102 protein-coding genes, 1 tRNA gene and 1 pseudogene (1 of these 104 running past the window's edge) are annotated in these 112,607 nt (G+C 71.2%); 47 read left to right on the plus strand and 57 right to left on the minus strand.

Annotation, left to right across the window (positions count from 1 at the left end):
* On the minus strand, positions 1 to 2,217 hold a 2,217-nt coding region (locus MKK55_RS06755; protein ID WP_243933870.1), incomplete at its 3' end, for a PAS domain-containing protein.
* The gene (locus MKK55_RS06760; protein ID WP_243933871.1) at positions 2,214 to 3,572 is read right to left on the minus strand and encodes an O-antigen ligase family protein; all 1,359 of its coding nucleotides are present in this window, start codon (positions 3,570 to 3,572) and stop codon (positions 2,214 to 2,216) included. The genes MKK55_RS06760 and MKK55_RS06755, both read right to left, overlap by 4 nt.
* 165 nt (positions 3,573 to 3,737) lie before the next feature.
* Between MKK55_RS06760 and MKK55_RS06765 the strand changes: the two genes are divergently transcribed.
* Positions 3,738 to 4,037 carry a hypothetical protein gene (locus MKK55_RS06765; RefSeq protein ID WP_147726412.1) on the plus strand — a complete coding sequence of 100 codons (300 nt, stop codon included), beginning with the start codon at positions 3,738 to 3,740 and terminating at the stop codon, positions 4,035 to 4,037.
* Between the two features lie 35 nt (positions 4,038 to 4,072).
* Here the strand turns inward: MKK55_RS06765 and MKK55_RS06770 are convergent, their stop codons facing one another.
* Positions 4,073 to 5,074, minus strand: coding sequence for a CobW family GTP-binding protein (locus MKK55_RS06770; protein WP_243933412.1), 1,002 nt, complete (start codon positions 5,072 to 5,074; stop codon positions 4,073 to 4,075).
* Between the two features lie 512 nt (positions 5,075 to 5,586).
* Between MKK55_RS06770 and MKK55_RS06775 the strand changes: the two genes are divergently transcribed.
* From MKK55_RS06775 to MKK55_RS06785, 3 genes are all read left to right on the plus strand, one after another.
* Entirely contained in the window at positions 5,587 to 6,924 is a 1,338-nt protein-coding gene (locus MKK55_RS06775) for an efflux RND transporter periplasmic adaptor subunit (protein WP_243933872.1), read from the plus strand.
* Between the two features lie 34 nt (positions 6,925 to 6,958).
* A complete protein-coding gene (locus tag MKK55_RS06780) occupies positions 6,959 to 10,105 on the plus strand; it encodes an efflux RND transporter permease subunit (protein WP_243933874.1) in 3,147 nt (1,048 codons plus the stop codon).
* Between the two features lie 320 nt (positions 10,106 to 10,425).
* Positions 10,426 to 11,961, plus strand: a complete 1,536-nt coding sequence (locus MKK55_RS06785; RefSeq protein WP_147726416.1) for an efflux transporter outer membrane subunit — start codon at positions 10,426 to 10,428, stop codon at positions 11,959 to 11,961.
* A gap of 207 nt (positions 11,962 to 12,168) precedes the next feature.
* Here the strand turns inward: MKK55_RS06785 and MKK55_RS06790 are convergent, their stop codons facing one another.
* Genes MKK55_RS06790 through MKK55_RS06800 form a run of 3 tightly spaced genes read right to left on the minus strand, consistent with a single transcriptional unit; the run spans position 12,169 to position 15,433 of the window.
* Entirely contained in the window at positions 12,169 to 12,636 is a 468-nt protein-coding gene (locus MKK55_RS06790; protein WP_147726417.1) for a secondary thiamine-phosphate synthase enzyme YjbQ, read from the minus strand.
* Positions 12,633 to 14,384, minus strand: a complete 1,752-nt coding sequence (locus tag MKK55_RS06795) for a cisplatin damage response ATP-dependent DNA ligase (protein ID WP_243933875.1) — start codon at positions 14,382 to 14,384, stop codon at positions 12,633 to 12,635. Before MKK55_RS06795 ends, MKK55_RS06790 begins: the two co-directional genes overlap by 4 nt.
* On the minus strand, positions 14,381 to 15,433 hold the full coding sequence (locus MKK55_RS06800; RefSeq protein ID WP_243933876.1) for a ligase-associated DNA damage response exonuclease: 1,053 nt from the start codon (positions 15,431 to 15,433) through the stop codon (positions 14,381 to 14,383). The genes MKK55_RS06795 and MKK55_RS06800 overlap by 4 nt, the downstream gene beginning before the upstream one ends.
* Positions 15,434 to 15,510: 77 nt before the next feature.
* Between MKK55_RS06800 and MKK55_RS06805 the strand changes: the two genes are divergently transcribed.
* Both MKK55_RS06805 and MKK55_RS06810 read left to right on the plus strand, forming a co-directional pair.
* Positions 15,511 to 16,458, plus strand: coding sequence for a class I SAM-dependent methyltransferase (locus MKK55_RS06805; RefSeq protein WP_147859999.1), 948 nt, complete (start codon positions 15,511 to 15,513; stop codon positions 16,456 to 16,458).
* 178 nt (positions 16,459 to 16,636) lie between these two features.
* Positions 16,637 to 17,404, plus strand: coding sequence for a YoaK family protein (locus MKK55_RS06810; protein ID WP_147729555.1), 768 nt, complete (start codon positions 16,637 to 16,639; stop codon positions 17,402 to 17,404).
* Positions 17,405 to 17,450: 46 nt separating this feature from the next.
* On the opposite strand, the gene arfB is transcribed toward MKK55_RS06810, so the two are convergent.
* Positions 17,451 to 17,870, minus strand: a complete 420-nt coding sequence (gene arfB, locus MKK55_RS06815) for an alternative ribosome rescue aminoacyl-tRNA hydrolase ArfB (protein ID WP_147729556.1) — start codon at positions 17,868 to 17,870, stop codon at positions 17,451 to 17,453.
* A gap of 18 nt (positions 17,871 to 17,888) precedes the next feature.
* The gene (locus tag MKK55_RS06820; RefSeq protein ID WP_147729557.1) at positions 17,889 to 18,173 is read right to left on the minus strand and encodes a BolA family protein; all 285 of its coding nucleotides are present in this window, start codon (positions 18,171 to 18,173) and stop codon (positions 17,889 to 17,891) included.
* Positions 18,174 to 18,303: 130 nt separating this feature from the next.
* Here MKK55_RS06820 and MKK55_RS06825 point away from each other — a divergent pair, with 130 nt between their 5' ends.
* The 4 genes from MKK55_RS06825 to cobT all read left to right on the plus strand — a co-directional run bounded on the left by MKK55_RS06825 (position 18,304) and on the right by cobT (position 22,635).
* Entirely contained in the window at positions 18,304 to 18,966 is a 663-nt protein-coding gene (locus tag MKK55_RS06825) for a J domain-containing protein (RefSeq protein ID WP_147860001.1), read from the plus strand.
* A gap of 262 nt (positions 18,967 to 19,228) precedes the next feature.
* A complete protein-coding gene (gene cobS, locus MKK55_RS06830) occupies positions 19,229 to 20,212 on the plus strand; it encodes a cobaltochelatase subunit CobS (RefSeq protein WP_147844012.1) in 984 nt (327 codons plus the stop codon).
* A gap of 18 nt (positions 20,213 to 20,230) precedes the next feature.
* The gene (locus tag MKK55_RS06835; RefSeq protein WP_243933877.1) at positions 20,231 to 20,728 is read left to right on the plus strand and encodes a DUF29 domain-containing protein; all 498 of its coding nucleotides are present in this window, start codon (positions 20,231 to 20,233) and stop codon (positions 20,726 to 20,728) included.
* Between the two features lie 5 nt (positions 20,729 to 20,733).
* Entirely contained in the window at positions 20,734 to 22,635 is a 1,902-nt protein-coding gene (gene cobT / locus MKK55_RS06840) for a cobaltochelatase subunit CobT (RefSeq protein WP_243933392.1), read from the plus strand.
* A 4-nt stretch (positions 22,636 to 22,639) separates the two neighbouring features.
* On the opposite strand, the gene MKK55_RS06845 is transcribed toward cobT, so the two are convergent.
* Positions 22,640 to 23,401 carry a TraX family protein gene (locus MKK55_RS06845; RefSeq protein ID WP_243933878.1) on the minus strand — a complete coding sequence of 254 codons (762 nt, stop codon included), beginning with the start codon at positions 23,399 to 23,401 and terminating at the stop codon, positions 22,640 to 22,642.
* Positions 23,402 to 23,429: 28 nt separating this feature from the next.
* Positions 23,430 to 23,741: a 50S ribosomal protein L28 gene (gene rpmB, locus MKK55_RS06850; RefSeq protein ID WP_147728548.1), complete on the minus strand. Its 312-nt coding sequence runs from the start codon at positions 23,739 to 23,741 to the stop codon at positions 23,430 to 23,432.
* A gap of 468 nt (positions 23,742 to 24,209) precedes the next feature.
* On the opposite strand from rpmB, the gene MKK55_RS06855 reads away from it, so the two are divergent.
* The 7 genes from MKK55_RS06855 to MKK55_RS06885 all read left to right on the plus strand — a co-directional run bounded on the left by MKK55_RS06855 (position 24,210) and on the right by MKK55_RS06885 (position 31,988).
* Positions 24,210 to 25,088: a DUF3108 domain-containing protein gene (locus MKK55_RS06855; RefSeq protein WP_147729968.1), complete on the plus strand. Its 879-nt coding sequence runs from the start codon at positions 24,210 to 24,212 to the stop codon at positions 25,086 to 25,088.
* A 2-nt stretch (positions 25,089 to 25,090) separates the two neighbouring features.
* Positions 25,091 to 25,426, plus strand: coding sequence for a hypothetical protein (locus tag MKK55_RS06860; protein ID WP_243933879.1), 336 nt, complete (start codon positions 25,091 to 25,093; stop codon positions 25,424 to 25,426).
* Between the two features lie 139 nt (positions 25,427 to 25,565).
* Positions 25,566 to 28,886, plus strand: coding sequence for a helicase-related protein (locus MKK55_RS06865; RefSeq protein WP_409566028.1), 3,321 nt, complete (start codon positions 25,566 to 25,568; stop codon positions 28,884 to 28,886).
* Positions 28,887 to 28,902: 16 nt separating this feature from the next.
* A complete protein-coding gene (locus MKK55_RS06870; RefSeq protein WP_243933880.1) occupies positions 28,903 to 29,229 on the plus strand; it encodes an RNA-binding S4 domain-containing protein in 327 nt (108 codons plus the stop codon).
* Positions 29,230 to 29,436: 207 nt separating this feature from the next.
* Complete coding sequence (fdxA, locus tag MKK55_RS06875; RefSeq protein WP_147728546.1) at positions 29,437 to 29,775, plus strand: ferredoxin FdxA; 339 nt, start codon at positions 29,437 to 29,439, stop codon at positions 29,773 to 29,775.
* A gap of 441 nt (positions 29,776 to 30,216) precedes the next feature.
* Complete coding sequence (locus tag MKK55_RS06880; RefSeq protein WP_147728545.1) at positions 30,217 to 30,810, plus strand: CarD family transcriptional regulator; 594 nt, start codon at positions 30,217 to 30,219, stop codon at positions 30,808 to 30,810.
* Positions 30,811 to 31,112: 302 nt separating this feature from the next.
* Positions 31,113 to 31,988 (plus strand): RNA polymerase factor sigma-32, encoded by an 876-nt coding sequence (locus MKK55_RS06885; protein WP_147728544.1) that lies wholly within the window; start codon positions 31,113 to 31,115, stop codon positions 31,986 to 31,988.
* Positions 31,989 to 32,101: 113 nt separating this feature from the next.
* On the opposite strand, the gene MKK55_RS06890 is transcribed toward MKK55_RS06885, so the two are convergent.
* The 3 genes from MKK55_RS06890 to MKK55_RS06900 all read right to left on the minus strand — a co-directional run bounded on the left by MKK55_RS06890 (position 32,102) and on the right by MKK55_RS06900 (position 34,186).
* Positions 32,102 to 33,322, minus strand: coding sequence for an SMP-30/gluconolactonase/LRE family protein (locus MKK55_RS06890; protein WP_409566029.1), 1,221 nt, complete (start codon positions 33,320 to 33,322; stop codon positions 32,102 to 32,104).
* 98 nt (positions 33,323 to 33,420) lie between these two features.
* The gene (locus tag MKK55_RS06895; protein WP_147844203.1) at positions 33,421 to 33,807 is read right to left on the minus strand and encodes a cell division protein ZapA; all 387 of its coding nucleotides are present in this window, start codon (positions 33,805 to 33,807) and stop codon (positions 33,421 to 33,423) included.
* A gap of 70 nt (positions 33,808 to 33,877) precedes the next feature.
* Positions 33,878 to 34,186, minus strand: coding sequence for a DUF4164 family protein (locus tag MKK55_RS06900; RefSeq protein ID WP_147860338.1), 309 nt, complete (start codon positions 34,184 to 34,186; stop codon positions 33,878 to 33,880).
* Positions 34,187 to 34,603: 417 nt separating this feature from the next.
* Here MKK55_RS06900 and gap point away from each other — a divergent pair, with 417 nt between their 5' ends.
* The 6 genes from gap to MKK55_RS06930 all read left to right on the plus strand — a co-directional run bounded on the left by gap (position 34,604) and on the right by MKK55_RS06930 (position 40,647).
* A complete protein-coding gene (gap, locus tag MKK55_RS06905; RefSeq protein ID WP_147729605.1) occupies positions 34,604 to 35,611 on the plus strand; it encodes a type I glyceraldehyde-3-phosphate dehydrogenase in 1,008 nt (335 codons plus the stop codon).
* Between the two features lie 143 nt (positions 35,612 to 35,754).
* Positions 35,755 to 36,282, plus strand: a complete 528-nt coding sequence (locus tag MKK55_RS06910) for a hypothetical protein (protein ID WP_243933882.1) — start codon at positions 35,755 to 35,757, stop codon at positions 36,280 to 36,282.
* Positions 36,283 to 36,308: 26 nt separating this feature from the next.
* On the plus strand, positions 36,309 to 37,511 hold the full coding sequence (locus tag MKK55_RS06915) for a phosphoglycerate kinase (RefSeq protein WP_243933885.1): 1,203 nt from the start codon (positions 36,309 to 36,311) through the stop codon (positions 37,509 to 37,511).
* A 98-nt stretch (positions 37,512 to 37,609) separates the two neighbouring features.
* Positions 37,610 to 38,680, plus strand: coding sequence for a class II fructose-bisphosphate aldolase (gene fba, locus MKK55_RS06920; protein WP_147860113.1), 1,071 nt, complete (start codon positions 37,610 to 37,612; stop codon positions 38,678 to 38,680).
* Between the two features lie 282 nt (positions 38,681 to 38,962).
* Positions 38,963 to 39,613 carry a thiamine phosphate synthase gene (locus MKK55_RS06925; RefSeq protein ID WP_243933887.1) on the plus strand — a complete coding sequence of 217 codons (651 nt, stop codon included), beginning with the start codon at positions 38,963 to 38,965 and terminating at the stop codon, positions 39,611 to 39,613.
* Positions 39,614 to 39,645: 32 nt separating this feature from the next.
* The gene (locus MKK55_RS06930; protein WP_243933945.1) at positions 39,646 to 40,647 is read left to right on the plus strand and encodes an SEL1-like repeat protein; all 1,002 of its coding nucleotides are present in this window, start codon (positions 39,646 to 39,648) and stop codon (positions 40,645 to 40,647) included.
* A gap of 24 nt (positions 40,648 to 40,671) precedes the next feature.
* Here the strand turns inward: MKK55_RS06930 and MKK55_RS06935 are convergent, their stop codons facing one another.
* From MKK55_RS06935 to glgX, 7 genes are all read right to left on the minus strand, one after another.
* A complete protein-coding gene (locus MKK55_RS06935) occupies positions 40,672 to 41,094 on the minus strand; it encodes a DUF779 domain-containing protein (protein ID WP_243933889.1) in 423 nt (140 codons plus the stop codon).
* 206 nt (positions 41,095 to 41,300) lie between these two features.
* Positions 41,301 to 42,824 (minus strand): aldehyde dehydrogenase, encoded by a 1,524-nt coding sequence (gene adh, locus MKK55_RS06940; RefSeq protein ID WP_147843501.1) that lies wholly within the window; start codon positions 42,822 to 42,824, stop codon positions 41,301 to 41,303.
* A 185-nt stretch (positions 42,825 to 43,009) separates the two neighbouring features.
* Positions 43,010 to 43,330 (minus strand): plasmid stabilization protein, encoded by a 321-nt coding sequence (locus tag MKK55_RS06945; protein ID WP_243933891.1) that lies wholly within the window; start codon positions 43,328 to 43,330, stop codon positions 43,010 to 43,012.
* 50 nt (positions 43,331 to 43,380) lie between these two features.
* On the minus strand, positions 43,381 to 45,003 hold the full coding sequence (locus tag MKK55_RS06950) for a hybrid sensor histidine kinase/response regulator (RefSeq protein WP_243933893.1): 1,623 nt from the start codon (positions 45,001 to 45,003) through the stop codon (positions 43,381 to 43,383).
* Between the two features lie 305 nt (positions 45,004 to 45,308).
* Positions 45,309 to 47,276: an AI-2E family transporter gene (locus tag MKK55_RS06955; RefSeq protein WP_147860110.1), complete on the minus strand. Its 1,968-nt coding sequence runs from the start codon at positions 47,274 to 47,276 to the stop codon at positions 45,309 to 45,311.
* Positions 47,277 to 47,466: 190 nt separating this feature from the next.
* Positions 47,467 to 47,844: a response regulator gene (locus MKK55_RS06960; protein ID WP_147728597.1), complete on the minus strand. Its 378-nt coding sequence runs from the start codon at positions 47,842 to 47,844 to the stop codon at positions 47,467 to 47,469.
* A 141-nt stretch (positions 47,845 to 47,985) separates the two neighbouring features.
* Entirely contained in the window at positions 47,986 to 50,256 is a 2,271-nt protein-coding gene (glgX, locus tag MKK55_RS06965) for a glycogen debranching protein GlgX (protein WP_147844239.1), read from the minus strand.
* 307 nt (positions 50,257 to 50,563) lie between these two features.
* Here glgX and MKK55_RS06970 point away from each other — a divergent pair, with 307 nt between their 5' ends.
* From MKK55_RS06970 to MKK55_RS06980, 3 genes are all read left to right on the plus strand, one after another.
* Positions 50,564 to 51,310 (plus strand): SHOCT domain-containing protein, encoded by a 747-nt coding sequence (locus MKK55_RS06970; RefSeq protein WP_243933895.1) that lies wholly within the window; start codon positions 50,564 to 50,566, stop codon positions 51,308 to 51,310.
* 52 nt (positions 51,311 to 51,362) lie between these two features.
* Positions 51,363 to 52,430: a spore photoproduct lyase family protein gene (locus MKK55_RS06975; protein WP_147726083.1), complete on the plus strand. Its 1,068-nt coding sequence runs from the start codon at positions 51,363 to 51,365 to the stop codon at positions 52,428 to 52,430.
* Between the two features lie 65 nt (positions 52,431 to 52,495).
* Positions 52,496 to 52,960, plus strand: a complete 465-nt coding sequence (locus MKK55_RS06980; RefSeq protein ID WP_147726082.1) for a nucleoside deaminase — start codon at positions 52,496 to 52,498, stop codon at positions 52,958 to 52,960.
* Positions 52,961 to 52,984: 24 nt separating this feature from the next.
* On the opposite strand, the gene MKK55_RS06985 is transcribed toward MKK55_RS06980, so the two are convergent.
* The 3 genes from MKK55_RS06985 to MKK55_RS06995 all read right to left on the minus strand — a co-directional run bounded on the left by MKK55_RS06985 (position 52,985) and on the right by MKK55_RS06995 (position 53,696).
* Positions 52,985 to 53,296: an ETC complex I subunit gene (locus MKK55_RS06985; protein WP_147841429.1), complete on the minus strand. Its 312-nt coding sequence runs from the start codon at positions 53,294 to 53,296 to the stop codon at positions 52,985 to 52,987.
* 28 nt (positions 53,297 to 53,324) lie between these two features.
* Positions 53,325 to 53,401, minus strand: a tRNA-Pro gene (locus MKK55_RS06990).
* Positions 53,402 to 53,462: 61 nt separating this feature from the next.
* Positions 53,463 to 53,696 (minus strand): hypothetical protein, encoded by a 234-nt coding sequence (locus MKK55_RS06995; protein ID WP_147726073.1) that lies wholly within the window; start codon positions 53,694 to 53,696, stop codon positions 53,463 to 53,465.
* A 260-nt stretch (positions 53,697 to 53,956) separates the two neighbouring features.
* On the opposite strand from MKK55_RS06995, the gene MKK55_RS07000 reads away from it, so the two are divergent.
* Positions 53,957 to 54,661 (plus strand): glutathione S-transferase N-terminal domain-containing protein, encoded by a 705-nt coding sequence (locus MKK55_RS07000; RefSeq protein ID WP_243933897.1) that lies wholly within the window; start codon positions 53,957 to 53,959, stop codon positions 54,659 to 54,661.
* 42 nt (positions 54,662 to 54,703) lie between these two features.
* Here the strand turns inward: MKK55_RS07000 and MKK55_RS07005 are convergent, their stop codons facing one another.
* The 20 genes and pseudogenes from MKK55_RS07005 to MKK55_RS07100 form a co-directional block, all read right to left on the minus strand.
* Positions 54,704 to 55,570 carry an MBL fold metallo-hydrolase gene (locus MKK55_RS07005; protein ID WP_243933899.1) on the minus strand — a complete coding sequence of 289 codons (867 nt, stop codon included), beginning with the start codon at positions 55,568 to 55,570 and terminating at the stop codon, positions 54,704 to 54,706.
* Between the two features lie 67 nt (positions 55,571 to 55,637).
* Complete coding sequence (locus MKK55_RS07010; RefSeq protein ID WP_243933901.1) at positions 55,638 to 56,648, minus strand: SDR family oxidoreductase; 1,011 nt, start codon at positions 56,646 to 56,648, stop codon at positions 55,638 to 55,640.
* A 120-nt stretch (positions 56,649 to 56,768) separates the two neighbouring features.
* Positions 56,769 to 59,978: an efflux RND transporter permease subunit gene (locus MKK55_RS07015; protein WP_243933903.1), complete on the minus strand. Its 3,210-nt coding sequence runs from the start codon at positions 59,976 to 59,978 to the stop codon at positions 56,769 to 56,771.
* 110 nt (positions 59,979 to 60,088) lie between these two features.
* The gene (locus MKK55_RS07020; RefSeq protein WP_147728428.1) at positions 60,089 to 61,222 is read right to left on the minus strand and encodes an efflux RND transporter periplasmic adaptor subunit; all 1,134 of its coding nucleotides are present in this window, start codon (positions 61,220 to 61,222) and stop codon (positions 60,089 to 60,091) included.
* Between the two features lie 118 nt (positions 61,223 to 61,340).
* Entirely contained in the window at positions 61,341 to 61,661 is a 321-nt protein-coding gene (locus tag MKK55_RS07025; RefSeq protein ID WP_147841424.1) for a rhodanese-like domain-containing protein, read from the minus strand.
* Positions 61,662 to 61,761: 100 nt separating this feature from the next.
* Complete coding sequence (locus tag MKK55_RS07030; protein ID WP_243933904.1) at positions 61,762 to 63,039, minus strand: glycosyltransferase family 4 protein; 1,278 nt, start codon at positions 63,037 to 63,039, stop codon at positions 61,762 to 61,764.
* Positions 63,040 to 63,297: 258 nt separating this feature from the next.
* The gene (locus tag MKK55_RS07035; protein WP_243933905.1) at positions 63,298 to 63,870 is read right to left on the minus strand and encodes a GbsR/MarR family transcriptional regulator; all 573 of its coding nucleotides are present in this window, start codon (positions 63,868 to 63,870) and stop codon (positions 63,298 to 63,300) included.
* Between the two features lie 6 nt (positions 63,871 to 63,876).
* A complete protein-coding gene (locus MKK55_RS07040; RefSeq protein ID WP_243933908.1) occupies positions 63,877 to 63,984 on the minus strand; it encodes a DUF2474 domain-containing protein in 108 nt (35 codons plus the stop codon).
* A gap of 8 nt (positions 63,985 to 63,992) precedes the next feature.
* A pseudogene (gene cydB / locus MKK55_RS07045) lies at positions 63,993 to 65,000 on the minus strand (cytochrome d ubiquinol oxidase subunit II).
* 5 nt (positions 65,001 to 65,005) lie between these two features.
* On the minus strand, positions 65,006 to 66,430 hold the full coding sequence (locus MKK55_RS07050; RefSeq protein ID WP_243933910.1) for a cytochrome ubiquinol oxidase subunit I: 1,425 nt from the start codon (positions 66,428 to 66,430) through the stop codon (positions 65,006 to 65,008).
* Positions 66,431 to 66,720: 290 nt separating this feature from the next.
* A complete protein-coding gene (locus MKK55_RS07055) occupies positions 66,721 to 67,611 on the minus strand; it encodes a LysR family transcriptional regulator (protein WP_147727817.1) in 891 nt (296 codons plus the stop codon).
* Positions 67,612 to 67,899: 288 nt separating this feature from the next.
* Entirely contained in the window at positions 67,900 to 68,877 is a 978-nt protein-coding gene (trxB, locus tag MKK55_RS07060; RefSeq protein ID WP_243933912.1) for a thioredoxin-disulfide reductase, read from the minus strand.
* Positions 68,878 to 68,898: 21 nt separating this feature from the next.
* Positions 68,899 to 69,936 (minus strand): mitochondrial fission ELM1 family protein, encoded by a 1,038-nt coding sequence (locus MKK55_RS07065; RefSeq protein ID WP_243933913.1) that lies wholly within the window; start codon positions 69,934 to 69,936, stop codon positions 68,899 to 68,901.
* Position 69,937: 1 nt separating this feature from the next.
* Entirely contained in the window at positions 69,938 to 70,489 is a 552-nt protein-coding gene (locus tag MKK55_RS07070) for a hypothetical protein (protein WP_243933915.1), read from the minus strand.
* 9 nt (positions 70,490 to 70,498) lie between these two features.
* Complete coding sequence (greA, locus tag MKK55_RS07075) at positions 70,499 to 70,975, minus strand: transcription elongation factor GreA (protein WP_187274882.1); 477 nt, start codon at positions 70,973 to 70,975, stop codon at positions 70,499 to 70,501.
* A 131-nt stretch (positions 70,976 to 71,106) separates the two neighbouring features.
* Positions 71,107 to 74,580, minus strand: a complete 3,474-nt coding sequence (gene carB / locus MKK55_RS07080) for a carbamoyl-phosphate synthase large subunit (RefSeq protein ID WP_243933917.1) — start codon at positions 74,578 to 74,580, stop codon at positions 71,107 to 71,109.
* A 299-nt stretch (positions 74,581 to 74,879) separates the two neighbouring features.
* Positions 74,880 to 75,257 (minus strand): hypothetical protein, encoded by a 378-nt coding sequence (locus tag MKK55_RS07085; protein ID WP_147727012.1) that lies wholly within the window; start codon positions 75,255 to 75,257, stop codon positions 74,880 to 74,882.
* Positions 75,258 to 75,407: 150 nt separating this feature from the next.
* Positions 75,408 to 76,382, minus strand: a complete 975-nt coding sequence (gene cysK / locus MKK55_RS07090) for a cysteine synthase A (RefSeq protein ID WP_243933919.1) — start codon at positions 76,380 to 76,382, stop codon at positions 75,408 to 75,410.
* A gap of 243 nt (positions 76,383 to 76,625) precedes the next feature.
* The gene (locus tag MKK55_RS07095) at positions 76,626 to 76,781 is read right to left on the minus strand and encodes a hypothetical protein (protein ID WP_187276110.1); all 156 of its coding nucleotides are present in this window, start codon (positions 76,779 to 76,781) and stop codon (positions 76,626 to 76,628) included.
* A 98-nt stretch (positions 76,782 to 76,879) separates the two neighbouring features.
* Entirely contained in the window at positions 76,880 to 77,386 is a 507-nt protein-coding gene (locus tag MKK55_RS07100) for an META domain-containing protein (protein WP_147727014.1), read from the minus strand.
* A gap of 343 nt (positions 77,387 to 77,729) precedes the next feature.
* Between MKK55_RS07100 and MKK55_RS07105 the strand changes: the two genes are divergently transcribed.
* The 4 genes from MKK55_RS07105 (at position 77,730) to MKK55_RS07120 (ending at position 80,635) form a co-directional block, all read left to right on the plus strand.
* Complete coding sequence (locus MKK55_RS07105; RefSeq protein WP_147841634.1) at positions 77,730 to 77,999, plus strand: multiprotein-bridging factor 1 family protein; 270 nt, start codon at positions 77,730 to 77,732, stop codon at positions 77,997 to 77,999.
* Between the two features lie 103 nt (positions 78,000 to 78,102).
* Positions 78,103 to 78,357, plus strand: a complete 255-nt coding sequence (locus MKK55_RS07110) for a hypothetical protein (protein ID WP_147729894.1) — start codon at positions 78,103 to 78,105, stop codon at positions 78,355 to 78,357.
* 76 nt (positions 78,358 to 78,433) lie between these two features.
* Positions 78,434 to 79,033 carry a nitroreductase family protein gene (locus MKK55_RS07115; protein WP_243933311.1) on the plus strand — a complete coding sequence of 200 codons (600 nt, stop codon included), beginning with the start codon at positions 78,434 to 78,436 and terminating at the stop codon, positions 79,031 to 79,033.
* 6 nt (positions 79,034 to 79,039) lie between these two features.
* A complete protein-coding gene (locus MKK55_RS07120) occupies positions 79,040 to 80,635 on the plus strand; it encodes an AMP-binding protein (RefSeq protein WP_243933920.1) in 1,596 nt (531 codons plus the stop codon).
* Between the two features lie 192 nt (positions 80,636 to 80,827).
* On the opposite strand, the gene msrP is transcribed toward MKK55_RS07120, so the two are convergent.
* The 4 genes from msrP to MKK55_RS07140 form a co-directional block, all read right to left on the minus strand.
* Positions 80,828 to 81,766 (minus strand): protein-methionine-sulfoxide reductase catalytic subunit MsrP, encoded by a 939-nt coding sequence (msrP, locus tag MKK55_RS07125; RefSeq protein ID WP_243933921.1) that lies wholly within the window; start codon positions 81,764 to 81,766, stop codon positions 80,828 to 80,830.
* An 87-nt stretch (positions 81,767 to 81,853) separates the two neighbouring features.
* Positions 81,854 to 83,572, minus strand: coding sequence for an AMP-binding protein (locus MKK55_RS07130; protein ID WP_243933922.1), 1,719 nt, complete (start codon positions 83,570 to 83,572; stop codon positions 81,854 to 81,856).
* A gap of 146 nt (positions 83,573 to 83,718) precedes the next feature.
* Positions 83,719 to 84,399, minus strand: coding sequence for a hypothetical protein (locus MKK55_RS07135; RefSeq protein ID WP_243933923.1), 681 nt, complete (start codon positions 84,397 to 84,399; stop codon positions 83,719 to 83,721).
* 30 nt (positions 84,400 to 84,429) lie between these two features.
* Positions 84,430 to 85,929: a leucyl aminopeptidase gene (locus tag MKK55_RS07140; protein WP_243933284.1), complete on the minus strand. Its 1,500-nt coding sequence runs from the start codon at positions 85,927 to 85,929 to the stop codon at positions 84,430 to 84,432.
* A gap of 226 nt (positions 85,930 to 86,155) precedes the next feature.
* Here MKK55_RS07140 and lptF point away from each other — a divergent pair, with 226 nt between their 5' ends.
* The 5 genes from lptF to rsmA all read left to right on the plus strand — a co-directional run bounded on the left by lptF (position 86,156) and on the right by rsmA (position 93,361).
* Positions 86,156 to 87,313, plus strand: a complete 1,158-nt coding sequence (gene lptF, locus MKK55_RS07145; RefSeq protein WP_243933925.1) for an LPS export ABC transporter permease LptF — start codon at positions 86,156 to 86,158, stop codon at positions 87,311 to 87,313.
* 6 nt (positions 87,314 to 87,319) lie between these two features.
* Positions 87,320 to 88,408: an LPS export ABC transporter permease LptG gene (lptG, locus tag MKK55_RS07150; protein WP_147841626.1), complete on the plus strand. Its 1,089-nt coding sequence runs from the start codon at positions 87,320 to 87,322 to the stop codon at positions 88,406 to 88,408.
* A gap of 80 nt (positions 88,409 to 88,488) precedes the next feature.
* Positions 88,489 to 91,089: an LPS-assembly protein LptD gene (locus MKK55_RS07155; RefSeq protein WP_243933926.1), complete on the plus strand. Its 2,601-nt coding sequence runs from the start codon at positions 88,489 to 88,491 to the stop codon at positions 91,087 to 91,089.
* A 75-nt stretch (positions 91,090 to 91,164) separates the two neighbouring features.
* Positions 91,165 to 92,283, plus strand: a complete 1,119-nt coding sequence (gene pdxA / locus MKK55_RS07160) for a 4-hydroxythreonine-4-phosphate dehydrogenase PdxA (protein WP_243933927.1) — start codon at positions 91,165 to 91,167, stop codon at positions 92,281 to 92,283.
* A gap of 214 nt (positions 92,284 to 92,497) precedes the next feature.
* A complete protein-coding gene (gene rsmA / locus MKK55_RS07165) occupies positions 92,498 to 93,361 on the plus strand; it encodes a 16S rRNA (adenine(1518)-N(6)/adenine(1519)-N(6))-dimethyltransferase RsmA (protein WP_243933928.1) in 864 nt (287 codons plus the stop codon).
* Between the two features lie 34 nt (positions 93,362 to 93,395).
* Here the strand turns inward: rsmA and MKK55_RS07170 are convergent, their stop codons facing one another.
* The 3 genes from MKK55_RS07170 to MKK55_RS07180 form a co-directional block, all read right to left on the minus strand.
* The gene (locus MKK55_RS07170; protein WP_243933929.1) at positions 93,396 to 94,364 is read right to left on the minus strand and encodes a TIM44-like domain-containing protein; all 969 of its coding nucleotides are present in this window, start codon (positions 94,362 to 94,364) and stop codon (positions 93,396 to 93,398) included.
* 142 nt (positions 94,365 to 94,506) lie between these two features.
* Complete coding sequence (locus tag MKK55_RS07175; RefSeq protein ID WP_243933930.1) at positions 94,507 to 95,598, minus strand: ATP-binding protein; 1,092 nt, start codon at positions 95,596 to 95,598, stop codon at positions 94,507 to 94,509.
* Positions 95,599 to 95,934: 336 nt separating this feature from the next.
* Complete coding sequence (locus tag MKK55_RS07180; protein ID WP_147727904.1) at positions 95,935 to 96,567, minus strand: helix-turn-helix transcriptional regulator; 633 nt, start codon at positions 96,565 to 96,567, stop codon at positions 95,935 to 95,937.
* Between the two features lie 189 nt (positions 96,568 to 96,756).
* On the opposite strand from MKK55_RS07180, the gene MKK55_RS07185 reads away from it, so the two are divergent.
* Together MKK55_RS07185 and MKK55_RS07190 are read left to right on the plus strand one after the other, a co-directional pair.
* Entirely contained in the window at positions 96,757 to 97,104 is a 348-nt protein-coding gene (locus MKK55_RS07185) for a DUF952 domain-containing protein (protein WP_147843452.1), read from the plus strand.
* On the plus strand, positions 97,101 to 98,189 hold the full coding sequence (locus MKK55_RS07190; protein WP_243933931.1) for a quinone-dependent dihydroorotate dehydrogenase: 1,089 nt from the start codon (positions 97,101 to 97,103) through the stop codon (positions 98,187 to 98,189). The genes MKK55_RS07185 and MKK55_RS07190 overlap by 4 nt, the downstream gene beginning before the upstream one ends.
* Before the next feature lie 79 nt (positions 98,190 to 98,268).
* Here the strand turns inward: MKK55_RS07190 and MKK55_RS07195 are convergent, their stop codons facing one another.
* The gene (locus tag MKK55_RS07195; RefSeq protein ID WP_147843450.1) at positions 98,269 to 98,550 is read right to left on the minus strand and encodes a hypothetical protein; all 282 of its coding nucleotides are present in this window, start codon (positions 98,548 to 98,550) and stop codon (positions 98,269 to 98,271) included.
* Positions 98,551 to 98,711: 161 nt separating this feature from the next.
* Here MKK55_RS07195 and MKK55_RS07200 point away from each other — a divergent pair, with 161 nt between their 5' ends.
* From MKK55_RS07200 to MKK55_RS07210, 3 genes are read left to right on the plus strand one after another with little or no spacing between them, the layout of a single operon-like run.
* On the plus strand, positions 98,712 to 101,021 hold the full coding sequence (locus MKK55_RS07200) for an FdhF/YdeP family oxidoreductase (protein ID WP_243933932.1): 2,310 nt from the start codon (positions 98,712 to 98,714) through the stop codon (positions 101,019 to 101,021).
* Positions 101,018 to 101,323, plus strand: coding sequence for a hypothetical protein (locus tag MKK55_RS07205; RefSeq protein ID WP_147860222.1), 306 nt, complete (start codon positions 101,018 to 101,020; stop codon positions 101,321 to 101,323). Before MKK55_RS07200 ends, MKK55_RS07205 begins: the two co-directional genes overlap by 4 nt.
* Before the next feature lie 59 nt (positions 101,324 to 101,382).
* Positions 101,383 to 102,153, plus strand: coding sequence for a class I SAM-dependent methyltransferase (locus MKK55_RS07210; RefSeq protein ID WP_243933933.1), 771 nt, complete (start codon positions 101,383 to 101,385; stop codon positions 102,151 to 102,153).
* Between the two features lie 232 nt (positions 102,154 to 102,385).
* Here the strand turns inward: MKK55_RS07210 and MKK55_RS07215 are convergent, their stop codons facing one another.
* A complete protein-coding gene (locus MKK55_RS07215) occupies positions 102,386 to 102,781 on the minus strand; it encodes a hypothetical protein (RefSeq protein WP_243933934.1) in 396 nt (131 codons plus the stop codon).
* A 118-nt stretch (positions 102,782 to 102,899) separates the two neighbouring features.
* Entirely contained in the window at positions 102,900 to 103,784 is an 885-nt protein-coding gene (locus MKK55_RS07220; RefSeq protein ID WP_147729473.1) for an HpcH/HpaI aldolase/citrate lyase family protein, read from the minus strand.
* A gap of 198 nt (positions 103,785 to 103,982) precedes the next feature.
* On the opposite strand from MKK55_RS07220, the gene MKK55_RS07225 reads away from it, so the two are divergent.
* A complete protein-coding gene (locus MKK55_RS07225) occupies positions 103,983 to 104,312 on the plus strand; it encodes a hypothetical protein (RefSeq protein WP_243933247.1) in 330 nt (109 codons plus the stop codon).
* Between the two features lie 10 nt (positions 104,313 to 104,322).
* Here MKK55_RS07225 and MKK55_RS07230 read toward each other — a convergent pair whose 3' ends face one another.
* Both MKK55_RS07230 and MKK55_RS07235 read right to left on the minus strand, forming a co-directional pair.
* Complete coding sequence (locus MKK55_RS07230; RefSeq protein WP_243933948.1) at positions 104,323 to 105,600, minus strand: MATE family efflux transporter; 1,278 nt, start codon at positions 105,598 to 105,600, stop codon at positions 104,323 to 104,325.
* A gap of 83 nt (positions 105,601 to 105,683) precedes the next feature.
* Positions 105,684 to 106,028: a DUF6460 domain-containing protein gene (locus tag MKK55_RS07235; RefSeq protein ID WP_147844799.1), complete on the minus strand. Its 345-nt coding sequence runs from the start codon at positions 106,026 to 106,028 to the stop codon at positions 105,684 to 105,686.
* A 226-nt stretch (positions 106,029 to 106,254) separates the two neighbouring features.
* On the opposite strand from MKK55_RS07235, the gene MKK55_RS07240 reads away from it, so the two are divergent.
* The 5 genes from MKK55_RS07240 to MKK55_RS07260 all read left to right on the plus strand — a co-directional run bounded on the left by MKK55_RS07240 (position 106,255) and on the right by MKK55_RS07260 (position 111,275).
* Complete coding sequence (locus MKK55_RS07240; protein WP_147859546.1) at positions 106,255 to 107,211, plus strand: alpha/beta hydrolase; 957 nt, start codon at positions 106,255 to 106,257, stop codon at positions 107,209 to 107,211.
* A complete protein-coding gene (locus MKK55_RS07245) occupies positions 107,208 to 109,859 on the plus strand; it encodes a ligase-associated DNA damage response DEXH box helicase (RefSeq protein ID WP_243933949.1) in 2,652 nt (883 codons plus the stop codon). The genes MKK55_RS07240 and MKK55_RS07245 overlap by 4 nt, the downstream gene beginning before the upstream one ends.
* A gap of 32 nt (positions 109,860 to 109,891) precedes the next feature.
* Positions 109,892 to 110,605, plus strand: coding sequence for a ligase-associated DNA damage response endonuclease PdeM (pdeM, locus tag MKK55_RS07250; protein ID WP_147859558.1), 714 nt, complete (start codon positions 109,892 to 109,894; stop codon positions 110,603 to 110,605).
* Positions 110,606 to 110,679: 74 nt separating this feature from the next.
* Positions 110,680 to 110,928: a DUF4926 domain-containing protein gene (locus MKK55_RS07255; RefSeq protein WP_243933935.1), complete on the plus strand. Its 249-nt coding sequence runs from the start codon at positions 110,680 to 110,682 to the stop codon at positions 110,926 to 110,928.
* Positions 110,925 to 111,275, plus strand: a complete 351-nt coding sequence (locus MKK55_RS07260) for a DUF6883 domain-containing protein (protein WP_243933936.1) — start codon at positions 110,925 to 110,927, stop codon at positions 111,273 to 111,275. Before MKK55_RS07255 ends, MKK55_RS07260 begins: the two co-directional genes overlap by 4 nt.
* A 35-nt stretch (positions 111,276 to 111,310) precedes the next feature.
* Here MKK55_RS07260 and MKK55_RS07265 read toward each other — a convergent pair whose 3' ends face one another.
* Both MKK55_RS07265 and MKK55_RS07270 read right to left on the minus strand, forming a co-directional pair.
* Positions 111,311 to 111,985: an aldolase gene (locus tag MKK55_RS07265; protein WP_243933937.1), complete on the minus strand. Its 675-nt coding sequence runs from the start codon at positions 111,983 to 111,985 to the stop codon at positions 111,311 to 111,313.
* A 24-nt stretch (positions 111,986 to 112,009) separates the two neighbouring features.
* Positions 112,010 to 112,607: the 3' portion of a LacI family DNA-binding transcriptional regulator gene (locus MKK55_RS07270; protein ID WP_243933939.1), read on the minus strand. The gene runs 410 nt beyond the window's last position; only the last 598 of its 1,008 coding nucleotides appear in the window; its start codon lies off the right edge, out of view; it ends in the stop codon at positions 112,010 to 112,012.

Here is a 112,607-nt window from a genome sequence, read left to right on the forward strand (position 1 = left end):
GAACTTCACCGCGTTGTTCAGCAGGTTCAGCAGCACCTGGCGCAGCCGGCTCGCGTCGCCGAGGACGAAGGCGGGCAGATCCGGGTCGATCCGGGTCTCGATCCGCAGGTTGCTCTTCAGCGCGCCGCCGCGGACGAGCGAGACGGTGTTGTCGATCACCGAGACCAGCGGGAACGCGACCGGGTCGAGGGTCAGCTGCCCGGCCTCGATCTTCGAGAAGTCGAGGATGTCGTTGACGAAGGTGAGCAGCGCGGCGCCCGAGACCTGGATACGCTCGAGCCGGTGACGGTCCTCCGCCCGCAGGTGGGTCTCGTCGAGCAGCATGTCGGCGTAGCCGAGGATGCCGTTCAGGGGCGTGCGGATCTCGTGGCTCATCGCCGCGAGGAAGTCGCTCTTGGCCTCGCTCGCGCGCTCGGCCTCGGCACGCGCGGCCTGGGCCTCGGCGGTGATCGAGCGCAAGGCCACCTCCGCCGACTTGCGCTCGGTGATGTCGATGTGGAGGCCGACCATCCGGTACGGGCGGCCGTCGGCCCCGAACAGCGGCCGGCCGCGGGCGTAGACCCAGCGCTCGCCGACCCGGAACTCGGCGGCGTAGGTGGTGCGGGTGTCGATCGCGTGCCGGATCGCGTCCCAGACCGCGCCGACCTGCTCGGGATCGACCAGGGCCGTCCACGCGGCGGTGGTGATGCCGCGCGGCTCGCCGTCCTCGGGCAGCCCGTAGATGCGCAGGCTCTCGGGCGAGAGCAGGCTCACCCCGGTCTGCATGTCCCAATCCCAGGTCCCGGCCTCGGCCGCCTCCAGGGCGATCCGCAGCAGGCCGCGGGCGTCGTGCTCCGCCATCCGGGCGGTGACGATCTCGTCGATGTCGAGCGCCGTTCCGAGCCACTCGATGACGGTGCCGTCGGCCATCAGGTGGACCGGCGTCATCGTCAGCTTGTGCCAGCGATAGGTGCCGTCGGCGCGGCGCAGGCGCCATTCCCCGGAATAGGCGGTCTCGCCGGCCTGCGCCGCCCGCCACGCCGTCGCCATGGCGGGCGCGTCGTCGGGATGGTTGCAGGCGACCCGCGCGGCGCGGCCGGTGCCGATCGGCCCGTAATACGCGTGGAACTGGGGGTTCGCGTAGGTGATCTCGCCGTCGCCCGGCCGCATCGCCCAGACCAGCAGCGGCAGGGTGTCGGCCAGCCCGCGATAGCGGCTCTCGCTGCGGTGGACGTCGGCCTCGGCCCGCCGGCGCGCGGTGATGTCGATCATCACGCCGAACAGGCCGGTGACCGCGCCCGCGGCGGCGGTCTCGCAGGTGCCGCGCACCACCACGTCGCGCTCGGTGCCGTCCGGCCGCAGGATGCGGGCGTCGAAGGCGAAGTTCTCGGCCCGCGCGATCGCGTCGCCGACGACGGCGATCAGCCGCTCCCGGTCGTCGGCGTGATAGATCTCGGCGAAGGTCGAGAGGTGCGGCGGCGCGGTGGCGGGGTCGAGCCCGGCGATCTCGTAGAGCCCCAACGACCAGATCGGCTGACCCGCCGGCAGCGGGACGCGCCAGTTGCCGATGCTGGCGAGCTGCTCGGCCATGGTCAGCAGGTGGTTGGCGCTGGCCTGCGCCGCGGAGCGCTCGGCGATCTCGGCCGCCTGGCACTCCAGCTGCGCCTCGTGCGCGCTGCGCAGGGCCATCTCGCGCCCGAGCGCCGCGTTCGATTCCGAGAGGCGCAGATGCGCGACGACGATCTCGGCGAGGTCCTGCAGCGCGACGCCGTCCTCGGCCGAGAAGTCGCGCAGCCGCGAGTCGACGAGGCAGAGGGTGCCGACGCGGATCCCGGGGGCGAGGCTCAGGGGCGTGCCGGCATAGAACCGGGTTGCCCCCGCCGTGCCGTCGACGAGCGGGCTGCCGGAGAAGCGCGGGTCGAGCCGCGCGTCCGGGACGACGTGCACCGCGTCCGTCTGGATCGTGTAGGTGCAGAAGCTCTCCTGCCGCGACAGCTCGCCCGGCACCAGCGCGCACGGCGTCTTCAGCCATTGCCGGTCGGCGTCGATGAACCCGACGAAGGCGGTCTCGACGCCGAACAGGCGGCAGGCCGTGCGGCACACCGCCTCGAAATGATCCTCCGGCGGCGTATCCAGGATCCCGAGCGCCAGCAGCGCCGCGACGCGCTTCGCCTCGCGCGCCGCCTCGTCCGCCGTCGTTTCGTCGTCCCTGGCCTGAAGCGCCTCTATGCTGCTCACGTTCGCGCGTCCCCCGCCGGCATCTCCCCGAGGCGCCGGCCCATCGCATCATCCCGATTCCGGACCCGACCGGGCCGATCGCCCTCGCGCGGCGCCGAGGCGAGCGTGCGGCGCCCGTCCCGCGCGGCCCAGCGCCGGCGCGCCGCCTCCAGCGCCCATACCATGCCGAGCATCATGTAGACGTGGCGCCACTTCTCGATATCGATCTGCAGCGCCTGAAGGAAGAACATCAGCAGCGCCGGCCAGACGATCTGCGCGTGCGCGCGGAACGGCGAGGGCCGGGCGAGCAGGCGGAAGCCGACGAACCCCGTCGCCGCGACGAGGGCGAGGAAGACCGCGCCGCCGAGCCAGCCGCCGTTGGCGAAGCTGCCGATGTAGGAATTGTGCGGCTCCAGCCCGAAGGTCAGGCGCCAGTGCATCGGCCCGAGGCCGAGCGGGCGCTCGAGCAGCATCTCCATGCCGCGGAGCTGGTTGCCGAAGCGGCCGGTCTCGCCCTCGTCGTAGTCCTGGCTCACCGCGGCGCGGGTGGCGAACATCTTCTGGACGCTGTCGACCGAGAGCAGGGCCGCCATCGCGACGGCGCCGAGCGCCAGGGTCGCGAGGCTGAGGAGCACGATGCGCCGCCGCAGCCGCGCCGACCCGCAGGAGGCGTAGACCGAGCCGACCATCAGCAACGTGGCGACGACGGTGCCGCCCCACGAGCCGCGCGAGAACGACAGGAAGATCCCGACCAGGATGATCAGCAGGCCCGCGAGCGCGAGCACCGGACGCCGGGCGGTCGCCGTGATCAGGCCGTGCATCAGGTAGAGCGCGCCGAGCGTCAGGAACGAGCCGAACACGTTCGGATCCTGGAAGGTGCCCGAGGCGCGGTCGTACTTGTAGAACAGGTCCTCGATCCCGAGCCATTGCAGGTAGCCGACGATGCCGAGCGTGGCCGAGAACACGCAGCTCGCCGTGTAGGCCTTGAGCGCCAGCTCCATGCGGGCCTGGGTGTCGTCGGAGAAGAACATCACGAAGAAGACGCCCGTCACCGAGAGGTAGATCAGCTGGATCGTCCAGGTGACCGGAAAGTCCTCGTCGAGAAACGGGATCAGGCCGACGACGATCGCACCGAGATAGAGCAGCAGCAGCAGCACCAGCGGCACCGCCCCACGGTGCAGCCGGATGCCGAGGCAGGCCCAGAGCAGGATCGTCGGGATCGCGATCACGTCGTAGGGCGAGGTCTCGGAGAAGGCGAAGCAGGCGAAGAACACGAACGCCGCGAGGAGCGCGCCGGCGAAGCCGTGGACGACCCGGATCAGCGGGACCCGGCCGACCTGCGGCAGGACGAAGCCCGGAACGGCGGTGCTGGCCATGGCTCACGCGGGCTCCGCGAGCCTGGAACGCGGGCCCGCACGACGACGGGTCCTTCATGGGACGGAAAGGTTGATATTCGGCTGACGGGCGCCTGCGGCGCGCTCGCTGGTCGGGAGCGAACGCCTATCGTGCCTCGATCATCGCGACGTCGAGGACCAAGCCCGATGGCCGACACCGCAACACCGCTTCCCCCGGATCTGGAAGAACTGATCGGCCGTATCCGTCGGCAACGCGAGGAAAGCGAGAAGTTCGTGGCCGAGCAGAAGAAGCTCATGGCCGAATCGATGAAGCTCGAGCTCGAAGCGAAGAAGTTCGAGCACGAAGCCAGGAAGCTCGAGCACGAGGCGCGGAAACTCGAGCGCGACAGGATGCTCGCACCCTGGCAGATCGCGCTCTCCGGCATGGCGGCCGGCGCGGCCTTCTTCGGCGCCGGTGCCGCCTTCGTCAAGCTGATCGGATCATGACGCCCGCGTCGACCATGATCCGCTTCGCATAAGCCTCAGGCCGCGCAGTCCAGGAACCCGCCCTTGATCGCCTCGGCGTCGAGCTTGCGGCCGATGAACACGACGCGCGACGAGCGGTCCTCGCCGGCCTTCCATTCGGCCTGCAGGTCGCCGTCGAGGATCATGTGCACGCCCTGGAAGACGAAGCGGCGCGGCTCGTCGGGGAACGCGACGATGCCCTTGCAGCGCAGGATGTCCGGGCCCTGGATCGTGGTGAGGTTCGAGATCCACGGCATGAACTTCTCCGGGTCGACCGGGCCGTCGATGCGGGCCGAGAACGACTGCATGTCGCCGTCGTGGTGATGGTGGTGCCCCTCCTCGAGGAAGTCGGGCTCGAGATCGAGGATGCGGCCGAGGTCGAAGGCGTTGCGGCCGAGCACCGCGTCGATCGGCACGTCGCAGTTCGTGGTGCGGTGGAGCTTGGCGTAGGGGTTGATCGCGCGGATCTCGCCCTCGACGCGCGCCATGTCCGCCTCCGAGACCAGGTCGGCCTTATTGAGCAGGATCACGTCGGCGAAGGCGACCTGGTTGCGGGCCTCGGGCGCGTCCTTCAGGCGCTCGGACAGCCACTTGGCATCGGCGACCGTCACCACGGCGTCGAGGCGGGCGGCGTCGCCGACGTCCTGGTCGACGAAGAAGGTCTGGGCGACGGGGGCCGGGTCGGCGAGCCCGGTGGTCTCGACGATGATCGCGTCGAACTTGCCCCGGCGCTTCACCAGCCCGTCCATGATGCGGATCAGGTCGCCGCGCACGGTGCAGCAGACGCAGCCGTTGTTCATCTCGAACACCTCCTCGTCGGCGCCGACGACGAGGTCGTTGTCGATGCCGATCTCGCCGAACTCGTTGACGATCACGGCGTAGCGCTTGCCGTGGTTCTCGGTGAGGATGCGGTTGAGCAGCGTGGTCTTGCCGGCGCCGAGGTAGCCGGTCAGCACGGTGACCGGGATCTTCTCGGAGGTGACCGACTCGGCGTTGGCGGGGCTCTGCGATCCGGACATGGGCGACTCTTCCGACGGGTGATGCGGTGGGCGCCCGCGCTCGCGCCGGGCCGCCGATGACATGTCATATCGTATCATCGGACCGCGGATGGAAGCACCCGAGCGGACGCCGCCCCGCCTCCCGCGGCCGGCATGCGGCTCCGTCGCGAGACCGTCGTGAAGACCTGCCACGACCCATGGCCATGACCAAGCGGTGCCGTTTCCGGTCGCGGCCTCGCCGCGGACCGCTTGGGCGACCGCACGCACGAGCCCGATATCCCGCGAGCCCGCTATCCCGAACGTGATCGCCTCGACCCGCCTCGATCGCCTCCCGGCCGCGCTTCCGCACCGCCGGGCCATTGTGCCGCCCGGATGCGCGGGATATCGGCGCCTCGGGGAGCCGCCCGTCCCGGGCCTGCCTTAGAAAAGCACCATCGATCGGTTCGATGCATCGGGACGGGTTCCCGCGTTCGACCGCTCCGCACCGGCCCACAACCATCAAGCACCTCCCTCGACCCGAAGACGACAGCGCGATGGACGCCCGCACGCCACTCGATCCCGACACCGACGCGCCGGCGGCCCGGGCGCACGGCCCGCGCCGCCAGGGACTGCTGCCGATCGCGGTCGTGCTGTCGCTGGTGGTCGCCGCCGTCGCCGTGGTCGCGGTGTTCCCGCAGCCGGTGCGCGGGTTCCTCGAGACGGTGACGACCTACGCGCGCGGGATGCTCGGCGGCACGAACGGCGAGGAGACCGGCGAGGCCGACGCCCCGCCCTCCTCGGCCGAGCGGATCTTCCGGCCGACGCCGGAGCAGCGCACCACCTTCGAGATCCATCCGGTGGCGACGATGACCTTCCGCCCGGAAGGCTCGGCCGAAGGGCGCATCGCGCTGAACGACGACGACAACGTGCCGGTGGCCTCGCCCTATTCCGGCCGCGTCACGAAGGTGCTCAAGCGCGCGGGCGACGACGTGAAGGCCGGCGACGTGCTCCTCGTCATCGAGGCCACGGACATGGTCCAGGCCCAGAACGACTACCAGAGCGCGCTCAACACCATCCAGAAGCAGCAGGCGCTGCTCAAGCTCGACCAGACCATCGCCGCCCGCCAGCAGGAGCTGTTCGCGGCCAAGGCGGTGGCGCTCAAGGACTACCAGTCGGCCCAGAACGACGTGATCGCCGCCCAGAGCGACCTGAAGACCGCGCAGGCCTCCCTCGACGCGGTGCGCAACCGCCTCAAGCTCCTCGGCAAGACCGACGCGGAGATCGCCGCCTACGAGAAGAACGGCACGATGAGCGCCGAGACGCAGATCCAGGCGCCGATCGCCGGCACCATCGTGCAGCGCAAGGTCGGCATCGGCCAGTACCTCACCACCTCGAGCGACCCGGCCTTCGTGATCGGCGACCTGTCCACGGTGTGGCTGATCGCCAACGTGCGCGAGAGCGAGATCCCGAAGATCCGCATCGGCCAGGAGGTCGAGGCGCGGGTCGCGGGCTTCGGCACGCGGGTGTTCAAGGCGCGGGTGAACTACATGTCGTCGAGCCTCGATCCGGCGACGCGGCGCCTCGCCGTGCGCAGCGAGGTCGACAACCCGGACCGGTCGCTGCGCCCGGAGATGTTCGCCACCTTCACCATCATCACGGGCAAGCCCCAGCCCTCGCCGGCCGTGCCGCTCGCCGCGGTCGTCTACGAGGGCGCGAGCGCCCACGTCTGGGTCGCCCGGCCCGACGGCGCGATCGCGGCGCGCGGCGTCAGTCTCGGCCTGGTCAACGGCGACAACGTCCAGGTCGTCGAGGGGCTCGCCGCCGGCGAGGAGGTCGTCACCCGCGGCGCGCTGTTCATCGACCGCGCCGCGTCGGGCGACAAGGCGTCCTGACCGGACCGGAACCGCCGGAAGGGCACCCGACGCGATGAACAGCCTGATCGTCTTCTCGCTGCGCCAGCGCGTGCTGGTCTGCCTCGGCTTCCTGGTGATGCTGGCGCTCGGCTACGCCAGCTACACCCAGCTCAACATCGAGGCCTATCCCGATCCGGTCCCGCCGCTCGTCGACGTGATCACCCAGAATCCCGGCCAGTCGGCCGACGAGATCGAGCGCTACATCACCATTCCGCTGGAGGTGGCGCTCGCCGGCATCCCCAACGCGCAGGTGGTGCGCACGATCTCGCTGTTCGGCCTGTCCGACGTGAAGGTGCAGTTCAACTACGAGTTCACCTACGAGGAGGCGCTGCAGCGGGTGCTCAACCGCCTGTCGCAGGCCCCGCCCCTGCCGAACGGCGCCACGCCGCAGATCTCGCCGACGAGCCCGGTGGGCGAGATCATGCGGTACAAGCTCGTCGGGCCGAAGGGCTTCTCCTCCGCGGAGATGAAGACCCTGCAGGACTGGGTGCTGCAGCGCCGCTTCAAGGCGATCCCCGGCGTCGTCGACGTGACGGCGTTCGGCGGCAAGGCCAAGGAGTACGAGATCGCGGTCGACCTCAACCGCCTCCAGGCCCAGGGCATGACCCTGGTGCAGCTCGTCTCGGCCCTGAACAACTCCTCGATCAACGTCGGCGGCCAGACGCTGAACGTCGGCGAGCAGTCGGCCGTGGTCCGCGGCGTCGGCCTGATCCGCGACATGGACGACATCCGCGACACCATGCTGACCCAGGTCAACGGCACGCCCGTGCTGGTGCGGGACGTCGCCGACGTGCGCGTCTCCAACGCGCCGCGGCTCGGCATCGTCGGGCACGACGGCTCGAGCGACATCGTCGAGGGCATCGTCCTGATGAGCCGCGGCGGCCAGAGCCTGCCGACGCTCCGGCGGGTTGAGGCCGAGATCGAGAAGATCAACGCCTCGACGATCCTGCCGCCGGACGTGAAGATCGAGCGGATCTACGACCGCTCCGGGTTGATCCACACCACCACGCACACGGTGATGCACAACCTCGTCTTCGGCGTGGTGCTGGTCTTCGTGGTGCAGTGGCTCTTCCTCGGGTCGCTGCGCAGCGCGATCATCGTGGCGGCGACGATCCCCTTCGCGCTCGGCTTCGCGATCCTGATCCTGGTGGTGCGCGGCGATTCGGCGAACCTCCTCTCGCTCGGCGCGATCGATTTCGGGCTGATCGTCGACGCCACCGTGATCATGGTCGAGAACGTGTTCCGGCACCTGGCCGAGCCGCACCACACGGAAGGGCAGCCCGCGCCGGGGGGCCTCACCGGGCGGCTCGGCACCATCGCCATCGCCGGCTCGGAGGTGAACCGGGCGATCTTCTTCTCGGCGACGATCATCATCGTCGGCTTCCTGCCGCTGTTCACGATGTCGGGCGTCGAGGGCCACATCTTCGGGCCGATGGCCAAGACCTACGCCTACGCGCTGGTCGGCGGCCTGCTCGCGACCTTCACGGTCTCGCCCGCGCTCTCGGCCGTCATCCTGCCGAAGCACGTGGAGGAGCGCGACACCCTGATCGTGAAGGTGCTGCGCTTCGGCCACGAGATCATCCTCGGCTTCGGCCTGCGCAACCGCATCCTGTCGATCGCCGTGACGGTGGCGATCCTGCTGGTCTCGGGGCTGGCCGCTCGGAACCTCGGCCTCGAGTTCCTGCCCAAGCTCGAAGAAGGCAACCTCTACGTGCGCGGCACGATGCCGGCCTCGATCTCGCTGGAGGCCGGCAACGCCTACGTCGAGCGGCTGCGCAAGATCTTCACCGAGGTGCCGGAGGTCGTCACCGTGATCTCGCACCAGGGACGGCCGAGCGACGGCACCGACGCCACCGGCTTCTTCAACGTCGAGATCCTGGCCCCGCTCAAGCCCATCGACGAATGGCGCAAGGGGCTCGACAAGGAGCAGCTCATCGCCGGCCTGTCGAAGCGCCTCGACGCCGAGTTCCCCGGCATCGAGTTCAACTTCTCCCAGTACATCGAGGACAACGTCCAGGAGGCGGCCTCGGGCGTGAAGGGCGAGAACTCGGTCAAGGTCTACGGCACCGACCTCGCCGCGATCACCAAGGCGGCCAACGACGTGAAGGCGGTGCTCGCCACCGTGCCCGGCGTCACCGACCTCTCGGTCTTCGCCTCGCTCGGCCAGCCGACGGTGCGCATCGACGTCGACCGCCACAAGGCCGCCCGCTACGGCCTCTCGATCGGCGACGTGAACACCACGATCGCCGCCGCGATCGGCGGCCAGACCGCGGGCGACCTCTACGAGTACGGCTCCGACCGGCATTTTCCGATGCGGGTGCGGCTCGCCCGCGAGTACCGCTCCTCGCTGGCCACCATCCGCAACATCACCATCGGCGCCGCCAACCCGAACGGCGGCGTGGTGCAGGTGCCGCTCTCCGAGATCGCCGACGTCGACCTCGTCTCGGGCGCCTCGTTCATCTACCGCGAGGACCAGGAGCGCTACATCCCGGTCAAGTTCTCGGTGCGCGGGCGCGACCTCGGCGGCACCGTGCTGGAGGCGCAGCGGCGCGTCGCCGACGAGGTGACGCTGCCGGCCGGCTACCACCTCGAATGGGTCGGCCAGTTCACCAACCTGCAGGACGCGGTCACCCGCCTCAGCCTGGTGGTGCCGATCACCCTGGTGCTGATCGCGCTGCTGCTGTTCATCAACTTCAACTCGGTCGCCGACATGCTGCTCGGCCTGTCGGTGATCCCGATGGCGATGATCGGCGGCATCTTCGCGCTGGCGCTCACCGGCACCCCGTTCTCGATCTCGGCGGCGATCGGCTTCATCGCCCTGTTCGGCATCTCGACGATGGAGGGCGTGATCTTGCTCGCCTACTACAACCAGCTGATGGAGGAGGGCTGGCCGCGCAAGGAGGCCGTCTGGCACGCCTCGATCGTGCGGATGCGGCCGGTGATGATGACCTGCGTCGCCGCCTGCGTCGGCCTGCTGCCCGCGGCGGTCTCCACCGGCATCGGCTCGCAGGTGCAGAAGCCCCTGGCGCTCGTCGTCGTCGGCGGCATCCTGCTCGCGCCGAACCTGATCCTGGTGGTGGTGCCGGTGCTGATCTCGCTGTTCTCGCGCCGCCGGCCGAACCCGCTCGCGACGCCCGCTCTCCATCGGGCGGCGGCGTGATGGTTTTGATCAGGACGTTGCCGCGCCCCTTCCCTCCCCCCTCTGCGGGGGCGGGTGGGCCTCGCGTCAGCGAGGGTCGGGAGAGGAGAGCGCCATGTCCGGAGAGGTCGCTCCCCTCTCCCGACCCGCTTCGCGGGCCACCCTCCCCCGCAGAGGGGGGAGGGAAAAGCGCGCTCGTCCTCGCAGCCGTGGCGCCGGCACCACAACGCTCGGCCTCCCCGCCGGCGACGCCGCCCGCCGCATTGACTTGCGCCGTCCCCGCGGCGCTCTACCGGGCGGAGGATGGCGCCGTCGCGCGCGCGTCCCGCGTCGGAAGCGTCATGATCGAGACGGCCCTCAACCGCCGGTCCGCACGGGCCGTGGCCCTCGCCGCGAGCCTGGCCCTGTCGGGCTGCGCGGTCGGCCCGAACTACGTCGCGCCCGAGGACCCGCCGGTCGCGCGCTACACCCGCGAGCCGCTGGCGAACCCGAGCGCGGCCGACAAGGTCGCCACCCGGCAGGGCGGCTCGGCCGACCAGAGCTTCGTCTCGGGCGCCGACATCCCCGGCCAGTGGTGGACGCTGTTCCGCTCCAAGGCGCTGAACCGCCTCGTCGAGGAGGCGCTGGCCAACAACCCGAACCTAGAGGCGGCGCAGGCCTCCCTGCGCATCGCGCAGCAGAACGTGCTGGCCCAGAAGGGCACGCTCTATCCCTCGCTCTCGGCCAACCCGCAGGCGCTCGGCGCCAAGGCGCCGGGGCTCGACCTGCAATCGCCGCTGCAGAACCAGAACAACTACCTTTACAGCCTCTACACCCCGCAGGTGACGGTGGCCTTTAATCCCGACGTGTTCGGGCTCAACCGCCGCACCATCGAGGGCCTGGAAGCCACCGCCGAGAACCAGCGCTTCCAGCTCGAGGCGGCCTATCTCAGCCTCACCGCCAACGTCGTCGCCGCCGCGATCCAGGAAGCGGCACTGCGGGCGCAGATCGACGCGACCAAGCGGGTGATCCAGGCGCAGACCGAGGTGCTGACCCTCTACAACAAGCAGCTCTCGCTGGGGCAGATCGCCGGCGCCGACGTGATCCAGCAGCAGGCGGCCCTGTCGCTGTCGCAGCAGCTGCTGCCGCCGCTGGAGAAGCAGCTGGCGCAGCAGCGCAACCTCCTGACCGCGCTCGCCGGCCGGCTCCCGAGCGAGGAGGTGGCCGAGACCTTCACCCTCGCGGCCCTGCGCCTGCCGACGAAGGTGCCCGTCAGCCTGCCCTCGCGCCTGGTGCAGCAGCGGCCGGACGTGAAGGCCGCCGAGGCCCTGGTGCAGCAGGCCAGCGCCGGCATCGGCGTCGCGGTGGCGAACCGCCTGCCGCAATTCGCGATCACCGGCGCCGGCGGCTCGAGCGCGGTGCGGCTCGCGCAGATCGCCAACCCGGGCGCCGGGTTCTTCACCATCCTCGGCCAAGCCACCGCGCCGATCTTCGACGCCGGCACGCTCTATCGCCGCCAGCGCGCCTCCGAGGAGACGCTCACCCAGGCCCAGGCCCAGTACCGCGCGGTGGTGATCGCCGCGTTCCAGAACGTGGCCGACGCGCTGCGCGCGCTGCAGGCGGACGCCGGCGCGGTCGCCGCCGCCTCGGCCGCCGAGAAGGCCACCGGCCAGAGCCTCGAGCTGATCCGCAAGCAGTTCTCGGCCGGCGCCGTGAACTCGACCCAGGTGCTGATCGCCCAGCAGGGCTACCTCTCGGCGCTCGTCACCTCGGCCGGCGCGCGCGCGACGCAGTACGCCGACACCGCGGCCCTGTTCCAGGCGCTCGGCGGCGGCTGGTGGAACCGCGCCGACGTCGCCCCGCCCCCGCCCGAGACCGACCCGCTGAAGTTTCTCTAGGCGGCCTCGGCGCAGCCGCCGATCCGGAGCTTGGCGGACGCGCGAGGTGGCAGGGGCGATAGCGGCATGGTGCCGTCATCGCCGGAGCCGCCTGCGATCGACATCACACCCACGCCGTCATTCCGGGACTGCGAAGCAGAGCCCGGAATGACGGAGCGGGCACGGTCATCCCCGCACGAACAGACGGACGCGCGGGGCGATCCGCCCTCAAGCCCCCGCCACCGCCAGGACGATCTCCCGGCGATGCGGCCGGTCGCGGTGCTCGATCAGGTACACGCCCTGCCAGGTGCCGAGGGCGAGGCGGCCGTCCAGAACGGGAATCGTCAGCGCGGAATCGGTGACCATCGTGCGGATGTGGGCGGGCATGTCGTCCGGCCCTTCCGCGCCGTGGACGTAGGCGACGTGGCGCGGGGCGAGACCGTCCAGCGCCGTCATCAGGTCGGCCTGCACGTCGGGGTCGGCGTTCTCCTGGATGGTCAGCGAGGCCGAGGTGTGCCGGCAGAACACCGTGGCGACGCCGTCGCGGACGCCGCTGCCGCGCACGAAGGCGGCGACCGCGTCCGTGAACTCGGTGAAGCCCGGACCCGGCGTCGCGATCGTCAGCCGCGCGCCGGCCTGCCGCCGGATCTCGCCCGAAAACAGGGTCTCGACGGGTCCCACCGTGCCGCGCTTCATTCCGTCGTCTCCAGGGTCGTGCCCGGCATCGTCTCGCGCTCGCCCCGCGTCAGGATGCGTTCCAGAAGATCGATCCGGTCGGCCTCGGCCGCCGGCTTGTCCCAGCGGATGCGGCTGACGCGGGGGAATCGCATCGCGACGCCCGACTTGTGCCGGGTCGAGCGTTGCACGCCCTCGAAGGCGATCTCCAGCACCAATCCGCCCTCCATCCCGTAGCCGACCTCGCGCACCGGGCCGAAGCGCTTGACCGTGTGGTTGCGGACGTAGCGGTCGAGCTTGGCCAGCTCGGCGTCGGTGAAGCCGTGATAGGCCTTGCCCACCGGCACCAGCTCGGGGCCGCCCGCGCCGTCCCGCCACACCCCGAACGTGTAGTCGGAGTAGAACGACGAGCGCTTCCCGTGCCCGCGCTGGGCGTACATCATCACCGCGTCGACCAGATGCGGCTCGCGCTTCCACTTCCACCACGGGCCCTTGGGGCGGCCGGGCAGGTACGGGCTGTCGCGGCGCTTGAGCATCACGCCCTCGATCGCGTCGGCGTCGTCGCCCGCCCCGACCGCGGCCGGGTCGGCCCGCGCCGCCGCGAGATCGTCCCAGGTCGCGAACGGCACCAGCGGCGACACGTCGATGCGGGCGTGGTCGAGCGTCGCCACGAACGCCTCCAGCCGGGCGCGCCGCTCCAGGAAGCCGAGGGCCCGCAGGTCCTCGCCGTCGGCGGTCAGCAGGTCGTAGGCACGCACATGGGCCGGGAACTCCTCCATCAGCTTGCCCGTCACCGCCTTGCGGTTGAGGCGCTGCTGCAGGACGTTGAAGCTCTGCACGCGGCCCTCGCGCAGAATCAGCAGCTCGCCGTCCAGCGTGCCGGTGAAGGTGACGGCCTCGGCGAGGTCGGGAAAGGCGCCGGAGATGTCCTCGCCGGTGCGCGAGTAGATCCGCGCCACCTGCCCGCCCGCCGCGTCGCGCCCGCCGACGAGCTGAACGCGGATGCCGTCCCACTTCCACTCGCCGGAGAAGTCGGCCGGGGCGAGCTTGTCGAAGTCGGTCTCCTCCTCGATCGGGTGCGACAGCATCGGCGGCCGGAACGGGGCCGGGTTCAGGGTCTCGGGCCGCGGGCCGCGCCCCTCCGCCCAGGCGAACAGGGTCTCGAACGGCGCCCTGAGCCCGTGCCAGACCTCCTCGACCGCGTCCGCCTCGTGGCCGCCGAGCGCGCCGACCGCGGTCTTGGCGAGCCGCGCCGAGACGCCGACGCGCAGGTTGCCGGTCACGAGCTTCAGGAGCGCCCACCGCCCGGTCTCGTCCAGCGCGTCGAGCCAGGTCGCGAGGTGGCCGGGCAGGTCGGCCTTGCGGATGGTGGACAGGGTCTCGACCACCTCGGCGAGCGTCGGCACGTGCGGGGGCGGGTTGTTGTGGCCGGGGCCGGGCGCGCCGACCGGCCCCCCCTCCCGCTCGGAAGAGGGGGCCGGCGCTGCGTCCGCGACGGGCCCCGGCCAGATCAGCGCGGTCGTTTCGGCGAGGTCGCCGACGTAGTTGTGCGAGAGCCGGAACAGCACCGGGTCGATCCGGGCCTCGACGAGGCCGCGGATCAGCGCGGGCTTGGCCTCGCGAAAGCTCAGGGTGCCGGTCATCGCCGCGAGCGCGTAGCCGCGCTCCGGGTCGGGCGTGCGGGCGAAGTAATCCTGCAGCAGCCGCAGCTTGGCGTTGCGGCGCGGCTCGTAGGCCAGGCGGTCGAGGAGCTCGGCGAACTCGTTCACGCGGCGGCCTCTTCGTCTGCGTCCCCGGCGGCCGGCTCGGCCTCGCCGTCGTCGCCGTAGCCCAGCATGTGCAGCGGCTTGGCCTTGATCCCTTGGCTTCCGCACCAGTGCACCAGCGCGTCCTCCTGCCCGTGCGTCACCCAGACCTCGCCGGCCCCCGTCTCGCGGATGGTGCGGCAGAGATCCGGCCAGTCGGCGTGGTCGGAGATCACCAGCGGCAGCTCGACGCCCTTCTGGCGGGCGCGGGCCCGCACCCGCATCCAGCCCGAGGCGAAGCTCGTGACGGGATCGGGGAATTTTCGCGACCACACGTCCTGGATCGACGAGGGCGGGCACAGCACGATGGCCCCCTTCAGGCTCGCCCGGTCGGCCGCCGCCACCTTGGGGGTCTCGCCGAGCGCGAAGCCCTCGCGCTTGTACAGCTCGGTCAGCTTCTCCATCGCCCCGTGCAGGTGGATCGGCCGATCGTAGCCGGCCTCGCGCAGAAGCATCATCACCCGCTGCGCCTTGCCGAGTGCGTAGGCGCCGACGATGTGGGCGCGCTCCGGGAACAGCGCCACGGAATCGAGGAGCTTGCGCACCTCCGCCGCGGTGTCGGGCATGCGGAACACCGGCAGGCCGAAGGTCGCCTCGGTGATGAACACGTCGCACGGCACCACCTCGAACGGCAGGCAGGTCGGGTCGCGCGCGCGCTTGTAGTCGCCCGACACCACGACGCGCACGCCCCCGGCCTCGATCGCGATCTGCGCCGAGCCGAGCACGTGGCCGGCGGGGGCGAACCGCACCGTCACGTCGCCGATGCGGATCGGCGCGCCGAGCGCCGCCTCCTGGCGCGCACGGCAGAAGTCCTCGCCGTAGCGCACCGCCATGATGCGCAGGGTCTCGCCGGTGGCCAGCACGCTGCCGTGGCCGGCTCGGGCGTGGTCGGCATGGCCGTGGCTGATCAGCGCCCGCTCGACCGGCCAGATCGGGTCGACGTGGAAGCGCCCGAGCGGGCAGTACAGCCCCTCGCGGGTGAGGGTGAGAAGGTCGCCGGCGCGAAGCGTCATCGGTCCCGTGGTGACGGTGGATGGGATCGGGGGTGATATAGGGCGTCGTCCCGACGAGACCCGGATCGATCCCCACCATGTCCCAGACCGGCTCCGGCGACCTGCTGGCCGACCGCCGCTTCGCCTATGCCGAGGCGTGCCTGGCCGAGGGCGATTGCGTCGGCGCCGCCGAGATGGCGGAGCAGGCGCTCGAGCGCGCCCCGCGCTTCGCCGCCGCCTGGGTCCTGCTCGGGCGGGCCCGCGAGGCGCGCTACGCCGCCGGGGCCGCGGCCGGCACCGCCGAGCCGGGCCTGTTCCAGGCGGCGTTGCGCGCCTACGAGACCGCCCGCGACCTCGACCCCGAGGACACGCTCGGCATGCTCGTCCACCTCGCGCGCCTCGGTGGCGACGCGGCGCTGCCGGTCCTGTCGCCGGCCTATCTGCGCGCGCTGTTCGACGGCTATGCCGGACGCTTCGAGCGCCACCTCGTGGAGGGCCTGGGCTATTGCGGCCCGGCGCTGCTCTGCGCGGCACTCGATGCGGACGGCCCCCGGCGATACCGCGACGCGATCGATCTCGGCTGCGGCACCGGCCTGATGGGCGCCGCGCTCGGCCCCCGCGTCGAACGGCTCACCGGCGTCGACCTCGCGCCGGCGATGCTAGCGCTCGCCCGGCGGAAGGGCATCTATGCCCGTCTCGTTGAGGCGGGGATCGACGGGTTCCTGTCCGAGGCGCCGGCGGCCTCCGCCGACCTCTGCGTCGCGGCCGACGTCTTCATCTACGTCGGCGCGCTCGAGGGCGTTCTCGCCGGGATCGCGCGGGTGCTGCGCCCAGGCGGGCGCGTCGCCTTCACGGTGCAGTCGCACGACGGCGCCGGCGTCGTGCTCGGGCCGGACGGGCGCTACGCCCACGCCGACGCCTGCATCGCGAAGGCCGCGGCCCAGGCCGGCCTCGCCGACCTCGCGCTCCGCCCGGCGGCGGTCCGGCGCGAGCGCGGCCACGACGTTCCCGGCCGAACGGTGATCGCAGTCAAACCCGAGACGTGACGCAGTTTAATCCCTGCGCCGCACAGCAACGTGAGGAAAAACACGCCGCCGTGATGAGCAGGTTGAACCTTGGCCGTGCTCGACCCTTTATAGCCGGCGATTCCGCCAAGACCCGTTCAACGATCTGCGCCTTCCTGCGGGGGCGCGGGCGCGACCCACGACGCTTGCGAGGCATTCCATGGTGAACGAGAAGACCGCTCCCGGCGATCCGCCGGACAAGGCCTTCCCGGCGAGCGCGGCGACCCGCATCCCGCTCGCGATCGTGCTCGCGTTCCTAGCCGGCGCGACGGACTCGATCGGCTTCCTCGAGTTCTCGCAGCTGTTCATGTCGTTCATGTCCGGCAACACCACCCGCTTCGGCGTCGCCGTCGCCAACGCCGACTGGGAGAACACCGCCCGCGTCGTCACGGTGATCCTGGTGTTCTGCTTCGGCGCCTTCCTCGGCACGCTGATCGCCGCCTGGGTCGGTCGCTGGCGGCTCTCGGTGCTGCTGACGATCGAGGCCGCGCTGCTGGCGCTCGGCCTGCTGATGCCCTGGGGCACCTTCGCCTTCCCGCTGCACGCCTACCCGATCGTGCTGGCGCTTGGCCTGCAGAACGCGATCCTTCAGGACGAGGGCGGCCGCAGCATCGCGCTCACCTACGTCACCGGCGCGGTGGTCCGCTTCGGCACCGGCATGGCCAACCTGATCCTCGGGACGGTCGCGTCCTCGTTCTGGATCCAGGCGCCGCTCTGGGCCGGGCTCTCCTCCGGCGCGGTCGTCGGCGGCCTGCTGCAGATCCGCTACGGCGAGACCGCCTTCCTGTTCCCGGCGGCGCTCGCCGCCCTGCTCGCCGTGGTCGCGGTGATCCTGACGATCGCCAAGCCCGGCAGCACGCTGGTCGCCGGCTCCTCGCCGGCCCCCGACGCCAGCCCCGACGCGAAAGCGATCGACGCGATCCACTGATCGCCCACTCTTCCCCTCCCCCTCTGCGGGGGGAGGAAAGAAACGCTCAATCCACCGGCGCCCCGCGCAGGCGCTTGGTCGCGCCGCGCTGGGTCTTGGCCTCGAGCCGGCGCTTCTTCGAGGCGAGGGTCGGGCGCGTGGCCCGGCGCGGCACCGGGGGCACCGCGGCTTCGGCGACGAGCTTGGCCAGCCGCTCGCGGGCATCGGCGCGGTTGCGCTCCTGCGTGCGGAACTGCTGGGCGCTGATCACCAGGACGCCGTCGGCGGTGAGCCGGCGTCCGGCGAGCCTCATCAGCCGCACCGCGACCGCGTCCGGGAGGGCAGCGGAGCGGCGCACGTCAAAGCGCAGCTGCACCGCGGTCGAGAGCTTGTTGACGTTCTGGCCGCCGGGACCCGACGCCCGCACGAAGGTCTCGTGCAGCTCCGCCTCGTCGATGGCGATCTGGGGCGTGCAGACCAGGGCCACGGCCCCCTCCCTTCCGGCTCAGCCGGCTTCCGCCGGGGTGCGCGCCTTCACGGCCAGCGCATGGAGGCCGCGCGCGAACGCTTCGGCCATCAGCGCGTTGACGACGCGGTGACGGTCGACGCGGCTCTTCCCCTCGAAGGCGGCCGAGACCACATCGATGCGAAAGTGCGTCTCGCCCCCCGGCCGCGCGCCGGAATGGCCGGCATGCAGGTGGGATTCGTCCACCACCGAGAGGCGCGCGGGCGCGAGTTCCGCCGCCAGCTTACCCTCGATCCAGTCCCGCAGCGTCGCTGTCTCGGTCATCCGCCCGTCCCTCGTCTCACCCGAATAGCCGCGTCACCAAGCGGTCGGGCCGTCAAGCCCGTTCGCCCGCATGCGTCATCAGGCCCGGCGCCCTTGTGTCTCGGGTCCGCCCCCTCATAATCGCCCCGTCATGGATCTCAACTCGCCCCTGTTCGACAGCATCCGCATCCGGCGCACCTGCGACGAGCCGAAGACCGCGGCCGGCAAGACCGCCGGCGGGAAGACCGCGAGCGGCAAGCCCGCCGGCACCTGCGAGGCGGAGGGCTGCACCCATGCGGGCCTGTTCCGCGCGCCCAAGGGCCGCCGCGCCGAAGGGCAGTACTGGAACTTCTGCATCGACCACGTGAAGGCCTACAACGCCACGTACAACTACTTCGACGGCATGAACGACGACGCCGTCCAGGCCTTCCAGAAGGACGCGATCATCGGCCACCGCCCGACCTGGGCGATGGGCGTCAACCGCCCGGCGAGCGCCAAGGCGGCCGACGCGCCGCCGCGCGACTGGGCCTATGTCGACCCGCTCGGCGTGCTGCGCGCCGAGGGCGTCGGCGGCGCCCGCGGGCGGCAGGCCCCGGCCGAGCCCGCGCGCCCGAAGCTCTCGGCGACCGTGCGACGGGCGCTCGACGTGCTCGGCCTCGAGGAAGGCGCCGACACCGCCGCGATCAAGGCGCAGTACAAGTCCCTGGTGAAGCGCTTCCACCCCGACGCCAACGGCGGCGACCGCTCGTTCGAGGAGCGCCTGCGCGACATCATCCGGGCGCACGACGTGCTGCGCGCGGCCGGGCTCTGCTGAGGCGGCTCGGCACGATCGATGCAAAGTCGACCGTCGCGCCGTCGTCGGCGGCTTTCGCGCGCGGACGACCGGCAATTTTCGATTGCAGGCCTATATGGGGGTCTTGCACCCGATCCGGCCCGTCTGTGGCGCCCCGGCGCGACGACGTTTAAGGAAGGGCCTGCATCCCGGCAGCGACTGGCCGGCGAGGCGAGGCCCGAGACAAGCTCCGCGCGACTTTCGATCCGATGCCCTTCGGAAGACCGCCCCTACGAGGTTCCGTATGCTCTCTGACGACAAGCCCGCCATGCTCCCCGACCGCACCGTCTCCGTCCGCGCCACCTTCGGCATCGACATCGACCTCGAGGTTCCCGCGTTCTCCGAGACCAGCGAGCACGTGCCGGATCTTGATGCGGACTACATCTTCGACCGCGAGACGACGCTGGCGATCCTGGCCGGCTTCGCGCGCAACCGCCGCGTCATGGTCACCGGCTATCACGGCACCGGCAAGTCGACCCATATCGAGCAGGTCGCCGCCCGGCTGAACTGGCCCTGCGTGCGAATCAACCTCGACAGCCACGTCTCGCGCATCGACCTCGTCGGCAAGGATGCGATCGTGCTGCAGGACGGCAAGCAGATCACCGCCTTCCAGGACGGGATCCTGCCCTGGGCGCTACAGAACAACGTCGCGCTGGTCTTCGACGAGTACGATGCCGGACGGCCCGACGTGATGTTCGTGATCCAGCGCGTGCTGGAGCTCTCCGGCCGCCTGACGCTGCTCGACCAGAAGCGGGTCATCCGCCCGCACCCGGCCTTCCGGCTGTTCGCCACCGCCAACACGGTGGGCCTCGGCGACACCTCGGGCCTCTATCACGGCACCCAGCAGATCAACCAGGGCCAGATGGACCGCTGGTCGATCGTCACCACCCTGAACTACCTGCCGCACGACCGCGAGGTCGACATCGTGCTGTCGAAGGCGCTGCACTACAAGGGCGACCCCGGCCGCGACATCGTCAGCCGCATGGTCCGCGTCGCCGACCTGACCCGCAACGCCTTCATGAACGGCGACCTCTCGACGGTGATGAGCCCGCGCACGGTGATCACCTGGGCCGAGAACGCCGACATCTTCCGCGACATCGGCTTCGCCTTCCGGGTTACGTTCCTCAACAAGTGCGACGAGCTGGAGCGGACGCTGGTCGCCGAGTTCTACCAGCGCGCCTTCGGCAAGGAGCTGCCCGAGAGCGCGATGAACGTCGCGCTGAGCTGATCGACGATGGAGGAATCGATGGCGCAGGTTGCTTCGGGCCCGGAGACGGAGCCAGCCGGCTTCGCGTCGCCGCGCGCGGGTACGCGCCACGAAGCTGACCTCTACACGTGGGTGCAAGAGCAAGTGGCCCACCTTCGCGCTGGCCGGGTCGAGGTTCTCGATCTCGACAACATCGCTGAGGAACTGAGCGACGTGGGTTCGGAGCAGTACGATAAGCTAGAGAGCGCGATCGAGGTCCTGCTCGCCCATGCCCTGAAGTGGGACTTCCAGCCGGAACGCCGGAGCAGGAGCTGGGCGTTGACCATCGCGGAGCAGCGCCTGCGGATCGAGAGGCAGTTGCGCAAGAACCCCGGCCTGAAGTCGCGCATCGCGGAGGCGGTCACCGACGGATTCCGGACCGGCAGGCTTCGGGCTGCGCGCGAGATGCGTCGCTCGCTCGAGACCCTCCCTACCGACAATCCCTACGCCTGGGACGACATCCTGAACCGCCCCTTCGAACTCGACGCCGACCGGTAGCCCATATGTCCATCTCCAACCGCAAGCCGGGCGAGCGCCGCGAGCCGGTCGCCGAGCCCCTGAAGCGCTCGGTCGCCGGGTGCCTGCGCGCCATCGCCAAGCGCTCCGAGGTCGAGGTCACCTACGCCACCGACCGGCCGGCGCTGACCGGCGACAAGGCGCGCCTGCCCGAGCCGCCGCGCAAGCTCACGGTCGGGGACGTCGCGGTGCTCCGCGGCAACGCCGACGCCATGGCCCTGCGCCTGGGCTGCCACGACATCGCCGTCCACCGCCGGCTCGCGCCCGAGAATTCCGCAGCGCGCGCGGTGTTCGATGCGGTCGAGCAGGCCCGCGTCGAGGCGATCGGTTCGCGGCGGATGTCGGGCGTCGCCACCAACATCTCCGCGATGCTGGAGGACCGCTACCACCGCGGCGGCAAGTACGAGACCATCACCGACCGCGCCGACGCGCCGATGGAGGATGCCGTCGCGCTGATGGTGCGCGAGCGCCTGACCGGCCAGAAGCCGCCGGAGGCCGCCAAGCGCATCGTCGAGCTGTGGCGCGCGCACATCGAGGACAAGGCCGGCCCGAACCTCGACGGGCTGATCGGCTCGATCGAGGACCAGCGCGGGTTCGGCCGCTCGGTGCGCGAGCTGCTCTCCTCCCTCGACATGGCCGACGAGACCCCGTTCGACCCCGAGGACGACGAGAACGACGACGAGAACGAGGCCCAGGACGACGAGCAGACCCCGAGCGAGGGCGATGCCGAGGAGCAGAGCCAGGGCGACCGCGCCGAGGTCGAGACCTCGGAGGAGGCCTCCGACGACATCGAGGAAGGCGCGCAGGAGGCGGCCGACGCGCCGTCCGGCGAGCTTCCCGAGGAATCCGAGGACGCGGAATCGGAGGAGGCCTCCGAATCCTGGCGCCCGCCGTCGAAGGTCGCCAACGAGCTGCGCGGGCCGGACTACCGGGTGTTCAATCCGAGGTTCGACGAGGTGATCCACGCCGAGGACCTGTGCGACGCCGAGGAGCTGGCGCGGCTGCGCAGCTACCTCGACAAGCAGCTGTCGCATCTCCAGGGCGTGGTCGGGCGGCTGGCCAACCGCCTCCAGCGCCGGCTGCTGGCGCAGCAGAACCGCGCCTGGGACTTCGACCTCGAAGAGGGCCAGATCGACCCGGCGCGCCTCGTGCGCGTGGTCATCGACCCGTTCCAGCCGCTGTCCTTCAAGCAGGAGAAGGACACGAACTTCCGCGACACCGTGGTGACGCTGCTGCTCGACAATTCCGGCTCTATGCGGGGGCGCCCGATCACCGTCGCCGCGACCTGCGCCGACATCCTGGCCCGCACCCTCGAGCGCTGCGGCGTGAAGGTCGAGATCCTGGGCTTCACCACCCGCGCCTGGAAGGGCGGCCAGTCGCGCGAGGCGTGGCTCGCCGCCGGCAAGCCGAACGCGCCGGGCCGCCTCAACGACCTGCGCCACATCGTCTACAAGAGCGCCGACGCGCCCTGGCGCCGGGCGCGCAAGAATCTCGGGCTGATGATGCGCGAGGGCCTGCTCAAGGAGAACATCGACGGCGAGGCGCTGGACTGGGCGCACAAGCGCATCCTGGCCCGGCCCGAGCAGCGCAAGATCATGATGGTGATCTCGGACGGCGCGCCGGTCGACGACTCGACGCTGTCGGTCAACGCCGGCAACTATCTCGAGCGCCACCTGCGCTGGATGATCGAGGAGATCGAGCAGCGCTCGCCGGTGGAGCTGCTGGCCATCGGCATCGGCCACGACGTGACCCGCTACTACCGTCGCGCGGTCACGATCATCGACGCCGAGGAGCTCGGCGGCGCGATGACGGAAAAGCTCGCCGAGCTGTTCGAGGAGGATGCCGCCGGCCGCGCCCCGATGCGCGCCGCCGGCGGACGCCGGCGCTGACGCCTCAGGCCAGCGCCCGCAGGGCGATCAGCACGGCGAGGTGCCCCGGGTAGAACGCCTGCAGCGCGTAGGGCGGCAGGAAGCGCGGTCGGCCGCGCAGCCGGAGGGCGGCGAGCAGGACCAGCGGGACGCCGACGCCGATCGTCGCGGCGTCGGCGAGAGCCGAGAGGGACGCGGCCTCGCCCCGCGGGTGCCAGCCGTGCCAGTTCAGCCCGACGATCGCGGCGACGAGCCAGGCGCCGTAGGCGCGCGGTTCGCGCAGCGCCAGAAGGATCGCCGCCGGCAGCAGGATGCCGGCCAGGCCGAAATCCACCGCCGTCTTGGCGAGCGCCGGGGCGAGGAACACCACGGCGAGGCCGAGCGCCAGGGCCGCGTGGCGTAGCGGAGGGCGTCCCCTCTCGAGCGCGGTCGCGAACGCGATGCCCGCCGCCAGGGTGAACAGGATCGACCCCTCGGTCGTGCCGAAGGGGAAGGCGGCGGCGTAGATCGCCTGCGTCGGCACCGCGAGGGCGAGCAGCGCCAGCCCGTAGCGGCCGGGATCGGCGCCGCGCAGGATGTGCAGCACGGACACCACGCAGAACAGCGGGAAGGCGATCCGCCCGAGCCGCCACAGGGCGACGGCGTGGCCGTCGAGCAGGATGGTGTCGACGTGGTCGCCGACCATCAGCACGGCGGCGGCCCCCTTGATCGCATCGAGGGGCGCGCCGGCGAACGACGCGGCGGGCACGAAAAAACCGCCGGCATGGGGGTCCATGCGGCGGTTCATGATCTCACATCGCCCGGAGGCGACCGCTTCAGGCGGCGACGGCGTCCGGAGCCGCGGTCTCGCCGAGCTTCTTGTGGATCTCGCGCTTGAGGAGCTTGGCCGTCTGCGACAGCTCGACCTCGTGCGCCTTCACGAGGAAGGCGTCGAGGCCGCCGCGGTGCTCGACCGAGCGGAGCGCGTGCGCGGTGACGCGCAGGCGCACGCGGCGGTTCAGCGCGTCCGAGGTCAGCGTGACGTTGCAGAGGTTCGGCAGGAACCGGCACTTCGTCTTGCGGTTCGAATGGCTCACGAGGTGGCCGACCTGAACGGCCTTGCCGGTGAGTTCGCAGCGGCGTGCCATGATAACGCTATCCTGTCTCGTTCCTGGGCGATGCGGACCCGCCCTCCCGGGCCGGATGCGCCGCCTGCGCGGCCCCACCCGAACGTCGTTCCAGGTCTCGCGCAGTCGTGTCTGAGTGGCGGCCTATAGGCGAGACGGCCCGGGACCGTCAAGGCAAAACCCGATCGGGCGCCCGGATTGGGGGCGCCTGCGGACGCGCACGACGCCGCCGGCGTCGCGGCACGTGCCGTCGCCCGGTCGATATGAGCACGGAACGGCCGAGGGTCCAAGCGCGGAGGCGGGAAGGCTTGCGCGGGCGACGCCGCCTCGGCCCTGCGGCGACCCGCCGGCCCGGCAGCCAGGAGCCCTGGGCGCGCGCGGAACGGCCTGTTAACCATGTGGCTCGGATAACCGTCGCCTGGGCAGCCCCGGGGCTCCGCGTCGTCGGGGCCGGTGCCCGGACGACCTCGTGAGGATGCGATTCGGACCATGAGCGCCCGCCCCCACCGCAGCGCCTTCCCACTGATGCGCCTCGTTCTCGCCGCCGCCCTCGGCGCCGGCGCCCTCTCGCCGGCCGAGGCGCGGGAGCGCAAGGCCGCGCCCGCCAGCATCGCCGTCGATTACGGCATCGCGCTCGCCGGCCTGTCGATCGGCACCGCGCGGCTCGCCGGCACCTTCGAGAACGCGAAGTACCGCGTCGACGTCTCGGCGACGCTGACCGGTCTCGTCGGCGCGATCACCGGCGGCCAGGGCTCGGCCCGCTCCGCCGGCATCATCGCCGCCGCGCCGCAGCCCAACACCTTCTCGATCGCGACGCGGACCGCCAATTCGGGGATCGCCGTGCGCATGGCGCTCGCCCACGGCAACGTCACCCAGTCCGAGGTCACGCCTCCGCTGGTCGACATGGACGACCGCGTGCCGGTGACGCCCGCCAACAAGCGCGGGATCATGGACCCGGCCAGCGCCCTGCTGATGCCGGCCCAGGCCTCCGGCGACCTGACCAACCCGGACAATTGCAACCGCACGCTGCCGGTCTTCGACGGCGCGACCCGCTTCAACGTGGTCCTGAGCTACGGCGAGACCCGGGCGGTGGAGAAGCCGGGCTATTCCGGCCCGGTGCTGGTCTGCAACGCCCGCTACCAGGCGGTCGCCGGCCACCGGCCGGACCGGCCCGGGGTGCGCTTCATGGAGGAGAACCGCGACATGTCGGTCTGGCTCGCGCCGGTCGAGGGCACGCGGATGCTGGTGCCGATGCGCATCTCGGTGCGCACCACGGTGGGCACCAACATCATCGAGGCGACCCGCTGGGTGCGCGGCACGGCCACCGCCGAGGCGCCGGCCACGACCGGCAGCCTCGCGAGCCGCTGAGGATGCGCGGCGCCGCGCTCGCGACGATCCTGGCGGCCTTCGCGCTGCCCGCATCCGGGCCGCGCCCGGCCGCGGCCGCGCCGCTGGAGGCCGGTGCCAGCCCCTGCGGCGGAAACGCCTACTCCTCGGCCGAGGTGACGGAGGGTCGCGGACGACAGCGCGGGCCGCTCACCGCCGTGCCGGACACGCTCTGCGCCGACATCGAGACCGGGCAGCCGCCGACGCGAATCGAGCTCTACGGCATCCCGGATCGCGACGGATCGGCTTACGGCCTTGGCGGAGCGCCCGGAAGCGCCAAATATGAGCGCTCGTTCCGGCGCCGGCCGTCGGCCGACTGACGATCTCGCCCTTCCGGGGCGGGGCCCGTCGCCACCCGGCGTCCCGCGCCGTGCGGCTCCCAGCGCCGAAGGGATTGCTCCGATCCTCCAGCACCGCCGCTCCCTTCCGCCCTCGGCCCGCGCGCGCGGGGTCACGGCGGTGCTGGGGCCGACCAACACCGGCAAGACGCACCTGGCGATCGAGCGCATGCTGGCCCATCCCACCGGGATGATCGGCCTGCCGCTGCGGCTGCTCGCCCGCGAGGTCTACCTGCGGGTCGTGGCCCGCGTCGGCGTCGACAAGGTCGCGCTGGTCACCGGCGAGGAGAAGATCAAGCCGGACCGGCCGCGCTACTGGATCTCCACCATCGAGGCGATGCCGCGCGACCTCGATGTCGCCTTCGTGGCGATCGACGAGATCCAGCTCTCCGCCGACATGGACCGCGGCCACGTCTTCACCGACCGCCTGCTGAACCAGCGCGGCCGCGAGGAGACCCTGCTGATCGGCTCCTCGACGATCCTGCCGCTGGTGCAGGCGCTGATCCCCAACGTCCACACCACCACGCGCCCGCGCCTGTCGACGCTGACCTATGCCGGCGAGAAGAAGCTCGGGCGGATGCCGCGGCGCACCGCGATCGTCGCGTTCTCGGCCGAGGAGGTCTACGCCATCGCCGAGCTGATCCGGCGCCAGCGCGGCGGCGCCGCCGTGGTGCTCGGCGCGCTCTCGCCGCGCACCCGCAACGCGCAGGTCGAGCTCTACCAGTCCGGCGACGTCGACTACCTCGTTGCCACCGACGCCGTCGGGATGGGCCTCAACCTCGACGTCGACCACGTCGCCTTCGCCGCCACCTGGAAGTACGACGGTACCCGCTTCCGCAAGCTGACGCCCGCCGAGCTTGGGCAGATCGCGGGCCGCGCCGGGCGCCACCTCTCGGACGGCACCTTCGGCTCGACCGGGCGCTGCCGCCCGTTCGAGCCCGAGATGATCGAGCGGCTGGAGAACCACGATTTCGACCCCTTGCGCATCCTGCAATGGCGCAACCCGGACCTCGACTACGGCTCCCTCGAGGCGCTGCAGGCGAGCCTCGACGTGCATCCGAGCGAGCCCGGCCTGACGCGGGCGCCGATGGGCGAGGACCAGCAGGCCCTCGAGATCCTGATGAAGGAGGACGACATCCGCGACCTGTCGCGGAGCCAGTCCGCGGTGCGCCGCCTGTGGGACGTCTGCGGCGTGCCGGACTACCGCAAGGTCCACCCGCAGGTGCATGCCGACCTCGTGGCCGAGCTCTACCGCTTCCTGATGAAGGGCATGGCCGGTCGCATCCCCGACACCTGGTTCGCCGAGCAGGTGGCGATGATCGACCGCACCGACGGCGACATCGAGACCCTGTCGCGCCGGATCGCCCACGGGCGCACCTGGACCTTCGTCGCCAACCGCCCCGATTGGCTTCGCGATCCGGAACATTGGCAGGGCGAGACGCGTCGGGTAGAGGACAGGCTGTCCGACGCCCTGCACGAACGCCTCGCGAGCCGCTTCGTCGATCGGCGCACCAGCGTCCTGATGCGGCGCCTGAGAGAGAACACGATGCTCGAAGCCCAGATTACCCCCGACGGTGACGTGACCGTCGAGGGTCAACATGTCGGCCACCTCCACGGCTTCCTGTTCGTGCCCGATGCCAGCGCCGAGGGCCACGAGGCCAAGACGCTCCGCAGCGCCGCCGAGAAGGGCCTCGCCGGCGAGATCGAGGCCCGCGCCGAGCGCTTCGCCGCAGCCGCCGACGCCTCGCTGGTGCTGAGCCACGACGGCGTGATCCGCTGGACCGGCGCGCCGGTGGCCAAGCTCGCCCCCGGCGACAAGATCTTCGCGCCCCAGATCCGCCTGCTCGCCGACGAGGCGCTCGCCGGCCCCGCCCGCGAGAAGGTGGTGGCGCGCCTCGACGCCTGGCTGAAGGCGCACGTGACGCGCCTGCTCGGCCCGCTGATCGAGATCGAGACCGCCGCCGACCTAACGGGCCTCGCCAAGGGCATCGGCTTCCAGGTCGTCGAGGCGCTCGGCGTGCTGGAGCGCGCCCGCGTGGCGCAGGAGATGCGCACGCTCGACCAGGACGGCCGCGGCGCGCTGCGCCGGCACGGCGTCCGCTTCGGCGCCTACCACCTGTTCCTGCCGGCCCTGCTCAAGCCGGCGCCGCGGACGCTGGCCGCCCAGCTCTGGGCCCTGCAGAACGGCGGCCTCGAGCAGCGCGGCCTCGACGAGATCGGGCATCTCGCCGGCTCCGGCCGCACCTCGATCAAGGTCGATCCCGAGATCGCCAAGGGGCTCTATCGCGCCGCCGGCTTCCGCGTCTGCGGCGGGCGCGCCGTCCGCGTGGACATCCTCGAGCGGCTCGCCGACCTGATCCGCCCCGCGGTCGCCTATCGCCCCGGCACCACGCCCGGCGCGCCGCCCCCCGGCACCGCGGACAAGGACGGGTTCGTCGCCACCGTCGGCATGACCTCGCTGGTCGGCTGCTCGGGCGAGGACTTCGCCTCGATCCTGACCTCGCTGGGCTACGCCGCCGAGACCCGGCCCGGCCCGGCGATCACGGTGCCGCTGCTCCCCGCCGCGTCGACGACGCCGGTCCAGCCCGCCGCCCCCGCCGCGGAAGCCACGCCCGAGGCGGCCTCCGAGACCGAGGTCGCCGAGGCCGCGCCCGCCGACGCGGCGACCTCGGAGGCCGTCTCGGACCCGGCGGAGCCGAACGCGCCGGATGCGGAGGCCGTCCACGGCGACGCGCCCGAGGCAACGCACGAGCCCGAGGCGGCGCCTGCCGCCGAGGAGCCGGTTGCGGAAGCAGCGCCCGCCGAGGAGGCCGTCGCCGAACCGGCGACGGACAGGGCAGGCGTCGAGGCGACGGCGGCCGAGCCCGCCGAGGCGCCGGCGACCGAGGCGGCTACGGCCGAGGCCCCGACGGTCGGCGAGGGTGCCGTCGCGCCGGCGGCCGACGCGATTCCCGCCGAGGCCGCGTCCGAGCTTCTCGCCGACACCGTCGCCGAGGAGCCGGCGACCATCGAGGTGTGGACGCTGCAGCGTCACCAGCGCCAGGCCAACCCGCGCCCGAACCGCCCGCGCGGTGCCGGCCGCGGCCGCGACGGCGCCCCGGGCGCGCCCAAGGGCGAGCGCCGCGAGGGCGAGCCGCGCCGGGACGGCGGTCGCGACCGGCCGCGCCCCCATGCGGCTGAGGGCCGCGACCGGCCGCCGCGGCCGGACGGACCCCGGCCCGAGGGCGGCCGCCCGGAGGGTCCGCGCCGCCACGACGGCCCGCGCCGCGAGCGCTTCGAGCCCGGCGCCCGGCCCGACCGGCGCGACGAGCCGCGCCATGCTGGCCCCCGGCCGGATGCGCGCCCCCCGCGCCGCGAGCGGGCGCCCGATCCAGATTCGCCCTTCGCCAAGCTCGCCGCCCTGAAGGCGCAGCTCGAATCCGGCGAAGGCGGCAAGCGCTGAGGCATCACCGGTCCGCATGAAGGAAGGGCGGCAGCGGCTGGACAAGTGGCTGTGGTTCGCGCGGGTGGCGAAGTCCCGCTCGCTCGCCGCCCGCCTCGTCGAGGACGGCCACGTCCGCCTCAACGGAACCCGGACCACGCTGCCGGCGAAGGGCTTGGCCGTCGGCGACGTGCTGACGGTGGCCGCCGCCCACACCACGATCATCGTGCGCGTCGTCGATCTCGGGACTCGACGCGGCTCGGCCGAGGTCGCCCGGCGATTGTATGCGGACCTGTCGGCCGGCGGCGAAGCGGCGCAGGCCCGATCGGTTTCCGAGCCCGAGCCGCCCCTGGAATCAGTGTAGACAAGCCACACTCCGGCACCGCGGGCCGGTTGCGGCATGGGTGCGCTTGTCAGCCCCCTTGGCAGGGGCTAGAGCCCTTGCCATCCAAGGGCCGACCCAAGGCCCGTCGACACGCAAGCCGAACGCGTCCTCGCCCGCCCGCGAGACCGTTCGAGCCCCCGGCGACCGCGGATGCGGCCAGCGCGGATCGAGGACGAAAATCGCACCATGACCTACGTCGTCACCGACAATTGCATCAAGTGCAAGTACATGGACTGCGTGGAAGTCTGCCCGGTGGACTGCTTCTACGAAGGCGAGAACATGCTCGTCATCCATCCCGACGAGTGCATCGATTGCGGCGTCTGCGAGCCGGAATGTCCGGCCGAGGCGATCAAGCCGGACACCGAGCCGAACCTCGAGACCTGGCTGAAGGTCAACGCCGACTACGCCAAGGACTGGCCGAACATCACCCAGAAGAAGGACGCTCCCGGCGACGCCAAGGAGTGGGACGGCGTGGCCGGCAAGTTCGAGGCGCACTTCTCCGCCGCCCCCGGCACCGGCGACTGATCACCCCCGCACCGGCCCGCGGCCTCGATGCCGGGGTTGCCTTGCCGGCTCGGTCCCGGCCTCAGCCAAACCGTGCATAACGTGCTTCGGACGGTGTCGAACCGTCGGGAGCGCGTCGCGCTGCTTTGATTCGACGGTTGATTTGTGATACACGATCCGCCTGCCGTCGCTCGCGCCTGACGTGCTGCCTGTCGCGTTCAAAAACGCGAATTCCGGATCGTCCAGGATAACAGGTGGCACGCGCTCGACTGCTGGAGGCTTCGCCTTCGGCGGCCGTTCTATCATGTGCTGCGCACGGCTGCGCCTGGGAGCTTTCGCCTGCCCGACCGATCCGGTCGGCGGCGTCGGTCGGGCGGTTGAAGCCGGGTGTCCCACCCCGGAAAGACATGGTCACGCGGGTGCTTGCAACCCCCCGCGCTTTGTTCTGGAGGCCCTTCTCGCATGACAACAGCCAAGAAGCCGACGACGGGCCGCCAGGGATTCAAGACCGGCGAGGCGGTGGTCTATCCCGCCCACGGCGTCGGCCGCATTACCGCGATCGAGGAGCAGGAGATCGCCGGCTACAAGCTCGAGCTGTTCGTCGTCTCCTTCGAGAAGGACAAGATGGTCCTGCGCGTGCCGACCGCGAAGGCCAACAGCGTCGGCATGCGCAAGCTCGCCGAGCCGGAACTGGTGAAGAAGGCCCTCGACGTGCTGACCGGCCGTGCCCGCGTCAAGCGGACGATGTGGTCGCGCCGCGCCCAGGAATACGAGGCCAAGATCAATTCCGGCGACCTGCTCTCGGTCACCGAGGTGGTGCGCGACCTGTACCGCTCGGAGGCCCAGCCCGAGCAGTCCTACAGCGAGCGCCAGCTCTACGAGGCCGCCCTCGACCGGATCGTGCGCGAGATCTCGACCGTCAACCGGATCACCGAGACCGAGGCGCTCAAGCTGATCGACCAGAGCCTGCAGAAGTCGCCCCGTCGCGGCAAGGCCGAAGCGGAGGCGGAAGCCGAGGCCGACGGCGACGAGGCCATCCAGGAAGAGGCCGCCTGAGAGCGCGCCGACCGGCCGGGATCGTTCCGGCCCCGTCCCATCCCGATCAGGCCCGGCGCGCGAGCGTCGGGCTTTTTCGTCCGGGCCGTCGCCCGCTCGATGGAGCGGTGGTCGGGTAACCTTCGATCGCGCAATCGTGCGTCCGACGGAACCGGACATCCTCGGCCCTGTTGGATCGCCGGCGGAACCTTCGCCTTCGCCCTCCCGTTGTTCGGTGCCTTGCGTGGACGCCCGGTCGGACCGGTGCCTCCGCAGGACGCGGCCGAGGCCGCAGCAGCGCTCGGAAGGAAGAGGCAGGCGGCATGGCGGAAATCGCGGGAATTCGTCGGCAGTTCATTCGCACCGCGATGGAAGCGCCGTTCCTCCAGCGGGACGAGGAACGCGGGCTGGCGGTGAGCTGGAAGGACGAGCGCGACGAGCGCGCCCTCCACAAGCTGATCTCGGCGCACATGCGCCTCGTGATCGCGCTGGCCGGTCGCTTCCGGCATTACGGCCTGCCGATGGCCGACCTCGTCCAGGAAGGCCATGTCGGCCTGATGGAGGCCGCCGCCCGGTTCGAGCCGGAGCGCGAGGTGCGGTTCTCGACCTACGCGACATGGTGGATCAGGGCCTCGATCCAGGACTACATCCTGCGCAACTGGTCGATCGTCCGCGGCGGCACCAGCTCGGCGCAGAAGGCGCTGTTCTTCAACCTGCGGCGGCTGCGCGCACGCCTGATGCAATCGACCGAGGAGCGCGTCGGCGATGAGATCCACCGCCGCATCGCCACCGCCATCGGCGTCTCCCGCGAGGACGTGGCGCTGATGGACGCCCGCCTGTCCGGCCCGGACATGTCGCTTAACGCCTCGGTCGGCGAGGAGAGCGAGGCCTCGTCCGAGCGCATGGACTTCCTCGTCGACGGCGCGGCGCTGCCCGACGAGACGGTGACCGCCACGGTGGACGGCGAGCGCCGCCATCTCTGGCTGCAGCAGGCGCTGACCGTCCTGTCCGAGCGCGAGCTGCGCATCCTGCGCGAGCGCCGCCTCGCCGAGGATCAGGCCACGCTGGAAGCCCTCGGGCATCGCCTCGGCATCTCCAAGGAGCGCGTCCGCCAGATCGAGAACCGCGCCCTGGAGAAGCTCCGCCGGGCCCTGGCCGACCGCTTCCCGCAGACGACCGGTGCCGCCTACGCCGGGTAGGACGCCTCTCCGCATCGGTGACGAGAAAGGCCCGCCCGGATGGTCGGGCCTTTCTCGTTTTCGCGACGTCCCGTCTTCCCTCCCCCTCTGCGGGGGAGGGAGAGCGTCGCCCCCTACTTCGTCGACGTGCCCGTCGAGCCGGTGGCGTCCACCGGGCCCGGCTTGATGCTCCACAGCTCGGTCGGCAGGGCCGCCGGGGCGTCGGGCTTGTAGAAGGCCGAGTCCTGAATGTGCGAGGTCGTGAACAGGATGGTGCCGTCCGGCGCCTCGGCGAAGGTGTCGGGCCAGCGCAGGCGCGGATCCTGGATCAGCACCGTCGGCTTCCCGCCCTTGGCGGACAGGTCGCGGACCTTCACCGCGTTCTCCTCCGGCGCGCTGACGTACATCCGGCCGTCGTGCCGGCTGATGATCAGGCCGTCGGCGGGGCCGTTCTCGCCCACCGTCTCGACCTTGCCCGACAGGCTCTTGTCGGTGAGCGCGCTCGGCACCACCGAGGACGTCAACCACCCGGTCAGCGCGTCGGTCGGGAGGCTGTAGAGCGTCTTGCCCTTGATCGCCTGCCAGTAGAGCGTCTTGCCGTCGGGCGAGAGCGCGATGCCGTCGGCCGCGAACTCGACGCCGCGCCCGTCGGACCGGCGCAGGGGCTTGCCGTCGTAGGTCACGGTCACGCTCTTGTCGGGCATGGTGGTCGGGTCGCCGTCGAGCAGGCGACGGGCCTTGCCGCTGTCGAGGTCGACCACGACCAGAGCGCCGCTCGCGCCGGAATCGGTGAGGTAGGCGGTCTTGCCGTCGGGCGAGAAGCGCACGTCGTTCAGGTACGAGCCCTGGGGCGCCACCGTCTCGTCGAAGGCGATGGTGCGAGCGGGCTTGTTGGTGCTCAGGTCGATCTCGACGAGCTTCGGCCCGTCCTTGACCACCGCCGCCATCGCGGGGGCGGCCGGATCGAGCACCCAAACGTTTCCCTTCGGGTCGGCGACCACGCTCTGCACGCAGATCCAGTGGTTGCGCGCGTCGACCTCGTCCTTCTTCGCGTTGCGCCACGCATTCCACTCGGTATCGGGGAACGGCGTCAGCTTGCCGTCCTTCAGCTCGGCGACCGAGATCGCGGTATCCTCGGTCCAGCGCGGGAAGTTGACGAAGATGCGCCCGTCCTTTCCGACGGTGACGCCGGTGACCTGATGCTCGAAGCTCGCCACCTTGGTCAGCGCCGGCACGGTGCCGGGCTGGGACGCGACCGTTTCCTGCGCCGCGGCGGCGCCGGAGAGCGCGGTTCCGGCAAGGAGGGCGCTGCCGAGCACGAGGCCCGCGCGGCTGCCGGTGATCGTCATGGTCATGGAGAGCCTTTTTTCGGGGCGGCGGACGCGCCGCATCAGCCCGGTCAACGCAGCCGGAGCCGGCCAAGCTTCATCGGACCGGCATCGTTCCGGGACGATCAGCGATGGTCGGCGCCCGCCGGCCCGGCGGTGGCGGCGAGGGTGCGGGCCATCCGCTCGATCCGCTCGGCGGCCCGCGACACGCCGTCGGAGACGCGGGCCGACCGATCCGCCTCGACCGCCTGCGACGCGGCCGCCTCGGCGCGCAGGCGCTCGGCCTCGGCCTCCGCCACCGCGAGCCGGCGCTTCAGCTCCGACACCTCGTCGGAGATGGTCAGCGCCGCCATCACCTGAAGGCGCATGTCGCCGATCTCGCCGAAGGCCTTGCGCATGTCGGCGACCCGCGCGCCGAGGTCGGCGGCGAGCGCCGCCAGATGCGCCTCCTCGCCCTCGCCGCAGGCCATCCGGTAGCTCTTACCGTCGATGGTGACGCTGATCTGGGGCATGCGTGCTGCAGGTCGGCCGAGGACGAGGAAATCGGGACGTCGGCGGATTGGGCGCGTGCGCGCCGCCCGGTCAAGGGTCCGGGCGGGCGAGCACGGTCTCGACGGTGCCGATCGCCCGATCCAGCCGGCGGCCGACCGTGTCGGCGGCGGCCTCGACCTCGGCAAGGCGCGCGCTCGCGGCGTCGAGCGCCGCGGCGAGGCGGGCCCGGTCCTCGGCCATGATCGCGCGCTCCGCCGCGACGTCGTCGGGGTTGGCCTCGGCCTCGAGCCGGCGGGCGACCGCAGCTTCGAGTTGCAGCAGCGCCGCGTCGAGCCTGCGCAGGGCGTCGCCGGTCGGGTCGCCGGTCGGGTCGGTCGGGGGGCTTGCGGCATCGCTCATGTCTGCCGGCAGGTTTCCCCCATGCCGCGATGGATTTCCAGCCAAATCCGCCGCCGACGCCCAGCCAAATCCAGTCCGGTCAGGCCGCCCGGATTGTCAGGACTTCGCACAGGCGGTCCCCGTCCTTCGCTTTGACAGCCCGGGGCACCATGTTAGAGACCCGCCGCACGCGCCTGGCCGGTTCTCGCGCGCGCTTTGTCCGGATACCCGACCCGTGCCAGTCAAGAGGCCCTCGCCCGCATCGTCCGTCTCACGGATGGTCCCCGGCGACCTGTGCCCGGGCCTCGCGTCGGTTCATCCCTGGTTCAATTCGGCGGTTCATAGAGCCGGCCGCAGCACCGGACGGCCGACGCGCCGTTCCGGTACCATCGAACGGCGCCCGCAGGTCGGCGCCTCATCTCGCGAAGGAGTCACGCCGTGACGGTGAAGGTTGCCATCAACGGGTTCGGGCGCATCGGCCGCAACGTTCTGCGCGCGATCCACGAGGCCGGCCGCAAGGACATCGAGGTTGTGGCGATCAACGACCTCGGGCCGGTCGAGACCAACGCGCACCTGCTGCGCTTCGACTCGATCCACGGCCGGTTCAACGCCAAGGTGGTGGTCGACGGCGAGTCCATCATCGTCGACGGCAACCGCATCCGCGTCACCGCCGTGCGCAACCCGGCCGAGCTGCCGCACCGCGAGCTCGGCGTCGACATCGCGCTCGAGTGCACCGGCATCTTCACCTCGAAGGACAAGGCCAAGGCCCACCTCGATGCCGGCGCCAAGCGCGTCATCGTCTCGGCGCCCGCCGACGGCGCCGACCTGACGGTGGTCTACGGCGTCAACCACGACAAGCTGACGGCCGATCACCACGTGATCTCGAACGCCTCGTGCACCACCAACTGCCTCGTGCCGGTGGCGAAGGTCCTCAACGACCTCGTCGGGATCGAGCGCGGCTTCATGACCACGATCCACTCCTACACCAACGACCAGCCCTCGCTCGACCAGATGCACAAGGATCTGTACCGGGCCCGCGCCGCCGCGCTCTCGATGATCCCGACCTCGACCGGCGCCGCCAAGGCCGTCGGCCTCGTGCTGCCGGAGCTCAAGGGCAAGCTCGACGGCACCTCGATCCGCGTGCCGACCCCGAACGTCTCGGCGGTCGACCTCGTGTTCACCGCCAAGCGCGCCACCTCCGTCGAGGAGATCAACGCGGCGATCGTGGCGGCGGCCGACGGCCCGCTCAAGGGCGTGCTGGCCTACACCGACCAGCCCAACGTCTCGATCGACTTCAACCACGACCCGCACTCGTCGACCTTCCACCTCGACCAGACCAAGGTCATGGACGGCACCTTCGTGCGCATCCTCGCCTGGTACGACAACGAGTGGGGCTTCTCGAACCGCATGGCCGACACGGCCGTGGCGATGGCCAAGCTGATCTGACGAGCCGATCTGATCCGTCTCCCCCGGCCGGCTCGCGGACACCCCGCGGGCCGGCGGTTTCGCGACCCGGCCCGACCATCCGCGAAAAGCCGCGCCCCGCCGGGCCGCCCTCCGAACCGCAGACGAGAAAGGGTCCGTGACGAATGACCGACGCCCCCAAGACCGCGACCGGGCAGGACTTCATCCCGACGACGACTTCGCCCGTCGACACCCGGCCCGTCGACACCCGGCCTGTTGAGGCCAAGCCCGTCGAGGCCAAGCCCGCGGCCGCCGGTCCGGCCGGCGCGACGCCGATCGCCGCCAACCAGCTGTTCGACCAGCTCGCGCGGATCGAGGACAAGACCTCGCGGATCGAGGACAAGTACGCCCGCTCGGAGTCGCTGCTGACCCGGGTCGAGGACAAGGTCGAGGGCGCCTCGAACCGCATGAACGAGGCGGCCCGCCAGTCCGACCTCGCGGCGCTCCGCTCGGAGATGCGCGGCCTGACCGAGCGCCTGCGGCGCCTGCCCGGCACCGGCGCCCTCGTGCTCACCGCGATCATCACCGCCGTGCTGACCGTCGTGCTGATGATCGCCGTGCAGCGGCTCAACCTCGACAGCCTGCTGCCGCCGCGCGCGAACGCGACCGCCGCGGCGCCGGCCCCCGCCCCCACCCCTTCGCCCGCGCGCTGACCGAAAGCCGACCGGAGCCCGACCGCATGACCGCCTTCCGCACCCTCGACGATGCCGGCCCGCTCGCCGGCAAGCGCGTCCTGCTCCGCGTCGACCTCAACGTCCCGATGGAGGCCGCCCGCGTCACCGACGCGACCCGGATCGAGCGCGTGGTGCCGACGATCCGCGAGATCGCGGGCCAGGGCGGCAAGGTCGTGCTGCTCGCCCATTTCGGCCGGCCGAAGGGCAAGCGCGAGGCCAAGGACTCGCTCCGGCCCGTCGTCGCCACCCTGTCGGACAAGCTCGGAAGCCCGGTGGCCTTCGCCGAGGATTGCGTCGGCGAGGCCGCCGCGACCGCCGTCGCCGCGATGCGGGACGGCGACGTGCTGCTGCTGGAGAACACCCGCTACCACGCCGGCGAGGAGAAGAACGACGCGGCCTTCGCCGACGCGCTCGCGACGAACGGCGACGTCTACGTCAACGAGGCGTTCTCGGCCGCCCACCGGGCGCACGCCTCGACGGAAGGCCTCGCCCACCGCCTGCCGGCCTATGCCGGACGCCTGATGCAGGCCGAGCTCGATGCCCTGACCAAGGGTCTCGAGGCGCCCAAGCGCCCGGTGATCGCGCTCGTCGGGGGTGCCAAGGTCTCGTCGAAGATCGACCTGTTGGAGAACCTCGTCACCAAGGTCGACATGCTGGTGATCGGCGGCGGCATGGCCAACACCTTCCTGCACGCGCAGGGCAAGGCGGTCGGCAAGTCGCTGTGCGAGAAGGACCTCGCCGAGACCGCCCTGCGCATCCTGGCCGCGGCCGAGTCCGCGAAATGCCGGATCATCCTGCCGGTCGACGCGGTCGTCGCCTCCGAGTTCAAGGCGAATGCCGCCAACGAGACGGTGCCCGTCGACGCGGTGCCCGAGGGCGGCATGATCCTCGACGCCGGCCCGAGATCGGTCGCCGAGATCGACGCGGCGATCGACGAAGCCGCGACCCTGGTCTGGAACGGCCCGCTCGGCGCCTTCGAGATGACGCCGTTCGATGCCGCCACGGTCGCCGCGGCGCGGCACGCGGCCGAGCGCACCACGGCCGGCAAGCTGGTCTCGGTCGCCGGCGGCGGCGATACCGTGGCCGCCCTGAACCATGCCGGCGTGTCGGAGCGGTTCTCCTACATCTCGACAGCCGGCGGCGCCTTCCTCGAATGGCTGGAGGGCAAGACCCTGCCCGGCGTCGAGGCGCTGCGCGCCAAGGACTGAGCCGCGAAACGATTTCGCGCCGCCCCACGCGATCCAGGCGTGCCGTGGCGGCGTTCTTCCCCCACAGACCCGAACAGAGCTTAGACGGAGCACGGACGATGGCGCGGATCACGTTGAGGCAGCTTCTCGATCACGCCGCCGAGTACGGCTACGGCGTGCCGGCCTTCAACATGAACAACATGGAGCAGGGGCTCGCCATCATGGCAGCCGCCGACGCCACCGATTCCCCGGTGATCCTGCAGGCGAGCAAGGGCGCCCGCGCCTACGCCAACGACATCGTCCTGGCCAAGCTCATCGACGGGCTCGTCGAGATCTACCCGCACATCCCCGTCTGCATGCATCTCGACCACGGCAGCGACGAGGCCACCTGCGCCACCGCGATCCAGTACGGCTTCACCTCGGTGATGATGGACGGGTCGCTCAAGGCCGACGGCAAGACCCCGGCCGACTACGCCTACAACGTCGGCATCACCCACAAGGTGTCGGAGATGGCGCACTGGGCCGGCGTCTCGGTGGAGGGCGAGCTCGGCGTGCTCGGCTCCCTCGAGAGCGGCGAGGGCGAGGCCGAGGACGGCCACGGCGCGGAAGGGGTGCTCAGCCACGACCAGCTCCTCACCGACCCGGACGAGGCGGTGAAGTTCGTCGCCGCCACGAAGGTCGACGCGCTCGCGGTCGCGATGGGCACCAGCCACGGCGCCTACAAGTTCACCCGCCAGCCCGACGGCGACGTGCTCGCGATGAACGTCATCGAGGAGATCCATCGGCGCCTGCCGACGACCCACCTCGTGATGCACGGCTCGTCCTCGGTGCCGCAGGAGCTGCAGGACATCATCAACCGGTACGGCGGCCAGATGAAGCCGACCTGGGGCGTGCCGGTCGCCGAGATCCAGCGCGGGATCAAGCACGGCGTGCGCAAGATCAACATCGACACCGACAACCGCATGGCGCTGACCGGCCAGATCCGGAAGGTGCTGGCCGAGAATCCGTCCGAGTTCGATCCGCGCAAGTACCTCAAGCCCGCCATGGAGGCGATGACCAAGCTGTGCAAGCAGCGCTTCGAGGAGTTCGGCACCGCCGGCCAGGGCTCGAAGATCCGCCCGATCTCGGTCTCGGCCATGGCCAAGCGCTACGCCAACGGCTCGCTCGACCCGAAGATCACCGCGAACTGAGGCGACCCGTCTTCGTTCTAGGCGATCGGAGAGACGAGCTCCACCCGATCGCCCCATACCCGTCATTCCGGGGCGCCGAAGGGCGAACCCGGAATCCGGATCCGCCGACGGAACCGAACCGATCGCGCCCTGTGGTTCCGGATTCCGGGCTCTGCCGCGCAGCCTCGGAATGACGAGCGGGCCTGACAAGGTCTGCGCAGGACGTCGGGATCGATCGCCTTCGCAGCCCCTGAAACCTCCCTCTCCGCTTCCCCGACGCGCTGCGCGGCGGTATCAGGGCGCATGACCGACGCACCCCGCCTCACCCTGCTGACGCCGCATCGCATCGGGCCCGAGCATGTCGACGCGCTGCTGCCGGCGCTCGAGCGCGCCTGCGGCGCCGGCGACGTGGCCGCGGTGATCCTGCGGCTGGCGCCGTCCGACGAGCGCAGCCTGATCGCCCTGGTCAAGCGCGTCGCCCCCGCCGTGCAGGCGGCTGGGGCGGCCCTGGTCGTCGCCGCGGCGGGCTTCCCGGGCGACCTCGTCAGCGTCTCGGCCCGCGGCGGCGCCGACGGCATCCACGTCGACAAGCCCGAGGACGGCACGCTGCAGGAGCTGCGCGGGCGCCTGCGCGACGGCCGGATCCTCGGCGTCGGCGGGATCGAGACCCGGCACGCGGCGATGGATGCGGGCGAGGCGGGCATCGACTACTTGATGTTCGGCGGCCTCTACCCGGACGGCGTCGCCGCCGAACCCGAGGCGGTGCGCGAGCGCACCGCGTGGTGGGCCGAGATCTTCGAGACCCCATGCATCGGCGTCGCCTGCGCCGAGACGGAGATCGCCGGGCTCGCGGCCACCGGCGCCGAGTTCGTCGGGCTGGAGAGCGGCCTGTGGATGGACGATCCCGCACGCATCGCGACGCTGCAGACGTCGCTGTCGGAGGTCGCCTCGTGAGGCGGCTCCGCGCCCTCGGCCTCGCGTTGCTCATGGCCGGGGGGGCGGTCTCCGCCGGCGGCCCCGCCGTCGCGTCCCCCGGCACGGTCGAGCCGGCCAAGACACCGGGCACCGATCCGGTGAAGCCGCCGATGCGCGAGCTGCCGACCCCCTACACCATCGGCTATTCCGGCGGCGCCCGCCCGCCGCCGACCGACCGCACGCCGGACTTCGCCTACGGCGCCTATCAGCGCGGGCAGTACGTGACCGCGTTCCGGGAGGCGACGAAGCGGATCGAGGCCGACCGCAAGGACGCGGCGGCGATGACGCTGCTCGGCGAGTTGTACAACCAGGGCCTCGGCATCAAGCCGGATCCGGTGAAGGCCGCCGACTGGTACCGCCTCGCCGCGGCGCAGGGCGAGCCCGGGGCGATGTCCTCGCTCGGGCTGATGTCCCTCGACGGGCGCGGCGTGCCCAAGGACCCGAAGGCCGGCCGGCGCTGGCTGGAGCAGGCGGCCGAGCACGGCTCGCCGACGGCGGCCTACAACTTCGCGCTGCTGCTGCTCGGCAGCGGCACCGAGGCCGACCTGGCACGCGCGGCGACGATGTTCCGCAAGGCCGCCGACGGCGAGATCGGCCCGGCCCAGCACGATCTCGGGGTGCTCTACCTGCAGGGCCGCGGCGTGCCGCAGGACGCGACCAAGGCGGCCGAGCTGTTCCGGCGGGCGGCCGACAACGGCGACCTCGCCGGGGAGGTCGAGTTCGCGATCCTGCTGTTCAACGGCAAGGGCCTTCCGAAGGACGAGGGACGCGCCGCCCGCTACTTCCTGCACGCGGCCGCCCGCGGCAACGCCATCGCCCAGAACCGCGTCGCACGGCTCTACGCCACCGGGCGCGGCGTGCCGAAGAACCCGGTCGAGGCCGCGGCCTGGAACCTCACGGCGGCCGGCCAGGGGCTGTCGGATGCCTGGCTCGACCAGGCGCTCGCCGGGCTCACCGCCGACGAGCGCACCCGCGCCGAAAGGCTGGCCGGCGACCGGTCCGAGGCGCGCTGAGCCCGCGCGGACCGGCGGCGGCGCTCAGAGCTTGCAGACGCCGTCGAGGGCCGCGTTCTCGGCTGCGGTGAACAGGCGCGAGCGGATGTGGAAGCGCTTCTCGCGGCCGTTCTCGAGGGAGAACATGCCGCCGCGCCCGGGCACCACGTCGAGCATGATGTGGGTGTGCTTCCAGACCGCGAATTGCGGGCGGCTGATGTAGAAGTCCGCGCCGCCGACCTGCCCGAGATGGACGTCGCCGTCGCCGGTGATGAAGTCGCCGACGCCGTAGCACATCGGCGAGGAGCCGTCGCAGCACCCGCCCGACTGATGGAACATCACCGGGCCGTGCTCGGCCCGCAGCTCCGCGATCAGCTCGAGGGCGGCGGGCGTCGCGGTGACCCGCAACGGCGTGCCGTCGACGCCGGCTTGCTCGGCGGTGGTCTCGGTGGTCGCGGTCTCCGTCATGCGTCGCTCCCGTTCGCCGTGCTCGCCCGGCTCGATCCTATGTGGATCGCGCCGCGCCGAAATGCAGGGGGCCCGCGCCGGGCGGCGATCGGCACCGGCAAAAAGCCCCGGCCGTTGCGGGCCGGGGCAAGGTCGTCTCGGGCGACGTCGTCTTGCGGTCGAGACCGAAGCCCCGGCCTTGGCGGCCGGGGCGGTTTCTCGCGGGCCTAGAAGAAGCCGAGCTTCTTGGCCGAGTAGCTCACCAGCATGTTCTTGGTCTGCTGGTAGTGGTCGAGCATCATGCGGTGGTTCTCGCGGCCGATGCCGGACTGCTTGTAGCCGCCGAAGGCCGCGTGGGCCGGGTAGGCGTGGTAGCAGTTGGTCCAGACGCGGCCGGCCTGGATCGAGCGGCCGAAGCGGTAGGCGCGGGTGCCGTCGCGGGTCCACACGCCGGCGCCGAGGCCGTAGAGCGTGTCGTTGGCGATGGCGAGCGCGTCGGCGTCGTCCTTGAAGGTCGTCACCGAGAGCACCGGCCCGAAGATCTCCTCCTGGAAGATCCGCATCTTGTTGTGGCCCTGGAGCACCGTCGGCTGCACGTAGAAGCCGTCGGCCAGGTCGCCATCCTTCACGTTGCGCGCGCCGCCGGTGAGCACCTGCGCGCCCTCCTGGCGGCCGATGTCGATGTAGGAGAGGATCTTCTCCATCTGCTCGGACGAGGCCTGCGCGCCGATCATCGTCGTGGGATCGAGGGGCGAGCCCTGGGTGATCGCCTCGACGCGCTTGACCGCGCGCTCCATGAACCGGTCGTAGATCGACTCGTGCACGAGCGCGCGGCTCGGGCAGGTGCAGACCTCGCCCTGGTTGAGGGCGAACATGGTGAAGCCTTCGAGCGCCTTGTCGAAGAAGTCGTCGTCCTCGTTGGCCACGTCCGCGAAGAAGATGTTCGGCGACTTGCCGCCGAGCTCCAGCGTCACCGGGATCAGGTTCTGCGAGGCGTACTGCATGATCAACCGGCCCGTCGTCGTCTCGCCGGTGAAGGCGATCTTGGCGATGCGGGGCGAGGAGGCGAGCGGCTTGCCGCATTCCAGGCCGAAGCCGTTGATGACGTTGAGCGTGCCCGGCGGCAGCAGGTCGGCGATCAGCTCCAGCACCACGAGGATCGAGGCCGGGGTCTGCTCGGCCGGCTTCAGCACGATGCAGTTGCCGGCGGCGAGCGCCGGGGCGACCTTCCACACCGCCATCAGGATCGGGAAGTTCCACGGGATGATCTGCCCGACGACGCCCAGCGGCTCGTGGAAGTGGTAGGCGACCGTGTCGTGGTCGATCTCGGAGATGCCGCCTTCCTGGGCGCGGATGCAGCCGGCGAAGTAGCGGAAGTGGTCGATGGCGAGCGGGATGTCGGCGTTCACCGTCTCGCGGATCGGCTTGCCGTTGTCCCAGGTCTCGGCTAGCGCGATCAGGTCGAGGTTCTCCTCCATCCGGTCGGCGATCTTGTTGAGGATGCGGGCGCGCTCGCCGGCCGAGGTGCGGCCCCAGGCGTCCTTGGCAGCGTGGGCGGCGTCGAGCGCCTTCTCCACGTCCTGCGCGTCCGAGCGGGCGACCTCGCAGATGACCCGGCCGGTGATCGGCGAGGTGTTCTCGAAGTAGCGGCCGTTCGCCGGCGCGACCCACTGCCCGCCGATGAAGTTGTCGTAGCGGGCCGAGAACGGCGACTTGGTCTTGGCGTCGGCCAGGAATTCCGGCTTGTTCATGGTGCTGTTCCTCCGTGCGGTTCCGGCATGGCGTGCCGGCCTTTTTCGGCTTCTCGCTGGCCGATCGCAGCCAAAGCCAGTTGGGAGGCCTTGGCAAGTTGGACTTTTGGCCAACCAGGTCCGCGAGCGCTCGTCGGAGGGTAGCCGGATCGCCGCCGTTTGGCGACCGCCGCCGGCAGCAGGGGTCAGCCGCCGCGATTCGCCTTGCGGGTGGCGGCCGCCTTCCTGGCGGAGGCGGAGCGCTCTTCCGGCGTGCGCGCGGCCGAGGCCTTGCCGCCCGCCTTGCCGCCCTTCTCCCCGCCCGCATGCGCCGCCGGGTGGCCGGTGGCCTTGCCCCGGCCGGAGCCGCCGGGCTTCTTGCCGCCGCCGTCGTCCTTGTTGACCGTCGCCCAGGCGCGGGCCTCGGCCTCCTCCTCGGGCACGCCGCGCTTCTCGTACGAGTCGGCGATGTGCTCGGCCTTCCGCACCTGCTTGTCGGTGTACTTGCCCTTGTCGCCCTGCGGCATGATCGACCTCGCGTCTCCGCCCGATTCACCCGTCCGCCGACGCAGCGTCCTCAGCCGGTCCCGGTCGGCCCGTCGAGGACGGCGCGCACGCGACGGATCAGGTCCGTGCGGCGGTAGGGCTTGTTCAACACGTCGAACTCGGATCCCCCCGCGTCGGTTCGCTCTAGGCTCGCCTCGGCGTAGCCGGTGGTGAGCAGCACCTTGAGCCGCGGCTGCCGGCGCCGCGCCTCGCGGGCGAGCATCACCCCGTTCATGCCGCCGGGCATGATCAGGTCGGAGAAGATCATGTCGATGCGGTCGTTGCCGTCGAGGATCTCCAGGGCCTCGCGCCCGTTCCCGGCCATCAGCGTGACGTAGCCGAAGTCGCGCAGGATCGTCCGGGCGAGCTCGGCCACGTCCTCGCGGTCGTCGACGATCAGGATGGTCTCGGTGCCTTGGCGCTCGATGGCGCGGGCCGCCGGCTTCGGCGCCTCCTTCACCCCGGTCTCGGTCACCGGGAACGACAGGCGCACGGTGGTGCCCTCCCCCTGGACCGATTCGATCTGGGCCGCGCCGCCCGACTGCTTGGCGAAGCCGTAGACCATCGAGAGGCCGAGCCCGGTACCCTTGCCCTCCTCCTTGGTGGTGAAGAACGGGTCCATCACCCGCGCCAGCACCGAGGGCGGCATGCCGGTGCCGGTGTCGGTGATCGAGACCCGGACGTAGCGGCCGGCGCGCAAGGGGCCGGTCCCAGTGATGTCGCGCTCGGACACGTCGAGGTTCTCGGTGACGATGCGGATGCGGCCGCCCTCCGGCATCGCGTCGCGGGCGTTGATCATCACGTTGAGCAGCGCGACCTCGGCCTGGGTCGGGTCGACCCGGCAGTTCCACAGGTCCGGCGCCGGGTCGTAGTCGACGGTGATCGCTTCGCCGACGGAGCGGGCGACCATGTCGCGCATGCCCTCGATCAGGGCGTTGAGGTTGACCGCGCGGCCTTCCAGCCGCTGCTTGCGCGAGAAGGCGAGGAGCTGCTGCGTCAGCGTCGTGGCGCGCTGCGCGGCCTGGCGGATGTTGTCGGCGGCACGCCCGAGGCGACCCTTGTCGGCATCCGGCTTCTCGAGCCCGGCGCTGAGGATGTCGACGTAGCCGACGATGACCTGGAGCAGGTTGTTGAAATCGTGCGCGATGCCGCCGGTGAGCTGGCCGAGCGCCTCCATCTTCTGGGCCTGGCCCAGGGCCTCCTCGGCGTCGCGGCGACGCGACACGTCGAGCTGCGAGGCGAAGAAGTACAGCAGCTCCCCCGCGGTGTCGTAGAGCGGCGAGACGAACAGCGCGTTCCAGAAGGTCGAGCCGTCCTTGCGGTAGTTCAGGATCTCGGTGCTGTACTCGCGCCGCTCGTCGATCGCCGCGCGTACCTGCGCGACCGCCTCGCGGTCGGTCTCCGGTCCCTGCAGGAAGCGGCAGTTGCGGCCGACGATCTCCTCGCGGCTGTAGCCGGACATCGCAATGAAGGCGTTGTTGGCGAAGATGATCGGGTTGTCGGACTGGCGCGGGTCCGTCACCGTCATCGGCATGCGGGTCGTCTCGACGGCCGCGAAGAAGATCTCGTTGCGCGGGTCCGACATGGCGGAGACGGACCCGGTGCCGACACGGGTGGTGCGGCCGGTCGGCGGTGTCTCGGGCGTCTGGGTCATGTCGACGGGGTCTCATCCTTCGGCATCGGTCGGCCGCTCCATCGCTTCGTTCGACGCCGGCGAGTCGCTGCACCTGCGCAAAAGCGTTCTGGCGCACGATCCGGATCGACACCACCGCGATAACGCCAGGGGCGCCCGGGCGATCCCGGCATCCTGGCGAAGGTCAGGCCCGCGCCGAAGCCGAAAGCGCGGATGCCGCCCGGCGAGCCGGTCTCGCGCAGCGGCGAAGGCGTGAAAACCCGCTTCGCCGCCCAGCCGTCGCGCCGGCCGGTGCACGACGTCGCCCACATCGTCGACCGCCGCCGCTACTCGGCGGCCTGCGGCAAGCGGGGCTCGGATCGCGCGGCCGGATGCGCCGGCGCCGCCGCCGGCATGCGCGAGACCGCGATGGCGTTCTCGATCGCGTCGTTGAGCGTCGTGACCAGGAAGTCGGCCGAGGTCGCCCGGCGCAGGCGATCGAGGGTGGCGGGATCGCGCTCGCCCCAGAACCCGACGAGGACGCTGACGCCCGGCACCGCGGCGCGCGCCTGCCGCACGGTGAAGCGGATCTGCGACAGGCTCACCGGCTCGAGATAGGAGAAGCAGATCATCGCCAGGCTGCCGACATCCTTCGGCCGCGCGCCGGCGCGGATCGCGGACATCGCGATCACCTCGGAGCGCAGGCCGTGGCGGTCGAGGGTCTGGCTCAGCATCAGCGTCGCCGCCTCGTCGAACGGGCCGCGGCTCGAGACGCAGAGCACCGGCACCGCGCCGCGCCAGGCCGGCGCAAGGTCCGACGGCTTGAGCACGACGGCGGCGACCTTGCGGTCCGGCCCCGCCGCGGCGACGGCGGCGGCGGCCTCGGAGCTCCCGGTGCGGGCCTTGCCCCTGCCGGGGCGCCGGGCCACCGGCGTGGTGCCGAGCCGCGCGACCACGGTGCGGATCGCGGCGCCGACCTCGCCCTGGCGCTCCCGGTCGAGCGTCCCGCGCGACAGGTCCTCCTGCGCCAGCCTGAGGCCGGCGAGCACGACCTCGTCGTAGTAGGTGACGAGCGCCCGCTCCTTGAGGAACTGCCGGCCCTGGTCAATCGCCTCGGCCGGATCGTTGGCGAGCATGCGCTGGTAGAAGATCTCCGGCGGATCGAGGGCCGGCTGGTCGCCGAGCAGCACGTCGAGATACCAGAGCCGGTCGACGTGGCGGCCGAGCACAACGAGGCAGACGGTGAGCGGGGTGGCGAGCACGAGGCCGATCGGCCCCCACAGGAAGGTCCAGATGGTCGCCGAGAGGATGACCGCGATCGGCGAGAGCCCGGTGGAGTGCCCGTAGAGCAGCGGCTCGATCACGTGGCCGGCGATCGGCTCGACCACCAGGAACAGGGCCGCGGTGGCGATCACCATGGTCCAGCCCGGATCGACCGAGGCCGCCAGCACCAGCGGCAGCAGGGCGCTGATCGCGGCGCCGATATAGGGCACGAAGCGCAGGATCGCCGCGAGCACCCCGAACAAGGTCGGGCTCGGCACGCCGATCAGCCACAGCCCGACGCCGATCACCACGCCGAAGGCGACGTTGAGGGCGAGCTGCGCCAGGAAGAACCGGCTGAGGCGACGCGCCGCGTCGTCGATCGCCGCGGTGGTGCGGCGCAGGTCGCCCGAGCCGCCGGCCAGCCGGATCATCCGGTTCCGCAGGTCCTCGCGCTGGAGCAGGATGAAGATCGTGAAGATCAGGATCAGGCCGGTGGTGGCCAGCGGGTGCAGGATCGGCCCGGCGAAGGTCTGGAGGTTCTCGACGAAGCCGGCCCGCGCCGCGCGGATCTCGACGGTGAGCGGATGCCCGGCGGTGCCCGGATCGCCCTTCAGCTCGGGCGGCGGCGGCGGCGACAGCGTCGCGCTTAGGTCCTGGAACACGTCAACGATCCGCGACAGCGTGCCGGTGTCGGCGGTCGCCCCGCGCAGGGACTTGATCTTGTCCTGCATCACCAGGGAATAGCGCGGCAGGTCGGACACGAGCTGGCCGCCCTCGCGCGCGATCAGGGTTCCGATCCCGAACAGCGCGCCGAACACCACCACGACGACGAGCAGCACCGCCGGCACCCGCGGCACGCGGATATGCCCGAGCAGGCGCACCGCCGGCACCAGGACGAAGCTCAGCAGGATCGCCAGCGTCACCGGAACGAGGATGTCGCGCCCGAAATACAGCGCCGCCATCACCGCGACGACGAGGAGGAACGAGGCCAGCGCGACGAAGACCGGCAGGCCGTTCTTGAGGCGCTGCGCGGTGACGGGATCGTCGCTCATGGGATTACGCTCCGGTTACGCTGAAGTCCGCCGCCGCCTCTTCCCTCCCCCCCCTGCGGGAGAGGGTGGCCCGCGAAGCGGGTCGGGAGAAGGGAGCGCGTTGTCCGGAGAGGTCGCTCCCCTCTCCCGACCCTCGCCGACGCGAGGCCCACCCTCCCCCGCTCCAGGGGGGAGGGAAGAATGGCCCGCCTCAGGCCGACGCCGTCTCGCCCAACGCCGCGCTGATCTGGCTGAGCAGCTTCGAGAAATCGACGGGCTTCGGGTGGTAGTCGTCGCAGCCGGCCTGGATCGCCTTGTCGCGGTCGCCCGACATGGCGTGGGCGGTGAGCGCGATGATCGGGATGCCGCGGGTGTCGCTGCCGGACTTCAGCGCGCGCGCCGCCGACCAGCCGTCGAGGATCGGCAGGTTCATGTCGAGCAGGATCACGTCGGGGCGCCCCGAGCGCGCCTGCTGCACCCCGGCCTCGCCGTCATGGGCCAGGATCACCTCGTACCCGCGACGCTTGAGCCGGCGGGACAGGAAATCCCAGATCTCCTCGTGATCTTCGACCAGCAGTATCTTGGGCATGGATGATGGATCCCTCGACGCATGACCGTCAGACGCGTCGCCGCCGCGCGTCGATACCCAACGCACGGCGGCCCGCGATCGTCCGATTTTTGTATTCAGCCCCTCGTGGCAGATCGTCCGCCCGAGGGGAAGACGCCGAAATCAGCGATCGGATTCGTCGAGGTGGAAGTGGACCTCGTGGATGTTGGCCCGCTCGAAGGCCTGCATCACGTGCTGGTAGGACCGCTCCATCTCCGTCACCGCGTCGCCGGGCGTGTCGTCCGGCTTCAGCACGAACATCAGCATCGAGCGGCCGGTGACGTCGTAGCGCTCGCCCGAGGCGAAGCTCGCGATCTCCTGGCTGTCGGGCAGGTTGGTGTCGAGCAGGCGCGTCCAGGCCGATCCGCCGACCGATTCCGGCAGGGTGAACTGCACGAGGTCGTGGTAGGCGTTGTACATGATGAGCAGGGTGGCATCACCGCCGCGGCGGTGAACGCCGGTCGCCTGGGCCCGCCCGTCGAGCAGCACCGCGAGCGAACGCGCGCCGCCGTCGGTCCAGTTCTCGGACCCCATCTCGGCCCCGTCCGGACGCAGCCAGGTCACGTCCTTGACGCCGAACTCCTCGTCGTACCGGCCCGTGAGGAAGCGGCCGCGGCTCAGGATCGGAAGCGCGTTGCGCAGCAGGATCAGGCGTTGGGTGAACTCGGCGAGATCGCGCTCCTCGGCGCCGATCGCCCCCCAGTCGATCCACGAGACCTCGTTGTCCTGGCAGTAGGCGTTGTTGTTGCCCTTCTGCGTCCGCGCGAACTCGTCGCCGGCCAGCAGCATCGGCGTGCCGTGCGACAGGAACAGGGTCGCCAGCATGTTGCGCATCTGGCGCAGGCGCACGGCGCGGATCGCCGGGTCGTCGGTCGGTCCCTCGACGCCGTAATTGTACGAGAGGTTGTGCGAATGGCCGTCGCGGTTGTTCTCGCCGTTGGCCTCGTTGTGCTTGTCGTTGTAGGCGACCGTGTCGTGCAGGGTGAAGCCGTCATGCGCGGTGAGGAAGTTCACCGAGGCCCAGGGCTTGCGCCCGCGCTTGTTGAACTTGTCGGCCGAGCCGGTGATGCGGTTGGCGAGATCGGGCAGCAGACCCTCGTCGCCCTTCCAGTAGCCGCGGACGTCGTCGCGGAAGCGGTCGTTCCACTCGGCCCAGCCCGGCGGGAAGCCGCCGACCTGGTAGCCGCCCGGGCCGCAATCCCACGGCTCGGCGATGAGCTTCACGTCGTTCAGCACCGGGTCCTGGCGGCAGGCGTCGAGGAAGCCGCCGCCCTCGTCGAAGCCGTGCGGCTCGCGGCCCAGGATGGTGGCGAGGTCGAAGCGGAAGCCGTCGACGCGCATCTCGGTCGCCCAGTAGCGCAGGCTGTCCATGACGAGCTGCAGCACGCGCGGATGCGAGAGGTTGAAGGTGTTCCCGGTGCCGGTGTCGTTGATGTAGTAGCGCTCCTGCCCCGGCAGCAGCCGGTAGTAGGAGGCGTTGTCGATCCCCTTGAACGACAGGGTCGGGCCCTTCTCGTTGCCCTCGGCGGTGTGGTTGTAGACCACGTCGAGGATCACCTCGAGGCCGGCGCCGTGCAGGCGCGCGACCATCTCCTTGAACTCGGAGAAGGCGAAGTCCGGCACCGCCGCGTAGCGCCGCGCGGGGGTGAAGAACGAGATCGTGTTGTATCCCCAGTAATTGACCAGGTTCTTTTCCTGCAGGTAGTCGTCCTGAACGAAGGCGTGGACCGGCAGCAGCTCCACCGCGGTGACGCCGAGGCTCTTGATGTAGTCGAGCACGTCGGGGTTGCCGAGGCCCGCATAGGTGCCGCGCAGGCGCTCGGACACCCGCGGATGGTTCTTGGTCAGGCCCTTCACGTGGGCCTCGTAGATGATGGTCTTCTCCCAGGGGATGTTCGGCTTGCGGTAGGCGCCCCAGGTGAAGGCCGGGTCGATGACCTGGCTGCGACGGGTGAACGGCGCGCTGTCGCGCTCGTCGAAGGTCAGGTCGTCGCCGGTCTCCATCTGGTAGCCGAACAGGGCCGGGTTCCAGGTGATCGAGCCGACGAGCCCCTTGGCGTAGGGGTCGATCAGCAGCTTGTTGTGGTTGAAGCGGTGCCCGGCCTTGGGCTCGTAGGGGCCGTGGACGCGGTAGCCGTAGATCGTGCCGGGGCGCGCGTCGGGCAGGTACCCGTGCCAGACCTCGTCGGTGTATTCGGGCAGCGCGATCCGCTCGATCTCCTTCTCGCCGGACTCGTCGAACAGGCAGAGCTCGACCTTGGTCGCATGGGCGGAGAAGACGGCGAAGTTCACGCCGAGGCCGTCCCAGGTCGCGCCGCGGGGATAGGGCTTGCCTTCCTGGATGCGCGAACGAACGGGACGGGTCGAGGCTGCGTAGCGGTTATGGTCGGCCATGTTCACTCCGGCGGCCGGGGCCGCATCACGACGACCGCTGCCTGACGCTCGGCAGCGGGGCCCCCGGGCCATTTTGTGAACGTGCGTCCGTGGGCGAAGCTCCGCCGTGCGCGAAATTTTTGCAGCGCAGCGAGGGGTGCCGAAGGTTCGGGCGGAAACCGTTCGCGGGCCTGGCATTTTTGCGCAGCCCGGGTTCTTCCACCGCTCCGCCGACCGCGGCATAGTGCGGGCTCGCCCCGGGCACGAGGCCCGGCACACGCGGCCCCCAGCAGCGCCTCGGCGCATCGCGTCCCCCGGAGCAGCCCGCATGACCCTTGAGGCACACAACGACGAGGGCCCCGACCACGCCTCCGGGCTGCAGATCGTGGCGGATCGCCACGGCGTCAGCCTCGAAGCGGTGCGCCATCTGATGCGGGCGCTGGAGGCCGGCAACGGCACGATGGCGCAGTTCGACCACCCGGAGCTCGGCGGCATGGGCCAGTGGTTCTCCGGCGGCATGGTCATGGTCGGGCGGATGTTCGACGCGGAGCTGAAAGCCCGCGTCGCCGGCCTCTGCGCCGAGCTGGCCGACGCCCTGCCCCCGGGCGGCTGGAGCGGGAGCGGCCGGGCCGCGGGCGGCCGCGGCGGCGGCGAGTGGTGGCCGGCGGGCCTCGGCCGGCCGTCGAGCGCGGGCGCCCAGAACGGCCTGCGCTATGCCTACTTCCCGGAGACGCGGCGCCTGGCGATCGAGTCCGACGCCGGGGTCGCGCTCTACGACACCGGCGAGCACCAGATCTCGGGGGTCTCCCAGTCCGACGGCGCCCTGCGCTTCACCGGGCCGCAGGGCAGCATCGCCCTCGATACGCTGCGCCGCCTCGCGCCGGACGCGCCGACGCCCGCGCACGACGCTTCTCCCGCTTCGGCCCCTGCCTCCGCTCCTGCTACGGCGCCGGACTCGTCGGGCGACGGGGACGTGTTCACGAAGATCGAGCGGCTCGCCGAGCTTCACGGCCGCGGGGTGCTGACCGAGGCCGAGTTCGCCGAGAAGAAGGCCGACCTGCTCTCGCGGCTCTGAGCCGGCGCCCCATATCGCAGGGGCGGCCGCGTTCCGGGCCGCCGGACCCCGCATGGCCTCGATCGGCGACCTCCTCGACATCTCCACGATCTATCACGAGCCCGCGGTGGAGACGTTTCCGCGCGGGCGCGAGATCCTGGCGCGCTACCCGGACGCGACGCGCATCCCGGTGCCCTCGCACTGGAACATCCCGGCGCTCCACGGTAACGAGGGCTCGGTCGAGGACTGGGTCCGGATCAAGCGCTCGACGCTGGTGCTCGGGGTGAAGAAGGGGCTGACGATGCGGCCCAACGGCCGCAGCGCCCACTTCATCGCGCCCTCGACCTCGAACGGCTGCGCCATGGCCTGCGCCTACTGCTACGTGCCGCGGCGCAAGGGGTTTTCCAACCCGATCTCGCTGTTCGTGAACGTCGAGGCGGCCTGCGCGGCGATCGCGCGGCATGCCCGGAAGCAGGGCGCGCTGCCGGAGCCCGACACCATCGATCCCGCCGCCTGGGTCTACGACATCGGCGAGAACGGCGACCTCTCGGTCGACGCGGCGATATGCGACAACGTCCGCGACCTCGTCGCGCTGTTCCGCACCCTGCCCAACGCCAAGGGCTCGTTCGCGACCAAGGCGGTGAACCGCGACCTGCTCGCCTACGACCCGCAGGGGCGCACCCGCATCCGATTCTCGCTGATGCCGGCACGGATCGCCAAGGTGGTCGACGTGCGCACGACGCCGATCGCGGAGCGGATCGCGGCGATCGACGACTTCGTGGCCGCGGGCTACGAGGTCCACGTCAACTTCTCGCCGGTCATTCTCTACGAGGGCTGGGAGGCGGATTGGCGGGCCTTGTTCGCCGAGATCGACGGCACGCTGTCGGACGCCGCCAAGGCCCAGCTCAAGTGCGAGATCATCCTGCTGACCCACAATGCCGGCCTGCACGCGGTCAATCTCGGCTGGCACCCGCGCGCCGAGGAGCTGCTGTGGCGGCCCGACATCCAGGAGGCCAAGGTCTCCGAAGGCGGGGGCGCCAACGTCCGCTACCGCGCCGGCTGGAAGGGCCGCTGGCTCACCCGCTTCAAGGCGGTGCTCGCGGAGACGATGCCGTACTGCACCGTGCGCTACGCGTTCTGAGCGGCGGGATCGAACCGTTCTCCGCCCCTGGGCGTTCCCGACCGCATCCGGGAGGACCGACCATCATGAGCGATCACGCACGGTACCTGAGCGAGGCGGTGCAGTTGGCCGCCGACAACGTCTGCGACGGCGGCACGCCCTACGGCGCCGTCCTGGTGCGCGGCGACGAGGTCCTGGCCCGGGTCGCCAACAACGTCCACACCACCAACGACCCGACCGGCCATGCCGAGATGGTGGCGCTGCGCGAGGCGAGCCGGCGCCTCAACAGCCGCGACCTGTCCGGCAGCGTGATGTACGCCAGCGGCCAGCCCTGCCCGATGTGCCACGCCGCGATGCGGCTGTCGGGCATCCGCGAGGGCTACTTCGCCAACGCCGCCGCCACGGCCGGCGAGTTCGGGCTGCTCGGCGCCGAGATCTACGCCGAGCTGTGCCGCCCGCTCGACGCGCAGCCGATGCGGCTGAAGCACCTCGACGTGCCAGACGCGACCGCGCCCTACGCGGCCTGGAAGGCGCGCAAGGACGAGGCCTGAGCCGATCGGCTCGGCGCGTCCCGGTCAGTGCGTCCAGGGCGCCGTGCGGTTGAACTTGAAATTGTCGGAGTAGGACAGCCCCTTGCGCGGGGGGGCCGTCTTCGGCTCCTCGACGCGGTAGGCGATGCCGGCCTTCTTGGCGTAGGCGACCGCATCCTCGAGGGACTCGAACTTGAGGTGGACCTGCTGCAGCATGTCGCCCGAGCCGGTCCAGCCCATCAGCGGGTCGGTCTCGCGCGGCGCGGTCTGGTCGAACTCGAGGTGCCAGACCTTGGTCCGGGCCGTCCCCGACTGGGACGCGTCCTTCGACGGCTGGAAGATGCGGGCGCTCGACATGGCCTTCAGACACCGCTCCGGAAATCGATGGTCGGGGCGATAGGATTCGAACCTACGACCCCCTGGTCCCAAACCAGGTGCGCTACCAGACTGCGCTACACCCCGACATGCCATCGGTCTTACGGGTTCGCCGGGGCGCGGGCAAGGTTCGATCGGTGTCGCGGCCCTAGACGCGGATGTCGAGGACCGTCCGCTCCATCGCGTCGGACGCGCGCAGGACCGCCGCGTTGGCCGCGAAGGCGGCCTTGTCCTCGATCAGCCGGACGGCCGTGCTCGACAGGTCGACCTGGGCCGCGCTCGGAAGGCTCGTCCCGATCTCGGCCACGCGCGTGGCGGTCGACTCGAACCTCTGCGACGCGGCAGCAAGGCCGGCACTGCTGATCGACGTCGCGCTGATCATGACCCGCCTCCCCGATGACGCGACTCAAACCATGGCGGGCCTAAAGGAAACGGCCGAGGATTGCCGCGCATTTGATCGATGGCGGCGTGAAGACGAAGATACGATTGCGAAAGGCCGACGGCCAACGTGGTCCCTGCGGTATGACCGATGCGCGGGCGGTCCCAGAGGCGCCCCGTGCCGAACGCCGCTTGATCCGCGGCCCATCCGACCCACCTGCGGCATCGAGGGCGCGACGGTCCACGTCACCTGAGGATGTTTCGATGATCGATCTCTACTACTGGCCGACCCCGAACGGTCACAAGGTGACGATGTTCCTCGAGGAGGTCGGCCTCCCCTACACGATCAAGCCGGTCAACATCGGCAAGGGCGAGCAGTTCGATCCCGGCTTCCTGAAGATCGCGCCGAACAACCGCATGCCGGCGATCGTCGACCACGCGCCGGCCGACGGCGGCGCGCCGATCACGCTGTTCGAGTCGGGCGCGATCCTGCTCTACCTCGCCGAGAAGACCGGCCGGTTCCTGGCCACGGACCTCCGCGGCCGGCAGGAGGCGCTGCAATGGCTGTTCTGGCAGATGGGGGGCCTCGGCCCGATGCTCGGCCAGAACCACCACTTCTCGCAATACGCCCCCGAGAAGATCCCCTACGCGATCAACCGCTACGTCAACGAGACCAACCGGCTCTACGGCGTCCTCGACCGACGGCTCGCCGACCGCGACTTCGTCGCCGGCGATTACGGCATCGCCGACATGGCGGCCTATCCCTGGATCGTCCCGTGGGAGAAGCAGGGCCAGACCCTCGACGATCACCCGAACCTGAAGCGCTGGTTCCACGCCATCGCCGAGCGCCCCGCCACCAAGGCCGCCTACGCCCGCGCCCCGGATGTCAACCCCGACCACGGCAAGACCATGAGCGAGGACGCCAAGAAGGTGATGTTCGGGCAGACGGCGGGGAACACCAAGCGCTGACGCGCACCTCCCTCCCCCCTTTGCGGAGGGAGGAAAGCGGCGTTACCGCCGCAGGCCGTCCAACCGCACCGGCGCCGCGTGCGGCCGCGTCGCCAGCATCTCGTCGATCAGCGCCAGGACCTCGGCACGCCCGCAATTGGCGGCGGGCTCGAACGGGGTCCAGGTCTGGGTGAAGTCGAGGCGGGCGAACACGTCGCGGTAATGGCGAAGCTCGTTCGTCGTCAGCGACACGCCGCGCACGAAGGCCTTGTGCGCCGAGATCGTCACGGCGCGGCGGAAATCCTCCGGGTCCAGCTCGAACTTCAAAGCGTCGCCGCAGAAGCAGATCTTCCGCCGGCGATCGAACAGCACGGCGTGGCCGTCGAAGTGGCCGGCGGTGCGGTGGAGCTCGAGGCCCGGCAGCGGCTCGAGGAAGTCGTCGTAGGGCCACGAGACCTGCAGCGCGGCGCTCCAGGCGAAGTCGGCGGCGGGCAGGCACAGCTCCGGGTCGAACCGGTCCTGCAGCTGCACCAGCGCCCCGTAGGCGTGCGGGTGCGAGGCCGAGAGCACCTGCATGCCGCCCAAAGCGGCGATGTGGTCGAGCGCCGCCTCGCTGAAGACCGGGCAGCCCTCGAAGCCCATGTTGCCGGCCTCCGTGCAGATCAGGTAGCTCGACGGGCCAATGCCCGATACCGGCTCGTTCCAGAACCGCCAGACGCCCGGCTCAAGCTCCTGCCAATGGCAGGGAAAGCGCGCCTGCGCCTCGTGCTTCGTCCAGAAGCGCCAGCCGTCCTGCGGCACGACGTGGCGGGCGTCGAGGCACATCGGGCAGGCCGGCGGGGTCTCGAAGTGGCGCTGCCAGAAGCCGCAATTGTCGCAAACGTAGGCCGGCAGATCGAGGGCGCCGGCAAAGGGCAGGTATCCGGGCACGCGTCGCCTCGTGGCAGTGGGGATGGTGCGGGGTTCCTATCAGGCGCCCCGCCGGAACGGGAGCCCGTCAGGGCCGCGGCAGCAGCCGCCGCGGGGAACGCGCCACCGCCGCGGCGCTCGCGAGCCCCGCCAGGGCGATTCCGGCCAGGCCCGCCATGAGCAGGTCGCGCTCCCGGCTGGTCCAGAACGCGGAGCGGGTGCGCTTGGTCCGGGCGCCGAAGCGCCCGTCGATGCCGACGTCGCCCGGCACCGGGGCGTCGAGGTTGCCGGCCCGGTACGGCAGGTCCTCGTCGGCCATCTGCTTGGGCCACATCTCGGCGGCCTTCCGGTCGGCATAGCCCGGGACCAGGGCCTGGGCCGCCGCCATCATCACCGTGCTGCGGCCGACCCAGACCTCGCGGCGCGGATGCTCGGCGGCGTAGACGATGGCCTCGGCGCACAGGCGCGAATCGTAGACCGGGTCCGGCGCATTCTGGTCGCGGCCGGTCCGGTTGCGGGTCCAGCGGTATTGCGGGGTGTTGACCGCCGGCAGGTAGATCACGCTGAGCGAGACCGCGGACTTGTCGTGGATCAGCTCGCAGCGCAGCGAATCGGTAAAGCCCGAGACGGCGAACTTGGCCGCGCAGTACGGCGCCTGCAGCGCCGCAGCGCGGTAGCCCAGCCCGGACGAGACCTGGATGATCGCCCCGCGGTCGCGCGGCTTCATGAAGCGCAGGGCGGCGAGCGTGCCGTAGACCTGGCTGAGATAGGTCGTCTCGGTGACGCGGCGGTACTCGGCCGGCGTGATCCGGTCGGCCCGGCTCACCACCGTCGACATCGCGTTGTTGACCCAGGCGCGGACCGGCCCGAGCTCGGCTTCGATCCGGGCGGCGGCGGCGTCGACCGCCTCGGCATCCGACACGTCGGCCGAGATCGTCAGCACCGGGCGGCCGTAAGCCGCGAGGGCGGCGGCGGTCGCGCGCAGCCGGGCCTCGTCGCGGGCGATCACCGCCACCGACCAGCCGCGGGACGCGAACAGGTGGGCGGTGGCCAGGCCGATCCCGGCGGTGCCCCCTGTGACGACTGCGACCCGTGCCATGCGCGACTTCCCCCGACGTACCGCAGCGACAAGCGGTTGCGGCGCAAACGGTTGCGGCCCGCAGGCCGTGCCCAATGGACACGCCCTGCGGGCCGCGAAGGTCGCCGGCGTCGGGCCGGATCAGGTATGCGCGGGCGCCGCGTGCGCCGGGGCGCCGCCGTGGCCGTCGTCGGTGGTCTTGCCGCGCTTCTTGCCCACCCAGATCACGATGTTCCGGATCATCACGTAGAAGACCGGCGTCAGGAACAGGCCGAAGAAGGTCGCGCCGATCATCCCGAAGAACACCGCGGTGCCCAGCGCCTGGCGCATCTCGGCGCCGGGGCCGGTGGCGATCACCAGCGGCAGCACGCCGAGGATGAAGGCGAAGGCGGTCATCAGGATCGGGCGCAGGCGCAGGCGGCAGGCCTGGATCGCGGCGGCGACGGGGCCCTTGTGCTCCGCCTCCTCGATGTCGTGGGCGAACTCGACGATCAGGATGGCGTTCTTCGCCGCGAGACCGATCAGCACGATCAGGCCGATCTGGGTCAGGATGTTGTTGTCCTGCCCGCGCAGCTGCACGCCGAACAAGGCGGCCAGCACCCCGGTCGGCACCACCATCAGGATCGAGATCGGCAGCGCCCAGCTCTCGTACTGCGCGGCGAGCACCAGGAACACCAGCAGGATGCCCAGCGCGAACACGTAGACCGCCGTGTTGCCGGTGGCCTTCTGCTGGTAGGCGATCTCGGTCCAGTCGTAGGCGTAGCCCTCGGGCAGCGCCTTGGCGGCGATCTCCTCCATGGCGGTGAGCGCCTGGCCGGTCGAGACGCCGGGCTTGGCCACGCCCTGCACCGGCACCGAGTAGTACAGGTTGAACCGCTGCACGATCTGCGGGCCGGCGACGGTGCGCAGCGAGGCCAGGGTCCCCAGCGGCACCAGCGCGCCGGTGGAGGAGCGGACCTTGATCTGCGAGATGTCCTGCTGCGAGGTCCGGTAGGCGGCATCGGATTGCAGGCGCACCTGGTAGATGCGGCCGAGCGTGTTGAAGTCGTTGACGTAGGCGCCGCCCAGGTCCGCCTGCACCGAGGCGAAGACGTTGGCCAGCGGCACGTTCAGCATCCGCGCGATCGTGCGGTCGATGTCGAGGTAGAGCTGCGGCGTGTCGTTGCCGAAGGTGGTGAACACCCGCTGCACGTCGCTGCTCTGGTTGGCCTGGCCGATCAGCTCGCCGGCGGCGGCCAGCAGCGGCCCGGTCTCCGAGGATTGCCGGCTCTCGACCTGCATCTTGAAGCCGCCGCCGTTGCCGAGGCCGCGCACCGGCGGCGGCGGGATGACGATGACCCGCGCCTCCTGGATGTTGGCGGTGGCCTTCAGCACCTCGCCGGTGATCACCGCCGCGCTGCGCCCGTGGGTGGCGCGCTCCTTGGCGCCGGCCAGCGTGATGAACATCACGCCGGAGTTGGTGGTGTTGGTGAAGGTTGCGCCGTCGAAGCCGGCGATGATGACGGTGTTGGTCACGCCGTCGATCTTGCGCGCTTCCGCCGCCGCCCGGTTCACCGTCTCGGTGGTGCGGTCGAGCGAGGCGCCGGCCGGCAGCTGGACCACGCCGATGAGGTAGCCCTGGTCCTGGTCGGGGATGAAGCCCGTCGGCGTCGTCTGCACGAGGTGGATCGTGCCGAAGATGACGAAGCCGTAGAACACCATCACGGCGACGATGCCGACGCTGTAGCCGGTGAGCAGGCCGACGACCCGGGCGTAGCCGTTCGAGAGCGCCTCGAAGCCGCGGTTGAACAGGTCGGCGAGCCAGGCGATGAACCGCGTAAGGAAGAACTTCGGCTGCTTGCGGGCGGGGTGGGGCACCAGGAGCAGCTTGCAGAGTGCCGGCGACAGGGTCAGCGAGTTGAAGGCGGAGATAATCGTCGAGGCGGCGATCGTCAGCGCGAACTGCTTGTAGAACTGGCCCGAAATGCCGGGGATGAAGGCGGTCGGGATGAACACCGCGGCCAGCACGAGCGCGATGGCGACGACGGCCGAGCCGACCTCGTCCATGGTCTTGTGCGCAGCCTCGCCCGGCGACAGCCCCTCCTCCATGTTGCGCTCGACGTTCTCGACCACGACGATCGCGTCGTCGACGACGATGCCGATGGCGAGCACCAGCCCGAACAGGGTGAGGTTGTTCAGCGAGAACCCGAAGGCCGACATCGCCGCGAAGGTGCCGACGAGCGAGACGGGGATCGCGATCACCGGGATCAGCGCCGTGCGCCAGCTCTGGAGGAACACCAGGATCACGATCACCACGAGGCCGACGGCCTCGAACAGGGTCTTGTAGACCTCCTGGATCGACTCCTCGATGAACTCGGTCGGGTTGTAGGCGATGCGGTACTCGACGTCGGGCGGGAAGTTCTTCTTCAGGTTCTCCATCACCTTCTTGACGGAGGCCGCCGCGTCGAGCGCGTTGGTGCCCGGGCGCTGGAATGCGCCGATGCCCACCGCCGGCGTCGCGTTCAGGAAGGAGTTGGTGGTGTAGTCCTTCTGGCCCATCTCGGTGCGGGCGACGTCCTTCACGCGCACCAGGCGGCCGTTGGTCGCCTTGACGATGACGTCGGCGAACTCCTCCGGCGTCTGGAAGCGCCCCTGCGACTGCACCACGAGCTGGAACGCCTCGCCGGTCTGGGCGGGCGGCGCGTTGAGCGCGCCGGCGGCGACCTGCACGTTCTGCTCCTGCAGCGCCGTGGTCACGTCGGTGGTGGAGAGCCCGTAGGCGGCGAGCTTGTTCGGGTCGAGCCAGATGCGCTCGGCGTACTCGTTGCCGCCGAAGATCGTGATGTCGCCGACGCCGTCCAGGCGCAGCATCTCGTCACGGATGTTCAGGTAGATGTAGTTGGCCAGGTAGTTCTGGTCGTAGGTCTTGTTCGGCGAGAGCAGGTGCACGACCAGCATCAGGTCGGGCGAGGCCTTGCGCACGGTGACGCCGAGGTTGCGCACGTCCGGCGGCAGGCGCGGCTGCGCCACCGAGAGCCGGTTCTGCACCAGAACGTTGGCGATATCGAGGTTGGTGCCGACCTTGAAGGTGACGGTCAGCAGCATGTTGCCGTCGTTGGTCGACAGCGACGTCATGTAGAGCATGTTGTCGACGCCGTTCACCTCCTGCTCGATCGGCGTCGCGATCGTCGCGGCCACCGTCTCGGCGTTGGCGCCGGGGAAGCTCGCGCGCACGGTGACCGTGGGCGGGACGATCTCGGGATATTGCGAGACCGGCAAGCTCTCGTAGGCGACGAAGCCGAGGAGCAGGAAGATGATCGACGTGACCGACGCGAAGATCGGCCGATCGACGAAGAAGTGGGCAAAACGCATCGGTCAAACCTCTGGGTCGCCGCCCCTCGCGGAGCCGGCGACCGGCGTCGTCGATGGCGCCGCACCGGTCGGGACCGGTGCCGCTCGTACGCTCGAGACCGCGGACGGCCTCAGGTCTTGCTCGGCGGCAGCGTGATCGATTCCGGCGAGACCTTGGCGCCGGGGCGCACGCGGGAGGTGCCGTTGACCACGATGGTCTCGTCGCCCTTCAGGCCGTCGCGGATCACGCGGTAGCCGTCGACCTTGGGGCCGAGCTTCACGTCCTTGGCCGTCACCGTCCCGTCCTCGCCGACGAGGTAGACGATGCGCTTGTCCTGGTTGGCGGCGACCGCCTCGTCCGGGATCATGACGCCCTGGAACGGCTTCGTCGCGGGCATCGAGACGATGCCGAACAGGCCCGGCTTGATGAAGCCGTCGGCGTTCTCGACCGTGGCGCGCAGGAGGATCGTGCCGGTGGAGTTGTCGACGCGGTTGTCGACGAAGTCGAGGGTGCCCTTGCGGGTCGGCTTGGCCTCGCCCGACAGGGCGATCAGGATCGGGACGCCCTTGCCGCGCTGGGTCTGGCCCATGCCGATGCCGAGCGAGCCCTGGTACTTCAGGAAAGACTTCTCGTCGACGGTGAAGGAGAAGTAGATCGGATCGAGCGAGACGATCGTGGTCAGCATCGTCTGGTCGGTGATGACGATGTTGCCCTCGGTCACGAGGCGCTGGCTGATCCGCCCGTTGATCGGCGACTTCACTTCCGAGAAGTCGAAGTTCAACTGGGCGTTGCGGAGCGCCGCCTCGGCGCTGTCGACGTCGGCCTGCGCGGTCTGCGAGGCCTGGCGGCGCTGGTCGGTGACCTGCTCGGAGATGTTGCCGCCCTTCGACAGGGTCTGCGCGCGCTCTAGGTCGGTCTGCGAGAACGAGAGGCGGGCCTTGGCCGAGGTCAGCGAGGCCTGCGCCTGCTCCAGGGCCGCCTTGTAGGGCCGCCGGTCGATAACGAAGAGCACGTCGCCCTTCTTCACCGTGGCGCCGTCCGTGAAGTTGATCTTCTCGAGGTAGCCCGTCACCCGCGCGCGGACCTCGACGAACTCGATCGGGTCGAAGCGGCCGGTATACTGGTCCTGCTCGATGATCTCGCGGACCACGGGCTTGGCGACCGTCACCTTCGGCGGCGGGCCGCCCGGCGCCTGGGCACGGGCCTGCGGCGCGGCGAGCGCCGCGGCGATCACGATGAGGCTTGCGAGCCGACGCTTGTACATGGATGGTTCCCCAGCAGCCCGCCACCTATTCCCCGCAGCGCGCACAGGTTGTGCGACACCGCACATGGCTTCGCCGCGACCGACCGGGCGACGCGCATGCGGCCGTGCTTCGACGGGTCTACTCAATCGCTTCACCGGCCGACGACCAGTCGCGATAGCCGCCCTTGTAGTGTTCCGTGAGGCCGAGCCCGGTCTGCTGCATCGCGTTGAGCGCGTGGACCGAGCGCACGCCGGAGCCGCAGGAGAAGACCGCGCGGCGCCCGTCCGCCTCGATCAGAGCGGCCACCGCCGCCGGATCGAAGCTCGAAAGCGGGTGCATCACCGCTCCGGGGATGTGGCCGTTCTCGTATTCGTGCGGCTCGCGCACGTCGATCACCAGCATCGACCCGTCGGCGAGACCCTGCTTGATCGCATCGCGGTCGAGGTCGACAACACGCATCGAACGATTCCCTGGGAGAGAGGCCGGCCGCGCGGGCTGACGCTTTTCCTTATTCGTCAGCCGTCCGCGGTGCAACACGCCGCCGAAGGCGCGCTGCGGATCAGAGCGCATCGAGCAGCGCGTCGGCCTGCTCGAAATGCGCCGCCCAGGTCGGCGCGGCGTAGCCGTCGAGACGCTGGGCCAGCGTCTGGCGAAGCCCGGAGCCCGGCCGGCTCAGATCCTCGACCGCCCGCCCCCAGCCGAGGCCGTCGAGGGGGTCGAGGAAGGCTGCGAAGCCCTCGGCGATCTCGCGGTGGACCGGAATTCCGGAGGCGACCACCGGCACGCCGGACGCCGCCGCCTCCACGATCGGGATGCCGTAGCCTTCGGTGAAGGACGGCATCAGCAGCGCCGTGCAGCTCCGCGTGAGCGCGGCGAGGCCGTGGGTCGAGAGCCCGGAGACCTCGACGACGTGCGGGCGGATCGCCTCGCAGCGCTCCAGCAGGTCAACGACGTTCTCGGCCTCCCAGCCGCGGCGCCCGACCAGCACGAGCCGGGGCGTGGTCGGGCCGTGGCGCTCGGCGAGCTCCCGCCAGAGATGGAGCAGCAGCAGATGGTTCTTGCGCGGCTCGATCGTGCCGCAGACGAGGAAGGTCGGCCGGTCGGGGACGAAGCGCGGGCCGTCGCGCCCGAAGGCCGGCTCGACGCCGAGATGGCCGACCGCGAGCGGCGGACGCCCGAACCCGTCGGCGGCGAGGTGCGCCAGCGTCCGCTCGCCGGTATCGGCGGAATTCACGACGATGGCGGCTGCGTGCCGGCCGATGGTCCGCAGGCGCTGGCGGTGGCGCTCGGCCTCGCCGGGGCGGCCGTATTCGGGATGGGTGATCGGGATCAGGTCGTGGACGAAGAACGCCGGCCGCACGTCGGTGCGGGTGTAGAGCCAGTCGAAGCGCTCCGGCTTGTCGAGGCGCAGGTGCGAGGTGTGCAGGTAGAGGCTGCCCTCCGGCAGGGCCGAGATCGGTGCGGCGCGCAGGATCCCAAACACGGTCTCGGCCTGGATGCGCCGTCGGCGGATCGTGCCGGACCGCTGGTCGCGCCCGGCGACGGCCTCCGCCGGGCGGCCGGTGAGCCGTGCCTCGAGGCGGCGGTAGACCGGATCGGATTCGGCCACCACGTCCTCGGTCCAGCCGTCCGCGACCGCGTCGACGATGCGGGACGCGTGGTCCCGCTCGAGGATGCGCGGCCCGAGGCCGGTGGAGACCAGCCCGAAGCGCGCGCCGGCGCCGTCGAGCACGTGGCGGGCATAGGCGAGGTCGACCCGGTCGATCCCGGACGGGCTCGCATGGCGCAGGCGGGTGACGAGGCGGGTGAGGTCGAAGGCGATCGGCCGTGTCGACATGATGCTCCGGATTGCGGCCCCCATGCGGGCCGGCCGGGTGTTACCGGGCCGAGGCGCGGAGGGCCAGCCGGTGCGATGCCTCGGGTTCGAACCGTTGGCCGATCGGGAACCGGTCGCGGTCGGCATATCGCAAGCCGGACGACGAGGAACGGGAGCCTGCGCCGGGGGCGCCCGCCGCCCGCCGCCGGCGACGGATGAAGGCTCTCGCGGCACGCGACGTACCGACCGCCGGGTTGCGCGCCCGGCTCCGGGCAGCCGTCAGCCGATCGACGCCTTTCCTCGTGCCGTCCGTCCCGGCAGGAAACGCTCCTTCATCTCCAGCACCTTCTGCACCTGGGCCCCGAGCGTCAGAAGCTGCACGAGGCGTTGCGTGTCGAGGCGGCGCACGTCGCCGTACCAGCCGGCGAACAACTCGAAGAGATCGCGCATCTCGGTCAGGCGTTGCTGGGCGTAGCGTTCGTCGTCATCGCTCGCCGCCTCCATCAGCAGTTCGCGCAGCAGCGTCAGCGTCGGGTCGATCTCGCGCTTCTTGCGCTCCTCCACCAGGGTCCGGACGATCTGCCAGATGTCCTCCGGGGTCGAGAAGTAGTCGCGGCGGTCGCCGGGCCTGTGCTGCAGGCGGACGAGGCTCCAGGCCTGCAGCTCCTTGAGCCCCATGCTCACGTTCGAGCGGGACAGGCCGAGCTTGTCCACGATCTCCTCGGCATTGAGCCCCTGCGGCGACACGAACAGCAGCGCGTAGATCTGGCCGACCGTGCGATTGATGCCCCAGCGGGAGCCCATCTCGCCGAAATGCAGCACGAAGGCTTGCACGAGGGGAGGAAGCTGCATCGCCCGCTATGCCTTGAGCCAGAGGCGCAGCACGAAGGCGATCCCGCCGCCGACGACGACCCCGCCGATCCAGAGGGCCACGAACCAGCCGAGCCGGCCGGCCCAACGCGGCATCAGCCCGCTCAATGGTAGCCGTCCGCGCCGACCTTGCCCCGGAAGACCCAGTACGCGTAGGCGGTGTAGGCTAGGATGACCGGGATGAGGACGCCCGCGCCGACCAGCATGAAGATCTGCGAGGATCTCGGCGAGGCCGCCTCCCAGATCGTCACCCGGCCGGGGACGATGTCGGGATAGATGCTGATTCCCAGACCGACATACGACAGGCCGAACAGCCCGAGCGCCAGCAGGAACGGCGCCCGCTCGGCCCCGCGCATGTGCGTCCAGAAGAACAGGACGCTGCCGAGCACGACCAGCAAGGGCACCTGAGCCGTCAGCAACACGTTCGGCCAGGCGAACCAGCGGGCGGCGAAGGCGGCGTCGAGCAGCGGGGTCGCCGCGCTCACGGCCGTGATGCAGGCGATGGTGGCGATCCCGAACCGGAGCGCCATGCGTCGGCCGAGTTCGCGCGTCGTTCCCTCGGTCCGCATCACGAGCCACGTGGCGCCCAAGAGCGCGTAGCCCAGCACGAGGCTGATCCCGGTGAACAGGCTGAACGGCGTCAGCCAGTCCCACCGCCCGCCGCCGTAGCCGCGCCCGGTGACGGCGATGCCCTGGAGGAGAGCGCCCAGGGCGATGCCCTGCGCCAGGGCGGCGACCAGCGAGCCGCCCGCGAAGGCGACGTCCCAGAAGGCGCGATGGCGGGGATCGCGCCAGCGGAATTCGAACGCCACGCCTCGGAAGACCAGGCCCAGCAGCATGGCGACGATCGGTGCGTAGAGGGCGGGCAGGATGATCGCGTAGGCGAGCGGGAACGCGGCGAAGAGGCCGCCGCCGCCGAGCACCAGCTACGTCTCGTTGCCATCCCAGACGGGCGCGATCGAGTTCATGGCGACGTTGCGTTCCTCCCCGGCCCGGAGGCTGGGAAACAGCAGCCCGACGCCGAGATCGAAGCCGTCCATCACCACGTAGGCGAAGACCGCGAACGCGATCACGAAGGCCCAGACCGTCGAGAGATCGAAGGCGGCGTCCATGGCTCCTACTCCGCCGGCTGCAGATGGCGATCGGGATCGACGGCGGGCGCGGGCGTGAGGCCGGCGGCGCGGATCGGCAGGCCGACCTCGGGGCCTTCCTCGCCGCGATGGGGCGCATGCGCCATCAGCCGCAGGATGTAGAGGATCCCCATGCCGAAGACCGAAAGGTAGATCACGACGAAGGCGAGCAGCGAGCTCGCGACGGCCGGCACCTGCAGCGGAGACGCGGATTGCGCGGTGCGCAGCAGGCCGTAGACCGTGAAGGGCTGGCGGCCCACCTCCGTCGTGATCCAGCCGGCCAGCACCGCCACGAAGCCCGCGGGCCCCATCGTCACCGCGACGCGGTGCAGCCAGGTCGTCTCGTAGAGGCGCCCGCGCCACCGCGCCCACAGGCTCCACAGGCCGACGCCCAGCATCGCGACGCCGAGCCCGACCATGATGCGGAACGACCAGAACACAATCGGCACCGGCGGCCAATTCGCGCGCGGGACGCTGTCGAGCCCGTCGAGGGCGGCGTCGAGCGAATGCTTCAGGATCAGCGACGAGAGCTTGGGCACCTCCAGCGCGTAGCGGACGGTCGCCGCGTCCTGGTCCGGCAGGCCGAACAGGATGAGCGGAGCCCCGTCCGGATGACCCCGGAAGTGGCCCTCCATCGCCATGACCTTGGCCGGTTGATGCGCGAGCGTGTTCAGGCCGTGGGCATCGCCCGCGAGGATCTGGAGCGGCGCGACGCAGGCCAGCATCCACATCGCCATGGAGAACATGGTGCGGGCGCCCGCATTGGCGCGGTCCCGCAGCAGGTGCCAGGCACCCACGCCGCCGACCACGAGCGCCGTCGTCAGGTAGGCGGCCAGCACCATGTGCACGAGCCGATACGGGAACGACGGGTTGAAGACGATCGCCCACCAATCGAGGGGCACGAACTGATCTTGCGCATTCGTGCCGTACCCGGCCGGCGTCTGCATCCAGGAATTGACGGATACGATCCAGAATGCCGAGAAGCCGGTGCCGACCGCCACCATCAGGGTCGCCAGCATGTGCAGGCCGCGGCCGTCCTTCTTCATGCCGAACAGCATCACGCCGAGAAAGCCGGCCTCCAGGAAGAAGGCCGCCATGACCTCGTAGGCCATCAACGGCCCGAGCACCGGCCCGGTCCTGTCGGAATAGACCGACCAGTTGGTGCCGAACTGATAGCTCATCACCAGGCCGGAGACGACGCCCATCGCGAAAGCGATGGCGAAGATCTTGAGCCAGTAGTGGAAGAGATTGATGAACACCTCGCGGCTGGTCGCCAGCCACAGACCTTCGAGCACCGCGAGGTAGCTCGCCAGCCCGATCGAGAAGGCCGGGAAGACGATGTGGAAGGCGACGGTGAACCCGAACTGCGCCCGCGCAAGCGTCAGCGCGTCGATCTCGGATAGGAGAGACATGCCCGCGGCCTCGTCGATCTCGTCATTTCAGGAATTACCGAAATGACGATAAGAATGCAAGCCTATACGACGCACAAGGACAGGTCGGATGTCGCATCGGCGGATGCCGCCGGGACCACGGGCCTGCAGGCGGGCGCCGGAGGTACGCGCCATCGCCGACCCCGCGATCCGATGACGAAGCCCCGACCCGCCGGCCTCGGCCAATCCGGCTGGCTTCGAGGGTCGCTTCGGAGCCCGTTCGACGACGGGCGCCGCCGAGCCGCCTCGGAAGGGCGGTGGCGGCCAGCGCTTCAGTACGTCCAGCGCTGCGCCTTTGAGACGAGGAAGTCGCGGAACGCCTGGACGCGGGCGACCGTGCGCATCTCCTCGGCATAGACGAGATAGCTCTCCAGCGTCGGCATCTCGCTGTCGCGCAGCACCTGGACGAGGTGGTCGTCGCCGTCGACCGCGTAGTCCGGCAGGATGCCGATGCCGGCGCCGGTCTCCATCGCCCGCTGCAGCGCGCCGATGTTGTTGACGGTGAAGGCGACCGGGCGGCGCTCGCGGCCCTCGCGGCCGACATTGGCGAGCCAGTGCGCCGCCAGCAGGTAGGACGGCTCGTTGCCGCCGAAGGAGACGAGGCGGTGCTCGTCGAGGTCCTCGACGGTCTTGGGCTCGCCGAAGCGCTTGACGTAATCCTGGCTGGCGAAGGCGTGGTAGTGCACCGTGAACAGCCGGCGCTGGATCAGGTCGGGCTGGGCCGGCCGGCGCATGCGGATCGCAACGTCGGCCTCGCGCATGGCGAGGTCGAGCTCCTCGTTGGTCAGGATCAGCTCGATCCGCACGTCCGGGTAGAGGTCGAGGAATTCGGCGACGCGCTGGGCGAGCCACGCGGTGCCCAGCCCCACGGTGGTGGTCACCTTGAGGTCGCCCGACGGCCGCTCGCTGGTCTCGACGAGGCGGGCGCGGGTGTTCTCCAGCCGGAGCTTCATGTCGCGCGCGGCGCGGAACAGAAGGTCGCCCTGCTCGGTCAGGATCAGGCCGCGGGCGTGGCGGTGGAACAGCGGCGCCTTCAGCTCGCGCTCCAGGGCGCTGATCTGGCGGCTCACCGCGGATTGGCTCAGGCCGATGTCGTCGCCGGCACGGGTGAAGCTGCCGGCTTCCGCGACGTTGAGGAAGATCCGGATCTTGTCCCAATCCACGGCGAGACTCCCTCACGCACCCAGACGACGCCGAGGCACGCGCGCCCCATTCCGGCCACCCGCGCCGTCGACCGACGCAGGCGTTTCCCGGACCCGCTGCGACGCATCGGACCCGGCTGCGGTCGAACGGGCCCGGCCTCGTCGCGACGCCCGCCACTCATGCGTCCTGAGCATGGTCGCGCGCAAGGCGCCGCAAAAAGAAAATGTTGACAGATCCTCGGCGCGGGGCCGAACCGCGCAGTCCTCACCCGCCCGAACGGGGATTCGGGCCGGTGGACGAGCTCGCGCTTACTCGGCGGCGGCCTGTCGCGGGCTCTCGCCGATGTCGAGGTTGGCGAGGTACTTCTCCGCTTCCAGCGCAGCCATGCAGCCCATGCCGGCCGCGGTGATCGCCTGGCGGTAGACGTCGTCGGTGACGTCGCCGGCCGCGAACACGCCGGGAATCTCGGTCTCGGCGGTGCCGGGGCGGACGCTGAGGTAGCCGCCGTGGCGCATCGCGAGCTGGCCCTCGAACACCTCGGTCGCCGGCTTGTGGCCGATCGCGACGAACACGCCGTCGACCGGCACCGCGCTGGCCTCGCCGGTGCGGGTGTCCTTGAGGCGCAGGTGCGAAACCGACGGTGCGGGCGTGGTGGTGCCGCAGATCTCGTCGATCTCGCGGTTCCACAGCACCTCGACGTTCGGATGCTTGAACAGGCGCTCCTGCAGGATGCGCTCGGCGCGGAAGCTGTCCCGGCGGTGGATCACCGTGACCTTCGAGGCGAGGTTGGCGAGGTACAGGGCCTCCTCGACGGCGGTGTTGCCGCCGCCGACCACCGCCACCGGCTTGCCGCGGAAGAAGAAGCCGTCGCAGGTGGCGCAGGCCGAGACGCCCCCGCCCTGGAACTTGGCCTCCGACGGCAGGCCGAGCCACTTCGCCTGGGCGCCGGTGGCGATGATCAGCGCGTCGCAGGAATAGGTCTCGCCGGAATCGGCCTCGAGCCGGAACGGGCGCACCTTGAGGTCGACCTTGGTGATGTACTCCGACAGGATCGTGGTACCGACATGCTCGGCCTGGAACCGCATCTGCTCCATCAGCCACGGCCCCTGGATCGCCTCGGCGAAGCCCGGATAGTTCTCGACGTCGGTGGTGATCATCAGCTGGCCGCCGGGCTGGAAGCCCGAGATCAGCAGCGGCTGCACCATGGCACGGGCCGCGTAGATCGCGGCCGTGTAACCGGCCGGCCCCGAACCGACGATGATCAGCCTGGAATGGGTGTGGGCCATGACGTCCTCGAATCCCTCGCTCTAAGCCTCGGCGGCGTGCCGGCCGGCCGGCAGACCGCCCTGTGCCGCCCGGAAGGCGGCGTAGCCGTCGGCGAGCGCCTGGGCGATCACCGGCGTGGCGTTGATCGGCTTGTAGGCCAGCGGCTCCAACCGCCCGGTAAACGGCCGCAAGGCGCCGGCCATCGCCAGCCCCGCGAACATCCGCCGGTGGCGGATATAGGTACGCGGCAGGTCGAACAGCAGCACCGGCGCGCCGGTGGACACCGCCTCGCTGACCATGTTCGCCGAATCGGAGGTGACCACCACCGCGTCGGCCAGCGCCAGCATCGCCACGTAGGGGTTGTCGCCGCCGCCGTCCCAGAGGAAGCCGCCGGTCTCCGAGACGAGCGTGCGGATCGCGTCGCGCAGGGGGTCCGGCGTGCGGCGCGAGACGGTGACCATCAGCCGGCAGCCCGACCCGGCGAGCTTGCGCAGGTCGTCGACCAGGCGCTGCATGTCGAGGGCGCGATAGCTCAGGTGTCGGCTGTCCCCGCCGATCAGCACCGCGACCCGCGGCCCGTCGAGCGCCGTCAGCCGGGGGTCCGGCCGCGCGCGGGCGGCCGCGATCCGCTCGGCGGTGACGAGGTGCGGCGCGGTCAGCGTGGTGAAGACGTTGGGGCCGCGCAGGTCGTCGTAGTCGGGCACCCAGATGAAGTCGGCGCTGTCGTGCCCGGTGCGCGGGTCCTTCAGGAAGGCGGTGAAGGTGCGTCCCGGCGCGGCCCGGCGCATCGCGCGGAGATAAGGCACCGCGCGCCGCCCGGAGGCGATCAGGATGTCGGGATAGGGCCCGGCCAGCGCGCCGCGGCTGCGATACGGGCCCTGGCGCGGGTCGATCGGCCCCCACGGCGCCGTCCAGCCGAACGGGCCGCGCGACGGCACCCGGCGGATCTCGTAGGACAGGCGAAGGGTCTCGGCGATGCCGACGCACTGGTTCTCGTCGCCGGCCTTGCCGTCGGTGACGATCCAGGCGCGGGCGCCGGAAAGCGCCGGGGCGGCGTGCGTCTCGGAGGGGGGGATCACGTCAGTCGACGGGCAGGTTGCGGACGAGCCAGTCGGCGTAGATGTCGGCGATGGCGGTCACGCGGCGGCGCTCGGATTGCGGATCGTACCACGCCCCGCCGAAGCTCGACGGGGTGGCGGTGAGCTGCGGGTGGCGCCCGAGGATCGCGCCGTCGCGGGCGACCAGCAGCGCCTCGCCGTCGAGGTAGTCGTTCTGCGAGCCGCCCCCGAAGCCGGAGCGGCCGCTGTTGTTGCCACCGGCGTAGGGCCGCAGCGAGAAGCCGCGGACCAGGACCACGAGGCTCGGGCCGCGGCCGCCGAGGCGGGCCGCGAAGCGGCTGCGCAGGGCCGCGGTCAGGTCGGCGCGCAGCGCCTCGGCCTCTGCCCCGGCGCCGAGCGCCACGAGCGGGCGCACGTCGACGCGGACGTCGGAGAAGCGGTCGCCCCGCAGGCTCGGGAAATCGCCGGCCGAGGCCGGGGCGGCGACGGCCGAAGCGGTCACGGCCAGGGCGGTCACGGCCGGTGCGGCCAGAGCCGGGAGGGCCAGCAGCCCGGCGATCCAGCGTCGCGCCATCCGCACCGGTCAGCCCCCGTACCGGATGCCGACGACCTCGTAGGACTTGCCGCCGCCGGGCGTCGTCACCTCGACGGAATCGCCGACGCCCTTGCCGATCAGCGCCCGCGCGATCGGCGAGGTGATCGAGACCCGGCCCGAATGCACGTCGGCCTCGGGCTCGCCGACGATCTGGTAGGTCTTCTCTTCCTCGGTATCGTCGTCGACGAGCTTCACGGTCGCGCCGAACTTGATCTTGTCGCCCGAAAGCTTGGTGACGTCGATGATCTCGGCGCGCGCGATCAGGCTCTCCAGCTCGAGCACGCGGCCTTCGTTGTGGGACTGCGCCTCCTTGGCGGCGTGATACTCGGCGTTCTCGGAGAGGTCGCCATGCGCGCGCGCCTCGGAGATCGCCGCGACGATGCGCGGGCGCTCCACCTGCTGGCGGTGCTTCAGCTCCTCCTCCATGGCTGCGAAGCCACGCACCGTGATCGGAACCTTGTCTATCGCCATCGTCTCGCGCCACAATGAAGAGGCCCGGCCGGACGCGGGGATGCCGCGCCCTCCGGGCCAGATTCCAAAACCTGTCCGAGCGCAGGGTCCGCGATCGGTCAGAAACGTCGTATCGCCGCCCGGCTTCAGGCTGCGAAGTATTCCTGCAGGGCGCGGACCCGAAGGTCACCTTCGAGATAGGCCTGAATGCCCTCGGCCGCCGCCATCGCTCCGGCCAGAGTGGTGTAGTACGGCACCTTATGCAAGAGGGCCGCCCGGCGGAGCGAGCGCGAGTCCGACAGCGCGCCGGCCCCCTCGGTGGTGTTCAGGACGAGCTGGATGTCCCCGTTCTTGATCGAGTCGACCACGTGCGGCCGGCCTTCGAGCACCTTGTTCACCCGGTCGCAGGCGACGCCGTTCTCGACGAGGTAGCGCTGGGTGCCGCCGGTCGCCACGATCGCGAAGCCGAGCCCGGCCAGCAGCCGGATCGAGGGCAGGATGCGTGCCTTGTCGCCGTCCCGCACCGAGACGAACACCGTCCCCGAGCGCGGCACCTTGGTGCCCGAGCCGAGCTGGCTCTTGGCGAAGGCGACGCCGAAGCCGGCATCGAGCCCGATGACCTCGCCGGTGGAGCGCATCTCCGGCCCGAGGAGCACGTCGACGCCGGGGAAGCGCGCGAACGGGAACACCGCCTCCTTCACCGCGATGTGGTTGAGGACCTTCTTCTTCAGCCCGAACGCGGCCAGGGCCTCGCCAGCCATGACCCGGGCGGCGATCTTGGCGATCGGCTCGCCGATCACCTTGGCGACGAACGGCACCGTGCGGGACGCGCGCGGGTTCACCTCCAGCACGTAGATCGTGCCGTCCTTGATCGCGTACTGCACGTTCATCAGGCCGCCGACCTTCAGCGCCAGCGCCATCGCCTTGGTCTGGCGCTCCAGCTCGGCGATGATCTCGGGCGAGAGCGAGCGCGAGGGCAGCGAGCAGGCCGAGTCGCCGGAATGGATGCCGGCCTCCTCGATGTGCTCCATGATCCCGGCGATGAACACGTCGGTGCCGTCGCAGACCGCGTCGACGTCGATCTCGACCGCATCCGACAGGTAGCGGTCGAACAGCAGCGGGTTCTTGCCGAGCACCGTGTTGATCTGGCCGGTCTTGTCGTTGGGGTAGCGCGACTTGACCTCGGACGGGATCAGGCTCGGCAGGGTGTCGAGCAGGTAGTCGGCGAACTGGGTCTCGTCGCGGATGATCGCCATGGCGCGGCCGCCGAGCACGTAGCTCGGGCGCACCACGAAGGGCAGGCCGAGGTCGGCCGCGACCATCCGGCCCTGCTCGACCGAGTAGGCGATGCCGTTCTTGGGCTGCTTCATCCCGAGCTTGTCGAGGAGACGCTTGAACTGGTCGCGGTCCTCGGCGAGATCGATCGCGTCCGGCGAGGTGCCGAGGATCGGCACGCCGGCGGCTTCGAGCGCGCGGGCGAGCTTCAGCGGCGTCTGGCCGCCGAACTGGACGATGACCCCGTGCAGGGTGCCGTTCTGCCGCTCGGTCTCGATGATCTCGAGCACGTCCTCCTGCGTCAGCGGCTCGAAGTAGAGCCGGTCGGAGGTGTCGTAATCGGTCGAGACCGTCTCCGGGTTGCAGTTGACCATGATGGTCTCGTAGCCCGCCTCCGACAGCGCGTAGCAGGCGTGGCAGCAGCAATAGTCGAACTCGATGCCCTGGCCGATCCGGTTCGGGCCGCCGCCGAGGATGATGACCTTCCTGGCCGCGGTCGGCTGGGCCTCGTCGGCGACCGTGCCGGCGAAGGGGGCGACGTAGGTCGAGTACATGTAGGCGGTCGGCGCCTTGAACTCGGCGGCGCAGGTGTCGATCCGCTTGAACACCGGCCGCACCTTCAGCGCGCGGCGCGCCTCGCGCACCGACGGCTCGTCGGTTCCGGCGAGGACGGCCAGGCGCGCGTCGGAGAAGCCCGCGGCCTTGAGCTGGCGGAACGCGCCCGGCGTCGCCGGCAGGCCGTGCGCCTTGACCCGGTTCTCCAGGTCGATGATGCCCTGCAGCTGCTCCAGGAACCACGGGTCGATCTTGCACGAGGCGTGGACCTCGGCATGGCTCACCCCGAGGCGCAACGCCTGCGCGACGTTGAGCAGCCGGTCCGGCGTCGGCGTGCCGATCGCCGCCTTGATCGCGTTGTGGTCGTCGCCCTTGCCGAGCCCCTCGATCTCGATCTCGTCGAGGCCGGTGAGCCCGGTCTCGAGGGAGCGCAGGGCCTTCTGCAGCGATTCGGCGAAGCACCGACCGATCGCCATCGCCTCGCCGACCGACTTCATTGCGGTGGTCAGCGTCGGCTCGGCGCCGGGGAACTTCTCGAACGCGAAGCGGGGGATCTTGGTGACGACGTAGTCGATCGTCGGCTCGAACGAGGCCGGGGTCGCGCCGCCGGTGATGTCGTTGGCGATCTCGTCGAGGGTGTAGCCGACGGCCAGCTTGGCCGCGACCTTGGCGATCGGGAAGCCGGTGGCCTTCGACGCCAGCGCCGAGGAGCGCGACACGCGCGGGTTCATCTCGATGACGATCATCCGGCCGGTGGCCGGGTCGATGGCGAACTGCACGTTCGAGCCGCCGGTCTCGACGCCGATCTCGCGCAGCACCGCGAGGGATGCGTCGCGCATCACCTGGTATTCCTTGTCGGTCAGCGTCAGCGCCGGCGCGACGGTGATGGAATCGCCGGTGTGGACGCCCATCGGGTCGATGTTCTCGATCGAGCAGACGATGATGCAGTTGTCCGCCTTGTCGCGGACGACCTCCATCTCGTACTCCTTCCAGCCGAGCACCGATTCCTCGATCAGCACCTCGTTGGTCGGCGACGCGTCGATGCCGCGCTCGACGATGTCGAGGAATTCCTCGCGGTTGTAGGCGATGCCGCCGCCGGTGCCGCCCATGGTGAAGGACGGCCGGATGATCGCCGGCAGGCCGACCTCGGCGAGCGCGATCAGGGCCTGGCCCAGCGCGTGCTCGATGTAGCGCTTGCGCCGGTCGCCCTCGCCCGCATGCCAGGTCTTCTCGAAGGCGGCGACCGCCGCGTCCCGGTCCACACCCGCAGGCCACCGCGCCTCGATGCGGGCGATCTCGGCGAGGCGCCTGTCGCGGTCGGCCTTCTTCGGCACCGAGGCGTTGGCGAGCTCCGATTTCGGCGTCTCGAGGCCGATCTTGGTCATCGCGTCGCGGAAGAGATGGCGGTCCTCGGCCTTGTCGATGGCCTCGGCCGTCGCGCCGATCATCTGCACGCCGTACTTCTCCAGCACGCCCATGCGCTGGAGCGAGAGCGCGCAGTTCAGCGCGGTCTGGCCGCCCATGGTCGGCAGGATCGCGTCCGGCCGCTCCTTCTCGATGATCTTGGCGACGATCTCCGGGGTGATCGGCTCGACGTAGGTCGCATCCGCCATGTCCGGGTCGGTCATGATGGTGGCCGGGTTCGAGTTGACCAGCACGATCCGGTAGCCCTCCTCGCGGAGCGCCTTGCAGGCCTGGGTGCCGGAATAGTCGAACTCGCAGGCCTGCCCGATGATGATCGGCCCCGCACCGACGATGAGGATCGAGGAGATATCGGTGCGCTTCGGCATCGGACGCCTTGGATGCGCTCACGCGTGCCCGACCGCGCAGCCCGGCTCTCGGGGCGGCGCGGATGGGCGCAGGCGGCGGGATTGTCGTTGAGACCCGCGTCTACACGCAGCCGGAGGCGTTTGAAAGGGCGTGTGCACGCATGGTTGGGCCGCCCCGAAACCGGGGACGCGTTTCCGACCCGGCCGGGATGGGTTCAAGCCCTTTCAACGCTCGACCGGATGATGCGCCCCCCTCCCGCACGCGGGGAGAGGGATCGCTTGGCTGTCGAAGCAGGAGCGGAGAAACCGCCCTGCTCGCGTCAGAGGCCGGCGTAGAGCGCGGCGACGGCGCGGTCGATCGAGAGGTAGAACACGCCGAAGGCGACCAGCGCCGCGACCGCGAACTCCATGGCGACGCTCGGAAGCGTCTGCGAGCGGCGGATCACCTCGCGGCCGAAGACCAGCGAGACCCAGGCCAGCGTCAGCAGCGCCGGCATCACGAACAGGTAGGAGACCGTGCTCTCGATGTGGTCGAGGCCGTTGGCCGGGTCGAGGATCGCGCGGATGTTGCGCACCCACGGCGCGTAGCAGGCGGCGTAGAGCGTGGTCAGCCACGACAGGCCGACGGCGACCCCGAGATGGAAGCTGAAGATGCGGTGCAGACGGGAGAAGTCGTCGCGCGCGTCGTCGAAGGTCATTCGTCAGCCCCGTTCATCGTCGAGATCGGCCCGGCGACGATCGTTGCGGCGTCGTCGTTAACGGGCGGTTGACGACGGGATGGGGGACGATCCTGTGTTTTGTGTGACGCCGGGCCCCAGGCCCGGCGCCCAAATCGTGGCAGTCCCGGTCTAGCCGACGCCCTCGAACAGCGCCGAGGAGATGTAGCGCTCGGCGAACGAGCACGCGACCGTGACGATGCGCTTGCCCTTGAACTCCGGCCGGCTCGCCAGCTCCAGCGCCGCCGCGACGTTGCCGCCGGTGGAGATGCCGCCGGGGATGCCCTCGAGGCGGGCGAGCTCGCGGGCGGTCTCGAACGCCTGCTGGTTCGAGACGGTGATCACGCCGTCGACGATCGCGCGGTCGAGGTTGTCCGGGATGAAGCCGGCGCCGATGCCCTGGATCTTGTGCGGCCCCGGCTGCCCGCCGGAGATGACCGGCGAATCCGTCGGCTCGACCGCGAACACCTTCAGGTTCGGCAGGCGCGGCTTCAGCACCGAGCCGACGCCGGTGATCGTCCCGCCGGTGCCGACGCCGGCCACGAACGCGTCGAGCTGGCCGTCGGTGTCGTTCCAGATCTCTTCCGCCGTCGTCCTGCGGTGGATCTCCGGGTTGGCGGGATTCGAGAATTGCTGCGGCATCACCGAGCCGGGGATCTCGCCGAGCAGCTCCTCGGCCTTGGCGATGGCGCCCTTCATGCCCTGCGGGCCGGGCGTCAGCGCCAGCTCGGCGCCGAGGAAGGCCAGCATCTTGCGGCGCTCGAGCGACATCGTCTCGGGCATCACCAGGATCAGGCGGTAGCCGCGGGCGGCGGCCACGAAGGCCAGCGCGATGCCGGTGTTGCCGGAGGTCGGCTCGACCAGGGTGCCGCCGGGCTTCAGCTTGCCCGAGGCCTCCAGCGCGTCGATCATGTTGACGCCGATGCGGTCCTTCACGCTGGCGATCGGGTTGAAGAACTCGAGCTTCAGCAGGATCTCGGCGTCGATGCCGCGCGCCTGCGGCAGGCGGTTCAGGCGGACGAGCGGCGTGTTGCCGATCGTCTCGGTGATCGAGCCGTAGACGCGGCCATGGCCGGGCTTGCGGGCTGGGGTCTCGACAGATGCCATGGTCGCGAATCTCCGAAGGACGCTCAGGTGACGGCGCGCCGGGCCGCCCGCGCGGGGGCGGGACCGGGCGTTTCCGGAGCCGGGATATCGCGTGCGGCGGGCGGGGGCAATCGGGCCAAGTGCCGGATACGGCGATCATTTTCTCCCGCGGCGGCGTGCCTCGCCGAAGCGTGGAAGATCGCTTCTGCGCGGCCGGCGATACGGGGAAGATCGTTCTTCGCCGGCCGGGTCGCGGCGGCTGCGTCAGCGGGCGCCGAGCGCGAGAAGGAGGCCGAGGAGCGGCACGGCGGCTGCGATCCAGGCCGCGCCGGGGTGGAAGCTCGGCGGCGCGACGTAGCGGGAGGCGTCGTGCACGCCCGCGCGGAGGGTCGCTCGCCCGAGACCGATCTTTGCCGCCATGCGCCCCTCCGACCGTGAACCGGATCGAAGAAGGCGCGGGAGCGTCTCAAGGCCTGGTGAATCGGGCCCGGCCGCGTGGAAGCGTGGTCAACGGCGCCTTAAAGCGCGCGGTCGAACTTCAGCTCGCCGTTGGGGCTCTTCAGCACGAGCTGCGAGCCGACCATGTCCCACTGCGCCGCCGTGCGGAGCGCCACGAAGTAAGCCTGCTCGGTCGCCTGGAGGCTCTTGTCGCAGGACTTCTTGGTGAGGGCGAGCGGGCCGACCGCGAGGTGCTGCTCCTTGAGCGGGAAGGCTGTCGCCGCGAAGGTGTTGCAGCCGCCGTAGCCGCGGGCGCGGTACTGCTTGTCGATGATGAAGCTCGGCCGGTCGGTGCCGCCGAACGGCTTGCCGTTGATGCTCACCGCGGTCCAGGTCGAGTCCAGCGGAAACACCTTCTCGGTCTGCTTGGCGCCGGGGATGTACTGCTCTTTCTTGTCCTCGCCGCCGGGCCGGCGGTTGCCCTTGCCGAAGCCGCTGATCGAGTTCTGCGCCCTCGTCTCGGTCGCCGTGGTGAGAACCAGCGCACCGGCGGCGCAGGCCAGAGCGGCGATCAGCATCGGTTTCATGGTACGCCCCTTGTCCCTCGTTTCCGGTGCGCCACCCTCGGGATGCCTTGGAGGCATTCGGGAGCCCGTGCCTGGGCCCGTGGCGGCGCGCGGAAGCGCCAATGCGATAGGATTTCAGCACAATTGTGGTCAAGGCGGCCGCAGGCGGGCTTTTGTCGGCGTCCCGCGCGAAGTTCGCCGGCCCGTCCGCAGGATTCGGGGCCGTTCGCCGGAATTCTGAAACGATCCGCGTTCCGCTCCGTTGTCACGCACCGGATGGCGGTCGGCCAGATCGGCGAATCGAGGAGAGTTCGGCTTGGCGGGATCTGACGAAGGTGGGCAGAGCGGCGCTGCCCCGAGGCCGTTGAGCCCGGTCCAGTCGCGGGCCGCGCGGGGGCTGCTCGGCTGGTCCGAGGCCGACCTGGCCGCCAAGGCCGGGCTCGATGCGGGCTTCGTGCGCGACTTCGAGGCCGGCACCGGCGATCCGCCCTCGGGCCAGGTCGAGGTCCTGCGCAGCGCGCTGATGACGGCCGGCGTCGCCTTCAGCGAGGACGGCAGCTCCGGCGTCCGGCTCACGCAGACCGGCGGCGAGGGCACCCGGCTCGACGCCCTGACCACCGAGAACGACCGCTGACCCGGACGCGGCGGCGCCGTCGGCCCCCGCGCTCCCGTGCCGCCTATGCGGCGACACCGCGTCGGCTCAGGATCGCACGATCCGAGGGCGCGGGGTGCGGGCGATGGCGGACCACAAGGCCGAACTCCGCGAGACCCTGCGCAAGATGGAGGTCGCGACCGGCGAGGCGGCCGCGGCCTGCCTTCCGCGCCTCGTGGCCCGGCTGCGCCACCACGAGACCCGGCTTCCCGGTCATCCGCTGATCCGCCCGTGGCGACGCTGGCGCATCCGCCGCCTCGCCGATGCCGTCGAGGAGGCGCGCTGGCACGTCGAGCAGGGGCGGCTCGCCCGGATGGGCGGGCTGTCCGGCCGCCGCTAGGCCGATCTTGCGGACAGGGCCGCCGCTCGTGCAAAGGGATGCCACGAGTGCGCCGCACCATCCGGAGACAACGCCCGTGACCGCAGACAACCCGCGCCGGCCCGACCACGCGGTCGATCCGATCTTCGTCGATCGCCGCTCCCCCCGCCTGTTCACCGGCGAGGCGGTGCCCGAGGCGGAGCTGATGCGGATGTTCGAGGCGGCGCGCTGGTCGCCCTCCTCCTACAATTCCCAGCCCTGGCGCTTCCTCTACGCTCTGCGCGACGACGCGAACTGGGAGACGTTCTACGGCCTGATCCTGCCGGGCAACCAGAAATGGGCAATTGGCACCGGCGCACTGGTGTTCCTCGTCTCCAGCGAGCGCATGAAGGTCGGCGACGAGCTCAAGCCGGCGGGGAGCCATGCGCTCGATGCCGGCGCCGCCTCGCTCGCCTTCCAGCTCCAGGCCAACCGCCAGGGCTGGCACGTCCACGGCATGGGCGGCTTCGACCGCGCGCGGGCGCCGGGCGTGCTCAACGTGCCGGAGCACCACACCATCCAGGCCGCCTACGGCGTCGGCCGCGCGGTGGCGCCGGAACACCTCGACGACGAGCAGCGTGCCAAGGAGGCCCATAACGGCCGGCGCCCGATCACCGACTTCGTCTTCTCCGGCGGCTTCCCCGCGACCGGCGGCTAGACGCGGGTGGACGCGCCCGAGGCCGGCTTCCGCTGGGACATCCCGGCCCGGTACAACATCGGCGTCGACGTCTGCGACCGCTGGGGCACCTCCGAGCCGGAACGCCCGGCGATCCTGGAGGTCGCCGCCGACGGCACCGTCGCGACCACGACGTTCGGGCGGCTTCGCACGGACTCGGATCGGCTCGCCGGAGCGCTCGCCGGCCGCGGGATCGGCCCGGGCGACCGCGTCGCGGTGCTGCTGCCGCAATCGGCCGCCGTGATGGTGGCGCACGCCGCCGCCTACAAGCTCGGCGCCATCGCGCTGCCGCTGGCCGGCCTGTTCGGCCCGGAGGCGCTGGCCTACCGCCTCGCCGACTCCGGCGCGCGCGCCTGCATCACCGACGCGGCCGGGCTGGCCAAGCTCGAGCCGATCCGCGGGCAGCTGCCGGAGCTGTCCCTGCTGGTCTCGGTCGACGGCGCCTCGGGCGACGCGCCCGGCCTCGCCGACCTGCTCGCGGCCGCCGCCCCCGACTTCTCGGCCCACGACACCGGCCCCGACGACCCGGCGTTGATGATTTACACCTCCGGCACCACGGGACAGGCGAAGGGCGCCCTGCACGGGCACCGGGTGCTGCTCGGCCACCTGCCCGGCTTCGACCGGATGCATGCCTTTCCGCCGCGCCCCGGCGACCTGATGTGGACGCCCTCGGACTGGGCCTGGGCCGGCGGCCTGCTCAACGTGCTGATGCCGGCGCTGCGCCACGGCGTGCCGGTGGTGGCCCGCGCCGCCCGGTTCGAGGCCGACGCCGCCTTCCGGCTGATCGAGCGCTTACGGATCACCAACGCCTTCCTCGCGCCGACCGCCCTGCGGATGCTGCGCGCGGTCGAGGCGCCGCGCACGCGCTACGACCTCTCGTCGCTGCGCAACGTCGCCTCGGCCGGCGAGGCGCTCGGCGCCGACACCTATCGCTGGGCGGAGGACGCGCTTGGGCTCGCCGTCGGCGAGGCCTACGGGCAGACCGAATGCAACCTCGTGCTCGCGGCCGCGCCGGCGGAAGGGATCGGCCGGGCGGGCTCCGCCGGCAAGCCGGTGCCGGGCCACCGCGTCGCGATCCTGCGGCCCGACGGCAGCGAGGCCGGCACGGACGAGCCGGGCGAGATCGCCGTCGCCCACCCCGATCCGGTGATGTTCCTGCGCTACTGGAACCAGCCCGAGGCGACCGCGCCCAAGTTTTCCGGCGACTGGATGCTCACCGGCGACCAGGCCCGGCGCGACGCGGACGGCTACGTCCACTTCGTCGGCCGCGACGACGACCTGATCACCTCGGCGGCCTACCGGATCGGCCCCGCCGAGATCGAGGCCTGCCTGTGCGCCCACCCGGCCGTGGCGCTCGCCGCCGCGGTCGGCAAGCCCGATCCGCTGCGCACGGAGATCGTGAAGGCCTTCCTCGTCCTGCGCCCGGGCTACGCCGCCTCGCCGGCGCTCGCCGACGAGATCCAGGCCTTCGTGCGCATGCGGCTCTCGGCCCACGAGTACCCGCGCGAGATCGCCTTTCGCGACGCCCTGCCGATGACCACCACCGGCAAGATCATCCGCCGGGCGCTGCGCGACGCGGAGTGAGGCGGATGCCCTCCCTCCCCCCTCTGCGGGGGAGGGAGGGCCTCGCGTCAGCGAGGGTCGGGAGAGGGGAGCGACCTCTCTGGACAGCGCGCTCCCCTCTCCCGACCCGCTTCGCGGGCCACCCTCCCCCGCAGAGGGGGGAGGGCAGAGCACTGTCGAGACTTCAGCGGCTTCCCCGGACGGGGTTTCGCCTCACACGAACAGCCGCTCGCCCTGCAGGTCCTTGTACAGCCCCGCCACCTGCTCGCCGTAGCCGTTGTAGATCAGCGTCGGGACGCGGGTGTCGGTGCCGAGCACGCGCTCGCTCGCCTGGCTCCAGCGCGGGTGCGGCACCGCCGGGTTGACGTTGGCCCAGAAGCCGTACTCGGACGGGCCGAGCGCCTCCCAGAAGGTCTTCGGCCGCTCGGCCACGAACGAGACCTTCACGATCGACTTGATCGACTTGAACCCGTACTTCCACGGCAGCGCGAGGCGGATCGGCGCGCCGAACTGGTTCGGCAGCGCCTTGCCGTAGATGCCGGTGGCGACGAAGGCGAGGTCGTTGCCGGCCTCCGCCATCGTCAGCCCCTCGACGTAGGGCCACGGGTAGAAGGTGCGCTGGCCCGGCGCCATCTTGCGGTCGAGGAAGGTCGTCAGCTGGACGTACTTCGCCCCCGAGGCGGGCTTCGCCAGCGCCACGAGCTTGGACAGCGGGAAACCGGTCCATGGCACCGCCATCGACCACGCCTCGACGCAACGGTGGCGGTAGAGCCGCTCCTCCAGCCCGATCTTGCGGATCAAGTCCTCGACGCCGAGCTCGAACGGCTTCTCGACGAGGCCGTCGATCTTGATCGTCCACGGGCTGGTCTTGAGCGCGTCGGCGGCCGGCAGCACGGTCTTCGAGGTGCCGAACTCGTAGAAGTTGTTGTAGTCGCCGCTGAAGGCCTCCGGCGTCAGCGGGCGGTCGAGGGCGTAGGCGTCGTTGCGCTTGGCCGGATAGGGCCCCGTGTCGGCGAAGGCCCGCCCGCCCAGCATCGCCGCCGCGGCGAGCCCGGCGGAGCCGCCAAGCAGCGCCCGCCGGTCGAGGAACACGGATTCCGGGGTAACGAGGTGCTCGGGAATCTCCCAGCCGCGCAACCGCTTGATCAGCATCGTCGTCTCCGCACTGTCCTGCCCGCCACGTGTCGCGACCGTCCCCTCGAGGGGCCGGTGGACCGCTGCGCGCGTCTTGTTCGCCGTCTACGGCGGAGGGGTTACCTCCGTTTCGGACACGGTCGGCGGCGCTTCGTCGCGGAGCATCCGGCGCAGGACCTTGCCGACGTTGGTCTTCGGCAGGCTCTGGTGCAGCACGACCCTGCGCGGCACCTTGTAGCCGGTGAGCTGGGTCCGGGCATGCGCGCGGATCGCCTCGGCGGTGAACGCGGGGTCGCGCAGGACGACGTGGGCCACCACCATCTCGCCGGTCTCGGCGTGGGGCGCGCCGACCACGGCGCATTCGAGCACGCCGGGATGGGCCGACAGCACGTCCTCGACCTCATTCGGGTAGACGTTGAAGCCGGAGACGAGGATCATGTCCTTCATCCGGTCGACGATCCGCACCTGTCCGTCCGCCTCCATCACGGCGATGTCGCCGGTGCGGAAGAACCCGTCCGCGGTGGTCGCCGCGGCGGTCTCGTCGGGGCGCTTCCAGTAGCCCTTCATCACCTGCGGCCCGTGCACGCAGATCTCGCCGGGGGTGCCGGCGGGCACCGGCATCCCGTCCGAGCCGCGGATCGACACGTCGGTCGAAGGCAGCGGATAGCCGATCGTGCCGGACCACGTCGCGAGGCGATACGGGTTGACGCAGACCACCGGCGAGGTCTCCGACAGGCCGTAGCCCTCGATGATGGTCTTGCCGGTGATCGTTTTCCAGCGCGCGGCGACCGCGCTCTGCACCGCCATGCCGCCGGCCACCACGTAGTCGAGCTGCGAGAAGTCGACCGTGCCGATCTTCGGGTGGTTGTTCAGCAGGTTGAAGAGCGTGTTGACGCCGGAGAAGTGGGTGAACCGGGTCCTCGACAGCGTCCTCACGAAGCCGTCGCCGTCGCGCGGGTTCGGGATCAGGAGGCAGCTCCCGCCGGTGCGCATGAAGAAGAAGAAGCAGCAGGTCAGCGCGAAGATGTGATACAGCGGCAGCGCCGTGACCATCACCCGGCCGGGCTCGTCGAGGCCCTCGAACCAGACCTCGCTCTGGACGACGTTCACCATGATGTTGCGGTGGGTCAGCATCGCCGCCTTGGCGACGCCGGTGGTGCCGCCGGTGTATTGCAGGAAGGCGAGGTCGTCCTGCGTCACGGCGGCCTTCGGCGCCGTCAGCCCCCTGCCCTGACGCATCACCGCGTCGAGCCGCACCGCCTTGCCCGCCGGCAGGACGAAGGGCGGCACCGCCTTCTTCAGGTGGCGGGAGGCGAGGTCGATCACCCGGCCCTTGAGCCCGAGGCCGTCGCCCGGACCGGCGAGCACCACGCGGTCGAGGGCGATCCCGGGCAGCGCCTCGGCGACGGTGTGGGCGAAGTTCTCGAGCACGAACAGGATGCGGGCGCCGGAATCGTTGAGCTGCGCCGACAGCTCGCGTGGCGTGTAGAGCGGGTTGATGTTCACCACCGTGCCGCCGGCGACCAGCACCCCGAAGATCGCCACCGCGTAGGCCGGCACGTTCGGCATCATGATCGCGACGCGGTCGCCCCTGGCGAGGCCCTGGGCGGCGAGCCACGCGGCGACGGCACGGCTGGCGCTCCCGAGCGCGGCATAGGATATCGAGGAGCCGAAGCACGTCAGCGCCGGCCGGTCGGCGAAGCGCGCCGTGCTGATCTCGAACAGGTCGACGAGGGTGCCGAGGCTGTCGGCGTCGATCTCCGCCGGCATGCCCGGCGGGTAGGCGGCGAGCCATGGGCGCGGTGCCCGGCTGTCCTGGATCACGGCGTTTCTCCATCGCGCGCGGCATTCGCGGCCACGCTTATCGGCTTTGTGCGTTCGCTCCCCTTGGCCCGGACTGTGGGGGATCGCTCCGCCCGCGGCAAGCAAGCGCCGGCGCCGAGGGTCCGCCGCGGCTGACAGCGCGGCCGTTATGGTGCGGCGATGCGGGTGCGCAGGCGGAAGGCCGAGACGACGGCGTGCGGCAGGGCGGCCGCCAGGACCAGGAGCGCGGCGATGCCGGCCTCCCGCGCGGTGAACGCCCGGTGCGGCCACGGCCCCGCGCCCTCGCTCCTCGCGAGCCCGAGCAGGGCGGCTGCGAACCACAGGGAAAGGACGCTGCAGAAGGCCAGCCCGATGCGGGCGCGCCAGCCGTCGCGCGGGCGGAGGCGCCCGCTCGCGAGCCAGCCGAATAGGCCGAGGATCGCGCCGAAGGCGATCGCCCCGACCGCGGCCCCGAGGGCGTAGGCGAGCCAGAGCGGCTGGCCGGTCAGGAACGCCATGCTGCCGCTGCCGTAGGCGCCGCGCAGGATCACGCCGCCGAAGGTCGGGTACGACCCGGCCGCCAGCAGCGCCGCGATCCCGACGGCGCACCAGGCGACGCGGCGCGGCAACCCGGCCGGCCCCGGCGCCGCGGCCGTCGCGACGAGGCGGGCGACGCCGTAGACCAGGGCGAAGGCGAACAGGGGATAGCTGTCGAGGAAGAACCCGTAGGCGCGCGGCGCCAGCCAATCCGGCAGGTCGGAGCGCTGGCTGATCCCGGCCGCGGCGACGAGACCGAGGCAGAGCAACGCCGCCGCCACGGGTGCGGCCGCGAGGGTTGTCCTGCGCATCGGGCGCTCCGCCGTGACGCGGCCGGGCCGCTACTTCGCCTCGTAGTGGTCGCGCACCAGCCGGTCCAGCAGGCGCACGCCCCAGCCGGCGCCCCAGCTCTTGTTGATCTCGCTCGCGGTCGAGGACATGCCGACGCCCGCGATGTCGAGATGCGCCCACGGCACGTCGTTGACGTAGCGCTTGATGAAGGCCGCCGCCGTCGCGGCGCCGCCGTGGCGGCCGCCGGTGTTCTTCATGTCGGCGAACTTCGAGTCGATCGCCTTGTCGTAGGCGGGGATGAGCGGCATCCGCCAGACCTTCTCGCCGACCGCCTCGCCGGTGGCGTGGATCTTCGCCGCCAGGTCGTCGTCGTTCGAGAACAGGCCGGCGATGTCCTGGCCCAGCGCCACGATGATCGCGCCGGTGAGCGTGGCGAGGTCGATCATGAACTTCGGCTTGTAGGCGCCCTGCACGTGCCAGATCACGTCGGCGAGGACGAGGCGGCCTTCCGCGTCGGTGTTGATCACCTCGATGGTCTGGCCCGACATCGAGGTGACGATGTCGGACGGCCGGTAGGAGGCGCCGTCGGGCATGTTCTCGACGATGCCGATGGCGCCGACCACGTTGACCCGCGCCTTGCGGGCGGCGAGCGCGTGCAGGGTGCCGACGACGGCGGCCGCGCCGCCCATGTCGCCCTTCATGTCCTCCATGCCGCCGGCCGACTTGATCGAGATGCCGCCAGAATCGAACACCACGCCCTTGCCGATGAAGGCCACCGGCGCCTCGCCGGCCGGGCCGCCGTTCCAGCGCATCACCACGACCCGCGGCTCGCGCACCGAGCCCTGCGCCACGGCCAGCAGCGCGCCCATGCCGAGCTCGCGCATCCGGGCCGGCTCCAGCACCTCGACCTCGACGCCGAGCCTGGTCAGCTCGGAGGCGCGACGGGCGAACTCTTCCGGCGTCAGGACGTTCGGCGGCTCGTTGATCAGGTCGCGGGCCAGCGTCACGCCTTCGGCGACGGCGGTGCTCGCCTGCGCCGCGGCCTCAGCCTCGGCGTGGCCGGCGAGCATCAAGGTCAGCGTGGTCGCGGCCTTGGTGTCCTCGGCATCGGGCTTCTTCTTGGTCTTGTAGCGGTCGAAGCCGTAGCTGCGCAGGCGCGCGCCGAGGGCGAAGTCGGCGGCGTTCGCCGCCGCGATCGCGGCGTTCGGCCAGTCGAGCACCACGCGCGCCTCGCGGCCCGAGACCTTGCCCGCGGTGAAGCCGCCGAGAACCGGCCAGTCGATCTTGGCGCGGTCCTTGTCGGTGCCGAGGCCGACCACCACCAGCCGATCGGCGTCGACGCCGGCCGGCGCCGGCAGCACCAGCGCGCTCGAGGCCCGCGCCTTGAACTTCTCGCTGCCGGCGGCGCGGGCGATCAGGTCGATGCCGCCCTGGCCGAGCGCATCCCGCGCGCCCGCGCCGAGCACGAGGTCGTCGCCGACGAACACCACGAGGTCCCCGGATCCGCCCCGGCCGAGGGGGGCGAAATGGATGGTGATGCCGTCCGACATGGCGTTGCCTTCTGCCCTGTTCCGCTGTCACGAGCGTGCTCGACAGCCGCACGCCCATCGGTGCCCTGTGTAGCCGGTGAGGCGGAGAACGCAACGCGACCCGGGCGCCCTCGAAAGGCCCCAGTTCACGCGCCATCGGAAAGGACGGCCGGGCGATCCGGCGACGGGGCCCCAGACCGTGCGAGCGGGCGCGGCGACGGGCGGGCATGGCGGAAGTAGGGGTTCGATGACGCAGATCGCGCGCTACATCTTCCGCATCGCGCTCGGGGCCTTCCTCGCCTGCCTCGTCGGCCTCACCGGCACGATCTGGGTGACGCAGGCGCTGCGCGAGCTCGACCTGATCACGGCCAAGGGCCAGACCGTGCTGGTCTTCCTGTTCATCACCGGCCTGTCGCTGCCGACCCTCGTCGTTGTGATCGCGCCGGTGGCCCTGTTCATCGCCGTCGTCTACGCGCTCAACCGCCTCAACGGCGATTCCGAGCTGATCGTGATGTCGGCGGCCGGGATGAAGCCGCGCGCGATCCTGCGGCCGTTCCTCACGCTGGCCTTCGCGGTGAGCGCGCTGGTCGGGTTCGTGACCATCGTGGTGATGCCGGCGAGCTTCCAGGAGCTGCGCGACGTGATCACCCGCGTGCGCGGCGACTTCATCGCCAACGTCGTCAAGGAAGGGCAGTTCACCCAGCTCGACAACGGCATCACCTTCCACTTCCGCGAGCGCGGCCCCGGCGGCGCCCTGCTCGGCCTGTTCATCCAGGACCGGCGCGAAGCCGGCAAGACCAAGGTCTATCTCGCCGAGCGCGGCAACGCGATCGACGTGGACGGCGGCAGCTACCTCGCCCTGCAGAACGGCAGCGTGCACCAGCAGCAGAAGGATTCGCGGGACAGCTCGATCCTGACCTTCGAGCGCTACACGATCGACCTCGCGGCCTTCGCGCCGCCCGACGGCGACACGGTGTACAAGCCGCGCGAGCGCTCGACCGCGCAGCTGCTCTTCCCCGACAAGACCGAGGGCTACTTCCAGCTGCAGAAGGGCCGCTTCCGCGCCGAGCTGCACGACCGGCTCTCGGCCTGGCTCTACCCGCTCGCCCTGGTCTTCATCGCGTTCGCGGCGCTCGGCGACCCGCGCACCACCCGACAGGGCCGGGCCGGCGCGGTCGCGAGCGCGGTCCTCGCGGTCATCGCCCTGCGCATCGCCGGCTTCACCGCGACCAGCGCGGCGACCCGCAGCGCCGGGGCGGTGGCGGCGATCTACGCGGTGCCGCTGCTGGCGATCGCGCTGTCGTCGCTGATCATCTTCCAGGGCCCGGCGGTGCGCGCCCTCAACGGCCGCCTCGCGGCCGCGGTGCGGGGGCGGTTCCGCGCGCCCCGCCTCGCCGCCGGCTGAAACCGCATGCTGATCGGGTTCACCCTCGGGCGCTACTTCGCGGCCCGCTTCGCGCGCACCGTGCTCGGCGTGTTCATCACGGTGTTCGCGCTGGTCTACACCCTCGATTTCGTGGAGCTGCTGCGCCGCGCCGGCGACGCGGAGGGCGCGTCCACAGGTTTGATGGCCCAGCTCTCGCTCTACCGCACGCCCGCGGTGGCCGAGGGCGTGCTGCCCTTCGCCGTGCTGTTCGGCTCGATGGCGGCCATGCTTCAGCTCTCGCGCAAGCTCGAGCTGGTGGTGGCGCGCGCCGCCGGGATCTCGGCCTGGCAGTTCCTGCAGCCGGGCTTCTTCGTCGCCCTGGCGCTCGGCGCCTTCACGGTCGGGGTCTACAACCCGGTCTCGGCGATGATGAAGCAGCGCTCGACCGAGATCGAGGCGAAAATCTTCGCCAAGTCGACCAAGGCGTCCTCGGGCAAGGACCTGTGGATCCGCCAGAAGAGCCTCGACGGCGGCGCGATCATCCGCGCCGAGACCGCGATCGAGGGCACGACGACGCTGGCGGGCGTGCAGGTCTTCACCTTCGACGATGCCGGCCTGTTCGTCTCGCAGATCGTCGCCGCGCGGGCGAGCCTGCACGACGGCTACTGGGAGCTGACCGACACCCGGGTGCTGACGCCGGGCAGCCCGCCGGAGGCCTTCGGCACCTACCTCATCGCCTCGACCCTCGATCCGAGCCAGGTGCGCCAGCGCTTCACCCCCCCGGAATCCGTGCCTTTCTGGCAACTACCCGACACCATCGCACGCACCGAGCGGGCCGGGTTGGATGCGACCCGCTACCGTCTCCAGTATGATGTGCTGTGGGCCCGGCCGATCCTCTTCCTGGCCATGGTCCTGGTGGCGGCAACCGTTTCCTTACGGTTCTTCCGCTTTGGTGGTGTGGGAAAGCTGGTGCTCGGAGGGGTCGCCGCGGGGTTCGCCCTGTACGTCGCCCGCCAGGTGATGGAAGGCCTCGGAGCCTCCGGGATCGTCGCGGCGCCGGTGGCGGCGTGGTTCCCGGCCGTGGTAGGAAGCCTTCTCGGTACGCTCACGCTTCTGTACCAGGAAGACGGCTGACGCCCGCTCTCCGGAGCGGGCACGGGAGACGGACGTGGACGGAAACGTGGCGGCGGGCGTCAGCGGAGTTGGGACAGGCGTTGCGTAAGGTCGCCGACATCGCGAAGGTCCTCGGGCTGCTGGCGCTGCTCTGCGCCGGCACGTCCGTCGGCGGTGCCGTGCCCGCGGGCGCCCAGGGCCTGCCGGGCGGCAAGCCGGTCGCCGGCAAGCCCGTGGCCGGCAAGCCCGGCGATAAGCTCCTCGTCGAGGCCGACGAGCTGATCTACGACAACGACAAGAACACCGTCACGGCGCGCGGCAACGCCGAGCTGCATTACGGCCCGCGCACGCTGCAGGCCGACCGCGTCCGCTACGACCGGGCCTCGAGCCGCGTCTTCGCCGAGGGCAACGTCCGCCTGACCGATCAGGACGGCGCCGTCGTCACCGGCGAGAAGATGGATCTCACCGACGACTTCAAGAGCGGCTTCATCGACAGCCTGCGCATCCAGCAGACCGTGGAGCGCAAGGGCGAGACCATCCGCACGCGCTTCTCGTCGCCGCGCGGCGAGCGGCTGGAAGGCGAGCAGACCAGCTTCGATTCCGGCACCTACACCGCCTGCGAGCCGTGCCGCGACCACCCGGAGAAGCCGCCGCTGTGGCAGGTGCGCGCCGCCAAGATCATCCACAACAACGAGACCCACACGATCTACTTCGAGGACTCGACCGTCGAGATCGCCGGGATCCCGGTCGCCTACCTGCCGTATTTCGAGTCCGCCGACCCGACGGTGAAGCGCCAGAGCGGCTTCCTGACCCCGCGCTTCATCAACACGACGGCGCTCGGCACCGGCCTGACGGTGCCGTACTTCTTCAACCTCGCGCCGGATTACGACCTGACGCTGTCGCCGTCCTTCCTGAGCCGCCAGGGCGTGCTCGGCCAGGGCGAGTTCCGCCAGCGCCTCGACAACGGCAGCTACAACCTGCGGGTCTCGGGCATCTTCCAGACGACGCCCTCGGCCTTCCTGCCGGGGCCGATCGGCGCGGGCGACCGCGACTTCCGCGGCTCGATCGAATCGAAGGGCCGGTTCTACATCAACGACCGCTGGCGCACCGGCTGGGACCTCGTCGGCGTGACCGACAAGTGGTTCCTCGACAACTACCGCATCCGCAACCAGTCGATCACGACGGACTACTTCCGCGAGGCGGTATCGACCGCGTACCTCACCGGCCAGGGCGACCGCTCGTACTTCGAGATGCGCGGCTACTACTTCAAGGGCCTGTCGAGCTTCGATTGGCAGAAGGAGCAGCCGCTGGTCCTGCCGGTGATCGACTACGACAAGCGCATCAACGGCCCGGGCGAGCTCGGCGGCGAGGTCCGCTTCCAGGCCAACATCACCAGCCTGACCCGCGAGGCGACGGACTTCCAGGGCCTGCCGCGCACCGGCACCTACCTGTTCAGCCCGAGCGTCAACGGCATCAGCTACCCGCTCTACGAGACCTGCACGACCTTCAACCGCAACACCTGCCTGGTGCGGGGCCTGGCCGGCACGGACACCCGCGCCTCGGCGCAGCTCTCCTGGCGCCGGACCTTCATCGACGACCTCGGCCAGGCGATCACGCCGTTTGCGTACCTGCGCACCGACGCGTTCTTCGTGAACCCGAGCCTGTCGGGCTACCAGAACGCCCTGGTGCCGCAGATCGCCTCCGTCGACGACGGCTTCTCCGGCCGGGTGATGCCGGCGGTCGGCATCGACTACCGCTATCCCTTCGTCAGCGATTTCGGGCCGCTCGGCGTCCACACCCTGGAGCCGATCGCCCAGGTCATCGCACGGCCCTCCGAGACCCGGATCGGCCACCTGCCGAACGAGGACGCGCAGAGCCTCGTCTTCGACGACACCTCGCTGTTCCAGTGGGACAAGTTCTCCGGCTACGACCGGGTCGAGGGCGGCGTGCGCACCAACCTCGGCGCGCAGTACTCGGTCGTCACCGCCTCGGGCTGGTACGCGAACGCGATGTTCGGCGAGTCGATCCAGCTCGCCGGCGTCAACTCGTTCCGCCGCGGCGACATCGCCAATGTCGGCCTCGATTCCGGTCTGGAGAGCACCGCCTCCGACTTCGTGGGCCGCTTCCAGGTCTCGCCGAACCAGAACATCAGCCTGATCACCCGCGCCCGCTTCGACCACGCGGACTTCAAGGTGAACCGCTTCGAGACCGGCGTCACCGCGCGCTTCGCGCCGTTCCTGCCGCTGTCGCTGTCGGCGTTCTACTCGTACTACGAGGCGCAGCCGCTGCTCGGCTTCAGCCATCGCCGCGAGGGCATCACCGCGACGGCGACCTACAACATCACCCCGAACTGGTTCGTCACCGGCTCGGCGCTCGTCGACCTGACGCACTACCTCGACACGCGGACGCTCTATTCCGAGGCGCTGGCGAGCTACATCGCCAACCCGGTAGGCACCCTGCCGACCTACCAGAACCCGGGCCGGTTCTACCTGTCGGGCATGAGCGTCGGCGCCGGCTACCAGGACGAGTGCACCACGGTGTCGCTGAACTACATCGTCTCGCCGATCGCCACCGTGACCGGCGTCGCCGAGCGCAACCAGACCGTGCTGCTGCGCGTCGAGCTCAAGACCCTCGGCGAGGCCGACCTGCGCCAGAACGTCGGCACCGCCACCACCGCGGACGGCATCGCCTCGGCGCACTGAGCGCGGGAGCGGGTCGCGGCGGCGCGGGCGGCCTGCTAAGGCAGGCCTCCCCGCCGCGAAACCCCGCCGACCCCGATGCTCCCCCTCGCCCTGACGCTCGGAGACCCCGCCGGGATCGGACCGGAACTGGCGCTGGCGGCCTGGCTCGCCAGCACGCCGCGCGATCCGCTCCCCGCCTTCTTCCTCGTCGCCGACCCGGCCTTCGTCGAGCGGACCGCCAACCGGCTCGGCCTGCCCGTGCCGGTTGCCGAGATCGACCCCGAGACGGCGGCCGAGGTGTTTCCCCGCGCGCTCCCCGTGGTGGCGCTGCCGAGCGGCAGCGAGACCGAAGCCGAGCCGGGTGTCCCAGATTCGGTCACGGCCGGGGCGACGATCGAGTCGATCACCGCCGCCGTCGGATTCGTCCGCGCGGGCCGGGCCAGCGCGGTGGTGACCAACCCGATCGCCAAGTTCGTGCTGACGCGGGCGGGCTTCGCCCATCCCGGCCACACCGAGTTCCTGGCGGCGCTCGCGGTCGCGCCCGGCCGCACCCCGCCGCGCCCGGTGATGATGATCTGGAGCGAGACGCTGGCGGTCGTGCCGGTGACGATCCACGTGCCGTTGCGCGACGTGCCGAGGCTGCTGACGCAGGATCTCGTGGTCGAGACCGCCCGCATCGTCGCCCGGGATCTCGCCGAGCGCTTCGGGCTCGAAGCGCCGCGTCTGGTGCTGGCCGGCCTCAACCCGCATGCGGGCGAATCCGGCACGATCGGCCACGAGGACCGGGACGTACTGGCACCGGCGGTGGCGCGGTTGCGTGCCGAGGGCATCGACATCCGCGGGCCGCTGCCGGCCGACACCCTGTTCCACGCGCGGGCGCGGGAGACCTACGACGTGGCGCTCTGCCCGACCCACGACCAGGCGCTGATCCCGGTGAAGACCATCGCCTTCGACGACGGCGTCAACGTCACCCTCGGGCTGCCCTTCGTGCGCACCTCGCCGGACCACGGCACCGCCTTCGACATCGCCGGCAAGGGCCTCGCCCGCCCCGACAGCCTGATCGCCGCGATCCGTCTGGCCGACCGCCTCGCCCGCACCGCCGCGGCGCGGGCCGGCGGCGCGGGCCGCACCGCCGACGTGATCCCGCTCAACGCCTATGCCGGCCGCCCCCGCTCCGCCCCGGCCGCGCATTTCGATGCGGAGGACGAGCTGTGAGCATCGTTTTTCGAAACGCCGAACGCCCCTTCCCTCCCCCCTCTGCGGGGGAGGGTGGCCCGCGAAGCGGGTCGGGAGAGGGGAGCGCCGTATCCGGACAACGCGCTCCCCTCTCCCGACCCTCGCTAACGCGAGGCCCACCCTCCCCCGCAGAGGGGGGAGGGAGACGCGGGCACCTGAGCCGTGTCGGCGCACACCTGGACTCACGCTCCTCATGACCGCCCCCGACGGCCTGCCCCCCTTGCGCGAGGTGGTGGCGCGGCATGGGCTGGAGCCGAAGAAGGCGCTCGGCCAGAACTTCCTGTACGACCTCAACCTCACCGGGCGGATCGCCCGCGCGGCCGGCCCGCTCGCGGGCGTGACCGTGCTGGAGGTCGGGCCGGGGCCCGGCGGGCTGACGCGGGCGCTGCTCGCCGAGGGCGCCGCGCGGGTGATCGCGGTCGAGCGCGATCCCCGCGCCCTGCCGGCCCTGGCCGAGATCGCGGCGCACCATCCCGGGCGGCTGACGGTCGTCGACGCCGACGCCCTGGCCTTCGACCCGCGGCCGCTGATCGGCGACGGGCCGGCGCGGATCGTGGCGAACCTGCCCTACAACGTCGGCACCGCCCTGCTCACCGGCTGGCTCGACGGCGAGGCCTGGCCGCCGTGGTGGGATTCCGCCACGCTGATGTTCCAGCGCGAAGTCGCCGAGCGCATCGTCGCCAACGAGTCGGAGCGGGCCGATTACGGCCGCCTCGGCGTGCTGTGCGGCTGGCGCACGCAGAGCGACATCCTGTTCGACGTGGCGCCCTCCGCCTTCGTGCCGCCGCCGAAGGTGACGTCGAGCGTCGTGCGCATCGTCCCGCGCGCCGCCCCCCTGCCCTGCCGGGCGGGCGCGCTCGAGGCGGTGACGCGCGCCGCCTTCGGGCAGCGCCGCAAGATGCTGCGCCAGAGCCTGAAGGGGCTGACGCCGGAGCCCATCGCCCTGCTCGCGGAGGCCGGCATCGCCGAGACCGCGCGGGCCGAGGAGGTGCCGGTGGCCGGCTTCGTCCGGCTCGCCAACCTGTGGGACGCGCATAGAAAGGCCGGCGCCCCGTGAGGGACGCCGGCCGGTTTCGTCGAAGCGTGGCGTCTTAGCGGGTCTGCTGGATCGCCGAGAGGATCCACGGGCGCCCGGGCGTGCGCACGAAGGTCCAGAACTCGGTCGCCTCGCCCGGCTCGGTGGAGACGACGCGGTTGCTGTTCCGGTCGATCGTCACGTCCTTCAGGGTGTAGCGCATCGCCACCGTTGCGAAGTCCTGCGCGCCCTCGCCCCACGATTCCGACAGGTCGCCCTGCTGCAGCTTCACGTCCGAGATACGGTTGACGACGCCGCGGGCGGCATTGCCGCGCAGCTCCTCCTCGAAGTAGCCGGCCATCTCCGGCGTCGCGAGGTTGCGCAGGCCGACCATGTCCTCGTGCGAATAGGCATCCTGGACCTCGTTGAGCAGGCGCTCGAACGACTGGAAGTCGTTCGGGCCGATCTGCACCGGGCGCTGCTGCGGCGGACGCTGGGCGCCGCCCATCATGCCGCCGGTGCCGGCCGAACCGCCGAGGCCGGGATTGCCGCCCCCGGCCGCGTTCGGATCCATGCCCGAACGGGCGTAGGGCGCGCCCGCGGCGGCCGGCTCTCCGTTGCGGCGGCGGAACCAGCGCACCGCGAAGGAGACGAGCAGCACGACCAGGCCGACCTGCAGCAGCAGGCCGAGCATGGAGGCGATGCCGCCGAGCCCGCCGAAGAAGCCGCCGCCGAGCAGCGCGCCGAGGAGGCCGGCGCCGAGCAGGCCGGCCATGAAGCCGCCGCCGAAGCGGGGGCGCGCGGCAGGGGCCTGCATGCCGGGGTTGGTCATGCCCGGCGACGGCTGCGTCTGGGTGCGCTGCATCGGCGCCGCGCTCGGGGCGGTCGTGGTGGCCGACGGCGCGTTGAACGTGCGCGAGCCGCGCGAGCCCATGCTGGCGCCGCCGCCCGGCCGGGCCTCGACGGCGGGCGCCGCGACCGTCAGCGCGGCCGCCAGCGCCAGGATGGTCGCCGCACGCTTGCGGCGCGTGGTGGAGGTGAGCATCGATACGCCTCTAATCATCTCGAAACGTCGTGGACGTCGTCAAACGTCCTGGCGCGAGCGCCGACGATTAAGATGGTGACGCGGGGCGCGGGGTTTTAGTCCGTCGGTCCGCGATGTTTTCCGCAGCATCGCGAACGAATCGTCAGTGCGGGCCGGATGCGGCCCGCTCGGGCGCGGCCGGAAACACCAGCCGCACCTGCGTGCCCTCCCCCGCCCGGCTGTCCAGGGCGATGGTGCCGTTCTGCCGCTTCATCAGCCCGTGGACGATGGCGAGCCCCGCCCCGCGCCCGGCCTCGCGGCTGGTGGCGAAGGGCGCGAGCGCCCGGGCCAGCATCTCCGGCGACATGCCGGCGCCGGTGTCGGCGATGCGGATGCCGACCGCGCCGTCCTCCGGACGCTGGACCGACCGGTCGCCGGGTGCGATGTGGAAGCTCTCGATCCGGATCGTGCCGCCGTCCGGCATCGCCTCGCAGGCGTTGGTGACGACGTGGCCGAGCGCCAGCTCGACCTGGAGCGGGTTGCTGATCGCCCGCGGCAGGCCGGGCGTGCCGGCGACCTCCAGGCGCACGCCGGCGGGCAGGCCGGGGCGCAGGCGCTCCGCGGTCGCGGCGACGAGCGCGTCGAGGTCGATCGGGCGCACGTCGGGGGCGATCTTGCGCGAGTAGGCCAGCAGCTGGCGCGTGAGGATCGCGGCACGCTCGGTGGCGTCGGTCGAGCGGCTCATCGCCCGCTGGATGAACGGCTCCTGGCTGTCGCCGAGCCGGCGCTTCAGCCCGTCGATGTAGCCGATCAGGATCTGGAGGAAGTTGTTGAACTCGTGCGCGACGCTGTTGGTGAGCAGCCCCAGCGCCTCGCGCTGTCGCGACAGCACCAGGGCGCTCTCGGCGTCGCGCCGGCGCGTCACGTCGAAGACCTGCCCGAGGCGGTACGGGCTCCCGGCGATGGGACCGAGGGTCAGGCGCGCCCAGAAGGTGGAGCCGTCGCCGCGCGCCGCCAGGAACTCGGCGCCGTCGTCGAGGGTGCGGCGGTCGGCCGCCAGAAGCCGGACGTTCCGCCCGACCAGGGCCGCGGCTTCCAGCCCGGCGAGGTGCAGCAGGGCCGGGTTGGCGTGCACGATCGGCGCGTCGGGCCGGCGCGGGTCGAACAGGAAGGCGGGCGCCGCGGCATCGAGCAGCGCGGTCCAGCCGGCCTCGAGCGCCGGTTCGTCGAAGGCGTCCGCGTCGGGCTCTGCCATGCTCTCGTCCGGCCTCGCGGAGCGACGGCCCCGACGCGCTCAGCGATAGCCGCATCGCGCCGGACGGCCAAGCCTGAAGCGCGGCCGCGGGACGCGGCGGCGGTCGGGCGCCCAACTGCCGAAGCGGGTCCACCGTCTCTCGCAGGCCCCATCCGGGGCTGCGTCGGGCCTCAGGCCCTTCAACACAATCGCGTCATTCCGCGGCGCCGAAGGCGAACGCGGTATCCAGAACCACAGGCCGTGCTCGGGAAAGCGCCGCCGACGGGTCTGGATCCCCGGCTCCGCTGCGCGGCCCCGGGACGACGGAGCGGAGGACCGACCGCCCCCCGACAGCCTCTACTGCCGGATCCACATCACCCGGGCGATCCAGGCGATCTCGCCGACGTTGAGGTTGCGGTCTTCGTGCTCGGGGTTGAGCGAGGCGAGCTCGACCGTGCGCGCGGTGCGCCGGCGGAGTTCCTTGGCCAGCACCTCGCCGGAATGCAGCCGCACCACCACGCGGTCGCCCTTGCGCACGCCGGCCGACGGCGAGACGATCAACACGTCGCCGTCGCGGAACAGCGGCAGCATCGAATCGCCTTGAACCTCCAGGGCGAAGGCGCGCTCCTCGCCGAGATCGGGAAACTCGATCTCCTCCCAGCCGGGGCCGCCGGTCGGCATGCCCTCGTCGGTGAACTGGCGGCCGGCGCCGGCCTGAGTCAGGCCGATCAGCGGAACGGTCGCGCGCGGCGGCCCTTCGCGCGCCTCGATCAGCCGCAGGAAGTCGTCGAGGCTGGCGCCGGTCGCGGCCAGCACCTTCGACACCGACTCGGTGGAGGGCCAGCGCTTGCGGCCGTCGACGCCGACGCGCTTGGATCGGTTGAAACTGGTGGCGTCGAGGCCGGAACGTCGGGCGAGGCCGGATGGCGAAAAGCCGTGGCGCTCGGCCAGACGGTCGATGGCATTCCAAATCTGCTCGTGGGACAGCATGCGTGACCAAGGCGAAAACGACCGCTGAGACGCACGGCCTAGTTGTAGGAAAGTAGAACTACGGATTGAAAAAGGCAATCGGCCGAATGGGTGATCCACGCCGTTCCGCAGGCCCGATCGCCCCCCGAAACGGTTGCCAGGAGGCTGCCCGGCACCCTATCGACGGCGCATCGGAGACCGGGTGCCGCGATGACGCTGATCTACAAGATCTGTCCCGAGACGCTTTGGCGGGACGCGGAGGGCCTCGGCCGGTTCACCGGCGCCGGGATCGACCGGGCCGACGGTTTCATCCACTTTTCCACAGCCGCGCAGCTCGCAGAGACCGCGCGGCGGCACTTTTCCGGTCAGAACGACCTCGTGCTCGTCGCCGTCGAGGCGGAGGCGCTCGGCCCCGCACTGCGGTTCGAGCCCTCCCGCGGCGGCGATCTGTTCCCGCACCTCTACGGCGACCTGCCCCTCGACGCGGTACGCAGCGTGAGCGCGCTGCCGCTCGGCCCCGACGGCGTGCCCGCGCTGCCCGCGGAGATTCCGGCATGATCGGCGCCCTGTTCCCGCTGCTGCGCCCGGCCCTCCACGGTCTCGACGCGGAGCACGCACACAACCTCACCGTTCGCGCGCTGACCCTGCTGCCGGCGCGCACGCCGCCGGCCGACGATGCTCGGCTCGCGGTCGAGGTGTTCGGCCGGAGGTTTCCAAATCCGGTCGGGCTCGCGGCGGGCTTCGACAAGGGCGCGCAGGCGGCCAACGCCCTGCTCGGCCTGGGTTTCGGCTTCGTCGAGGTCGGCGGCGTGGTGCCGAAGCCCCAGCCCGGCAACCCGCGCCCGCGGGTGTTCCGGCTTCCCGGCGACCGGGCGGTGATCAACCGTTTCGGGCTCAACAGCGCCGGCCTCGACGTCGTCGCCGAGCGCCTGCGGGCGCGGGCCGGGCGGCCGGGGATCGTCGGCGTCAACATCGGCGCCAACAAGGACGCGACCGACCGGCTCGCCGACTACGTCGCCTGCACCGGGCGGCTGGCGCCGCTGGTCGACTTCGTCACCGTCAACGTGTCGTCGCCCAACACCCCGGGGCTGCGCGACCTCCAGGGCGAGGCCTTCCTCGACGACCTGCTCGCCCGCGTGGTCGCGACCCGCGACGCGGCCGCGGCCCGGAACGCCACGAAGGCCGCGATCCTCCTGAAGATCGCCCCCGACATCACGCTGGACGCGCTCGATGCGATCTGCGCGACCGCGATCCGCCGCGGGGTTCAGGCGCTCGTGGTCTCGAACACCACGATCGCGCGGCCGGCCTCGCTCACCGAGACGAAGCTCTCGGGGGAGGCCGGCGGCCTGTCCGGCCGCCCGCTCTTCGCGCCCTCGACGCGGATGCTGGCCGAGACCTACCGGCGCGTCGGCGACAGGCTGCCCCTGGTCGGCGTCGGCGGCATCGACTCGGCCGAGGCCGCCTGGACCAAGATCCGCGCCGGCGCGAGCCTGCTGCAGCTCTACTCGGCGCTGGTCTACGAAGGCCCCGGCCTCGTCTCCACGATCAAGCGCGGCCTGCTTGAGCGGATGCGGGCGGAGGGGCTGGCGAGCCTGGCCGACATCGTCGGGCGCGACGCGACGGCGTTGTCCAAGGCGGCTTAGACCGGCGCCTTCCCTCCCCCGCAGAGGGGGGAGGGAAGGCGCGGCTTCGTTTGCAGTCACGGGAGCGCTTGCCGCCCGCTCATGCACGCCGCCGGGTCCCGACCAGCACCGCGCCGGCGACGACGGCGCCGATCAGACCCCACTTCACCGGCAGCAGCGCGGCCCCCTCGCTCGGGAGCGGCTCCGCGACGAAGCGGCCGGGTGCGATCTCCACCCCCGGCTTGCCGTGCGCCCGCGCGTCGGCGATCTGGCTCGCCGTGACGGCCCAGGCGGCATCCCGGGCCCGGTCGTGCGCCATCATCGCGATCGCGACCGCGCAACCGGCCGCCAGCGCCGCGACGATCCGAACCCGTGCCTGCATCGACCGACCCTTCGCCGTGTCCGGAAACGAGAACCGTTAAAAATGCGCGCGTGCCGGACGCATGAGGGGGGTGCGCCGGGGCACGATTGAGAAGCACCCACGCGGTCTCTTATCTCGCAAGTGCGTGATCGCCACGCGCGAAACCCGATTCAGGCCCCGTCATGACCGACCCCGTCGCCACGCCCAAGCGCTCCTCGGCCGCCGGCGGCTGGGGCGCGCTGAAGAGCTGCGGCAAGCATCTCCTCGGCAGCCGCTCCCCGCTCTCGGGTGCCCGCGCCCTGCTCAAGGCGAACCAGCCCGACGGGTTCGACTGCCCCGGCTGCGCCTGGGGCGACCCGGAGCACGGCTCGTCGTTCGAGTTCTGCGAGAACGGCGTGAAGGCGGTGTCGTGGGAGGCCACCGACAAGCGCACGCCGCCGAAGTTCTTCGCGCGCCACACCGTGACCGAGCTGCGCGGCTGGAGCGACTACGCCCTCGAAGGCGAGGGCCGCCTCACCCATCCGATGCGCTACGATTCCGTGAGCGACCGCTACGTCGCGGTGACGTGGGACGCGGCCTTCGCCGAGATCGGCGCGACGCTGCGCGGCCTCGACCACCCGGACCAGGCCGAGTTCTACACCTCCGGCCGCGCCTCGAACGAGGCCGCCTACCTGTACCAGCTGTTCGCCCGCGCCTACGGCACCAACAACTTCCCCGACTGCTCGAACATGTGCCACGAGGCCAGCGGCATCGGGCTCGGCCAGGCCATCGGCATCGGCAAGGGCACGGTGCTCCTGGAGGATTTCGAGAAGGCCGACGCGATCTTCGTCGTCGGGCAGAACCCCGGCACCAACCACCCGCGCATGCTGGCCGACCTGCGCAAGGCCGCCGAGCGCGGCGCCAAGGTCGTCGTGTTCAACCCCGTGCGCGAGCGCGGCCTGGAGCGCTTCGCCGACCCGCAGAACACCGTCGAGATGCTGCGCGGCGCGAGCCGGCCGATCGCCAGCCACTACCTGCAGCCGCGGCTCGGCGGCGACATGGCCGCCTTCCGCGGCATCGCCAAGGCGGTGTTTTCCGCCGACGACGCGGCGCTCGCCGCCGGCCGCCCCTCGGTGCTCGACCGCGCCTTCCTCAACAGCCACACCGAAGGCCTCGCCGCCTACCGCGCCGCGGTCGACGCGACCACTTGGGATGCGATCGAGGACCAGTCGGGCCTCGCCCGCGCCGTGCTCGAGGAGGTGGCGGCGATCTACGTCGCCTCGTCGAAGTCGATCGCCACCTGGGCGATGGGCGTGACCCAGCATCGCCACTCGGTGGCGACGGTGCGCGAGATCGCCAACCTGATGTTCCTGCGCGGCAACATCGGGCGGCCCGGCGCGGGCCTGTGCCCGGTGCGCGGCCACTCGAACGTGCAGGGCGACCGCACGGTCGGCATCAACGAGAAGCCCCCGGCCGCCCTGCTCGACGCGCTCGAGCGCGAGTTCGGCTTCGCAGCGCCGCGCCGGCACGGCCACAACGTGCTGGCCGCCATCGGCGCGATGCTCGACGGCAGCGCCAAGGCCTTCATCGGCCTCGGCGGCAACTTCGCCCGCGCCACGCCGGACACGGCCCTAGTGGCCAAGGCGCTGGCCTCGTGCGAGCTGACCGTCCACATCGCGACGAAGCTGAACCACTCGCACCTGGTGCCGGGCCGGGTCGCCTACGTGCTGCCCTGCCTCGGGCGCACCGAGATCGACCGGAACGCCGCCGGCAAGACTCAGATCGTGACCGTCGAGGATTCGATGAGCATGGTCCACGGCTCGGGCGGCATCAACAAGCCGGCCTCGAAGGAGCTGCGCTCGGAGATCGCGATCATCGCCGGCATGGCCGCGGCCACCGTCGGCTCGGGCCGGATCGACTGGGCGGAAATGGCCGAGGATTACGACCGCATCCGCGACCGGATCGAGCGCACGATCCCGGGATTTACCGGCTACAATGTCCGGGTGCGGCGCCCGCGCGGCTTCATGCTGCGCAATCTCGCCGCCGAGCGGGTGTTCGAGACCGCCACCGGCCACGCCAACTTCTCCGCCGACGCGCTCCCCGAGGCGACCGAGCATCAGGTGGCCTCGGCGGCCGAGAACACCTTCGTGCTGCAGACCTTCCGCAGCCACGACCAATACAACACCACGATCTACGGCCTCGACGACCGCTACCGCGGCGTCTACGGCGAGCGCCGGGTGATCTTCTGCCACCCGGACGACCTCGCGACCCTGCGTGAAAGCTTCGGCGAGCGGGTCGACGTGATCGGACTGCATGCGGACGGCACGTCGCGCATCGCCGAGGATTTCCGGCTGGTGCCGTTCGACATGCCGCGCGGGAGCCTGGCCGGCTATTATCCCGAGCTCAACGTGCTGGTGCCGCTCTCGACCTTCGGCGCCGAGAGCGACACGCCGACCTCGAAGTCGGTGCTGGTCACGGTGCGCGGTCGCGCGGAAGCGGCCGCGGCGGCTTGAGCGAGGCCGACGACGCCGCGTTCCTGGCGCTGGTCGACGCGATCGCCCGCCGGCGGCCGGATCTCGGATCGATCGAGGCCGTGCTGCTGGCGGCGGCGCAGGGCGGCCTGGCCGCCGACAGCCGCGGCCTCGCCAAGGCCCTCGACGTCGCCCACGCCCACGCGCTGCGCGCCGTCACCGCCCTGGAGGAAGCCGGGCTCCTCGCGGTGGGCCGGCGCGACGCCCGGTCGGGCCGGGCGCACTACGCGCTGACCGGGGACGGCACGGCCCTGGTCGCCGCCGCGGCGGCCGACCCGGCTTGACGCATGCCTGCGGGGCGGCGAACCCGTGGGGTAGCGTTCGAGGGAAGCGAGGGCTCGGGATGGACACGATCCACCGGTCGGCCGCGGCCGGCTATGCCGCCCAGGCCGACACCTACGTCAGCGGCCGCCCGGACTATCCGCCCGCTCTCGACGGCTGGCTGCGCGACGACCTGCGGCTCGGCCCCGGCCGCACCGTGCTCGACCTCGGCGCGGGCACCGGAAAGTTCACCCCGCGCCTCTCCGCCACCGGGGCGCGCGTCGTCGCCGTCGAGCCGGTGCCGGCGATGCTGGCACGGCTCGTTGCGCGAAATCCCGATGTCGCGGCGCATCCGGGGCATGCGGAGGCCATCCCCCTCGCGGACGGTTCGGTCGACGCGGTCGTCTGCGCGCAGTCCTTCCACTGGTTTTCCACCCCGGCGGCGCTCGCCGAGATCCGCCGCGTGCTCCGCCCCGGCGGCACGCTCGGGCTGGTCTGGAACGTGCGCGACGAATCCGTGCCCTGGGTCGCGGCGCTGACGCGGATCGTCGACGCCTACGAGGACGACACCCCGCGCTACCGCACGCAAAACTGGCGCGCGGTGGTCCCCGGCCCAGGCTTCGGCCCCCTGCACGAGCGGCGCCTGCCGCACCGGCACGTCGGACCGCCGGAGGACGTGATCGTCGGCCGTGCGCTCTCGGTCAGCTTCATCGCCGCCCTGCCCCCGGGCGAGCAGGCGGCCGTCGCCGCCGAGATACGGGGGCTGATCGCCGCCACGCCGGACCTCGCCGGGCACGACAGCGTGGCCTACCCCTACGAGACGGTGGCGTTCCACTGCACGGCATCGGGCTGACCGGTCGCGATTTGATGCCGGAACAGCCCAGGACGTTGTCACGAGCCAGGAAGGGGAGACCTCATCGCGGGAGGAATATCGAACTCCCGAGCGATGTCCGTGATCCCTGGATCACGGGAATGGCTCCATTTGAGAGATCGCGTTTTCTGCACGCGAACCGGAAGCAACCTCGCCCTGGAATGCTCCAGCTCTTTCCCCGAAGCGAACACGACGATTGCCACGATCGGCACCGTCATCCTCTCGGATGAGCCGGCAGCGGATCGATCTGCAGAGGCGCGGGGCGAACGAGGCCGCACGCCCGATCGCCGATCGCGAGGGTCTTCATCTGATCGGCCTTGAAGCGTTCGGCGAACGCGTCGGGAATCGCGCACCACGCCCGATGCGTTTCGATCCAGGCGATCGCAATGGTGCCATTCCGCTGCAGATCACCGAACAGTGCGCAGGTCGCCTCAGGCGTCTTCGTGATCGCCGACTTCGAACCGGCATTCACCGCCGCCACGAACGCCCTGCGTTCCTCGAGCATCTCTTGAAGTTTGCCGCACTCGGCTGGCTGCGCGAGCGCTACGGTTCCATGCAGGGCGCTTCCCGCGAGAGCGGCCGCCAGTGGTCGAGAGATCGCGCTCAGCATGAGCTTGACCCTTCGCGTTGCCGCAGCGTCGGAGATGGCTACGGCGTGTGGTGCGCGTTGCGCGTTTCACGCGGATCGGCGCTTCCCGAAAGCGGCCATTCGTCGGCCGCCCGTCCCCTCACTGCCCCTTGGCCTTGATCGCCTCCGACCACGTCACCGCGCGCTTGGCCATGCCGACGTGCTGGCGCTCGTACATGCGGTTCTCGACCTTGATCGCCGCGCGCTTGGCGTTCTCGGGCCGGTCGAAGGCTTCGAGCACGAGGCGGGCGCGGCGGACCTCCTCCTCGGTCGGGGCGAAGGAGGTGTTGGCGGGCTCCAGCTGGTTGGGGTGGATCAGCGTCTTGCCGTCGAAGCCGAGGTCGCGCGCCTGGCGACACTCGGCGCGGCAGCCCTCGACGTCGCCGATGTCGTTCCACACGCCGTCGAGGATCGTCAGCCCGGACGCGCGGGCCGCGGCGAGGGTGAACATCATCCACGGCAGCATCGGCACGCGGCCGGGCACGAGCTGGGCCCAGGTGTCCTTGGCCAGGTCGTTGGTGCCGAGCACGAAGCAGGTGAGCCGGGTGCGCCGGTCGCGGCTGGCGCGGGCGATGTCCTGGATGTTCAGGATCGCGGCCGGCGTCTCGATCATCGCCCAGACCGCGATGTCGTCCGGCGCGTCGAGGGCCTCGAGGTGGTCGGCGATGCTCTCGAGCACGGCCGGCGAGGACACCTTCGGCATCAGGATCGCGTCCGGCCGCGCCTCGATCGCCGCGCGCAGGTCCTTCTCGCCCCACGGCGTCTGGGGGGCGTTGACGCGGATGATCAGCTCGCGGTCGCCGTACGCACGGCTCTTGACCGCGGCGCAGACCTGATCGCGGGCGAGATCCTTCTCCTCCATCGAGACCGCGTCCTCGAGGTCGAGGATCAGGCAGTCGGCCGGCAGGGTCTTCGCCTTGTCGAGCGCACGCTGGTTCGAGCCCGGCATGTAGAGGACGCTGCGGCGGAGGCGGAGATCGGACATTCGGCTGGGACCCCGGATAAAATCGCGCGACCCTACCGCAACGCACTCGCCTGACCAGGGGCCGCGGCGCCGAAACCCGGAGATTCCGGCGCAATCGAAACCGCCGACGCCGTGTCGTTCGTGCAACGGCCGGGCCCCGCTTTGGTCACGTTCCGCGGCCAAGGGCTGGGGAAACGCCACCGATCGAAGGGCAAGACCATGCTGCGACACGCACTTTTCGGGCTGATGCTGACGGCGGGCCTCGCCCTGCCGGGGCCGGCCTCGGCCGCCAGCAACACGGTGGTCGGCGTCGGTTCCGGCGCGGTCGCCGGCGCGCTCGTCGCCGGCCCGATCGGGGCGGTGGCGGGGGCGGTGATCGGGGGCGTCGTCGGCTCCTCGAGCGAGCGGGCCCGGCGCCCGCGGATGCGGCGCGCCCGCCTCGTCCGGCAGCGGCGCGCGGAGGCGCCGGCCCGGCGCAGCGTGCAGCGCCGGGTCGAGGCGGTGCCGCCGGCCGGGTCCGCGCCGACCACCTGGAAGGACCCGCGCTGAGGCGGGCCGCTCAGGCGCGGCCCGGGAGGAACGTCCGCCGGGCGAGCCCCGGATAGGCCAGCGCCTGCCCGATGCCGCGCGCCCCGAGGAAGGCGAGGAAGGCCAGCCACAGGCCGGCATTGCCGAGATTCAGGCCCTGCACGAGCACGAGGGCGGCGCAATAGGCGCCGAGCGCGGCCAGCATCAGGTTGCGCATCGCCCGCGTCCAGGTCGCGCCGATGTAGATGCCGTCGTAGGCGAAGGGCAGCGCCGCGACGAAGGGAGCGGCGGCCGCCAGCGGCAGGTAGCGCCGCGCGACCGCGCGCACCGGCTCGCTCGTGGTGACGAAGTCGATGAAGGCGTGGCCGCCGACGAGCGCCAGCAGGCTGACGCCGAGGCCGAAGCCGAGGCACCAGCCGAGCGACAGCGCCGACGCCTTGCGGAACCCGCCGGCGTCGCGCCCGCCGACCGCCTGCCCGCACAGGGCCTCGGCGGCGGTGGCGAAGCCGTCGAGGAAGAACCCGCCGATCAGAAACAGATTCCACAGCACCGCGTTGGCCGCCAGCACCGCGTCGCCCTGGCGTGCGCCGAGCGCGGAGAACAGGACGATGCCCGACACGAGCGCCAGCGTCCGCACGATCACGTCGCCGTTGACCGCGAGCGTGCGCCGCAGCGCGACGGGATCGCGGACCTCGGACCACGGCACCCGCCAGGGCTTCGAGCCGAGGCGCACCAGGATCGCGAGGCCGAGGGCGAGGCCGGCCGCCTCCGCGATCACGGTGGCGAGGGCGGCGCCGGACAGGCCGAGGTCGAGGCCGAGGACCAGCGCGAGCGTCAGGCCGATGTTCACCAGATTGATCGCCACCTGCAGCAGCAGGCCGAGATCGGTGCGGCCGCGCCCGAGCACCGAGCCGAGCACGGCGTAGTTCGCCAGCGCGAACGGCGCCGAGAGGATGCGGATGTGGATGTAGGTCGCGAGGCCCGCGATCACCGCGGGGCTCGCGCCGGTGATCCGGAAGGCGGCGGCCGCGATCGGTCCTTGCAGGACGACCAGGGCGAGGCCGGCGACGAGGGCCGCCGCGAGGGCGCGCGCCAAGGTCCGGTCGACCTCGGCGCCGTCTCGGGCGCCGACCGCCTGCGCGGTGAGGCCGGCGGTCGCCATGCGCAGCGCGCCGAACGACCAGAACAGCGCGTCGAAGATCACGGCGCCGAGGGCGATCGCCCCGAGCAGCGCGGCGTCGCCGAGCCGCCCGATCACCGTGGCGCCGACGAAGCCGAGCATCGGCGTGGTGACGTTGGCGATCGTCATCGGCAGGGCGAGCGCGAGCACGCGCCGGCCGGTGATGGGCTCGATTGGGATCACGCGGCCTCCGGGTCGCGGTGGAGACTAGCCTACCGCGAGACCGCGAACAGCCGCGAGATGAGCCACAGCGGCACCACCACCACCGCGCCGGCCAGGATCCAGCCGCCGAAATCGTGGAAGGTGGCGAGGCCGAGATCGATCAGCGCGCGGGCCGCGTCGTAGATCTGCCAGAACAGCCGCGCCGGGGTCAGCCCGAGCATCGCCATGAAGGCGCCGACCAGGACCGAGAGGAACAGCAGCCGCAGGAACACGCCGGCCGGCGAGCCGCCGAGGAAGCGGCGCAGGGCCGAAGCGCGATAGCCCGGCGGCGGTCCCTGGTAGGGGTCTCCCGAATAGTTCTGGCCTGGGCGGCGCGGGTCGTGCTCGACGATCATCGACATTCCTTTGCGGGATGAAGGTCTTCCAACCGTCCGAAGCCGGCGGAACCGTGACGGATGCACCACACCGGGCGCGAAACCGGATCGTGGTTCGGGCGTTAGGCGGTTTCGCCGGCCGAACCGAGATGGCAATGCAGCGCTCGCGCGCCAAGATGGGTTCGGAATTCGCGGATGCCGTGACGCCTCGCCCCGCGCAGCCCCAAAAGACGAGACGAAACGCCCCATGATCGACCACGCCCTGTTCGACCCGGCGACGATCGATCCGGACACCAAGCGCCTCAACGCCGAGATCGTCGCGGCGCACGCGGCGCAGGCCGACCCGTGGTCGCTGCCCATCGCCGAGGTGCGCGCGCGGCGCCGCGCCGGCACGCCCGCCTCGCCCGCGATGCCGCGCAGCGCCCGCGCTGAGACCATGACGATCGACGGCCCCGGCGGCCCGCTGAACCTTCGGGTGATCCGCCCCCGGGCCGGCGTGAAGCTGCGCGGCGCCTACCTGCACATCCACCGCGGCGGCTGGGTCTGGGGCTCGGCCGACGAGCAGGACCCGTGGCTCGAGCGGATCGCCGACACCTGCGGCTTCGTCTGCCTCTCGGTCGAGTACCGCCTCGCCCCCGAGCATCCCTACCCGGCGGCGCTCCTCGATTGCGAGGCGGCGGCGCTCTGGCTCGCCGGCCCGGGCAAGGCCGAGTTCGGCATTTCGGCGCTGACCATCGGCGGCGAATCGGTCGGGGCGCACCTCGCGGTGATGGTGCTGCTGCGCCTGCGCGACAAGCACCGGCTTCCGCGCGCCTTCCGCGGCGCGAACCTCAACGCCGGCTTCTTCGACCTCGGGCTGACCCCGTCGGTGCGCAACTGGGGCGACGAGCGCCTCGTGTGCAACACCACCGACCTCACCGCCTTCGCCGACGGCTACGTCCGCAACGGCATCGACCGGCGCCGGCCGGACGTGTCGCCGATCTACGCCGACCTCAAGGGCTTGCCGCCGGCCCTGTTCACCGTCGGGACCTGCGACCCGCTGCTCGACGACACGCTCTACATGTCCGCCCGCTGGGCGGCGGCGGGCAACGGCGGCCACACGGCGGTCTATCCCGGCGGCTGCCACGTCTTCATCCGCTATCCCGGCGCGATGACGGAGCGGGCGCTGGAGCTGATCGACCGCTTCCTGATGGCGCTCGCCTGAGCCGGCGCGCGGCGGCCGACCCGAGCGCCCTGCCGCCGGCCTTCGCCGCCTGGTTCGCCGCGCGCGGCTGGGCCCCGCGGCCGCACCAGCTCGACCTGCTGCGCATCGCGGGCGCCGGCCGCTCGGCGCTGCTCGTCGCCCCGACCGGCGCCGGCAAGACGCTCGCCGGCTTCCTGCCGAGCATGGTCGCGCTGTCGCAGAGCCGGGCGAAACCCTCCGAGCGCCGGCTCCACACGCTCTACATCTCGCCGCTGAAGGCGCTCGCCGTCGACATCGCCCGCAACCTCGACGCGCCGGTGGAGGGCATCGGCCTGTCGCTGCGGATCGAGACCCGCACCGGCGATACCCCGTCGCACAAGCGCACCCGCCAGATCGAGCGGCCGCCGGACATCCTGCTGACCACGCCCGAGCAGCTCGCCCTGCTCATCGCCCACCGCGAGGCGACCGAGTTCTTCTCCGGGCTGCGCTGCGTCGTCCTCGACGAGCTCCACGCCCTCGTCACCTCGAAGCGCGGCGACCTGCTGTCCCTGGCGCTCGCCCGCCTGCACCGCCTCAGCCCCGGCCTCACCGCGATCGGGCTGTCGGCGACGGTGCGCGAGCCGGACGAGCTGCGGAAGTACCTCGTGCCGCAGAACGCCGCCTTCCCTCCCCCCCCTGCGGGGGAGGGTGGCCCGCGAAGCGGGTCGGGAGAGGAGAGCGCCGCTCCCGGAAATGTCGCTCCCCTCTCCCGACCCTCGCTCACGCGAGGCCCACCTTCCCCCGCAGGGGGGGGAGGGGAAGGTCCACGCATGGCCGACCTCGTCGTCGTCGCCGGCGGCGCGGCGCCCGACCTGCACCTGCTCGACACCGGCAAGACCTTGCCGCTCGCCGGGCACACCGCGTGGCATTCCATGCCGGCGATCTACGACCTGATCCGGGCGCACCGCACGGTGCTGGTCTTCGTCAACACCCGGCTCCAGGCGGAGTACACCTTCCAGGAGCTGTGGCGGCTCAACGACGACGTGCTCCCGATCGCGCTCCATCACGGCTCCCTCGACGCCACCCAGCGCCGCCGGGTCGAGGCGGCGATGGCGGCGGGCTCGCTCCGGGCGATCGTCTGTACCGCGACGCTGGACCTCGGCATCGACTGGGGCGACGTCGACCTCGTGGTCAACGTCGGCGCGCCGAAGGGGGCGAGCCGGATCATGCAGCGGATCGGGCGCGCCAACCACCGCATGGACGAGCCGTCGAAGGCCTACCTCGTCCCCGGCAACCGCTTCGAGATCCTGGAATGCCAAGCGGCGCTCGACGCGGTCGAGGAGGCGGCGCAGGACACGCCCGACGCCCGCCTCGGCGCGCCGGACGTGCTCGCCCAGCACGTGCTCGGCATGGCCTGCGCCGACGCGTTCGACCCGGTGGCGCTCTACGACGAGGTGATCTCGGCCGCCCCCTACGCCACCCTGTCCTGGGAGGATTTCGAGGCGGTCGTCGACTACGTCGCCACCGGCGGCTACGCGCTGCGCGCCTACGAGCGCTTCGCCAAGATCCTGCGCGGGCCGGACGGGCTGTGGCGGGTGCGCGACGCGCGCGTCGCCCAGCAGTACCGGATGAACATCGGCACCATCGTCGAGGCGGCGAAGGTGAAGGTCCGGCTCGCGCGCGCGATGCGGGGCAAGCCCAACACCGTGCTACCGAAGACCGGCCGGGTGCTCGGCGAGATCGAGGAGGACTTCGCCGACACGCTGACGCCGGGCGACACCTTCCTGTTCGCCGGCGAGGTGCTGCGCTTCGAGGGCCTGGCCGAGGACGAGGCGATGGCCACGCGCGCCGGGCCCGGGACCGACCCGGCGATCCCGTCCTATGCCGGCTCGAAGTTCCCGCTCTCGACCTACCTCGCCGCCCGCGTCCGCGCGATCATCGCCGACCCGTTCGAGTGGGACCGGCTGCCGCGCCAGGTCGCCGACTACCTGCTCCTCCAGCGCAGCCGCTCGCTGCTGCCGGGCGAGCGCGACCTCCTGGTCGAGACCTTCCCGCGGGCCGGGCGCCACTACCTCACGGCGTTCCCGTTCGAGGGCCGGCTCGCGCACCAGACGCTCGGCATGCTGCTGACCCGGCGGCTGGAGCGCGCCGGCCTGCGCCCGCTGGGCTTCGCCGCCAACGATTACGGCATCGCGATCTTCATGACCCGCGACCTGTCCGAGCGGATCGCCCGGGATCCCGCCTTCCTCGAAGACCTGTTCGCCCAGGACATGCTCGGCGACGACCTCGACGCCTGGCTCGACGAATCCTCGATGATGAAGCGCACCTTCCGCCAATGCGCGGTCATCGCCGGGCTGATCGAGCGCCGCCATCCCGGGATGAAGAAGACCGGCCGGCAGGTCACGATCTCCACCGACCTGATCTACGACGTGCTGCGCAAGCACCAGCCCGACCACCTGCTGATGCGCGCCGCGCGCCAGGATGCGGCAACCGGACTCCTCGACGTGAGGCGGCTCGGCATGATGTTGGAGCGCATCCAGGGGCGAATCACCCACAAGGCCCTCGACCGGGTCTCGCCGCTCTCGGTCTCCGTGATGCTGGAGATCGGGCGCGAACGGGTCTACGGCGAGGGCGCCGACGAGATCCTGGCCGAGGCCGAGGCCCAGCTTCTCGAGGAGGCGCTGGGGTGACGCCGCCCTCCCCCACCGACGAGGACACCATCTTGGCGCTCGGCCTGAGACTCGAGAAGACTCAAAAATCCCCCGGCCTGCAGCTGTCCGGCGAGACCCTCACCCTCGACCGGTGCGGCGGCCTGTGGCTGGCCGATCACCGCACGCTGATCGTCTCCGACCTCCACCTCGAGAAGGGCTCGGCCTACGCCGCCCGCACCGGCCAGTTCCTGCCGCCCTACGACACCCGCGAGACGCTGGCCTGCCTGCACGAGGCGGTGGCGCGCTTCGACCCGGCCTGCATCGTGGCGCTCGGCGACAGCTTCCACGATTCCCGCGGCCCCGAGCGGATGGAGCCCGGCGACCGGGCGATGGTCGCCGCCCTGCAGCAGGGCCGCGACTGGGTCTGGATCGCCGGCAACCACGACGCGGCCGTGAGCGAGGGCGTCGGCGGTCGCTACGCCGAGGTGATGACGCTCGGCGGCCTCACCCTCCGCCACGAGCCGACCCCGGGCGCGGCGCCGGGCGAGATCGCCGGCCACCTCCACCCGTGCGGCAAGGTCGCGATGCGCGGACGCGCGGTGCGCCGCCGCTGCTTCGTCACCGACGGCACCCGCCTGGTGATGCCGGCCTTCGGCGCCTATGCCGGCGGCCTCAACGTCCGCGACGCGGCGTTCGAGCCGCTGTTCTCGGCGGGGTTCACGGCGCATCTCCTCGGCGACGGCCGGGTGTTCTCGATCGGGCGGTCGATGCTGGCGAAGGATTGAGGTTTTCGCCCGCGTGCCAGCGGGCAGCACCGTCGGGCGTGGACGAACGGTGCGCCCCACCATATGCTTCCGTCATGTCCGTCGAGGTCGTTTATCTGCTGCGCAAGGACGAGCGCGGCTTCCGGGACCTCGATACCGTGGTGCTGCTCGAGTCGGCCCGCTCGCATAACGGCGAGACGATCCCGGCGGGGCGTGCAGGAACCGTCGTCGGCGTCTGGACCGACAGCCCGGATTGCATCGTCGAGTTCTCGGAGCCGGACGGCGCGCTGGCCACCGTGCCGGCAACGATCCTGACGCATGCGACGCCGACCGCTCTGCGATGAGCGGATCGCCGCTCCCGCAGAACCTTGCCATTCCGGGCGACAAGATCGCCAGATACCTTCTCAATCCCGATCATCCGCAAGGCGGATCGAAGGCACGCTTCTTCCTCGGCTTCGGACTCAACCGCGAGCGGACGACCGAATTCGCGGATGCGCTGTTTCTGCAGGCCCTGCGCGCATCCGTTCGCATGGTCACGCCGACATCGCCGGATCGGCGGGTGATCGCCTGCATCGGTCCGATCGCGACGCCGTCGGGACGCGAACCCTGGATCCGCACCGTGTGGCTGGCCGAGCGCGACGAGGTCGGACGCCTCGTCACGGCCCATCCCGATCGGGCTCGCAGCGCCTGAAGGTATGGTCGCGTCAGGACCGGCGCCGCGCCGCGTCAGGAGCATCCGTGTCCCTCCCCCTCGTGCTCCGGCAACGTCAGCCCGAAATGCTGGACGAGGTCGGCGACCTGGGCGGGGCTGAGAAGGCGCGGGTTGAGGTTGCGCAGGAGCAGGTAGAGCTTGGCCGTCTCCTCGAGCTCCTCGGTGGCGAAGACCGCGGCCTCCAGGCTCGCGCCGGCGACGACCGGGCCGTGGTTGGCGAGCAGCACCGAACTGTACTTCCCCGCCAGGCCCCGGATCGCGTCGGCGACGCCTGGGTCGCCGGGGCGGTAGTACGGGACCAGCGCCGTGCCGCCGGTGCGCATTAGGTAGTACGGCGTCAGCGGCGGCAGCACCGCCTTCGGGTCGATCTCCGGCAGCATCGACACCGCGACCGCGTGCGTCGAGTGCAGGTGGACGATGGCGCGCGCCTCGGCGCGGCTCTCGTAGAGCGCGGTGTGGAGCGGGATCTCCTTCGTCGGCGTGTCGCCGGAGACCACCCGTCCCGTCGCGTCGAGACGCGAGATCCGGGCCGGGTCGAGGAAGCCGAGCGAGGCGTTGGTCGGGGTCACCAGCCAGCCGCCGTCATCGAGCCGAAGGGAGATGTTGCCCGAGGAGCCCGGCGTCAGCCCGCGCTCGAACAGCGAGCGCCCGTAGCGGCAGATGCTTTCGCGCAGGGTGGATTCGCTCATGTTCGGTTCCTCAAGCCCGATCTCCTATGCGGTCGCGCCCGCCACCAGCTCGAAGCCGAGGTCGATCGTCTCGGCCGGGCCGCCGGCCGCCAGGCGCTCGGCGGCGACCGCGCCGATCCGCAGTCGCGGCGTGCGGATGGTCGAGAGCGGCTGCGGCATCGCCGCGGTGATGTCGAGGCCGTTGTAGCCGAACAGCGCGAGGCGGTGCGGGATCGACCAGCCGCGCGCCAGGCAGCAGAAGTAGCCGCCGAGCGCCATGTCGTCGTTGCAGAAGTACACGGCGTCGAGGTCCGGCGTGCGGTCGAGCAGCCGGTCGAGCGCCGCGCGCCCCGCCGTGGCGGAGGACGGTTCTGCGACCACCTCACGGTCGATCAGCCCGTGCCCCGCGCCTTGCAGGGCCGCCTCGAATCCCGCGAGCCGCTTCCCCGCCCGGAGGTCGCGAAGAATGTCGTGGCCGACATAGCCGATGCGGCGGTAGCCCCGCCCGAGCAGGTGCGCGGCGCTCGCCTCGCCGACCGCCCGGTTGGAGAAGCCGACGACGAGGTCGAGGCCCGGCCCGTCGGTGTCGATCATCTCGACCACGCGGATCCCGGCGGCGCGCAGGAGCGCGACGGTGCCGGGA

Origin of the sequence: Methylobacterium sp. J-059 (assembly GCF_022829485.1) — a bacterium.
In the GTDB taxonomy this organism is placed as follows: Bacteria; Pseudomonadota; Alphaproteobacteria; order Rhizobiales; family Beijerinckiaceae; genus Methylobacterium.

Bases quoted from the DNA above. Each gene is read 5' to 3' on its own strand.
- MKK55_RS07255 (WP_243933935.1), top strand. From the start codon at position 110,680: ATGTCCGTCGAGGTCGTTTATCTGCTGCGCAAGGACGAGCGCGGCTTC.
- cobT (WP_243933392.1), top strand. From the start codon at position 20,734: ATGTCCATCTCCAACCGCAAGCCGGGCGAGCGCCGCGAGCCGGTCGCC.
- MKK55_RS07265 (WP_243933937.1), bottom strand. From the start codon at position 111,985: ATGAGCGAATCCACCCTGCGCGAAAGCATCTGCCGCTACGGGCGCTCG.
- MKK55_RS06870 (WP_243933880.1), top strand. From the start codon at position 28,903: ATGAAGGAAGGGCGGCAGCGGCTGGACAAGTGGCTGTGGTTCGCGCGG.
- MKK55_RS07235 (WP_147844799.1), bottom strand. From the start codon at position 106,028: ATGATCGTCGAGCACGACCCGCGCCGCCCAGGCCAGAACTATTCGGGA.
- MKK55_RS06995 (WP_147726073.1), bottom strand. From the start codon at position 53,696: ATGATCAGCGCGACGTCGATCAGCAGTGCCGGCCTTGCTGCCGCGTCG.
- MKK55_RS07010 (WP_243933901.1), bottom strand. From the start codon at position 56,648: ATGGCACGGGTCGCAGTCGTCACAGGGGGCACCGCCGGGATCGGCCTG.
- lptF (WP_243933925.1), top strand. From the start codon at position 86,156: ATGACGCAGATCGCGCGCTACATCTTCCGCATCGCGCTCGGGGCCTTC.
- lptG (WP_147841626.1), top strand. From the start codon at position 87,320: ATGCTGATCGGGTTCACCCTCGGGCGCTACTTCGCGGCCCGCTTCGCG.
- MKK55_RS07000 (WP_243933897.1), top strand. From the start codon at position 53,957: ATGATCGATCTCTACTACTGGCCGACCCCGAACGGTCACAAGGTGACG.
- MKK55_RS06960 (WP_147728597.1), bottom strand. From the start codon at position 47,844: ATGCCCAAGATACTGCTGGTCGAAGATCACGAGGAGATCTGGGATTTC.
- rsmA (WP_243933928.1), top strand. From the start codon at position 92,498: ATGACCGCCCCCGACGGCCTGCCCCCCTTGCGCGAGGTGGTGGCGCGG.
- MKK55_RS06860 (WP_243933879.1), top strand. From the start codon at position 25,091: ATGCGCGGCGCCGCGCTCGCGACGATCCTGGCGGCCTTCGCGCTGCCC.
- MKK55_RS06945 (WP_243933891.1), bottom strand. From the start codon at position 43,330: ATGCCGCAGGGCGACAAGGGCAAGTACACCGACAAGCAGGTGCGGAAG.
- carB (WP_243933917.1), bottom strand. From the start codon at position 74,580: ATGCCGAAGCGCACCGATATCTCCTCGATCCTCATCGTCGGTGCGGGG.
- MKK55_RS06775 (WP_243933872.1), top strand. From the start codon at position 5,587: ATGGACGCCCGCACGCCACTCGATCCCGACACCGACGCGCCGGCGGCC.
- MKK55_RS06880 (WP_147728545.1), top strand. From the start codon at position 30,217: ATGACAACAGCCAAGAAGCCGACGACGGGCCGCCAGGGATTCAAGACC.
- glgX (WP_147844239.1), bottom strand. From the start codon at position 50,256: ATGGCCGACCATAACCGCTACGCAGCCTCGACCCGTCCCGTTCGTTCG.
- MKK55_RS06765 (WP_147726412.1), top strand. From the start codon at position 3,738: ATGGCCGACACCGCAACACCGCTTCCCCCGGATCTGGAAGAACTGATC.
- MKK55_RS07185 (WP_147843452.1), top strand. From the start codon at position 96,757: ATGACGCTGATCTACAAGATCTGTCCCGAGACGCTTTGGCGGGACGCG.
- MKK55_RS07110 (WP_147729894.1), top strand. From the start codon at position 78,103: ATGGCGGACCACAAGGCCGAACTCCGCGAGACCCTGCGCAAGATGGAG.
- MKK55_RS07015 (WP_243933903.1), bottom strand. From the start codon at position 59,978: ATGCGTTTTGCCCACTTCTTCGTCGATCGGCCGATCTTCGCGTCGGTC.
- MKK55_RS07225 (WP_243933247.1), top strand. From the start codon at position 103,983: ATGCTGCGACACGCACTTTTCGGGCTGATGCTGACGGCGGGCCTCGCC.
- MKK55_RS07210 (WP_243933933.1), top strand. From the start codon at position 101,383: ATGGACACGATCCACCGGTCGGCCGCGGCCGGCTATGCCGCCCAGGCC.
- MKK55_RS07200 (WP_243933932.1), top strand. From the start codon at position 98,712: ATGACCGACCCCGTCGCCACGCCCAAGCGCTCCTCGGCCGCCGGCGGC.
- adh (WP_147843501.1), bottom strand. From the start codon at position 42,824: ATGAACAAGCCGGAATTCCTGGCCGACGCCAAGACCAAGTCGCCGTTC.
- MKK55_RS06895 (WP_147844203.1), bottom strand. From the start codon at position 33,807: ATGCCCCAGATCAGCGTCACCATCGACGGTAAGAGCTACCGGATGGCC.
- MKK55_RS06950 (WP_243933893.1), bottom strand. From the start codon at position 45,003: ATGACCCAGACGCCCGAGACACCGCCGACCGGCCGCACCACCCGTGTC.
- MKK55_RS06980 (WP_147726082.1), top strand. From the start codon at position 52,496: ATGAGCGATCACGCACGGTACCTGAGCGAGGCGGTGCAGTTGGCCGCC.
- fdxA (WP_147728546.1), top strand. From the start codon at position 29,437: ATGACCTACGTCGTCACCGACAATTGCATCAAGTGCAAGTACATGGAC.
- MKK55_RS06885 (WP_147728544.1), top strand. From the start codon at position 31,113: ATGGCGGAAATCGCGGGAATTCGTCGGCAGTTCATTCGCACCGCGATG.
- MKK55_RS07050 (WP_243933910.1), bottom strand. From the start codon at position 66,430: ATGTCTCTCCTATCCGAGATCGACGCGCTGACGCTTGCGCGGGCGCAG.
- MKK55_RS07020 (WP_147728428.1), bottom strand. From the start codon at position 61,222: ATGTACAAGCGTCGGCTCGCAAGCCTCATCGTGATCGCCGCGGCGCTC.
- MKK55_RS06935 (WP_243933889.1), bottom strand. From the start codon at position 41,094: ATGACGGAGACCGCGACCACCGAGACCACCGCCGAGCAAGCCGGCGTC.
- MKK55_RS07170 (WP_243933929.1), bottom strand. From the start codon at position 94,364: ATGCTCACCTCCACCACGCGCCGCAAGCGTGCGGCGACCATCCTGGCG.
- MKK55_RS06955 (WP_147860110.1), bottom strand. From the start codon at position 47,276: ATGAGCGACGATCCCGTCACCGCGCAGCGCCTCAAGAACGGCCTGCCG.
- MKK55_RS07175 (WP_243933930.1), bottom strand. From the start codon at position 95,598: ATGGCAGAGCCCGACGCGGACGCCTTCGACGAACCGGCGCTCGAGGCC.
- MKK55_RS07180 (WP_147727904.1), bottom strand. From the start codon at position 96,567: ATGCTGTCCCACGAGCAGATTTGGAATGCCATCGACCGTCTGGCCGAG.
- MKK55_RS06835 (WP_243933877.1), top strand. From the start codon at position 20,231: ATGGCGCAGGTTGCTTCGGGCCCGGAGACGGAGCCAGCCGGCTTCGCG.
- MKK55_RS07230 (WP_243933948.1), bottom strand. From the start codon at position 105,600: ATGACGATCGCCAACGTCACCACGCCGATGCTCGGCTTCGTCGGCGCC.
- MKK55_RS07070 (WP_243933915.1), bottom strand. From the start codon at position 70,489: ATGGCGCGACGCTGGATCGCCGGGCTGCTGGCCCTCCCGGCTCTGGCC.
- MKK55_RS07215 (WP_243933934.1), bottom strand. From the start codon at position 102,781: ATGCTGAGCGCGATCTCTCGACCACTGGCGGCCGCTCTCGCGGGAAGC.
- MKK55_RS07240 (WP_147859546.1), top strand. From the start codon at position 106,255: ATGATCGACCACGCCCTGTTCGACCCGGCGACGATCGATCCGGACACC.
- MKK55_RS06845 (WP_243933878.1), bottom strand. From the start codon at position 23,401: ATGAACCGCCGCATGGACCCCCATGCCGGCGGTTTTTTCGTGCCCGCC.
- MKK55_RS06790 (WP_147726417.1), bottom strand. From the start codon at position 12,636: ATGAAGCGCGGCACGGTGGGACCCGTCGAGACCCTGTTTTCGGGCGAG.
- MKK55_RS07025 (WP_147841424.1), bottom strand. From the start codon at position 61,661: ATGCGTGTTGTCGACCTCGACCGCGATGCGATCAAGCAGGGTCTCGCC.
- MKK55_RS06825 (WP_147860001.1), top strand. From the start codon at position 18,304: ATGGATCTCAACTCGCCCCTGTTCGACAGCATCCGCATCCGGCGCACC.
- MKK55_RS06975 (WP_147726083.1), top strand. From the start codon at position 51,363: ATGGCCTCGATCGGCGACCTCCTCGACATCTCCACGATCTATCACGAG.
- MKK55_RS06970 (WP_243933895.1), top strand. From the start codon at position 50,564: ATGACCCTTGAGGCACACAACGACGAGGGCCCCGACCACGCCTCCGGG.
- MKK55_RS06805 (WP_147859999.1), top strand. From the start codon at position 15,511: ATGTCCCAGACCGGCTCCGGCGACCTGCTGGCCGACCGCCGCTTCGCC.
- MKK55_RS06910 (WP_243933882.1), top strand. From the start codon at position 35,755: ATGACCGACGCCCCCAAGACCGCGACCGGGCAGGACTTCATCCCGACG.
- trxB (WP_243933912.1), bottom strand. From the start codon at position 68,877: ATGGCCCACACCCATTCCAGGCTGATCATCGTCGGTTCGGGGCCGGCC.
- MKK55_RS07035 (WP_243933905.1), bottom strand. From the start codon at position 63,870: ATGCAGCTTCCTCCCCTCGTGCAAGCCTTCGTGCTGCATTTCGGCGAG.
- MKK55_RS07095 (WP_187276110.1), bottom strand. From the start codon at position 76,781: ATGGCGGCAAAGATCGGTCTCGGGCGAGCGACCCTCCGCGCGGGCGTG.
- MKK55_RS07040 (WP_243933908.1), bottom strand. From the start codon at position 63,984: ATGCCGCGTTGGGCCGGCCGGCTCGGCTGGTTCGTGGCCCTCTGGATC.
- MKK55_RS07135 (WP_243933923.1), bottom strand. From the start codon at position 84,399: ATGCGCAGGACAACCCTCGCGGCCGCACCCGTGGCGGCGGCGTTGCTC.
- cobS (WP_147844012.1), top strand. From the start codon at position 19,229: ATGCTCTCTGACGACAAGCCCGCCATGCTCCCCGACCGCACCGTCTCC.
- MKK55_RS07220 (WP_147729473.1), bottom strand. From the start codon at position 103,784: ATGTCCGATCTCCGCCTCCGCCGCAGCGTCCTCTACATGCCGGGCTCG.
- MKK55_RS06900 (WP_147860338.1), bottom strand. From the start codon at position 34,186: ATGAGCGATGCCGCAAGCCCCCCGACCGACCCGACCGGCGACCCGACC.
- MKK55_RS07030 (WP_243933904.1), bottom strand. From the start codon at position 63,039: ATGTCGACACGGCCGATCGCCTTCGACCTCACCCGCCTCGTCACCCGC.
- MKK55_RS07190 (WP_243933931.1), top strand. From the start codon at position 97,101: ATGATCGGCGCCCTGTTCCCGCTGCTGCGCCCGGCCCTCCACGGTCTC.
- MKK55_RS07140 (WP_243933284.1), bottom strand. From the start codon at position 85,929: ATGTCGGACGGCATCACCATCCATTTCGCCCCCCTCGGCCGGGGCGGA.
- MKK55_RS06810 (WP_147729555.1), top strand. From the start codon at position 16,637: ATGGTGAACGAGAAGACCGCTCCCGGCGATCCGCCGGACAAGGCCTTC.
- MKK55_RS06930 (WP_243933945.1), top strand. From the start codon at position 39,646: ATGGCCGGGGGGGCGGTCTCCGCCGGCGGCCCCGCCGTCGCGTCCCCC.
- MKK55_RS06800 (WP_243933876.1), bottom strand. From the start codon at position 15,433: ATGACGCTTCGCGCCGGCGACCTTCTCACCCTCACCCGCGAGGGGCTG.
- pdxA (WP_243933927.1), top strand. From the start codon at position 91,165: ATGCTCCCCCTCGCCCTGACGCTCGGAGACCCCGCCGGGATCGGACCG.
- MKK55_RS07100 (WP_147727014.1), bottom strand. From the start codon at position 77,386: ATGAAACCGATGCTGATCGCCGCTCTGGCCTGCGCCGCCGGTGCGCTG.
- MKK55_RS06820 (WP_147729557.1), bottom strand. From the start codon at position 18,173: ATGACCGAGACAGCGACGCTGCGGGACTGGATCGAGGGTAAGCTGGCG.
- MKK55_RS07195 (WP_147843450.1), bottom strand. From the start codon at position 98,550: ATGCAGGCACGGGTTCGGATCGTCGCGGCGCTGGCGGCCGGTTGCGCG.
- MKK55_RS06780 (WP_243933874.1), top strand. From the start codon at position 6,959: ATGAACAGCCTGATCGTCTTCTCGCTGCGCCAGCGCGTGCTGGTCTGC.
- rpmB (WP_147728548.1), bottom strand. From the start codon at position 23,741: ATGGCACGCCGCTGCGAACTCACCGGCAAGGCCGTTCAGGTCGGCCAC.
- MKK55_RS06915 (WP_243933885.1), top strand. From the start codon at position 36,309: ATGACCGCCTTCCGCACCCTCGACGATGCCGGCCCGCTCGCCGGCAAG.
- MKK55_RS06770 (WP_243933412.1), bottom strand. From the start codon at position 5,074: ATGTCCGGATCGCAGAGCCCCGCCAACGCCGAGTCGGTCACCTCCGAG.
- cysK (WP_243933919.1), bottom strand. From the start codon at position 76,382: ATGGCATCTGTCGAGACCCCAGCCCGCAAGCCCGGCCATGGCCGCGTC.
- MKK55_RS06855 (WP_147729968.1), top strand. From the start codon at position 24,210: ATGAGCGCCCGCCCCCACCGCAGCGCCTTCCCACTGATGCGCCTCGTT.
- MKK55_RS07260 (WP_243933936.1), top strand. From the start codon at position 110,925: ATGAGCGGATCGCCGCTCCCGCAGAACCTTGCCATTCCGGGCGACAAG.
- MKK55_RS07085 (WP_147727012.1), bottom strand. From the start codon at position 75,257: ATGACCTTCGACGACGCGCGCGACGACTTCTCCCGTCTGCACCGCATC.
- fba (WP_147860113.1), top strand. From the start codon at position 37,610: ATGGCGCGGATCACGTTGAGGCAGCTTCTCGATCACGCCGCCGAGTAC.
- MKK55_RS06890 (WP_409566029.1), bottom strand. From the start codon at position 33,322: ATGACCATGACGATCACCGGCAGCCGCGCGGGCCTCGTGCTCGGCAGC.
- MKK55_RS06925 (WP_243933887.1), top strand. From the start codon at position 38,963: ATGACCGACGCACCCCGCCTCACCCTGCTGACGCCGCATCGCATCGGG.
- MKK55_RS06760 (WP_243933871.1), bottom strand. From the start codon at position 3,572: ATGGCCAGCACCGCCGTTCCGGGCTTCGTCCTGCCGCAGGTCGGCCGG.
- MKK55_RS06985 (WP_147841429.1), bottom strand. From the start codon at position 53,296: ATGTCGAGCGCCCGCATCTTCCAGCCGTCGAAGGACGCGTCCCAGTCG.
- MKK55_RS06785 (WP_147726416.1), top strand. From the start codon at position 10,426: ATGATCGAGACGGCCCTCAACCGCCGGTCCGCACGGGCCGTGGCCCTC.
- msrP (WP_243933921.1), bottom strand. From the start codon at position 81,766: ATGCTGATCAAGCGGTTGCGCGGCTGGGAGATTCCCGAGCACCTCGTT.